This window comes from Phyllobacterium sp. GQ127 (assembly GCF_059758635.1).
On record NZ_JCAXDZ010000009.1, the window covers coordinates 1 to 115,343 of the forward strand.

Annotated in this window: 96 protein-coding genes and 12 pseudogenes (1 of these 108 running past the window's edge); 57 read left to right on the plus strand and 51 right to left on the minus strand. The window is 56.7% G+C overall.

All coding sequences use genetic code 11. The features are described 5' to 3' along the window. The coding region (locus AC6CHM_RS22405) for a HEPN domain-containing protein (RefSeq protein ID WP_498175068.1) at positions 1-247 on the plus strand (247 nt) is incomplete at its 5' end. Between the two features lie 174 nt (positions 248-421). Here the strand turns inward: AC6CHM_RS22405 and AC6CHM_RS22410 are convergent. The 3 genes from AC6CHM_RS22410 to AC6CHM_RS22420 all read right to left on the minus strand — a co-directional run bounded on the left by AC6CHM_RS22410 (position 422) and on the right by AC6CHM_RS22420 (position 2,542). Next, entirely contained in the window at positions 422-1,039 is a 618-nt protein-coding gene (locus AC6CHM_RS22410; RefSeq protein WP_498175070.1) for an RES family NAD+ phosphorylase, read from the minus strand. Positions 1,040-1,042: 3 nt separating this feature from the next. Next, the gene (locus tag AC6CHM_RS22415) at positions 1,043-2,008 is read right to left on the minus strand and encodes a hypothetical protein (RefSeq protein ID WP_498175318.1); all 966 of its coding nucleotides are present in this window, start codon (positions 2,006-2,008) and stop codon (positions 1,043-1,045) included. Positions 2,009-2,335: 327 nt separating this feature from the next. Then, positions 2,336-2,542, minus strand: coding sequence for a poly-gamma-glutamate hydrolase family protein (locus tag AC6CHM_RS22420; protein ID WP_498175320.1), 207 nt, complete (start codon positions 2,540-2,542; stop codon positions 2,336-2,338). A gap of 716 nt (positions 2,543-3,258) precedes the next feature. On the opposite strand from AC6CHM_RS22420, the gene AC6CHM_RS22425 reads away from it, so the two are divergent. Beyond that, positions 3,259-3,597 carry a hypothetical protein gene (locus tag AC6CHM_RS22425; RefSeq protein WP_498175072.1) on the plus strand — a complete coding sequence of 113 codons (339 nt, stop codon included), beginning with the start codon at positions 3,259-3,261 and terminating at the stop codon, positions 3,595-3,597. A gap of 130 nt (positions 3,598-3,727) precedes the next feature. On the opposite strand, the pseudogene AC6CHM_RS22430 reads toward AC6CHM_RS22425, so the two are convergent. The 4 genes and pseudogenes from AC6CHM_RS22430 to AC6CHM_RS22445 all read right to left on the minus strand — a co-directional run. Further along, a pseudogene (locus AC6CHM_RS22430) lies at positions 3,728-3,925 on the minus strand (Fic family protein); the annotation flags it as partial. 18 nt (positions 3,926-3,943) lie between these two features. Further along, positions 3,944-5,155 (minus strand): MFS transporter, encoded by a 1,212-nt coding sequence (locus AC6CHM_RS22435; RefSeq protein ID WP_498175074.1) that lies wholly within the window; start codon positions 5,153-5,155, stop codon positions 3,944-3,946. A 156-nt stretch (positions 5,156-5,311) separates the two neighbouring features. Next, the gene (gene speB, locus AC6CHM_RS22440; protein WP_498175076.1) at positions 5,312-6,283 is read right to left on the minus strand and encodes an agmatinase; all 972 of its coding nucleotides are present in this window, start codon (positions 6,281-6,283) and stop codon (positions 5,312-5,314) included. 280 nt (positions 6,284-6,563) lie between these two features. After that, positions 6,564-7,643 carry an ABC transporter substrate-binding protein gene (locus tag AC6CHM_RS22445; protein WP_498175078.1) on the minus strand — a complete coding sequence of 360 codons (1,080 nt, stop codon included), beginning with the start codon at positions 7,641-7,643 and terminating at the stop codon, positions 6,564-6,566. A gap of 262 nt (positions 7,644-7,905) precedes the next feature. Here AC6CHM_RS22445 and AC6CHM_RS22450 point away from each other — a divergent pair, with 262 nt between their 5' ends. The 6 genes from AC6CHM_RS22450 to AC6CHM_RS22475 all read left to right on the plus strand — a co-directional run bounded on the left by AC6CHM_RS22450 (position 7,906) and on the right by AC6CHM_RS22475 (position 14,510). Next, positions 7,906-8,814 (plus strand): LysR family transcriptional regulator, encoded by a 909-nt coding sequence (locus AC6CHM_RS22450; protein ID WP_498175322.1) that lies wholly within the window; start codon positions 7,906-7,908, stop codon positions 8,812-8,814. Between the two features lie 160 nt (positions 8,815-8,974). After that, positions 8,975-10,135, plus strand: coding sequence for an ABC transporter substrate-binding protein (locus tag AC6CHM_RS22455; protein WP_498175080.1), 1,161 nt, complete (start codon positions 8,975-8,977; stop codon positions 10,133-10,135). 176 nt (positions 10,136-10,311) lie between these two features. Then, on the plus strand, positions 10,312-11,307 hold the full coding sequence (locus AC6CHM_RS22460) for an ABC transporter ATP-binding protein (RefSeq protein ID WP_498175082.1): 996 nt from the start codon (positions 10,312-10,314) through the stop codon (positions 11,305-11,307). Further along, on the plus strand, positions 11,304-12,254 hold the full coding sequence (locus AC6CHM_RS22465; RefSeq protein ID WP_498175084.1) for an ABC transporter permease: 951 nt from the start codon (positions 11,304-11,306) through the stop codon (positions 12,252-12,254). The genes AC6CHM_RS22460 and AC6CHM_RS22465 overlap by 4 nt, the downstream gene beginning before the upstream one ends. Continuing rightward, on the plus strand, positions 12,244-13,059 hold the full coding sequence (locus tag AC6CHM_RS22470; RefSeq protein ID WP_498175086.1) for an ABC transporter permease: 816 nt from the start codon (positions 12,244-12,246) through the stop codon (positions 13,057-13,059). Before AC6CHM_RS22465 ends, AC6CHM_RS22470 begins: the two co-directional genes overlap by 11 nt. A 23-nt stretch (positions 13,060-13,082) precedes the next feature. Continuing rightward, a complete protein-coding gene (locus AC6CHM_RS22475) occupies positions 13,083-14,510 on the plus strand; it encodes a gamma-aminobutyraldehyde dehydrogenase (protein ID WP_498175088.1) in 1,428 nt (475 codons plus the stop codon). A 392-nt stretch (positions 14,511-14,902) separates the two neighbouring features. On the opposite strand, the gene AC6CHM_RS22480 is transcribed toward AC6CHM_RS22475, so the two are convergent. Both AC6CHM_RS22480 and AC6CHM_RS22485 read right to left on the minus strand, forming a co-directional pair. Continuing rightward, the gene (locus AC6CHM_RS22480; protein WP_498175090.1) at positions 14,903-15,304 is read right to left on the minus strand and encodes a YybH family protein; all 402 of its coding nucleotides are present in this window, start codon (positions 15,302-15,304) and stop codon (positions 14,903-14,905) included. A gap of 7 nt (positions 15,305-15,311) precedes the next feature. Then, positions 15,312-15,938: a TetR/AcrR family transcriptional regulator gene (locus tag AC6CHM_RS22485; protein ID WP_498175092.1), complete on the minus strand. Its 627-nt coding sequence runs from the start codon at positions 15,936-15,938 to the stop codon at positions 15,312-15,314. Positions 15,939-16,067: 129 nt separating this feature from the next. On the opposite strand from AC6CHM_RS22485, the gene AC6CHM_RS22490 reads away from it, so the two are divergent. The 7 genes from AC6CHM_RS22490 to speB (AC6CHM_RS22520) all read left to right on the plus strand — a co-directional run bounded on the left by AC6CHM_RS22490 (position 16,068) and on the right by speB (AC6CHM_RS22520) (position 23,265). Next, positions 16,068-17,144 carry a polyamine ABC transporter substrate-binding protein gene (locus AC6CHM_RS22490; RefSeq protein WP_498175324.1) on the plus strand — a complete coding sequence of 359 codons (1,077 nt, stop codon included), beginning with the start codon at positions 16,068-16,070 and terminating at the stop codon, positions 17,142-17,144. Between the two features lie 119 nt (positions 17,145-17,263). After that, positions 17,264-18,127, plus strand: coding sequence for an ABC transporter permease (locus AC6CHM_RS22495; RefSeq protein WP_498175094.1), 864 nt, complete (start codon positions 17,264-17,266; stop codon positions 18,125-18,127). A gap of 3 nt (positions 18,128-18,130) precedes the next feature. Further along, positions 18,131-18,919, plus strand: a complete 789-nt coding sequence (locus AC6CHM_RS22500) for an ABC transporter permease (RefSeq protein WP_498175096.1) — start codon at positions 18,131-18,133, stop codon at positions 18,917-18,919. Beyond that, positions 18,916-20,007, plus strand: coding sequence for an ABC transporter ATP-binding protein (locus AC6CHM_RS22505; protein ID WP_498175098.1), 1,092 nt, complete (start codon positions 18,916-18,918; stop codon positions 20,005-20,007). The genes AC6CHM_RS22500 and AC6CHM_RS22505 overlap by 4 nt, the downstream gene beginning before the upstream one ends. 1 nt (position 20,008) lies before the next feature. Then, positions 20,009-20,743, plus strand: coding sequence for an MBL fold metallo-hydrolase (locus tag AC6CHM_RS22510; protein WP_498175100.1), 735 nt, complete (start codon positions 20,009-20,011; stop codon positions 20,741-20,743). Between the two features lie 12 nt (positions 20,744-20,755). After that, positions 20,756-22,189: an aldehyde dehydrogenase family protein gene (locus AC6CHM_RS22515; RefSeq protein ID WP_498175102.1), complete on the plus strand. Its 1,434-nt coding sequence runs from the start codon at positions 20,756-20,758 to the stop codon at positions 22,187-22,189. Between the two features lie 122 nt (positions 22,190-22,311). Continuing rightward, positions 22,312-23,265 (plus strand): agmatinase, encoded by a 954-nt coding sequence (gene speB / locus AC6CHM_RS22520; protein WP_498175104.1) that lies wholly within the window; start codon positions 22,312-22,314, stop codon positions 23,263-23,265. A 99-nt stretch (positions 23,266-23,364) separates the two neighbouring features. Here the strand turns inward: speB (AC6CHM_RS22520) and AC6CHM_RS22525 are convergent, their stop codons facing one another. From AC6CHM_RS22525 to AC6CHM_RS22545, 5 genes are read right to left on the minus strand one after another with little or no spacing between them, the layout of a single operon-like run. Next, complete coding sequence (locus AC6CHM_RS22525; protein WP_498175106.1) at positions 23,365-24,198, minus strand: ABC transporter permease; 834 nt, start codon at positions 24,196-24,198, stop codon at positions 23,365-23,367. Beyond that, complete coding sequence (locus AC6CHM_RS22530; RefSeq protein WP_498175108.1) at positions 24,188-25,231, minus strand: ABC transporter permease; 1,044 nt, start codon at positions 25,229-25,231, stop codon at positions 24,188-24,190. Before AC6CHM_RS22530 ends, AC6CHM_RS22525 begins: the two co-directional genes overlap by 11 nt. After that, the gene (locus AC6CHM_RS22535) at positions 25,224-26,339 is read right to left on the minus strand and encodes an ABC transporter substrate-binding protein (RefSeq protein WP_498175110.1); all 1,116 of its coding nucleotides are present in this window, start codon (positions 26,337-26,339) and stop codon (positions 25,224-25,226) included. The genes AC6CHM_RS22530 and AC6CHM_RS22535 overlap by 8 nt, the downstream gene beginning before the upstream one ends. A gap of 51 nt (positions 26,340-26,390) precedes the next feature. Beyond that, a complete protein-coding gene (locus AC6CHM_RS22540) occupies positions 26,391-26,819 on the minus strand; it encodes a cupin domain-containing protein (RefSeq protein ID WP_498175113.1) in 429 nt (142 codons plus the stop codon). Positions 26,820-26,841: 22 nt separating this feature from the next. Next, complete coding sequence (locus AC6CHM_RS22545) at positions 26,842-27,903, minus strand: ABC transporter ATP-binding protein (RefSeq protein WP_498175115.1); 1,062 nt, start codon at positions 27,901-27,903, stop codon at positions 26,842-26,844. A gap of 413 nt (positions 27,904-28,316) precedes the next feature. On the opposite strand from AC6CHM_RS22545, the gene AC6CHM_RS22550 reads away from it, so the two are divergent. Both AC6CHM_RS22550 and AC6CHM_RS22555 read left to right on the plus strand, forming a co-directional pair. Next, a complete protein-coding gene (locus AC6CHM_RS22550; protein WP_498175117.1) occupies positions 28,317-28,865 on the plus strand; it encodes a TetR/AcrR family transcriptional regulator in 549 nt (182 codons plus the stop codon). A 158-nt stretch (positions 28,866-29,023) separates the two neighbouring features. Next, on the plus strand, positions 29,024-29,683 hold the full coding sequence (locus tag AC6CHM_RS22555) for an aldehyde dehydrogenase family protein (protein ID WP_498175119.1): 660 nt from the start codon (positions 29,024-29,026) through the stop codon (positions 29,681-29,683). 72 nt (positions 29,684-29,755) lie between these two features. On the opposite strand, the gene AC6CHM_RS22560 is transcribed toward AC6CHM_RS22555, so the two are convergent. The 3 genes from AC6CHM_RS22560 to AC6CHM_RS22570 all read right to left on the minus strand — a co-directional run bounded on the left by AC6CHM_RS22560 (position 29,756) and on the right by AC6CHM_RS22570 (position 31,601). Beyond that, on the minus strand, positions 29,756-30,241 hold the full coding sequence (locus AC6CHM_RS22560) for an L-2-amino-thiazoline-4-carboxylic acid hydrolase (protein WP_498175121.1): 486 nt from the start codon (positions 30,239-30,241) through the stop codon (positions 29,756-29,758). A 738-nt stretch (positions 30,242-30,979) separates the two neighbouring features. Continuing rightward, entirely contained in the window at positions 30,980-31,231 is a 252-nt protein-coding gene (locus tag AC6CHM_RS22565; protein WP_498175326.1) for a GNAT family N-acetyltransferase, read from the minus strand. After that, positions 31,161-31,601, minus strand: coding sequence for a hypothetical protein (locus tag AC6CHM_RS22570; RefSeq protein WP_498175353.1), 441 nt, complete (start codon positions 31,599-31,601; stop codon positions 31,161-31,163). Before AC6CHM_RS22570 ends, AC6CHM_RS22565 begins: the two co-directional genes overlap by 71 nt. Before the next feature lie 407 nt (positions 31,602-32,008). Between AC6CHM_RS22570 and AC6CHM_RS22575 the strand changes: the two genes are divergently transcribed. The 10 genes from AC6CHM_RS22575 to AC6CHM_RS22620 all read left to right on the plus strand — a co-directional run bounded on the left by AC6CHM_RS22575 (position 32,009) and on the right by AC6CHM_RS22620 (position 48,767). After that, a complete protein-coding gene (locus AC6CHM_RS22575; protein WP_498175123.1) occupies positions 32,009-32,242 on the plus strand; it encodes a hypothetical protein in 234 nt (77 codons plus the stop codon). A 208-nt stretch (positions 32,243-32,450) separates the two neighbouring features. After that, entirely contained in the window at positions 32,451-32,714 is a 264-nt protein-coding gene (locus tag AC6CHM_RS22580; protein WP_498175125.1) for a hypothetical protein, read from the plus strand. Between the two features lie 93 nt (positions 32,715-32,807). After that, entirely contained in the window at positions 32,808-35,972 is a 3,165-nt protein-coding gene (gene drmD / locus AC6CHM_RS22585; protein WP_498175127.1) for a DISARM system SNF2-like helicase DrmD, read from the plus strand. An 8-nt stretch (positions 35,973-35,980) separates the two neighbouring features. Further along, the gene (locus AC6CHM_RS22590; protein WP_498175129.1) at positions 35,981-40,027 is read left to right on the plus strand and encodes an Eco57I restriction-modification methylase domain-containing protein; all 4,047 of its coding nucleotides are present in this window, start codon (positions 35,981-35,983) and stop codon (positions 40,025-40,027) included. 12 nt (positions 40,028-40,039) lie between these two features. Then, positions 40,040-40,750, plus strand: coding sequence for a hypothetical protein (locus tag AC6CHM_RS22595; protein WP_498175131.1), 711 nt, complete (start codon positions 40,040-40,042; stop codon positions 40,748-40,750). Further along, positions 40,747-41,853 (plus strand): helix-turn-helix domain-containing protein, encoded by a 1,107-nt coding sequence (locus AC6CHM_RS22600; RefSeq protein ID WP_498175133.1) that lies wholly within the window; start codon positions 40,747-40,749, stop codon positions 41,851-41,853. The genes AC6CHM_RS22595 and AC6CHM_RS22600 overlap by 4 nt, the downstream gene beginning before the upstream one ends. Before the next feature lie 6 nt (positions 41,854-41,859). Then, positions 41,860-42,369, plus strand: coding sequence for a hypothetical protein (locus AC6CHM_RS22605; protein ID WP_498175135.1), 510 nt, complete (start codon positions 41,860-41,862; stop codon positions 42,367-42,369). Continuing rightward, complete coding sequence (drmA, locus tag AC6CHM_RS22610; RefSeq protein WP_498175137.1) at positions 42,369-45,902, plus strand: DISARM system helicase DrmA; 3,534 nt, start codon at positions 42,369-42,371, stop codon at positions 45,900-45,902. Before AC6CHM_RS22605 ends, drmA begins: the two co-directional genes overlap by 1 nt. A gap of 11 nt (positions 45,903-45,913) precedes the next feature. Further along, on the plus strand, positions 45,914-47,785 hold the full coding sequence (gene drmB, locus AC6CHM_RS22615) for a DrmB family protein (protein WP_498175139.1): 1,872 nt from the start codon (positions 45,914-45,916) through the stop codon (positions 47,783-47,785). Between the two features lie 595 nt (positions 47,786-48,380). After that, a complete protein-coding gene (locus AC6CHM_RS22620; RefSeq protein ID WP_498175141.1) occupies positions 48,381-48,767 on the plus strand; it encodes a hypothetical protein in 387 nt (128 codons plus the stop codon). Positions 48,768-49,119: 352 nt separating this feature from the next. On the opposite strand, the gene AC6CHM_RS22625 is transcribed toward AC6CHM_RS22620, so the two are convergent. The 5 genes from AC6CHM_RS22625 to AC6CHM_RS22645 all read right to left on the minus strand — a co-directional run bounded on the left by AC6CHM_RS22625 (position 49,120) and on the right by AC6CHM_RS22645 (position 54,622). After that, positions 49,120-49,854, minus strand: a complete 735-nt coding sequence (locus tag AC6CHM_RS22625; protein ID WP_498175143.1) for a response regulator transcription factor — start codon at positions 49,852-49,854, stop codon at positions 49,120-49,122. A gap of 141 nt (positions 49,855-49,995) precedes the next feature. Continuing rightward, entirely contained in the window at positions 49,996-50,766 is a 771-nt protein-coding gene (gene fabG / locus AC6CHM_RS22630; protein ID WP_498175145.1) for a 3-oxoacyl-ACP reductase FabG, read from the minus strand. Between the two features lie 8 nt (positions 50,767-50,774). Continuing rightward, on the minus strand, positions 50,775-52,478 hold the full coding sequence (locus tag AC6CHM_RS22635; RefSeq protein ID WP_498175328.1) for an acetolactate synthase catalytic subunit: 1,704 nt from the start codon (positions 52,476-52,478) through the stop codon (positions 50,775-50,777). 18 nt (positions 52,479-52,496) lie between these two features. After that, positions 52,497-53,831, minus strand: a complete 1,335-nt coding sequence (locus tag AC6CHM_RS22640) for an aspartate aminotransferase family protein (RefSeq protein ID WP_498175330.1) — start codon at positions 53,829-53,831, stop codon at positions 52,497-52,499. A gap of 104 nt (positions 53,832-53,935) precedes the next feature. Beyond that, on the minus strand, positions 53,936-54,622 hold the full coding sequence (locus AC6CHM_RS22645) for a GntR family transcriptional regulator (protein WP_498175147.1): 687 nt from the start codon (positions 54,620-54,622) through the stop codon (positions 53,936-53,938). Between the two features lie 212 nt (positions 54,623-54,834). Here AC6CHM_RS22645 and AC6CHM_RS22650 point away from each other — a divergent pair, with 212 nt between their 5' ends. The 5 genes from AC6CHM_RS22650 (at position 54,835) to AC6CHM_RS22670 (ending at position 60,398) form a co-directional block, all read left to right on the plus strand. Continuing rightward, positions 54,835-55,941 carry an ABC transporter ATP-binding protein gene (locus AC6CHM_RS22650; protein ID WP_498175149.1) on the plus strand — a complete coding sequence of 369 codons (1,107 nt, stop codon included), beginning with the start codon at positions 54,835-54,837 and terminating at the stop codon, positions 55,939-55,941. Continuing rightward, complete coding sequence (locus AC6CHM_RS22655) at positions 55,938-56,855, plus strand: ABC transporter permease (protein WP_498175151.1); 918 nt, start codon at positions 55,938-55,940, stop codon at positions 56,853-56,855. Before AC6CHM_RS22650 ends, AC6CHM_RS22655 begins: the two co-directional genes overlap by 4 nt. Beyond that, on the plus strand, positions 56,845-57,690 hold the full coding sequence (locus tag AC6CHM_RS22660; protein WP_498175153.1) for an ABC transporter permease: 846 nt from the start codon (positions 56,845-56,847) through the stop codon (positions 57,688-57,690). Before AC6CHM_RS22655 ends, AC6CHM_RS22660 begins: the two co-directional genes overlap by 11 nt. Before the next feature lie 73 nt (positions 57,691-57,763). Further along, a complete protein-coding gene (locus AC6CHM_RS22665; protein ID WP_498175332.1) occupies positions 57,764-58,822 on the plus strand; it encodes an ABC transporter substrate-binding protein in 1,059 nt (352 codons plus the stop codon). 28 nt (positions 58,823-58,850) lie between these two features. Continuing rightward, positions 58,851-60,398, plus strand: a complete 1,548-nt coding sequence (locus tag AC6CHM_RS22670; protein ID WP_498175155.1) for a M81 family metallopeptidase — start codon at positions 58,851-58,853, stop codon at positions 60,396-60,398. On the opposite strand, the gene AC6CHM_RS22675 is transcribed toward AC6CHM_RS22670, so the two are convergent. Both AC6CHM_RS22675 and AC6CHM_RS22680 read right to left on the minus strand, forming a co-directional pair. Then, positions 60,391-60,912 carry a GNAT family N-acetyltransferase gene (locus AC6CHM_RS22675; RefSeq protein ID WP_498175157.1) on the minus strand — a complete coding sequence of 174 codons (522 nt, stop codon included), beginning with the start codon at positions 60,910-60,912 and terminating at the stop codon, positions 60,391-60,393. The two genes, AC6CHM_RS22670 and AC6CHM_RS22675, sit on opposite strands and share 8 nt — an antisense overlap. Before the next feature lie 35 nt (positions 60,913-60,947). Beyond that, positions 60,948-62,198, minus strand: coding sequence for an 8-amino-7-oxononanoate synthase family protein (locus tag AC6CHM_RS22680; RefSeq protein WP_498175159.1), 1,251 nt, complete (start codon positions 62,196-62,198; stop codon positions 60,948-60,950). Positions 62,199-62,644: 446 nt separating this feature from the next. Here AC6CHM_RS22680 and AC6CHM_RS22685 point away from each other — a divergent pair, with 446 nt between their 5' ends. Next, entirely contained in the window at positions 62,645-63,175 is a 531-nt protein-coding gene (locus AC6CHM_RS22685) for a GNAT family N-acetyltransferase (protein ID WP_498175162.1), read from the plus strand. Between the two features lie 236 nt (positions 63,176-63,411). On the opposite strand, the gene AC6CHM_RS22690 is transcribed toward AC6CHM_RS22685, so the two are convergent. Then, on the minus strand, positions 63,412-64,119 hold the full coding sequence (locus AC6CHM_RS22690) for a response regulator transcription factor (RefSeq protein WP_498175164.1): 708 nt from the start codon (positions 64,117-64,119) through the stop codon (positions 63,412-63,414). Between the two features lie 373 nt (positions 64,120-64,492). On the opposite strand from AC6CHM_RS22690, the gene AC6CHM_RS22695 reads away from it, so the two are divergent. Then, on the plus strand, positions 64,493-64,714 hold the full coding sequence (locus AC6CHM_RS22695) for a Y4oE-related protein (protein WP_498175166.1): 222 nt from the start codon (positions 64,493-64,495) through the stop codon (positions 64,712-64,714). A 49-nt stretch (positions 64,715-64,763) separates the two neighbouring features. Here AC6CHM_RS22695 and AC6CHM_RS22700 read toward each other — a convergent pair whose 3' ends face one another. Then, complete coding sequence (locus AC6CHM_RS22700; RefSeq protein WP_498175168.1) at positions 64,764-65,021, minus strand: helix-turn-helix domain-containing protein; 258 nt, start codon at positions 65,019-65,021, stop codon at positions 64,764-64,766. 65 nt (positions 65,022-65,086) lie between these two features. Continuing rightward, positions 65,087-65,644: a hypothetical protein gene (locus AC6CHM_RS22705; protein ID WP_498175334.1), complete on the minus strand. Its 558-nt coding sequence runs from the start codon at positions 65,642-65,644 to the stop codon at positions 65,087-65,089. A gap of 283 nt (positions 65,645-65,927) precedes the next feature. Here AC6CHM_RS22705 and AC6CHM_RS22710 point away from each other — a divergent pair, with 283 nt between their 5' ends. From AC6CHM_RS22710 to AC6CHM_RS22735, 6 genes and pseudogenes are all read left to right on the plus strand, one after another. Further along, positions 65,928-66,254, plus strand: a complete 327-nt coding sequence (locus tag AC6CHM_RS22710; RefSeq protein ID WP_498175171.1) for a hypothetical protein — start codon at positions 65,928-65,930, stop codon at positions 66,252-66,254. Positions 66,255-66,256: 2 nt separating this feature from the next. Further along, on the plus strand, positions 66,257-66,625 hold the full coding sequence (locus AC6CHM_RS22715) for a siderophore-interacting protein (RefSeq protein WP_498175173.1): 369 nt from the start codon (positions 66,257-66,259) through the stop codon (positions 66,623-66,625). Beyond that, positions 66,594-66,671 carry a hypothetical protein gene (locus AC6CHM_RS22720; RefSeq protein ID WP_498175336.1) on the plus strand — a complete coding sequence of 26 codons (78 nt, stop codon included), beginning with the start codon at positions 66,594-66,596 and terminating at the stop codon, positions 66,669-66,671. Before AC6CHM_RS22715 ends, AC6CHM_RS22720 begins: the two co-directional genes overlap by 32 nt. Positions 66,672-67,037: 366 nt before the next feature. Further along, positions 67,038-67,334 (plus strand): hypothetical protein, encoded by a 297-nt coding sequence (locus AC6CHM_RS22725; protein WP_498175175.1) that lies wholly within the window; start codon positions 67,038-67,040, stop codon positions 67,332-67,334. A 433-nt stretch (positions 67,335-67,767) separates the two neighbouring features. Further along, positions 67,768-68,514, plus strand: coding sequence for a glyoxalase superfamily protein (locus tag AC6CHM_RS22730; RefSeq protein WP_498175177.1), 747 nt, complete (start codon positions 67,768-67,770; stop codon positions 68,512-68,514). A gap of 207 nt (positions 68,515-68,721) precedes the next feature. Then, positions 68,722-70,363 (plus strand): annotated as a pseudogene (locus AC6CHM_RS22735) (IS66 family transposase). 327 nt (positions 70,364-70,690) lie between these two features. Here AC6CHM_RS22735 and AC6CHM_RS22740 read toward each other — a convergent pair. From AC6CHM_RS22740 to AC6CHM_RS22785, 10 genes and pseudogenes are all read right to left on the minus strand, one after another. After that, positions 70,691-71,698 carry a hypothetical protein gene (locus tag AC6CHM_RS22740; protein ID WP_498175179.1) on the minus strand — a complete coding sequence of 336 codons (1,008 nt, stop codon included), beginning with the start codon at positions 71,696-71,698 and terminating at the stop codon, positions 70,691-70,693. Between the two features lie 151 nt (positions 71,699-71,849). Continuing rightward, positions 71,850-73,477: pseudogene (locus AC6CHM_RS22745) on the minus strand (IS66 family transposase). A 330-nt stretch (positions 73,478-73,807) separates the two neighbouring features. Continuing rightward, on the minus strand, positions 73,808-75,118 hold the full coding sequence (gene repC, locus AC6CHM_RS22750; RefSeq protein ID WP_498175181.1) for a plasmid replication protein RepC: 1,311 nt from the start codon (positions 75,116-75,118) through the stop codon (positions 73,808-73,810). A 183-nt stretch (positions 75,119-75,301) separates the two neighbouring features. Further along, entirely contained in the window at positions 75,302-76,351 is a 1,050-nt protein-coding gene (gene repB, locus AC6CHM_RS22755; RefSeq protein ID WP_498175183.1) for a plasmid partitioning protein RepB, read from the minus strand. Beyond that, on the minus strand, positions 76,348-77,562 hold the full coding sequence (gene repA / locus AC6CHM_RS22760) for a plasmid partitioning protein RepA (RefSeq protein ID WP_498175185.1): 1,215 nt from the start codon (positions 77,560-77,562) through the stop codon (positions 76,348-76,350). Before repA ends, repB begins: the two co-directional genes overlap by 4 nt. A 1,819-nt stretch (positions 77,563-79,381) precedes the next feature. Next, the gene (locus AC6CHM_RS22765) at positions 79,382-80,146 is read right to left on the minus strand and encodes a transposase (RefSeq protein ID WP_498175187.1); all 765 of its coding nucleotides are present in this window, start codon (positions 80,144-80,146) and stop codon (positions 79,382-79,384) included. A 401-nt stretch (positions 80,147-80,547) separates the two neighbouring features. Further along, positions 80,548-81,999 carry an APC family permease gene (locus AC6CHM_RS22770; protein WP_498175189.1) on the minus strand — a complete coding sequence of 484 codons (1,452 nt, stop codon included), beginning with the start codon at positions 81,997-81,999 and terminating at the stop codon, positions 80,548-80,550. 75 nt (positions 82,000-82,074) lie between these two features. Next, on the minus strand, positions 82,075-83,118 hold the full coding sequence (locus tag AC6CHM_RS22775) for a heme-dependent oxidative N-demethylase family protein (protein ID WP_498175191.1): 1,044 nt from the start codon (positions 83,116-83,118) through the stop codon (positions 82,075-82,077). A 31-nt stretch (positions 83,119-83,149) separates the two neighbouring features. After that, entirely contained in the window at positions 83,150-84,130 is a 981-nt protein-coding gene (locus tag AC6CHM_RS22780; protein ID WP_498175193.1) for a PDR/VanB family oxidoreductase, read from the minus strand. Between the two features lie 10 nt (positions 84,131-84,140). Next, complete coding sequence (locus AC6CHM_RS22785) at positions 84,141-84,740, minus strand: dimethylamine monooxygenase subunit DmmA family protein (protein WP_498175195.1); 600 nt, start codon at positions 84,738-84,740, stop codon at positions 84,141-84,143. A gap of 194 nt (positions 84,741-84,934) precedes the next feature. Between AC6CHM_RS22785 and AC6CHM_RS22790 the strand changes: the two genes are divergently transcribed. From AC6CHM_RS22790 to AC6CHM_RS22810, 5 genes and pseudogenes are all read left to right on the plus strand, one after another. Continuing rightward, a complete protein-coding gene (locus AC6CHM_RS22790; RefSeq protein WP_498175197.1) occupies positions 84,935-86,080 on the plus strand; it encodes a PAS domain-containing protein in 1,146 nt (381 codons plus the stop codon). After that, the gene (locus AC6CHM_RS22795; protein WP_498175199.1) at positions 86,077-87,489 is read left to right on the plus strand and encodes a sigma 54-interacting transcriptional regulator; all 1,413 of its coding nucleotides are present in this window, start codon (positions 86,077-86,079) and stop codon (positions 87,487-87,489) included. The genes AC6CHM_RS22790 and AC6CHM_RS22795 overlap by 4 nt, the downstream gene beginning before the upstream one ends. A gap of 155 nt (positions 87,490-87,644) precedes the next feature. Further along, positions 87,645-88,041 (plus strand): annotated as a pseudogene (locus AC6CHM_RS22800) (transposase); the annotation flags it as partial. 761 nt (positions 88,042-88,802) lie between these two features. After that, positions 88,803-89,072 carry a hypothetical protein gene (locus tag AC6CHM_RS22805; RefSeq protein WP_498175201.1) on the plus strand — a complete coding sequence of 90 codons (270 nt, stop codon included), beginning with the start codon at positions 88,803-88,805 and terminating at the stop codon, positions 89,070-89,072. A gap of 69 nt (positions 89,073-89,141) precedes the next feature. Beyond that, positions 89,142-90,035 (plus strand): arginase family protein, encoded by an 894-nt coding sequence (locus AC6CHM_RS22810; RefSeq protein ID WP_498175203.1) that lies wholly within the window; start codon positions 89,142-89,144, stop codon positions 90,033-90,035. Positions 90,036-90,254: 219 nt separating this feature from the next. Here the strand turns inward: AC6CHM_RS22810 and AC6CHM_RS22815 are convergent. The 9 genes and pseudogenes from AC6CHM_RS22815 to AC6CHM_RS22855 all read right to left on the minus strand — a co-directional run. Beyond that, positions 90,255-90,431: pseudogene (locus AC6CHM_RS22815) on the minus strand (IS6 family transposase); the annotation flags it as partial. 265 nt (positions 90,432-90,696) lie between these two features. After that, a pseudogene (locus tag AC6CHM_RS22820) lies at positions 90,697-91,718 on the minus strand (IS110 family RNA-guided transposase). A gap of 274 nt (positions 91,719-91,992) precedes the next feature. Further along, positions 91,993-92,439 (minus strand): TetR/AcrR family transcriptional regulator, encoded by a 447-nt coding sequence (locus tag AC6CHM_RS22825; protein WP_498175206.1) that lies wholly within the window; start codon positions 92,437-92,439, stop codon positions 91,993-91,995. A 5-nt stretch (positions 92,440-92,444) separates the two neighbouring features. Next, entirely contained in the window at positions 92,445-95,585 is a 3,141-nt protein-coding gene (locus AC6CHM_RS22830) for a multidrug efflux RND transporter permease subunit (protein ID WP_498175208.1), read from the minus strand. 11 nt (positions 95,586-95,596) lie between these two features. Further along, the gene (locus AC6CHM_RS22835; protein WP_498175210.1) at positions 95,597-96,796 is read right to left on the minus strand and encodes an efflux RND transporter periplasmic adaptor subunit; all 1,200 of its coding nucleotides are present in this window, start codon (positions 96,794-96,796) and stop codon (positions 95,597-95,599) included. Between the two features lie 65 nt (positions 96,797-96,861). Next, complete coding sequence (locus AC6CHM_RS22840; protein WP_498175212.1) at positions 96,862-97,449, minus strand: TetR/AcrR family transcriptional regulator; 588 nt, start codon at positions 97,447-97,449, stop codon at positions 96,862-96,864. Positions 97,450-97,536: 87 nt separating this feature from the next. Continuing rightward, a pseudogene (locus AC6CHM_RS22845) lies at positions 97,537-97,769 on the minus strand (IS6 family transposase); the annotation flags it as partial. 88 nt (positions 97,770-97,857) lie between these two features. Then, positions 97,858-98,024, minus strand: a pseudogene (locus AC6CHM_RS22850) (DDE-type integrase/transposase/recombinase); the annotation flags it as partial. A gap of 153 nt (positions 98,025-98,177) precedes the next feature. Next, entirely contained in the window at positions 98,178-98,399 is a 222-nt protein-coding gene (locus AC6CHM_RS22855; protein WP_498175355.1) for a hypothetical protein, read from the minus strand. Here AC6CHM_RS22855 and AC6CHM_RS22860 point away from each other — a divergent pair. From AC6CHM_RS22860 to AC6CHM_RS22885, 6 genes and pseudogenes are all read left to right on the plus strand, one after another. Further along, positions 98,398-98,637 carry a hypothetical protein gene (locus AC6CHM_RS22860; protein ID WP_498175214.1) on the plus strand — a complete coding sequence of 80 codons (240 nt, stop codon included), beginning with the start codon at positions 98,398-98,400 and terminating at the stop codon, positions 98,635-98,637. The two genes, AC6CHM_RS22855 and AC6CHM_RS22860, sit on opposite strands and share 2 nt — an antisense overlap. 89 nt (positions 98,638-98,726) lie before the next feature. Continuing rightward, positions 98,727-99,711: pseudogene (dctP, locus tag AC6CHM_RS22865) on the plus strand (TRAP transporter substrate-binding protein DctP). A 131-nt stretch (positions 99,712-99,842) separates the two neighbouring features. Next, positions 99,843-99,920, plus strand: a pseudogene (locus AC6CHM_RS22870) (TRAP transporter small permease); the annotation flags it as partial. 26 nt (positions 99,921-99,946) lie between these two features. Continuing rightward, complete coding sequence (locus AC6CHM_RS22875; protein WP_498175357.1) at positions 99,947-100,120, plus strand: hypothetical protein; 174 nt, start codon at positions 99,947-99,949, stop codon at positions 100,118-100,120. Between the two features lie 19 nt (positions 100,121-100,139). After that, a pseudogene (locus AC6CHM_RS22880) lies at positions 100,140-101,415 on the plus strand (TRAP transporter large permease). Positions 101,416-101,428: 13 nt separating this feature from the next. Next, complete coding sequence (locus AC6CHM_RS22885) at positions 101,429-101,869, plus strand: type II 3-dehydroquinate dehydratase (protein ID WP_498175216.1); 441 nt, start codon at positions 101,429-101,431, stop codon at positions 101,867-101,869. A 17-nt stretch (positions 101,870-101,886) separates the two neighbouring features. Here AC6CHM_RS22885 and AC6CHM_RS22890 read toward each other — a convergent pair. Beyond that, positions 101,887-102,073 (minus strand): annotated as a pseudogene (locus tag AC6CHM_RS22890) (3-carboxy-cis,cis-muconate cycloisomerase); the annotation flags it as partial. A gap of 292 nt (positions 102,074-102,365) precedes the next feature. Further along, entirely contained in the window at positions 102,366-102,500 is a 135-nt protein-coding gene (locus AC6CHM_RS22895) for a Y4lK-related protein (RefSeq protein ID WP_498175218.1), read from the minus strand. 222 nt (positions 102,501-102,722) lie between these two features. On the opposite strand from AC6CHM_RS22895, the gene AC6CHM_RS22900 reads away from it, so the two are divergent. Further along, complete coding sequence (locus AC6CHM_RS22900; protein ID WP_498175220.1) at positions 102,723-103,622, plus strand: alpha/beta hydrolase; 900 nt, start codon at positions 102,723-102,725, stop codon at positions 103,620-103,622. Further along, complete coding sequence (locus tag AC6CHM_RS22905) at positions 103,612-104,397, plus strand: 4'-phosphopantetheinyl transferase family protein (protein WP_498175222.1); 786 nt, start codon at positions 103,612-103,614, stop codon at positions 104,395-104,397. Before AC6CHM_RS22900 ends, AC6CHM_RS22905 begins: the two co-directional genes overlap by 11 nt. A 3-nt stretch (positions 104,398-104,400) precedes the next feature. On the opposite strand, the gene AC6CHM_RS22910 is transcribed toward AC6CHM_RS22905, so the two are convergent. The 3 genes from AC6CHM_RS22910 to AC6CHM_RS22920 form a co-directional block, all read right to left on the minus strand. Next, positions 104,401-105,747 (minus strand): lysine N(6)-hydroxylase/L-ornithine N(5)-oxygenase family protein, encoded by a 1,347-nt coding sequence (locus AC6CHM_RS22910; RefSeq protein ID WP_498175224.1) that lies wholly within the window; start codon positions 105,745-105,747, stop codon positions 104,401-104,403. A gap of 26 nt (positions 105,748-105,773) precedes the next feature. Then, a complete protein-coding gene (locus tag AC6CHM_RS22915) occupies positions 105,774-109,730 on the minus strand; it encodes a non-ribosomal peptide synthetase (RefSeq protein WP_498175338.1) in 3,957 nt (1,318 codons plus the stop codon). A 77-nt stretch (positions 109,731-109,807) separates the two neighbouring features. Then, entirely contained in the window at positions 109,808-110,014 is a 207-nt protein-coding gene (locus AC6CHM_RS22920) for an MbtH family NRPS accessory protein (RefSeq protein ID WP_498175226.1), read from the minus strand. Positions 110,015-110,185: 171 nt separating this feature from the next. Between AC6CHM_RS22920 and AC6CHM_RS22925 the strand changes: the two genes are divergently transcribed. The 4 genes from AC6CHM_RS22925 to AC6CHM_RS22940 all read left to right on the plus strand — a co-directional run. After that, on the plus strand, positions 110,186-111,208 hold the full coding sequence (locus AC6CHM_RS22925; protein ID WP_498175228.1) for a GNAT family N-acetyltransferase: 1,023 nt from the start codon (positions 110,186-110,188) through the stop codon (positions 111,206-111,208). Then, complete coding sequence (locus tag AC6CHM_RS22930; protein ID WP_498175230.1) at positions 111,205-112,617, plus strand: MATE family efflux transporter; 1,413 nt, start codon at positions 111,205-111,207, stop codon at positions 112,615-112,617. The genes AC6CHM_RS22925 and AC6CHM_RS22930 overlap by 4 nt, the downstream gene beginning before the upstream one ends. Further along, positions 112,614-113,798, plus strand: coding sequence for a PLP-dependent transferase (locus tag AC6CHM_RS22935; protein WP_498175232.1), 1,185 nt, complete (start codon positions 112,614-112,616; stop codon positions 113,796-113,798). Before AC6CHM_RS22930 ends, AC6CHM_RS22935 begins: the two co-directional genes overlap by 4 nt. Before the next feature lie 152 nt (positions 113,799-113,950). Then, a protein-coding gene (locus AC6CHM_RS22940) for a TonB-dependent siderophore receptor (RefSeq protein ID WP_498175234.1) crosses the window boundary here: on the plus strand, positions 113,951-115,343 show its 5' portion. 791 nt of this gene lie beyond the right edge of the window; 1,393 of the gene's 2,184 nt are visible here — the first part of the coding sequence; the start codon lies at positions 113,951-113,953; its stop codon lies off the right edge, out of view.

Consider the following 115,343-nt stretch of genomic DNA (forward strand, 5'->3'; position numbering starts at 1 on the left):
CCTGCGGACCATGGCCGAGGGACGTGACCGGCGCCTGGCCGAGGCGTGGCCACGTGACCAGCAGCGCTGCCGCGCTTGGTTCAACACAATCAACGAAGCCTATGTCAAGGCGCGCTATTCAGAGCACTATGAAATCAGCGACGAGGCCCTGCGCTGGCTCGGTCAGCGGACCAGGATCCTGCACGATCTTGTCGAAACCATCTGCAGCGAACATTTGGCGGTTCTCAAGAGCGCGGCGGGCGCTTGACAGGACCGATGCCGGGAGGCATTCCTTCAGGATCGACATTTGCTTTCCGCTATTGTTACCAACGGTTAATATGTTCTTCGTCGTTGGCACCGCTCGCAATCTGAAACGTAGCAATTCCCTCACAGGGGGCGTTTTCGACTCAGCGTGAGCTACCGCGAGTTCGAACTTTTTGGGTCAGGTGATTGGAAGGCTCGTATCGAAAACCGCACCATGCAGGCGCATCAACTGGTCCGTTCTCGTCGGTTCATCTTCAAAACGCTGTGCGGGCAATGTCACAAGATCGCTCGGAAGGACACGGTCGTAGAGCGCGTAGCAAACCTCGCCGTTATTATGTCGGGAGCGATAGGCCAAACCGCCCAAATCCGGGTAATCTTCGTGCAAAGCCAGCGCGAGCGCACGAGACGGAGTGTAGTCTGCGCCGGCACTGATGGAAGCATCGACCCCGTGAAAGAGCAGCCCTTCGTCCATTAACTTCGCTAGGACCAACTGACGCTGCAAGCGAAGCGGTGTCCATATGCGCTCCTCCACGAACGCTCGCCGAACGATGCGGTTTGCAGGCCTACGAAGAACAGTTTCAACAAATGCCCCTTCCAGACGTTGCGCGGCGTACAGAAGCCGGTACTGGCTCGCAGGTGCATCGAAACGACCTTGGGGCGGAGCACCGGCTAGCGGCCCGAAAAAGATTGCACCATGAATCTTCTGATGGACGCGGACGATGACGTCGCCCGCGTCCAACGCAGTAATTCTTAGTCCCGAGGGAAAACGGGCTGTCGGCGCAGTAAGAATTGGCACTCCTCAACCCTCGTCCATGCCAAGATAGGCTTTGGCCGCCGCTACGACGTCGCCAACACGCCCTTCAGCAAGGATTCGCTCCGGCGTATCAGCCAGGTTGGGATCAATGCCGATTAGAAACTGCAGCATCGACCAACGACCTGCGCCGCTATCATCAAAGAGCTTGGTCACCTTGGCCAACCCCTCTACCAAGCGCGTCTCGCTGTCGATGGTAACGAACTGAAACTTGGGAAGAACGATTGCAGATCCGTGCATAAGACCCAATGCCGAACCCAACTTGACCCGCTTATGGAGGGCCTGGCGGGTCGTGCCGAGCATTTTTGCGCCTTTCGTCAGAGAGACCGCGCCGCCGGAACGATCCAGAAGAGCAGTGCTGATGTTGACGAACCTTTGCTCGTCGCTCAATTCAATCGCACTGGTTCCTCCCTCGACCTCCGCCAAGAGATCAGCCGAAAGCTGAAACTGGTCGGCGGCGAGATCGATGTGCTTGGCAAGCTCTGAGAATGCGCGGGGCCTGTCATATTGGCACAACCGCAACAACTCGGTACGAGCCGGTGTCAACTCGGTCAACAGAACGAAAGCATCGATAGCCAGCTGCTCGGCGCGTGGGGTGGGGGTCCACCTGTGCAACAGAGCCTGTCGAACCTCCCTCGAACGCGCCAGACAGTCGTCCACAATGTGTGCGTACCAGTTTCGCCTCTTCTGGACACGGTGAACCGATGAACGATGATGCCGGGGCAGCTCGAAGTCCGACACTGACGCCTCGTGAAACGCAGCCCCCATAAGAAGTGCCGCCGAGTGGAGCCGCGAATTAAAGACGAACACAAGTTTCAAGGTAGCGCTCGCCGAAACATCAGGGAGACGCGTCTCGTGAACGCCCATGTTCCAGCGGTGAAACTCCCCACTGTCTGCCCAATGGTGGTTCAATCGCCATCGACGATCCGCCCACTTCTCGAGTCCTCGATCCAAGTCTCCTGCAGTTGGTTGGTTGAATACGAGATTGGCAAGGTATTGAGAAAGTGTCTGCCCTGCTTCTCGAGCATGCAGTTCGGCAGCAGCGCGCACGACCGGATCGATGTCCGTCGCAGATATCGTATGTTCACTCATAACTTACTCACGGCTCTCGCCGTCGCGGGAGCAGTACGTGGTTGATAGTCAGGGTTGATATATACGGTTGTAAGTGCCAATTATCAACCCCAGCTATCAATGGCTCCTCTCGCTTCGGTTTTCATCCGAGCATGACAGCGCGAAATGTAATAACTCCTCGCCATCTCCGGCGAGTTAATCACGCAGAGATCAAGCGCTCACCGACTGTACCCTGGTTCGAGTTTCTCCCCGGTTGCAGATGTTGTTCGGCGTGGCTTCGGCGAGTGATCGGCCCAATCGCCTGATCTCGGTGGAGAAACCGGCCTTGATGAGTGCGGCGACAATCCCGTCACATTGCTGAAAATCGGGATCGCCGGCCCACGTGCTTTCACCGTCACCGTTGTCTCCCCGACCGATGCGGCCTCAGTCCTCGAATAGATAAAGGGACAGTGTCTCGTCTGCGATCGTCCTTGCAATGATCGAGGCATGAGGTTTGATTTTAACGGGTCGAGGTGGATCGGCGGCGTGTTGCCGCGTTGACCGCCAAAGATCGTCGCCGCCGCTCTTGTCAATAAACGGCGCGATTGCATGGTCGATCATGTGACTCGGCGAATATGACGAAATCAACGAACTGAGGTCGGCCTAACAAATCGGCGAACAAGGTAAGTGAGCGTAGCAAGTCAACCCCGAAGGATCAGCCGAACCCGCTTAGCGTAGCGAAGGTGAAAGTCCCTCTGATCAAATGGGGGCATGATGCTGGCGGAACCCTTCAAGGCCAGCAGCCGATGCCATGCTGCATCAAAGGCCGGACACACTGCACTCGAGATGCGCTGCACGACCGGACCAAATTCTCTCCACGCGGGAGCCTTCCATCCCATCGATTTTAATCAGCTCTTGTTCTGACCCTGGTACAACTCTCCGAGGTCTTCGCCGGTCTTTCCAGAATACGCCAACTGCCTCATTGCAGAACAAGAGCAGGCATAACAGATCACTCTCTGGCTGCAATTCCGGCCCGGAGACAGTACGCCTCTCGCCTCGACGAAATCTCCATACGATCATGAACAAGCCTGAACAGGGCAGTGCTACACGTGCCTCGTCCTCAACGATGAGGCTCGATTCCATTGGAGGCCAACATGGCTCTTACTGGCAAGTTCACCGCTGCATTGCTCGCTGTGATGTTGACCTTCACCAGCAACTTTGCGCATGCCGACGACTGGTCCTATTACGAAGACAGCGATGGTGACTGGTACTATCATGAGAGCGGCGCGGATTACCGGGACTATCCGGATATCAGCGGTTCTTTGGCCGTTGGCGTGGTTGGTGGACTCGCCCTCGGAGCGATGGCTATGAGGCCCGCCCGCACTCCGACTATCGTTGTTCGGGAAGAACCGGATTGCTATCGGACCTGGCAGCGAGTCTGGAGCCGGTATGAAGGTCGGTATTTGCGCCAGCGAGTTCTAATCTGCGACTGATGCGATCCGGCGTGCCCGATTTCTGGGACGGAGTGGTTCGTAACGGTTTAAGCAGCAACGCAGCAGCTCGAGCGCGCCGGCAGCAGGATCAATGGCTATCGGGAGCGGTCGATATGGCCGTTGCTGCGACCGTCATGAACGCCTGATTGGCGGTATCCGCGACGCCCGTGAGAAAGAAGTCGAGCCAGACTTCCCACGCGCCATGCTCGCGCACTTCCTGAAGCAGGCGGTAATAGTCGGCGCGATGGGTTTTGAGATAGAGGCTCAGATAGAGCAGCGGTTTGCGCAGCACGCCGTTGACGCAGAGGTACAGCGTGACGAGCAAACGACACAATTGCCGGGAGCGCTAAGGCGGACTGGTCATTGGATCGGCTGTCTCGACTTCGTCCTCCGTAGGCCAGCGCAGGGAGACGAGTCCCAACCCCAACCCTGCAAGACCGATGGCGGCAGCAATCACAGCGAGCTCCTGCACGTCGGCGACGTCCAGAACGAGCCCGCCGATCCAGGCTCCGATGCCGATACCGGCATAGATCAGCGAGCTGTTGAGGGCGAGAACGAAAGTGCCGCCTCCCCCGGCATGGCTGAGAAGTCTGTGCTGGACCGGAACCAGGTACATGTAGCTGACCACACCCCAGAAAAAGCCGAGCACGATGGCGGCCGGTCCGCTGGAGCGGAAGACCACCAGAGCCGCGAGCAGAGCGATCTGCAGTAGCACCGACGCAATGAAGACGACGGCAGGTCCGAGGCGGTCCGTCAGGAGGCCGGTGATGACATTGCCTGAAACCGCACCGAGGCCGTACCCGAACAGCATGATAGGAACTACAGGCAAAAGGAGGAACTTGGTATCGGCCAGGAACACACTGACATAGGAGTAGACGGTGAATTCCGATGCTACGACCAGGAAAGTGGTTGCCAGGATGGCGTAGACGACCGGCGGCAAACGCCCCCTTGTGATTTCGTCGGACATCGTCTCTTGTCGCCTGGGTAGCCCGCCCATAAGCGCAAACAGCAAGACCATGGCGGCAAGGCCGCAAAGCACCACGAAGTGGAACGCATAGCGCCAGCCTAATACTTCTGCCAGCCAAGCGGTAAAGGGCACGCCGGCAACCTGAGAGACCGTCATTCCGCCATAGATGAGTGACAGTGCGAAACCCTTTTGCTCTGGTTTTACCAGTTCGATTGCAAAACTGGTAGCAGCAGGCGTGAACATCGCCGCCCCAAACGCCGAGACCACCCGGCCGGCGGCAACCATTTCGAAGTTGACGCCAAGTGCGCACATGGCGTTGCCGATGACAAAAAAGCCCATCGAAACGACGAGAACCGTCCGCCGTCGCAAGTTGCGGAACAGACAGGCATTGAGCGGAGCAAAGATCGCATAGAAGATGGCGTAGAGTGATACGATCCAGCCGGCCTTGCTGGCGGAAATCCCCAGATCCCGGGCCACATGATCCAGAGCGCCAATAATCACGAATGTGTCGAGACCAATAGCGAATTCGGCGATGGTTAGCGTTACGAGCAGGGTCCGAACATTATAGGACCTTATCAAAGCGGTCGTCATGTCACATCCAATTGAATTAGCTTGATAACTGCCGCCCTTTTTCGGCGCAGGCGTACGCGGATCGTGTCGTCAACTCTGGAAAGGGGACGGCAATGATCTGCCCACTGTAGCGTGGACGGCATCCGTAGAACTGAACACAATATAACCGAGCGAACTTCATGATGAATTCCCGCGCAATTTTTGCTGCGCCCGCAAGCAAAGATAATCGACGGCGATGGTCGCCGCCGCCAAGGCCGTAACGTCGCTGTGATCGTAAGGCGGCGAGACTTCGACGATGTCCATTCCCACAAAGTTGATATCAGTCAGCCCACGCAAGATCTCTCTCGCTTGGTAGGTTCCAAGACCCCCGACAACCGGGGTACCCGTTCCCGGCGCAAACGCTGGGTCGAGACAATCAATGTCGAACGTCAGATAAGCAGGGCCAGAACCGACGACACGTTTAATTTCTTCCACCGTCTGATCAATACCGTTTTTGTGAACCCAGTTGGCATCTCTTATCGTGAAGCCGTGCGATTCGGGATTGTCAGTTCGGATCCCCACCTGGATAGACCGAGACGGATCGATGATCTTTTCCTGGGCGGCAGTGAAAAACATGGTCCCGTGATCGATCCGCGGCGGTCGACCATTGACGGGATCATCGCGCCACGTATCTGAATGGGCATCGAATTGAACGAGGGCGAGTGGGCCATGGACTGCATGATGGGCTCGCAACAACGGATAAGTAATGAAATGGTCGCCGCCGAGTGTCAGCGGCGACGCGCCCGAAGCAAGGATCTTTGCTGCATGCGATTCGATTGCCTCTGATACGGTATCGGGGCGCCCGATATCAAACCAGCAGTCGCCGTAGTCAATGATTGCGAGCGTCTCGCAAGGATCGAGATCCCAAGGCCAGCGCCGCCCCCATGCCAGTGAAGTAGACGCTCCTCGGATCGCGCGCGGCCCGAACCGCGTGCCCGGGCGACCCGTGGTAGACGTGTCGAGGGGCACGCCGGTTACAGCAATATCCACGCCCTTTAGCTCTTTCGTGTAACGGCGCCTTAGAAAGCTCAGCGCGCCGGCAAATGTGTATTCGGTGCCGGTATCGTGGGGATCTGTAGCCTGGAAAGCAAAGTCATTTTTTATTTCCATTGTATTGCTCCTGAAGTTGAGTTGCGGGCTAAATCTGCAAAGCAGGCTAACCGGCAATCGGGGGACCGACGAGTATCAAAGGCCAGCTTTGCTCTCTTTCTTCGTTGACGCGTATCGCGCATCAGCTGGGAACCGTGTCGAGTGGCCCTTCTAACGGATCTTGGACTTGCCGGCGTTGAGTACCGGATCGTCATTCGGAAATGTTGGCGAGCTGAGGGATGAGGGGACTTTGTCTCGGTCCAACGCCCGCAAGATGGCTAAACCGCCTGACCAAAATGCATTAGAATCCGGCCTTAATTTTGGCCCACTCTTCATTCACTCGCGCCGCATAACTCGGCGTAAAGGGCTTAGAGAGATGGCCCTTCTCCAGCACGTCCGTCGGTTTGCGCGACATCCCCGCCGCCGCCAAATCCTCGTCGTCCACCAGCCCGAAGGCCTCCGCATTCGAGTGCGCAAATCCGACTTCTGCCAGTATGTATTTGCCCGCATCCCTCGATATCATCCCGTCGATCAAAGCCAGTGCCTTGTCGACGTTCTTGCTGTTCTTGGACAACAAAAGTCCGCAGAACCAGATTAGGGCGCCCTCAGATGGGTTGCCAAATACGGCGTTGATTCCTTGTTGTCGAAGGAGATGCGGTACATCTGCCCAACTCATGGCGGCCGCCACTTCACCTGAAGCCATCGCCTGAGCGAGCGTGGTTGTATCGGCCGAGATCAAACGTACGTTCGGACGCAGCAAGCGGAGCTGTTCGGCAACCTTTTTGAAACCTGGTTCATCCAGCTCTGTGACACCCGAGTATATCATTCCTATCCGCCAAATGTCAGAGATGTTGTCGACCAAGGCTACTTTGTTTGTGAGCTTCGGGTCCCACAAGATCTTCCATGATTCGCCCTCTTCAGGCAGCTCCACCAGATCAGGACGATAAGTCACGGAAGTAGCGCCCCAGTCAAAAGGCACGATGTACGTCTGCCCTTCTACGCGATCGAACTCCATCTTTTTCAGAGGGTCGAGCACACGTTCCCAATTGGTGAGCCTCGACACGTCGATTGGCTGTATGAGCCCCGCCTCCCTCCACCGGGGGACATCGTCACTGCATCGGTAGGCAACATCAACGTACAAACCCGCCCGAATGCGTTGAAGCGTCTCTTCACCGTCATTGCTCGGTATCATGACGGGGTCGACGCCATACCGTTCTTTGTAATGAGTTTGCAGTTCCGTTATGCAGTAGCCGCCATAGCCGATAAAAACGGCTTGGTCTGCCGCGAACGCAGTGCGGGTAAACCGGGGCGAGAGACAGAATCCTCCTGCGGCTGCCGCTCCATTTAGTAATAAACGACGGTTGATCACCGGACCAGGCATTGTATCCTCCCTTTGCTCCCAGCAGGCAATGGTCGGATCATCACGTTGTTTGAGTAACATTGTCAATAGCGACAGCAGCATATAGAGCAGACGCGAAATACGGATGAACTCGCGAAACGAAGAGAGCAAACTGTACGGCGGTGGACGCCTGCAATTAGGATACGGCCACTCCAGGGATGAAGCTGCGAAAGGCCATTGCCTGCGCAGCTTTCAGAAGCGATTACCTCTTGTCTCCTTCCGACCAACCCGATTAACTGCCGCTATGGCATTCACCTTCCGGCAGTTGCAATATTTCGTCGCCGTCGCGGAACTGGGGTCCGTCACGCGCGCGGCACAGAATCTCTCGATTTCGCAGTCTTCGATCACGGAAGCGATCAAGGAACTCGAGTCCGATCTTGGCGTGGCGCTCTTCGATCGCCATCCCCGTGGCCTGACGACGACGCACCACGGCCACCAATTCCTGCGCCATGCAGCGAAAATCCTCGCCGATGTCTCTGATGCACGCCGCTCCTTCTCCGACAACCGCACGGCTGAAAAGGGCCAGCTCAATCTCGGTGTCACCTCGCTCGTCGCCGGTTACGTGCTCTCCGACCTGCTCGCCCGCTACCGCCGTGCCTTCCCCGGCATCGATGTCAGCGCCATCGAGGACAACGGCTCCTATCTCGAGCACCTGCTGGTCGGCGGCGAGCTTGATGTTGCTGTGATGGTCATCTCGAACCTGCGCGACCGCATGGCGCTTCAGGCCGAGATCATCGAAACCTCGCCTTATCGCCTGTGGCTGCCAATCGGCCACCCATTAGTCTCGGCCGATATCATTTCCGTCAGCGATATCGCCAAGGAACCGCTGATCATGCTCACGGTCGATGAAGTCGAAGAGAACACGGGAAAACTCCTCTCGGTCCTCGGCGCCCGCCCCCACGTCGCATTCCGCACCCGTTCCGTGGAAGCTGTACGCAGCTTGGTCGCCACAGGTGCCGGTATTGCACTCCTGCCCGACCTTGTTTACCGCCCCTGGTCGCTCGAAGGCGACCGCATCGAGAGCCGCGACGTCTCCGGCGCACTGCCCGTCGTGCAGGTCGGTATGGTCTGGCGCAAGGGTTCCAGCCTGCCGCAGGCCGCGCGCGATTTTGTGGGGCTGGCGGCGGCGCTGCGCAACGGGCGGGGTAACTAACAAAGCAATGATACGCTGAGATAACTTCCTGCAAAAAATGCTTGGTATCGGAATTTCCGAAAGCAGTTTTCTGATTAATGAATTTGCGAAATGAGCGGAAGCGAGGCACGTTTTGCCGGGAACAATACCGCACCAAGCGGATCAAACCGGGAGACTTGTCATGAAGCGACTTATGCATTCCTGCACCGTGCTTGCCCTTTCGCTCGCCTTCACCACATCAGCCATCGCCCTGGAGCCGCTAAAGGCGCTTGGCAAGGGCGAGGGCGCAGTGAGCATAGTCGCATGGCCCGGCTATATCGAACGCGGCGAGACCGACAAAAATTACGACTGGGTCACCAGCTTCGAAAAGGAGAGCGGCTGCAAAGTCTCCGTCAAGACCGCAGCCACCTCGGATGAAATGGTGTCGCTGATGAACGAGGGCGGTTTCGATCTCGTCACGGCGTCGGGCGATGCCTCACTCCGCCTCATCGCCGGCAAGCGTGTCCAGCCGATCAACACCGATCTCATCCCGGGCTTCAAGACCGTCGACGAGCGCCTGCAGAACGGCCCGTGGTATACGGTCGGCAGCGTGCATTACGGCGTGCCCTATCTCTGGGGACCGAATGTGCTGATGTATAACACCGATGCTTTCAAGGACAAGGCACCGGCCAGCTGGAGTGTTGTCTTTGAGGAACAGACGTTGCCCGACGGCAAGTCGAACAAGGGCCGCGTCCAGGCCTATGACGGGGCGATCTACATCGCCGACGCGGCCATGTACCTGATGGCCCACAAGCCGGATCTCGGTATCAAGGACCCTTATGAACTGACCGAGGACCAGTACAAGGCTGCCCTCGACCTGCTGCGTGGCCAGCGCAAGCTCGTCTCTCGCTACTGGCATGACGCAACGATCCAGATCGACGACTTCAAGAACGAAGGCATCGTCGCCTCCGGCTCCTATCCCTTCATGGTCAATCTGCTGAAGGCTGACAAGGAGAAGATCGCATCCACCTTCCCTGAGGAAGGCGTTACCGGCTGGGCCGATACCACCATGCTTCATGCCGACAGCGAACATCCGAACTGCGCCTATATGTGGATGGAACATTCGCTAAAAGCCAAGGTCCAGGGCGATGCCGCCGCCTGGTTTGGCGCCGTTCCCGCCGTTCCCGCTGCCTGCAAGGGCAATGAGTTGATGGGCGAGACCGGCTGCGCAAACAACGGCTTGGATCACTTTGACAAGATCCAGTTCTGGAAGACGCCGGTCGCCAAGTGCACCACGCAAAGTGAATGCGTGCCCTACCATCGCTGGGTCTCCGATTATATCGGCGTGATTGGCGGGCGCTGATATAAACAGCCCTCACCCTCATCCTCTCCCCGTAACGGGGAGAGGAACGTGCCCCAAGCAGTTTCGCTCAACGGCAATGGGCCTAAGCGGAAACGTGTCCTCATGTCTCCTTCGCCCCGCTAGCGAAGTGCCGGCAGGCGGATGAGGGTCAAACGCAAACTGCCCGGAGCCCCCCAATGACCGCCGTTCTGTTCCAACAAGTCTCCCGCCATTTCGGTGCCGTGCGCGCCGTCGACAGCGTGGATCTCTCCATTGCCGAGGGCGAGTTCTTCGCCATGCTCGGGCCGTCCGGTTCCGGAAAGACGACGTGCCTGCGCCTGATGGCCGGCTTCGAGCAGCCGACGGCGGGTCATATCGAGATCTTCGGCGAGACGGTGGAGGGCGTGCCGCCTTACCGGCGCAACGTCAACACGGTGTTCCAGGACTACGCCCTCTTCCCGCATCTCTCCATTCTTGAAAACGTAGCCTACGGCTTGATGGTCAAGGGTGTTGGCAAGGCCGATCGCCTGAAGGCAGCGGAAGACGCGCTCGCCATGGTGAAGCTGCCCGGTTACGGCACGCGCCGGCCCGGTCAGCTCTCGGGCGGCCAGCGCCAGCGCGTTGCCCTCGCCCGCGCCCTCGTCAATCGCCCCCGCGTGCTTCTGCTTGACGAACCGCTCGGCGCACTCGACCTGAAACTGCGCGAGCAGATGCAGGAAGAGCTGAAGACGCTGCAAAAATCCTTGGGTATCACCTTTGTCTTCGTTACCCACGACCAGGGCGAGGCGCTGTCCATGGCCGACCGCATTGCCGTGTTCAGCGACGGCAAGATCCAGCAGCTCGGCACGCCCGAAGACGTCTACAAGCGGCCACAGACACGCTTTGTTGCCGACTTCGTCGGCTCCTCCAACGTGCTGCCGCCCGATTTCGTGGAAAGCCTCGGCTATGGCCGGCACTATGCGAGCCTGCGGCCCGAAGCCGTCATCCTCGGCGACGGCCTCGGCCGCAGGCCGTTTGCCGGCCGCGTGACGGCGGCAAGCTTCCTCGGCTCGGCCAACCGCGTAACGGTCGAGGCGAACGGATCGCGGGTCGTCGCCATGTTGCCGGCCTCCATCGCCGTGCCCAACGAGGGCGACACGATCACCCTCTCCTTCCTGCCGGAAGACCTGCACACCATGGATGGCGCGCGATGAGCATCGTCACCGGCACCTCCATCCTCGCACACCGGCAAAACGCCACCGGGCGGCTTTCGGATTTCTTCTGGCGCAACCCGAAAATCCTCCTGCTCCTGATGCTGACGCCGCCGCTGCTCTGGCTCGCCATCATCTATCTCGGCTCGCTCTTTGCCCTGCTCCTGCAGAGTTTCTTCTCGATCGACGACTTTTCCGGGCTGATCAACTACGAGTTCACACTCGCCACCTACCGGCAACTGCTCATCCCGTCGAACTTCGACATCATCATCCGCACCGTCATCATGGCCGTATTGGTGACGCTTGCCTCGGCGGTCATCGCTTTCCCGATCGCCTACTATGCGGCACGTTATGCCAAGGGAAAATGGAAGGTGATCTTCTATCTCGGCGTCATGCTGCCGCTCTGGTCGAGCTATCTCGTCAAGATCTATGCGTGGAAGCTGATCCTCTCCAAGGAAGGCATCGTCACCTGGGCGCTCGCCAAGCTGCACCTGCTCTGGCTGCTCGATGCCTGGCTGGCCCTTCCCATCGTCGGCGGCTCGTCGCTGTCAATCAGCTATACCGGCACCTTCATCGTCTTCATCTATGTCTGGATGCCCTTCATGATCCTGCCTATCCAGGCCGCCCTGGAGCGCGTGCAGGGCAACCTGATCGAGGCCTCGGCCGATCTCGGCGGCAACCCGGCGCAGACCTTCCGCTACGTACTGTTCCCCCTGGCGCTGCCCGGCATTATCGCAGGCTCGATCTTTACCTTCTCGCTGACCCTCGGCGACTACATCATTCCGCAGATCATCGGCTCGTCGCGGCTCTTCATCGGGCAAGCGGTCTATGCCCAGCAGGGTACCGCCGGCAACATCCCGCTCGCCGCCGCCTTCTCCGTCGTGCCTATCGTCATCATGGGCTTCTATCTCTGGATGGCCAAGCGACAGGGAGCCTTCGATGCGCTCTGACAAAAACACCTCCGCTCCGCTCGGTCTGAAGATCGCCGCAGGCGCGGGCCTTGCCTTCCTGCACCTGCCGATCCTGCTCATCTTCCTCTATGCCTTCACCACGGAGGAGAAGAGCTACCAGTTCCCGCCGCCGGGCTATACGCTGCAATGGTTCGGCGTGACCTGGAACCGGCCGGACGTCTGGGAAGCGATGGGGCTTTCGGTGCGTGTCGCCGCGATCTCAACGGCGGTCGCGCTCGTGCTCGGCACGCTCTGCGCCGCCGCCGTTTCCCGCACGCGGTTCTTCGGCCGGGAGGCGGTCTCGCTGCTCGTCATCCTGCCGATCGCGCTGCCCGGCATCATCACCGGCATCGCGCTGCGCTCGGCCTTTTCCTTCGCGGAAATCCCCTTCTCCTTCTGGACCATCGTGCTCGGCCACGCGACCTTCTGCGTCGTGGTCGTCTACAACAATGCCGTCGCTCGCTTCCGCCGCATTTCGGGCTCCTTGATCGAAGCATCGATGGATCTCGGCGCCGACAGCTTCCTGACCTTCCGCTACATCATCCTGCCGAACATCGGCACGGCGCTGCTGGCCGGCGGCATGCTCGCCTTCGCGCTGTCCTTCGACGAGGTCATCGTGACGACCTTTACCGCCGGCCAGCAATCGACACTGCCGATCTGGATGCTTGAAGAGCTTGTGCGCCCGCGCCAGCGCCCCGTGACGAATGTCGTGGCCATGGTGGTCGTGCTCGTCACCTTCCTTCCGATCCTCTGCGCCTATTACCTCACCCGCGACGGCGACCAGATTGCCGGCGCCGGCAAATGAACCAAACGACAAGGGAGAACGTCATGGACACCCAGATGCTGATCGGCTCGCGCTTCGAGGCCGGCACCGAGGCCGAGGAACACATCTTGAACCCGAAGACCGGCGGCAAGATCGTCGACCTGCCGGAAGCCTCCCATGCGCAGATCGATTCTGCCGTCGACGCCGCCGAGAAGGCCTTCGTCTCCTGGGCCGTGACCACGCCCGCCGAACGCTCCAGCTACCTGCTCAGGATCGCCGACGCCATCGAAATGGACGCCGATGCCTTCGCGGCACTGGAATCGCTCAATTGCGGCAAACCGATCAATGCCGCCCGCAACGACGAACTGCCTGCCGTCATCGATTGCTGGCGTTTCTTCGCCGGCGCCATCCGCTCGCTGCACGCACCCGTCGCCGCCGAATACCTGCCCGGCCTCACCTCCATGGTGCGCCGCGACCCGGTCGGCATCGTCGGCTCCATCGCGCCGTGGAACTATCCGCTGATGATGATGGCCTGGAAGCTCGCGCCCGCCATTGCCGGCGGCAACACGGTGGTCTTCAAGCCCTCCGAACAGACGCCACTGACGGCACTCAAAATGGCGAAGCTGCTCGCCGACATCCTGCCGGAAGGCGTCGTCAACATCGTGCTTGGCCGCGGCGAGACGGTCGGCAACACGCTCATCAACCACCCGAAGATCAACATGGTCTCGATCACCGGGGACGTGGCGACCGGCAAGAAGGTGCTGGTGGCAGCGGCCAAGACCGTCAAGCGCACGCATCTGGAACTCGGCGGCAAGGCGCCGGTCGTCGTCTTCGACGATGCCGACATCGACGCCGTCGTGTCGGGCATCCGCGCTTTCGGCTACTACAATGCCGGCCAGGACTGCACCGCCGCCTGCCGCATCTATGCGCAGGACGGTATCTACGAAAAGTTGGTCGCCGACCTTTCGGCCGCGGTTTCCACGATCAGGTACAACGATCCGGACGACTCGCAAAACGAGATCGGCCCGCTGATCTCCAAGCGCCAGCGCGACCGCGTTGCGAGCTTCGTCGAGCGCGCAGCCGAGGTGAAGCACATCGAGATCACCACGGGCGGGAGGGCCGGCAGCGACGACGGATACTTCTTCCAGCCGACCGTGGTGGCCGGCGCCACGCAGGATGATGAGATCGTGCGCCGCGAGGTCTTCGGGCCCGTCGTCTCCGTCACACGTTTCTCCGAGGCGGACCAGGCGATCACCTGGGCAAACGACAGTGACTATGGTCTCGCCTCCTCCGTCTGGACGAAGGACATCGGCAAGGCGATGAAGGCGTCCGCCCGCCTGCAATACGGCTGCACCTGGGTCAACACGCATTTCATGCTGACCATCGAGATGCCGCATGGCGGTGTCAAGCAATCGGGATACGGCAAGGACATGTCCATTTACGCGCTGGAGGACTACACCGCCGTGCGCCATGTTATGATCAGCCACAGCTAAGAACGAGCCTTTGTCCAGGTTCAAGACATATGAGACGGTTGATGGGCTCCGCTGCTGAAGGTTTGTAGATAATCGGCCGGCGTTTGTCCGTCGGGAGCGTCGCGTGGTCTGTGATGATTATATCCAGGGGCGAAGGGGCCGCAGCTTGTCGATCCGGTGCGGCAGATCGTGGACGGTATAGAATTCATTGCCCATTGAAGGTCCGGACGAATTCCCGGTTGCAGCGTTTAGAAATGGCCTTGATGTGTGCGCTTCCGAAAACGGCAGCTTCGACCGTAGGCTGTCAGTTCCCAAAGTCCGCGCCGGCAGGCATGGCGGCTTTTCGTGAAAGAAGCGTCCTGTGAACCAGGCGACTCGCCTTGCATCGCTCTGTTGGAAAATATGCTGCTCGATCAGGCAATTGCCGACAGGTGCTCATGCACAGCGAGCCAGCGGCCTTCCAAATCGCGAGAAAAAACGATCGTTTCGCGCTCATTGTTCGTTATGATCCTGCCACCCACCGAAACGTCGGTTTCCACCGCATGAGTGAAAATGGCCACATCGCCGACAAGCTGAATCCGGCGACCCGTAGAGCGGCAACTGAGCACTCGAAAACCATCGCGCTTTTCCCAGAGCGCCCATTCGGCCTCATAGGCGGCGCGGTCGCCGAGAGTGCGGTCGAGATTGTAGAAGAGGAAGGTCGCCTCCGGGGCGAAAGCCGCGAAATACGCGTCGCGATCATGTCGGGCAAAAGCGCTGACCAGCGCATCGGCGGCGTTGAGGACGGCGGATTCCGTTTCGGTCAAATTGTCCACGTGAACCTCAGATGATCTTGATGATGCTGATGAGTGCCGCGATGGGCGCGTGCTGCGCGTTGACCCGCGCCTTCAGCTCTTCGATTGGCATAGCATCCACCTTGCAGAACTCTATGAACATCATGTTGAGGTTGTTGAAAAATACCTCGCCCATCGCCTTCGCGTTCACGTCGGCATGGACGACGCCGCGCGCCTGCAAAGACTCGACAAGACGGATGACCTGGGCGCAAAGCTGGCCGTCGAGTTCAGAATAGCGTCGCGAGAGCGGCATTTCCGGATGTTGGATCGAGATCGCCATGGCGGTGCGCCACATCTCCTTGGAGAGATAGAACAGCGAGTGGTCGTAATACTGCTCGATCAACGTGCGCAGCGCCTGCGCTACATTCAGCGGCGGATTAGCGACGATGCGAGCGCCGCCCTCCAGCACCTCCGTCACTTCCATCGCAACGGTAGCGACGAGGATGTCGCCCTTGTTTTGGTAGTAGTTGTACAGGGTACCGACGGAGACTTCGGCCATCTCCGCGATGTCCTCGATGCGGGCGCTGTCATAGCCCTGATCGCGGAACAGCATCGTGGCGGCTTCGAGAATCCGGCGGGTCTTGTCCGCCTTTTGTTTCGCGCGCAATCCGGTCATGGAACTCTCCGTTGGAATCTCTTCAAAAATAGTATTGACTTAAAAAATGAATTGCTTCAATCTTTTTCTGAAAGCGCCGTGAAGAGTGCCATTTTGCTAGGCCAAAGCCTTCAGCCAGAGGGACAGATGATGAAGAAAACCCTTTCTCGCGGGATTTCCCGCCGTATGCTTCTTGCCATTGCCGCCGCTATTGCGCTTTCTTCCAGCGGCGCTGAGGCGCAAGATGAGCTGAATGCGCTCGTCTGGTGCGACCATACCGACCCGGCGCTCATCGAGCCTTTCGAGAAGGCCAACAACGTCAAAGTCAACCTCAAGGAGTTTGAGGGCACCGGTACGGCACTCTCGATCATCGGCCAATCCCGGCCCGGTGACTGGGATGTGCTGGTAATTGATGCCGTCGACGTTCGCCGTGCGGCTGATCTGGGTGTTCTTGCCGAATTGCCAGCCGACAAGCTTCCCCTGGATGACCTTTTCCCGGAAGTACGGATGGAGGCGAGCAACACCAAGGACGGCAAGACTTATGGCGTGACCGAAAAGTTCGGGTACAACACCATTTCGTACAACAAGTCCAAGGTGGATCTCGCCGACATGGACGACCTTTCGGTCATGTGGTCTGACAAGTACAAGGGCCGTATTGCTATCTATGATTATTATCTTCCGGTTATTGGCTTGACCGCTATCGCGATCGGCAAAGAGACTGCAAAGCTCACCCAAGACGATCTGCCAGCGATCAAAGAAAAGCTGTTTCAAATGAAGAAGGTTTCGCGCCAGGTTGGTGAGATCGTCGCGTCTCAAACCGCCTTGGCCAGCGGCGAGGTGGATATCCTCGTAGGAGGCGGCGAATTTGCGACGGCGCGCCTTGCGGTGGAAAAACCCGAGCTCGACTGGACTGTGCCCAAACAAGGCGCTGTTCGTTGGGCGCAATCGATAGGAGTGGTAGCTGACTCTAAGAAAAAGGACCTTGCACTTAAGTTTGTTCAGTACATCGTCAGTCCAGAGGGGCAGGCGCGGCTCGCGACTTCCTCCTGTTACTGGGCCATGCCGGCGAACTCCAAGGCTGGCGAGCATCTCAGCGACCAGCAGAAGACTGTGCTGCGCTGGGATAAGCAAAAGACCTATCTGAAAAACGCCCAGCTTTATCCGGTCGTAGACGAACAGCTCGACGCGGCAATGCAGGACCTCTGGACGGAGATGCTCCAGCAGTAGCTGTCGATGCGACGGGCGCCCCTCAGCTCCTGGGAAAGGCAATGCCCGCAGAAAGTGTGCTTTGGAAAATGCGGAAATTCGAACCACGCCCCTTGGGCCGTGAACGGAGCATGATGCCATTGACCGCCACCACCCTTGAGCGCGCGGAGCGCCGCAAGGCCTGGGCCTTTGCCCTGCCGGCGCTGCTCTGGACGGGATTCTTCTTCCTCGTGCCCTTCGCCTATATGGTCGCAATCAGTTTCTGGACGCGGCAGGGGCGCGAGATCGTCGCAACCTGGACGCTCGACAATTACGTCGCCTTCTTCGAAAAGGCGCATCTCTTCAAGGGCCTGATCGTCTCGCTGGAGATCACAGCGGTCGTCACCGTCATCTCGATCCTGCTCGCCTATCCGCTCGCCTGGATCATCGCCGAGCGCGTGCCGAAGAAGTGGCAGCGCTTCGCGCTCATCATGGCGATCTTGCCCTTCTGGACCTCCTACGTGGTACGTTCCTATTCCTGGCTGCTGGTGCTGTCCAAAGGCGGCGTCGTCAACCAGGCGCTGCTCTGGGTGGGCGTGATCGCGGAACCGCTGGAACTGTCGGCCAACCGCACCGGCACGATCATCGGCTTCGTGCACTTCTTCGTCATGCTGCTGACGCTGACGATCTACGCCAACCTCATCCAGCTTTCGCCGAACTATCGCCGCGCTGCGGCGGACCTCGGGGCAAACGCCTTCCAGACCTTTTGGCATGTCGTGCTGCCGCTGGCGCTGCCCGGCATCATGGTCGGCGCCTTCCTGACCTTCGTGCTGTGCATCGGCGACTACATCACGCCGCAGATTCTCGGCGGCAATAACGAACTGGTGTTGCCGCAGGTCATCATGCTGCAGCTTGGACGGCGGGCGGATTTCCCGATGGCTGCCGCACTCTCGCTGGTGCTGATGGTCGTCGTCACGCTTGCCTATATCGCCTGCGCGCGCTGGCTGAAGATGGAGAGGACCTGACCCATGCGGCACCTCATCACGGTGTTTGCCGCGCTTTATGCCGGCCTCATCTATCTCTTCATCTTCCTGCCGGTCGTCGTGCTGGTGCTGTTTTCCTTCCAGGACGGCACACTGCCGGTGCCGCCGCTGAACGGCCTGACGCTGCGCTGGTACGAGGCGATCTTTTCCGACGGCAAGTTGATGGCGGCGCTCGGCAATTCGCTGCTCGTCGCGGTAATTTCCTCGGCGATCGCCTGCGTGCTCGGCTTTCTCGCGGCCTATGCCTTTGCCCGCTACACGCTGCCCGCGTCGGGCCTGCTGCGCGGCCTGATCGTCGCGCCGATGACGGTGAGCGCGCTGATCATCGGCCTCGGCCTGCTGTCGATGCTGAACGTCACAGGCATGCGACTTTCGCTCGTCACCGTCGGCATCGGCCATGTGGTGATCAACCTACCGCTCTGCTTCGCCATCATCTACGCCTCGATGGGTGGGCATCAGGTGAACATCGAGCGGGCGGCGCGCGACCTGGGCGCGAAGGACTGGCAAGTCATGCTGCTCGTCACCGCGCCCATGCTGCTGCCGTCGATCCTTGCCGCCTTCTTCCTTTCCATCACCTTCAGCTGGGACGAGTTCATCGTCGCGTTCTTGCTGTCGCGCTTCGACGTGACGCTGCCGGTCGAGATCTGGAGCATGCTGCGCTCCGGCCTCGACCCCAGGACCAATGCCATCGGCAGCGTCGTCTTCCTCATCTCGGTCGCGTTTCTCATCCTCATGGAACTCACCGTCTTCCGCAAAACCGGGAAATCCTCATGACCGCCGACGTCTCCATTCGCAATGCCACGAAGGCCTTCGGCGCGTTCCGCGCGCTCGACGACGTCTCGCTCGACATCGCCGCCGGCGAGTTCATCGTGCTGCTCGGTCCCTCCGGCTGCGGCAAGACGACCCTGCTCCTGATCCTCGGCGGCTTCATCGAGCCGACCTCGGGCACCATCGCCATCAACGGTCGCGACATGACGCATGTCTCCCCGGCAAAACGCCCGACGACGACCATGTTCCAGGACTATGCGCTCTTCCCGCATATGTGCCTGCGCGACAATGTCGGCTTCGGACTGAGGATGCGCGGCATGGGCAAGGCCGAGCGCCACGAGAAGGCGTTGTCCTGTCTCGATCTCGTCGGCCTGAAGGCCTCTTCCGCCAGGAAGCCGCACGAACTCTCCGGTGGCCAGCGCCAGCGCGTGGCGCTCGCCCGCGCGCTTGCCGTCGATCCGGACGTGCTGCTCCTCGACGAGCCGCTCGGCGCGCTCGACCTCAGACTGCGCCGCCAGATGCAGGACGAGTTGAAGGCGATTCAGAAGCGTGTCGGCACGACCTTCGTGCACGTCACCCACGATCAGGAAGAGGCGATGGCGATCGCCGACCGCATTGTCGTGATGAACAAGGGGCGCATCGAGGATGTCGGCACGCCGGCCTCGATCTACATGCGCCCGCGCTCGCTGTTTTCCGCCGGTTTCATGGGCGAGGTGAATTTTCTGCCGGCCAAGGTGTGCGGCAACGCCGGCAACGAGGCGGAGGTGGAAACGGTGCTCGGCCGCGTCGTCCTCCCCGCCTCCGCCTTCGTTCTCGGTGTGCCTGTAGCGGGCCGAGACGTCACGCTCTGCATTCGTCCAGAGCATTTTCGCAATGCAAATACGGCTGTGCCGACCGTCTCGCTCGGCCGCGGGCGCATCACCGGCAGCGCCTTTTTCGGCACGCATCACCGCTGCCATGTCGCGGCGGACGGATTGGCGCTGACGGCGCACCTGCCGCAAACAGATACACCGGAAGTCGGCGCGGAGCTTGACCTTCGCCTGAAGGCGGATAGCATCGTGGTGCTTCAGGACGGAGCGGGAGGGGCAGGGTAAAATGCAGCACATTCGCCCGGAGGACTGGTATAGCGTGCGGCGCCTCGGCGACGATGTGACCGCCATTTCCGAGCCCTATATCCAGGAATTCTACCGCTGCAACATCTGGCATGTGCGCGGGCGCGACCGCGACATGCTGGTGGATAGCGGCATGGGCGTCGTCTCGCTCACGCAATGGGTGCCGCTTGTCGCCGAGCGCGACTTGGTCGCGGTGGCGAGCCATACCCATTTCGACCATATCGGCTGCCATCACGAATTCGCGTGCCGCGCGGTGCATTCGGCCGAGGCCGATCTGCTCGCCAACCCGACGCGGGAGAACACGCTTGCCGATCCTTACGTCACCGACGAGATCTTCGACGGGCTGCCGCCGGAACCCTATTGCTCGAAATGCTTTGCTGTAAAGAAGGCACCGGCGACCCGCATTCTCGAAGATGGCGATACGATCGATCTCGGCAACCGATCCTTCGAAGTGATCCATACACCTGGACACTCCCCGGGTGGCATTGCGCTTTATGAACGCGCCACCGAAATTCTGTTCTCGGGCGATATTCTCTATGACGGGCCGCTGATCGAGGACACCTATCATTCCAATGCCGCTGACTACATGACCTCGATGGAACGGCTGATGACACTTCCGGTGCACCTCGTTCACGGCGGGCATTTCCCAAGCTTCAGCGGCAACCGCTACCGCCAGCTCATTCGCAACTGGCTCGACGACAAACAGAAAACGATGTGACGGGAGAAATAAATGCTCGACAAGCGCAAATTTTACATCAACGGCGAATGGATCGATCCGGTCAAGGCCAATGACCGCGATGTGATCAATCCCGCGACGGAAAGGCCGATCGCGGTCATCTCCATGGGCACCGCCGCCGACATCGACCGCGCCGTCTCTGCCGCCAGGAAGGCCTTCGCGACCTACAACCAGACCAGCGTCGACGAACGCCTCGCACTGCTCGAAAAGCTGCTCGAAATCTACAAGCGCCGCTACGACGAGATGGCCCGCACCATCACGCTCGAACTCGGCGCACCGATCACCATGAGCACCGAACAGCAGGCCGACGTCGGCGTCGGTCACCTCCAGGGCTTTATCGACGGGCTGAAGCGCCTCAAGAGCCGCGAAGTGCTGCCTAACGGCGACGTGGTGCGCCGCGAGCCGATCGGCGTGTGCGGCCTTGTCACACCGTGGAACTGGCCGATCAACCAGATCGCGCTGAAGGTCGTGCCGGCGCTCGCCACCGGCTGCACTTGCGTCTTGAAGCCCTCCGAATTCACACCGCTCAATGCGCTTCTCTATGCGGAAATGGTGCATGAGGCCGGCTTCCCGCCGGGCACATTCAACCTCATCAACGGCGACGGCCTCGAATGCGGTTCGGCGCTTTCCAAACATAAGGACGTCGACATGATGTCCTTCACCGGCTCCACCCGCGCCGGCATTGCCGTCAGCAAGGACGCGGCCGATACGGTCAAGCGCGTAACGCTGGAACTCGGTGGCAAGTCGCCGAACCTCGTCTTTGCCGATGCGGACCTCGAAGATCGCGTCGCCGGCAGCGTACGCGAATGCTTCAACAATTCCGGCCAGTCCTGCGATGCGCCGACCCGCATGCTGGTCGAGCGCTCCGTCTATGACAAGGTGGTGGAAATCGCCGAACGTGTCGGCAAGGAAGCCAAGGTCGGCAATCCGGAACAGGAAGGCGAACATATCGGTCCGCTGGTCTCGGACATCCAGTTCGGACGCGTGCAGGCGCTGATCGATGCTGGTGTTGCGGAGGGCGCGCGGGTTCTCGTCGGCGGCCCCGGCAAGCCGGACGGCTTCGAGACCGGTTATTTCGTTAAGCCGACTATTTTTGCAGACGTCAACAACACCATGCGCATCGCCCGCGAGGAAGTGTTCGGCCCTGTGCTCTCCATCATTCCCTTCGACACGGAAGAAGAAGCAATCGCGATCGCCAACGACACGGCGTTCGGCCTCGCCGCCTATCTCCAGACCGGCAATTCGGAGCGGGCCGAGCGTGTTGCCGCGCGGCTTCGCGCCGGCATGGTGCACATTAACGGCGGCCCGCACCGCTATGGCAGCCCGTTCGGCGGCTATAAGCAATCAGGCAACGGCCGCGAGGGCGGGCTCTTCGGCATTGAGGACTTCCTTGAGGTGAAGACCGTTCACCGGCCGGATGCGGCCTGAAAGTAGTGCGTGGCTTTTCGCTTAAGCCGCTCTCCGCGACAAAAACCAGCACGTTAAGTGACACTCGCTTTCCGAAGCGGAATGTCAGAGCAGCAGAGAATCTGTTAATTTGGGATGTTGAGATGCCGACAAGAATCCTCAATCAGCCGCTCGGCGGCAACGAAATGCCTCGGTTCGGGGGCCCCGCCACGATGATGCGCCTGCCGACGCAGACAACCACCGAAGGGCTCGATGCCTGCTTCGTCGGTATCCCCATGGATATCGGCACCTCGAACCGGCCGGGCACACGCTTTGGGCCGCGCCAGATCCGCACCGAATCCTGTATGATCCGGCCCTACAACATGGCGACCCGCGCAGCCCCCTTCGACAGCCTCCAGGTGGCCGATATCGGCGACGTCGCGATCGACACATTTAACCTCCCCAAATGCGTCGACATCATCACGGACGCCTATCGCGACATCATCGCCAACGGTTGCAAGCCGCTGACGCTGGGCGGTGACCATACGCTGAGCTACCCGATCTTGCGTGCCATCGCAGAAAAGTACGGTCCTGTCGGCCTCATTCATGTTGATGCCCATGCTGACATCAACGAACACATGTTTGGCGAGCCGATCGCCCACGGCACCCCCTTCCGTCGCGCGGTGGAAGCCGGCGTGCTCGACACCAAGCGCTGCATCCAGATCGGCGTGCGCGGTACGGGCTATGCCGCCGACGATTTCGACTGGCCGCGTGAGCAAGGCTTCCGTGTGGTGCAGGTGGAAGAGTGCTGGCACAAGTCGCTGACGCCGCTGATGGAAGAAGTCCGCGGGCAGATGGGCGCAGGTCCGGTCTATCTGACCTTCGACATCGACAGCCTCGACCCGAGCATTGCGCCCGGCACAGGCACGCCGGAAATTGCTGGCCTCAACACGATTCAGGCACTGGAAATCATTCGCGGCTGCTGGGGCCTCAACCTCGTCGGCTGCGATCTCGTAGAGGTTTCCCCGCCCTATGACCTGTCGGGCAATACGGCGATCACGGCGGCGAACCTGTTGTTTGAAATGCTCTGCGTGCTTCCGGGCGTGCAAAGAAGGTGACGATCGCAGTAGCGCCAATAAGGAAGCGTCACAGCCAGCATACTTTCAACGCCTGCAAACGGTCGAGCGAATTCCGGGCAGCATTTTTACCTTGAGCACTTACCGCGCCTTGGTTCGGTTCATCTTGAAGGCGATGATCGCCACTACGAGAGAAAGCGCGAAGATGAACACACCAATCACAGCGATCTGAGGGGGCATCTGCCGCCTCATCAATCCATAGAGCCAGGTGGGAAACATGATCGTATTGCCGGCCGTGAAATTGGTCAGCACGAAATCGTCGAGCGACAGCGCGAACACCATCAAGGCACCGGAAACAATACCCGGCCAAATTGCCGGGAGCCACACAGTCGCGAATACGCGCGCAGGCCGTGCACCGAGATCCTGTGCCGCCTGCTCCAGCGATAGATCAACGCCCATGACGCGGGCCCGGACGTTGATAATGACGAAAGACAGGCCGAGTGTCACGTGAGCGATGATCACTGTCGGCAGGCCGAGGGGGAAGAACAATCCACCGGTGACCGATTTCAAGGAGGCAATCGTTGCCGTTGCCACGAACACGAGAAGTAGCCCAGAGCCGAGGACAACCTCGGGTGTGGCGAGCGGCAATATCGTCATGGCGGAAAGGGCCGATTTTCCAGGAAGTTTTCCGCGACCCAGCAGGTATCCAAGTGGTGTGCCGACCAAGGCCGAGATCAACGCGGCCGACAGTGCGACGATGAAGCTGTTTGTCAGTGCTACATCAAGTTGGCTTACCGCCAAAGGATGCAACCACGCATTGAGCGAGAACTGTTTTAGCTCGTAGTTAAAACGACCTCCCGGATCGTTCAGCGAGAAGGCTAGCATGACGAAAATCGGAACGAAAAGGATCAGCAACACGCTCGTAATGGTCGCGTAGGCAATATATCGACTGGATGATGCACTTCTATACGACATCAAGCGCCTCCGATGCTTTTACAACTCGAAAGAACCCCAGCAGCAGCGCCACCGAAAACGCCAGCAACAGGGAGGCGAGAGCCGCGGCGCCGGCATAGTCGAGCTCGATCAGGAACTTCGCCTGGATAACATTGCCGGCCATTGTGGTCCCGATATTGCCGAGGATACCTGCATTAACGTAATCGCCGAGAGCAGGCACGAAGCTTAACAGCGCGCCCGCAAAGACACCGCTCAGGCTGAGAGGCAAGACCACATAGGCAAATGTCTCGGTGATAACGTAACCGGCAGCTCCCCCGAGAAGAACTATGATGGCCATCATCGATACCTGTGACGCGTTAAGTTCAAGGTTCTTTCCGCTGACCACATAGGTGAAGAGCAGGCCAAACAAGAAGGCGAGTGCCACACCCCATTTCAAGCCGCGCAGCCCGCAGCGCCGCGCAAACAGGTCTTCCGAAGCGGCGCACAGATTTCTGTCGACGCGGTCGAATGCCGTATACATCGGAAGAAGGACGAACGGGAACAGCTGGTAGGCGAGCCCCAAAACGACCGCCAACGGCGTACCGAGCAGGACACCCTGGAGCCCGGTCATTTTCTCGATCGTGCCGAAGATGGGGCCGTTTGCACCTAACAGCGTCTGCAACATAATCACGCGCACGAGGTAGCTCGTGAGGAACGGTGCGATCGCGGCGAACACCAGGACGAGGCGATACCGCCCTCCGTAGAACGAGATGAAATATGCGAGCGGCATGGCGACGGCAAAGCAAATAATGGTTGCCGTCCCGCCGATGATCAGCGAGTTCCAAAAGTTTGCATAATAGGTTCCGATGACGTCAAGATAGTTGCTGACCGACCATCCTTCCGGGTTCAGCGCCCCTGGAGACGCGCTGAACGACATCCGGAGGATTGTGTAGAGCGGAGCTCCGACACAGACTAGCATCCACATCAATGCGGGCGTAACGATCAACCCACGTACGACGCGCGGCGGCACCGCGAGACCCAGCGCGCTTTTCCTTGACATCGTTCGCTCAACCACTTGTTATTTCCGTCCATCGGCGAGAGATTTTGGCCCAGATTTCCGGGCTCCATGCGGCGCCGTAGGGATGGAGTCTCTGCCTTATGTCCTCCGGCATGAAGATGAGCGGATCGGCAGCAAGCCCGGGATCGACTTTTGCCATCTCCTCTTCGACGCCGAGGGAAAAAGGGTTCTGGAGGGTATAACGAAGGAAGTTCACAGCGTTCCTTGGCTCGAACCACCAGTTTATCAGTGCAAATGCAGCGTCAGGATTTGCCGCATTTTTAGGAACACCGAGCCGATCAACATAGACCGGTGCTCCTTCCTGAGGCACAGAGAAGCCGAGCAGGTTGAGATCGAGCTGCGAGATATTCACGGCGGGCGCTATCGAGGCGACCATGTCGCCGCTCATTAGTTTCTGTCCGGCATTCTCACCTTGCGAGACGAGTAAGTGGCCGTTCTTGATATGCGGCGCAAGAAATTCCAGAACCTCCATCGCCTCCTCGTAGGTCATGTCTATCGGAAGATTATCGATGACCTTTTGTGCCTTTAGATATAGCCCCCAAGCGGCGATGTTTGCTTGCGGCATCGTATAGAGCCCAACCTTACCCTTGGCCACGGGATCAAGCAGCTCCGCCCATGACGAAATCCCGGCGGGGAAGGCCTTCTTGTTGTAGCAAAGCCCCATCGCGGCGTGATCGAAGGGAATGGCAACGTCGGCGTTCCTTGCAGACTTCAGGGAAGGCAGAAGATATTTTTCGACATTCGGCAACTGGCCTGGCTTCGGCGTCAAGAGAAAATCGTTGGCGGTGTAGAACGTGACCAAGTCAGTTGAAATGCAGATCAGATCGTAGCCGATCGGCAACCCCGCCATGAGCTGAGGCTTGGCACTGGCGAAAAACTGATTGGCGTCGGAAATTACTTCCCGGTAATCGACTTCGATCCCTGTTTCCTTGGAGAAGCGCTCAAGGTCTACAGGGTCGCATTCACCGGGATTCGTCGCCCAGAGGACAGGGCCGGTCGCTGCGCGCGCGACCGACGGTTTCAAGAGTGATTGTGTGAAAAGGGCACCAAAGGCACCTACACCGATTGCTCGAATGACGTCGCGACGTTGGGTCATGTAGCTCATCTGAATTCCCCTTTGGTGTCCTGTTCGTCGATGCAGCTCTGCCGCCCGGCTTTAGTCCTTGACGTGGATGAAGAACTTCTTGATCGGGCCGGACTGGTGCCATTCGCCCGTATCGGTCTCGCTGTAGATGAGCAGATCACCCGGCCCGGCATGGTGCTTCCTGCCCTGCGCGTCCGTCACGGTCACCTCCCCGTCAACGACAAAGTCGAAGCATTGTCCGGTTCCGAGCAGATCGCCGATATCGGCGTCACGGCTCCACAGCCCGACCGTTATACGTCCATCAGGAGAGGTCCAGCCGTCGGCATGTCGGCCAACAGGATTTCCGGGAGTACGGTCGTTCGGCATGTCCCCGTAGTCTTCCCAGACAAGGTTCTTATCGCCGAACTTCACCACCTTCACTCCGCTCGAGGCGTTCGAAACGATGGGCGCTTTTTTGTCGATAGGCATTGTTGTCACCTTAATATAGACCCGTTTTGTCACCGGTCGGGCCTCCCCGGTATCTTCACTGAACCAGATGCGCGGATGCAGGATCCCAAGACAGGCAATGCTCGTTTTCAAGGCCTGCCAGAGGGGTCTTGGAGTTGAACCGGATCTGCTGTCCAGCCGCGGTCACTGCCTTCACCTCAAAGCGCTCTCCGACATAGGCATGATCGACGACCTTGATTTGCAATAGAGGCTTTCCTCTTCCATCAATGCTGCTCACCACATGGAGGTCTTCCGGCCGAATCATGAGCTGTCCGTGGGCGCCAACGATCCCGCGTTCGGCACGAACCGGCACAATAGCTCCGTCTTCGAGCTGGACCGCGACTTCTCCGGCCGAAACAGAGATCACCTGGCAGGCCAACAGATTGGCATCCCCGATGAAGCTGGCAATAAAACTTGTGCGCGGCGTACGATATATTGCATCGGGCGACCCGACCTGCTCGACCCCACCATCTTTCATAACGGCAATCCGGTCTGACATGCTTAGTGCTTCGGACTGGTCATGCGTCACAAAGACGGTCGTCGTACCGACCTCCTTTTGGATGGTTTTCAGTTCGTCCCGCAATTGTTTTCGCATCAGGTAATCGAGAGCTGACAGGGGCTCGTCCAGCAACAGAACCTTGGGCCGGTTTGCGAGCGCCCGCGCCAGAGCCACGCGCTGCTGCTGACCGCCTGACAAGGCGGCTGGCAGCCGAGACGCGTAAGCGCTCATGCCCACCCTCTCCAGCTCTGCGCTGACGCGCCGACGGCGTTGGTTCGGCGGCAGCCCCTGGCGTTTGAGGCCATATTCGATATTGGCCGCAACGGTAAGATGCGGGAAAAGGGCGTAATTCTGAAAAACATAGTTTGTCGGCCGGTCGGATGCAGACAATGCAGTTACGTCCTGGCCGTCGACGAGGATGGTGCCGGAATACGGCCGGATGAAGCCTCCGACCATCTTCAGCGTCGTGGACTTGCCACAGCCGCTCGGCCCAAGAAGGGTAAAAAATTCGCCCGCCTCGATGGTGAGGTTTACCGATTTAACGGCTTCGAACGCACCGAAACGGCAGGTGAGCTGCTTCACTTCGAGTTTTACTGGCATTGTTCGGTCCACTCCAAGCACCGGGCCGTGCTCGACACGGCGATTACGGTCAATAACGCTGTTGCATGCGGAGGCATGGAGATCGCTCGGGCGACCGTGACACGGTCGATCCTGCAAATGGTGAGCGTGCAGTGCACTCAAGGCGGACCCGGCTATAGATGAGATATTTGACGCATATTGGAGACATTTTGGTTCCCTCATTCTTATTGGACTTGTTTTAGAAATATAAATACGTTCGGATTGAAAAATCAAGTAAGAATGTTAAAAGAGGTCGAAACGCACGTTTTTGTCCGCAAACGGACTTAGGAACGCGCAAGGCTTGCTGACAGCAACGAAGGTTGGCGCGCGTTAACATGATCCGTGGAAACGGAGCGGCCGCGGCGCCGAGAGACCCGATCAATGGGGAGGAAATCGTGGGACGAAAGAAGAATATAGATCCGAACAGCATTCTGGATGCCGCGGAGTACGTCGTTGCGACCCAGGGCTCTGCAGCTCTGACCATCGACGCGGTCGCAAAACAGGCTGGCATCACCAAAGGCGGCGTCCAGTATTCCTTTGCCAACAAGAATGTGTTGATTGCGGCCATGTTCGAGCGGTGGGACGCCAACTACAACGCGATGTTCGAAAAACACATCGCCGGAGCAGACGGGCCTATTTCCCTCGTCCGCGCGCACATCGACGCCTCATTAAATGTAGATGAGACCTCTCGCTCGAAGGCGGCCAGCATGATGGCCGCTCTGATACCGACACCTGAAAACCTGACAAGCGTGCAGTCATGGTACCGTACGCGCATCGAGGCCTTAGACCTCTCCTCTCACGAGGGACGACGAGCCTTCGCAGGCTTTCTAGCCACCGAGGGGCTTCTCCTCCTCCGGTATCTCGGTTTCATGGAGATAAAAGATGAAGAATGGGACGCCGCCTCGCGTGGCATCAACGAGCTGTTCAATCCGAGAGCCGAGTAACTCCGTCCTCTCGACGAACCCAAGGATGCTCCTGACCCATCGCGCGGCCATTCGTGGGTGACGGCATGCAGAGCTTTTGACGCCCGCCGCGCGTCCTGTACAGCCGCGCGCACGCACGGTCAGGCGGGACTCTTAACGTTCGGCTTCGGAAAGAGTTAATGCTTGATAAGCGGCGATTCTACATAAACGGCCAGTGGGTCGACCCAATCCGAAGGGACGTTCTACCCGTCATAAACCCTGCGACGGCAACAACGATCGCGGTCATTTCCCGGGCATCACCACCCGATCTCGACTGGGCGGCCGCAGTCGCCAAACGTGCGTTGGCCTCCTATAGCCGGACGCCTGTCGACGAACGATTGGCGCTGTTGGTACGTTTTGAGGAGATTTACATCTTGCGTTGCCACGAACTGGCCCAGACGATCTCGATGGAGGGTGACATCCTGATCGCGATCGGCATGGAGCAAACGATGGCCGGCCTCGGTCATCTGAGGGCACTCATCAAGCAGCTGACACGGGCTATTGGCACTGAGGAAGCCAGGCCACAAGCCAGGCGCGGAGGCAAGGTTCCTCTCTCCGTTCAGGGTTTGATCACCTCCTGGAAGCAACCGGTTGACCAGATCGTTCTAAAGATTGCACAGATCCTTGCCGATGGTTGCGTGTGCATTCTGAAGCCATCTGAGATCACTCCGCTCAGCGCAATGCTCATTGCGGAAATGATTGACGAGGCCGGCTTTCCTTCAGGGGTGTTCAATTTGGTCAACGGGACTGATATCGACTGCGGCGAAGCTCTCTTTCCAGACACCGCGAAGTCGACTTGAGCATAGAGCGACTGAGATATTACATGACTGTACGCCTCATGATCTGCCCGGAACACGCGACTGCAGAAAATTTCACGGTTGGGCTTTCTCTGTAATCCGGGTCACGCAGCAGCCCTCCTGTCCGGGAGACCAGAGTTCAATCCCAAAGTCGAAGCCCGCTGCTTCCAACGTCACCTCGTCAAGTGCGGAGGCGCAGTAAAGCAAGGTGACGATTTCCTCTTGGCTGCATCCGGCATCAACCCATGCATCCTTGATCGGGCATGCCATCATCTTCACTTCGAGGCATGTGCTGTCGAGCCGCCTAATTTCCGGGCAAAACACCGACCCGTCATCCGGTGATTTTGCAAAGCCTCTTGCCATACATTCGAAGTCCCTCGGGGCGCAGACCGCGAGCGATTTGCCGATATAAAGACCATGGGCGCGGCTTGCACTTCGCATCACATCCTTGGCTTCATCTTCGCCGTAGCGGGCTTTGAGTTCGCGAAAGACCATCAGATAGGCCGTGCCTCGGTCCTTGATGGCGTCATACAGCAATTTGTTGGTTGGCTTGCTGGGCAAATCTTCCCCTCAGAACATCGTGTTTAACTGCTGTTTCGAAATTCCCGCAGACCTCCCCAAAACGCTGAGGTCGATTCCTGCTGGTGATCCCACATGTGAGATTCTCGCCATGGCACATCTTTCTGGAACGATCGGTCGCAACTGCTGCTTCTGCCTGAAACTGTTGACGATTACGTGGGAATGATTTTTGCCGATCCGGACGTATCCGTTTGTACGCTCCGATACGCCATAATTCATTCAAATATAAAGTTAATCGTCACCGTGTCTATCGAGGGGGCAGCGCTCCGATTTGACGGTATAGGGGAACTTGTTCGATCGGGAATTTTGCTATACCGTCACGGCGAAGGATCGGCGGCGAGTAACGTGCCGTATTTGCACCTATGCGCTGGCGGCACCCTTGCTGCCGGTAGCGGCTAGCGGGCCCGTCCACCAGCCATTCCAATGTGCAAGTTCGCACGAGGGGCCGATTAAAATGTTGGGTGCAAGACAATACAACTTACCTAACTGCGGAGGCAACGGAGCATGGCTCCTTCAATTGCGGGCCGCAGAGCCGGCAACAATATATTTGTCGTAACAGGCAGATCATCCGTCATGGTTTGGCAATGTTCCCAATGTTGAGTCTAGAAAAGATATCCTAACATATCAATCTTTCCGTTTGGCCAATCCCTGGACTGTATACCCTTTACGAGGAAGCAATCTGCAAGATCCCGTTCAATGACTGCTATACTTTCAACCTCTTCAACAGCTAGCCATTTCGTCATTGCTGGAGAAATACGCTCGAAACCATTCGACTTGTAGAGAGCGCCATTGTCTCATCAACACAAGGAAATCCACGTTGGATCTTACCGCGAGCACCTCGACGGCATGCAGCAAATTACCGCCAATGCCGGCACGGCGATGATCGGGTTTAACGCAAAGGTCAATTATCCCGAAAATCCGAACAGCGGTGACTGGCGTCATCGATGTGAACACCAGAGGGCGGAGATCCATAAGCGCCGATAAATAGGGTAATATCTCGGGTGATTTGTTGGTCCGGATAAAGTGAAGCAAGCTGCTTTGCATGAATACTGAAAAACTCTTGCAGCATACCGGACCACTGCAGCGGACCGTTAACAATCAGACCGGCATTTTCGCCAAGCTCCGGCTTTCCTCCACCAAAGGCCGTTGAAATCGATCTTTGTATTTTTTGAGGAGCACGATCATAAGTCAGGAATCGCTCTGCGGGAGCATAATCCTCTTTACCACCGACGTATCCGCGATAGTAGTTCAGTTTGGACGATCCCCGATCGCGCTTTGCGCCGTCCAATGCATTCGATATGTGATCAAAGGTGACCGGGAATGCTGTGAGATCACGAGCCAAATAAGGCCCAGTGAGCCAGCGGACTCATTGTACAAATCCCTCCACATTCCCGATCTCCTTAGTTCTTAGGTGCGCGGTCCGGAGTCGAAAACCTGTATAGTCTTCCGTATCATCTGAAATTGCTTTCAGGGCGCTTGCGAAAGCCTTGTTATCTTGCAACGCGGCCTTCTCGTTTTCGATATTGGTGGGACGCTCTTTCAAGGGGCATCGAAATCATCTTTGGAGCGCCCATTAACGCCGCTCTTTCGGAGAGACTACTTTTGCATTCTAGACCTCCTATGTGGAACGAGGATACAGGATTCATTGGAGTTTGGTGTACGTAGCAGTAAGCGCTTCCAAGGCGGTGTGGACAGCAGCTTCCCCAATGCACAAAGGCAGCAAGGCGCGCGGATTCGCTGCGGCGGCGCGTGATCGATATGCTGCTTACCGACCGTGACGGCTACGATCTCGTCTTCGACGACAGTGCTGGAGAAATCGCAGGCGTCGTCACGTTGCGCTTCGCCAAGGGACTGATCGATGTCACGCTCTATCACCGCAAATATTCGAGCGCGGAAGCGCCGTGCGCCCGCGTTAGGGGTCTTTACGAGGTCTGCGGACCGGCGCGGAAGTCGGCTGGTGTCAATCGTCCTAATCGGTGGTAATGCACATGCCGAAGCACGAAAAGCTGCGCTTCGAAACAAGGGCAGCTCGCTGAACGGTCGCTGCTGCGTTTGCGATACTATAGCGCAAAGGATGGATGACCTCGCTCACGCAAGACCTTCCAATCATTTCGACGACGCGAGATTCTAAGTTTCGGGGCAAGATCTGCTACATTGAGAGATCGAGAACGGTGATGACCCATCAAAATCCGTGGAGGGGATCGATGTCGTTCAACCGGAGAAGCCGGTCAATCCGGAACACAGCCGGCTGCGTCAGCTACGGGTCGAGACACTCGCGGGCTACGGCGACGCACGCGACTGGGCGCTCGACCTCAAGTCAGACCTTCAGCTTTGGCGCGGCGGTGGGCTGGCCTGGGGCGAGATCACAAAGTTTGCGCGGGAATCGAAAAAACGGCGATCAAAACACGATCACAATGTCCCTTGGGGTTGCGCCAAGAATCAGCGACACGTTTAAGTTATCGCAAGCCATTTATGGAATGTTCCGCTAAAAGGTGTGAACCGTCTGAGAATTGCATGTCTCATCGGTAGATAAGATCGAGAGTTAGACTTGAACAACATCAAAACCATCACTGACCCTCACAACAATTTATTGCCCGGAACGTTTGTGCGAATCCGTTCGAAGAGCTGGGTCGTTGAACAGAGTGGTAGGCTTGGAACAATACCTTTCCTCGATCTCATATCCGTCGAGGACGATGCGCAGGGTGAAGCTCTCCGGGTTACCCTCGGGTCAGAAGTCGATCAACAGGTTATTGATCCCAATGATTGGTCAGCGCTGTTTCAGACCAAGTTTGAGGGACCGGAGCGCCTCGGTGCGTTTCTGAGGGCTACTGAATGGCGTACCGCGTCAGCGGCCGATCGCAAGTTGTTTCAAGCCCCGTTTCGGGCGGGTATCCGCCTCGATGCTTATCAATTGCTTCCTTTGGCCAAAGCCTTAGACTTGCCCCGAGTGAACCTGCTTATCGCTGACGATGTCGGTCTAGGTAAAACGGTTGAGGCGGGGTTGATCGTTAGAGAACTTCTTCTCAGACGAAGGGTCGAAATCGTTGTCGTTGCAGCCCCCGCGTCGATGTTGCTTCAATGGCAGGACGAGCTGTCGCAGAAATTCGGTTTGGATTTCACGATCGTAGACCGCGAGTATTTGCTGGAGACGCGTCGCACGCGAGGCTTCTCCGCCAATCCTTGGAGTGTAGGTTCACGGTTCCTGGTTTCTCACAGCGTGTTGTCAGATGAGACCTACATGTCGGGGCTTCGTGATCTGCTGGGCGAGTTTCGTGCGAGGTCGCTGCTGATTCTCGATGAAGCCCACCACGCGGCACCTTCCTCTGGTACCGTTTGGGCAACCGAAAGCCAGATGACCCGCGCCGTACGACAGATCGCTGGTCGCTTCGAACATCGCCTTTTTCTGTCGGCGACGCCGCATAATGGCCATTCGAACTCTTTCGCGACGCTTCTGGAAATCCTTGACCCGCAACGCTTCACCAGAGGCATTGACGTCGATGCGAAGGAACTCGAACCGGTCATGGTTCGCCGACTGAAAGAGGACCTTCGACTTTTGGGACAGCCTTTCCCAGAGCGCATCGTCAAGCCGATCAAAATTGAGAACTTGCCTGCCAACGCCCCCGAACTCACGCTAGCGGCGATGCTGGACGAATACCGATCGTCATCCAGCGGCGGTTCGCGGGCGCGTTTCCTGTTTGCGAATCTCCAGCAACGTCTGTTCTCCTCGATTGCTGCATTCGACAGAACATTGAGGACCCATCGCAAGACGCTCAATCGCAAGCGCGAGGAAGCCGTTGTCGCTGGAGACGAGGTCATTGATCTGGCTGAAGACAACGATCTCATCGATATGGCGACAGTCGAAGCATGCTCAGAGCTCGGGGATATTGATGCCGCGATTGCGCACGTCGACCACATGCTGGCAATTTCCAGTGCCGCGAAGGACGGTCCTGACGGCCGCATAGAGGCAATCCTGGATTGGGCCGAAGTTGAGATGCTGGACGACACGCATCAATGGCGGGATCGTCGTCTTATCCTCTTCACGGAATGGGACGATACGCGCCGCTGGCTCGTCGATCGATTGAAGGAAGGCCTTCTCAAGCGAAGCCGCAACAAGATTGACCTCGACGGTCGTATCCTTGTCTTCACCGGCCAGACCAACCTTGAGGAGCGGGATCGCATCAAGATTGCCTTCAATGCGCCTTTTGGTCAGGAGCCCGTGCGCATTCTGGTTTGTACGGACGCGGCACGTGAAGGCCTGAACCTTCAGGCGCGATGCCAGGATCTGATCCATGTCGACCTGCCTTGGAACCCCTCGCGCCTTGAACAGCGAAACGGGCGAATTGACCGAAAGCTTCAGCCCTCGAAGACCGTCAACTGCAGTTATTTCTTCTACACCCAGCGTGAAGAGGACCGGGTTCTCGATGCTCTGGTGCGCAAGACTGAGGTCATCCGAAAGGAACTCGGGGCCTCGGGTGAGGTGCTGCGGCAGACAATTGAGAAGCGCCTGTCACGAGATGGTATCCGTCGTGGTGAGGCGCTGCGCATCTCCGCCGAGATCGAAGCCGAGAACTCCTCCAAGGTCTCGACTACGGAAAAGGAACTCGGCGACGAACAGGAAAAACGTCTGGCGCGGTTGAAGGAAGAGCAGGACCGACTTCAGCGGCTGCTCGAGCAGGCACGTAAGCGGGTTGGTGTAGACGGAGCCGAAATCCGGCAGGTGGTCGAGATCGCCTTGAAGGATGACCAAGCTTCGCTCTCTCCGGGCCACTTCAGCGTGCCGGAGGCTCTGGCGCTTGACCCGCAACATCCTGCATTCGCGAAGGATCGCAGTTGGGCAACACTGTTCGACGAACTGCGCCCGGGTCGCCCCGCACGTCCCTATGAGCGGGAGAGGTGGAGACAGAAGACACCGGTTCGTGGTCTCGTCTTTGAACCTCCCTACGTCAAGGAGGGGCAGCCGGAGCCCCAGGACGTTGTGCAACTCCATCTGGAGCACCGGCTGGTCAAGCGGCTGATATCTCGGTTCTCGTCGCAGGGCTTCCGTTCCAATATTGGCAGGGTCACCGCCATAATTGGTCCTGGCGCGCAACCGCGTGTCGTTTTGATCGGCCGGCTGTCGCTGTTCGGTCCCGGTGCGCGCCGGCTGCATGAGGAAATCATCCCGATCACTGCTGCCTGGCGCGATGTTCGTCGAGATGAGGCCCCTCTGTCGCCTTTCGCAGAAGCGGGCGAAATGACGACCATCGCCCAGTTGGATGATGCCTTGCGCACAGGGCGCACGCCGATCCAGAGCGTCGTTGATCGACTGGAGAAAACGGTGGAACTCGACATCCGTGATCTTCGCCCATACCTCGAGACCAAAGCCGAGGCGTCGGAAAAGACGGCCCTGACAGAGCTTGCTGAAAACGGTCGCCGTGAGGGGGAAGCCATGGCCGATCTGCTCACGCGACAGATTCAGAAGGTGCGAGAAGCGATGCGAGAGAAGAAGCCCATCGACCAATTCGCCTTCGATTTCTCGACGGAAGAGCAACGTCAACAGTCCGAGAAGGAAATGCGGCAGATGGAAGCCGATCGCCGCACTTGGGATCAAAAGCTGCTTCGTCTGCAGGATGACCTCGATAACGAACCCCAGAAAGTCAAAGACGGGTATGAGGTGAAGGCGCGGAAGTTGGAGCCGCTCGGCATCGTCTACCTCTGGCCCGTGACGAATTGAGCAGTCCCATGAATTTTTACGCACCCGCAGACGAAACCACAGAATGGCTGAATTACCTTCAGCCCGAAGGTCTAGTCGTTGGGCCCAATGTCCTTCGGGACAAGGGCCTGACACCGATCCGACAGACGCCGCTGGATACCGAGGCGGTTGCCGAGGCGCTGGAGCTGTCTCCCGAGACCAGGCGAGAAGACGACAAGTTCTTCGTGATGCGCAACACCTGGGGCTTCCTTGAGACGGTGCTCGGCTGGCCCGCCAAACTGGTCGCCGGCAGTCCAGCGGGGCCCGTCGTCGCAGCCGATCTGACACGGGTGGTTCCCGAACATGAAACCCTGCTCGCACCGGACATGGTCGTTCTATGGAACGACGTAATGGAAGAGGGCGTGCCTGCGCTGATGCTGGTCTCAATACATCCGAATCTGGATGCCGATGGTCGTGGCCAGTTCGGCGATAGCGAATGGGAAGCAAGCCCGCACCAGCGACTGGAACGCCTGCTGCGCGAAACCGGCGTCGGCGTCGGTCTGCTCGTCGCGAAAGGTACTCTGCGTCTTGTCTATGCGCCACACGGGGAAACGGCAGGCTGGATATCCTGGCCGCTGGCCGCACTTGGGCGGGTGGAAGGACGGTCCATGCTGGCCGGTCTCAAACTTTGCCTTGGCCGGAACGCGCTGTTCACCGGCGCACTGGACAAGCGGCTTCGTCCGGTTCTCAAACAGTCCCGGGAAGCCCAGAACGAAGTTTCGGAAAAGCTGTCGGGCCAAGTGCTAGGCGCGCTACACGAACTGCTGCGCGGTATTCACCAGGCTGATCCCGAACGCATAGAAGGGCTGGCGGAAACGCAGTCGCATCATCTCTACGAGGGCCTGCTTACCTGCCTGATGAGGCTCGTTTTCCTGCTTTACGCGGAAGATCGCGACCTCTTGCCGTCGTCCCCCGATCCTCAGTTGAGAATGCTCTGGGAGGGTGCCTATTCGATCAAGACGCTGTACGCCAAACTCCTCACCGACGAAGCGCTCAATCCGGATACGATGGATGAGCGTCGTGGTGGCTGGGGCCAGCTTCTCGCCGTCTTCCGCATCATCCATGAAGGCCATGGCGATTGGGTCGCCCGCCGAGGCGGTAAGCTGTTCGATCCGGAAATCTTCCCATTTCTCGAAGGGCGCGATAAGGGCAGCACGAAGGACGACGCCAAGGTTCTACCCATCTCGGACGGCTGTATCCTGCGCATTCTACATGGGCTGATGACGGTAGAAGCCCGAAGCCTGTCGGGCGAAAAAATCCGCGAACGCCTGTCCTACCGCTCCCTCGATGTCGAAAGCATCGGCTCGGTCTACGAAACGGTGATGGGCTTCACCGCTCTGCGGGCTGACGAGCAGATGATAGCGCTTCGCGACGAGAAGAAGCTGCCGACCTTCATCGGCCTCCATACGCTTCTTGCCCAAAAGCCGGGAGACCGGCAGAAATGGCTGAAGGATCGCGCGATCAAGCTGTCACCGAAACAGGCGAAGGGAGTGAAAGAGGCAGCCGATGTCCCGGCGCTGCTCGACGCTTTTGGTGGCCTGATCGATCTTCGCGCCATGCCGGATGGCTCGGCCATCAGTCTCGGCGCGCCCTACCTTCAGCCGACCGAAGAACGTCGCCGGTCAGGCTCGCACTACACGCCGCGTTCGCTGACCGAGCCAATCGTCCGCCATGCTTTGGAGCCGGCCTTTGAGCGGATCGGCGCAAAGGCCTCGCCCGAGGCTGTGCTGTCGCTCAAGATCTGCGATCCTGCCTGCGGTTCTGGCGCATTCCTTGTGGAAGCCTGCCGCCAGCTCGGCGCGCGGCTGGAACAGGCCTGGAACATGTATGGTGCGGAGAAACCAACCATTCCGCCGGATGAAGACGAGGCGTTGCATGCGCGGCGTTTGGTCGCCCAGAAATGCCTCTATGGCGTTGACCGCAACCCAATGGCAGTAGACTTGGCGCGTCTATCCCTGTGGCTGGCGACCCTGGCGCGGGATCACGAATTCACCTTCCTCGACCACGCCATTAAGAGCGGCGACAGCCTAGTAGGCTTGACGCGTCACGAGATCGAAGCCGTCCATTGGGATGCCTCGAAACTCGGCCTGCCGCTGTTCCGCAGCATGATCAAGGAGGCGGTAGATCGCGCCCAGGAGGGGCGCGAGGCCATTCGTAATGCGCCGGATGATGTAACCCGTGCTGTGCAGGAATCCCGGTTCCGCCGAGTCGAGACCGAGGTGGAGCCTGCACGCATTGTCGGCGACGCCGTCATAGCGGCCTTCTTCGCGGCTGATAAGGCGAAGGCACGTGAGATGGAGCGGACCAAGGTCGAAAGCTGGATTGGCGGCCATCTTCAACCGCGCTGGGACCTGTTGGAGGCAAAAGCGAATGCCTTCCGGGCCAAACAGGGGTGGCGACCGTTTCATTGGGGGATTGAGTTTCCAGAGGTTTTCGGGCGCGACAATTCGGGGTTTGATGCAATGGTGGGTAATCCACCGTTTGCAGGTAAAAACACGATATCTGCTGCGTCTGGCCCGCGTTACCTACCATGGCTGCAACAACTGCATGAAGGCGCGCACGGCAATGCGGACCTCGTTGCCCATTTCTTCCGTCGCTCTTTTGATCTTTTGCGAGAAGGGGGTGCCTTTGGCCTCATCGCGACCAACACAATTGGTCAAGGGGACACGCGAACAACGGGTTTGGCAACGCTTCTTCGGCAGGGCGGCAGTATCCTACGAGCAATCAAACGGTATCAGTGGCCGAATGAGGGCGCGGCAGTTGTTGTTTCAATCGTGCATGTATTGAAAGGCCCGCACGCGCGATTACCAATTCTGGATGGCCGCCAAGTTGACCGTATCTCTGCCTATCTGGTAGCCGGCGACTTTGACGGTGCGCCAGCGCAACTGATCTCAAATGCCCGTAAAGCATTTATCGGTTCATTTTTGCTTGGCATGGGCTTTACATTCGATGACACGGCTGCAGCAAAGGGTGAGGGAGAATCGCTTGCTGACATGGAGCGTCTCATTGCAATTGACCCTCGAAACCAAGAACGCATCAAACCGTTCATTGGCGGCGAAGAAGTTAACAACTCACCGACACATGCTCATCATCGCTATGCCATTGACTTCTTCGATTTTCCTCTCGAGCGTATCGGTGAATTTAAGTCGTGGTCCACTTGGAGCGAAGAGCGAATCAGACTTGGTCTGCGAGAAGGGCGAGTTCCGCTGGATTACCCCGGACCGGTAGCAGGAGACTGGCATGCGCTTGTCGACATTGTACGCAAGCGGGTAAAGCCAGGTCGCGACGAACAGACACGTGATGCTCTGCGAATTCGTTGGTGGCAATATGCAGAAAAGCGGCCTGGCCTCTATCGCGCAATTGAAGGTTTGCCGTTTGTCTTGGCAACAAATTGTGGCGCAGCGCCTCACTTGGCGTTTGGACGCATGCCAACTGGATGTGTCTTCGCGCACACCCTTGCTATCTTCGGTTATGCCGATTTCGCTCCCTTTGCGGTCTTACAGTCACGTGTGCACGAAGTTTGGGCGCGGTTCTTCTCATCATCGATGAAGGACGATCTACGCTACACCCCATCTGACTGCTTCGAGACCTTCCCGTTCCCGATCGCGTATGAGAGGGATAACTCCCTAGAGGAGTCCGGAGCCGCGTATCATGACTACCGTGCCGCGCTGATGGTGGCTGCGGAAGAGGGTATGACCAAAACTTACAATCGGTTCCACAAGGTGGACGAGCGGGGTGAAGCGATCGAACGGCTACGCGAACTTCATAATGAGATAGATTGTGCTGTCCTTCGTGCCTATGACTGGCACGACCTTGCCGATGTACTGCGTCCCGAATTCTTGTCTGAGGAAACGGAGGACGATCACACCTATCAGGGCCGATACTTCTGGAATGCCGAAGGTCGCGATCGGGTGCTCGCCCGCCTTCTGGCGCTTAATGCCGAGCGGCGTACGGAAGAGGTTCGGCAGGGTGTAGCACCGAAAGGCTCAGCACGGATCGATGAGGACGAGGACGGTTCTGAAGGGGGGGTGCTTTAGATGGGCGGGATAATGAATAGTCACGTCGAATGGGCCGTCATCAACCGGCTAAAAGCAATGTTGGACGAACCGCCGTCGACAAAGTTCAACGTGACCCAAACCTTTGCGCTTTTCAGTGCGGTGTTGTTATGGACGAAGAACCGAGGCTGGGTCGCGGGGAACAACGTGGGCAACGTGAACTTCGCTGATGCCGCTGATCAGGCCGCCCACAAATTTCGGCAGCTCCTCGGGAACGAAGTCATCACCTCGCAGCCATGGTCTTTGCCGCTCCAAGAGCCTCGATTTATCGTGGTAGTCGAGCATGAAGAAATTGCGGCAAATCCGATCAATGGCGACTTCAAGGACATGCCAGTCGAGAACTTCGTCAAGTGGTTACGCGACGCGTTTGGACATGGAGACGGCCGTACGATCCGACCGCTCCACAAGACAGGCAATCGCGGCGACCCAACTTGGCTGAGCGGTTTTCGCGTTCAATTCAATGAAACGCAGAACTCCAATCGAAAACTCGATCTCCATTTTTACGAAGCGGACATGAGACGCATCGGGTCGTTGCTCGCGGATCGATTTTGCATGGCCCTTGCTGCAGCGCCAACATATTACAATGAAGACGTTGCAACGCGCGTGCTTGAAGCTGAAAAAGTGGCGGAATGCGGAATCGATTTCGCAAGAAAATCTTGCAATCATAATTTTGCAAGACTATATGAGACTAGGAGTATCTCATGACCACGACCATCGGCGCACGCATCAAATCGCTCCGCGAACAGCGTAGACTGTCGCAGGAAGACCTGGCCGAGCAATTCGGTTTCAAGGACCGCCAAACTTTGTCGGCTATCGAAACGGGCGATCGCAAGGTCGCCGCGGATGAACTGTTGCGTGCCGCCCAGGTCTTCGGCGTGTCGATCGATTATTTCACTGATCCCTTTCTACTGGCTGGCGAAGGTCGGTTCTCCTGGCGACAGACGGGCGTCGATGGCAACCGGCTGCGCGGTTATGAAGAGTCGGCGGGTCGTTTGATCGCTGCATTCCGTACCCTTGCCCGCCAGACCGGCCACAAGCCTCCACTCATGCGGCCAGCGCTCAGTCTCTCGAAGCAGTCGAGCTTTGATGATGCGAGTGCTGCTGGCGAACGTTTCGCCGCTGAATGCGACCTTGGAGAAGTGCCTGCGCGCCGGCTGGCTGATGTCATGGCAGAAAAGCTAGGCATTTTGGTCTTGATAGTCGACCCGATCGAGGGTGTTTCGGGCGCGGCCTGTCGCCTGCCCGAACTGGACGTCGTGCTCATCAATCGCAACGAGATCACGGGGCGACGCCATTTCGATCTCGCTCACGAGCTCTTTCATATCCTGACGTGGGAGAAAATGCCGCCCGAACACATCGAGGAGGCCATGCCGAAGAAGCGCAGTCGCGTTGAGCAACTGGCGGACAATTTCGCATCGGCGGTCCTGATGCCTGGAGCTGTGCTGGATCGGTTTGGAGAATGGGGAAGTCTGACCGAAGAAAAATTGGTCGACCACCTCAATGAGGTGGCAGATGAGTTGCTGGTGACATCCCAGGCGCTCCGTTGGAGGCTAGTCGGCATGGGGCGTCTGAGTCGAGCGCAGAGTGATGCAATTTCCGACGAGGTCCTGAGAAACAATGGCCGGGTGAAACCCAATAAGCGGGAAGCGCCCCCACTTTTCTCCAAGCCATTTGTTCAGATCGTTGCTACCGCTTTGGATGAAGGCCAGACCTCGATGCGCCGGATTGCCTCGATCCTCGGCCTCGCCATTGACGATCTTGCCGAGCTGTTCGTATCCCATGGCGTTGAAGCGCCTTACGAGCTGTGAGGCTGCATGGCACGACACCATGGTAGCGTTCTCGTTGACACCAACGTCATCATCGAGTGTTGGCGTGTTTCTGCGTGGAAAGCGCTCTGTGGCGGCTACGCGGTTGAGACGGTCGGCGACTGTTTCATCGAGACGCAGACCGGCTACCAGCAGCGTCGACCCGAGGAGCAGATTGACAGTGAAGTGCTGACCAAAACGCTCGCGGCTGTTCATGCAGTCCATGATGTTGACCGCGCCGAGGCGGTGACCAAAGACCCGTCAATCGCTTACCTCGATGCTGGCGAACGCGCGCTCTGGGCACATGCGATCAGCTGCAAAGACGCTTGGGTGTTGTGTGGCCCGGACAAGGCCAGTCTCCGGATCGGCATTCGCCTTGGCCTCCGGGAACGTCTGGTGTCGCTTGAGCGATTGCTCGGCGATGTCGGCTTCAAGCCCAGGCTGGTCCTCAGGACCCCTTATACACAAAAGTGGCTGGATCAGACGTTGACGCAACTTGCGCAACTGGAGGGGAAGTAATGTCGAACAATACGCCCACGACATCGTCGCAAGATGCGCTGAGCATCCTCCCCAAGCCGGCAACCGCCGTCGAAGTTCGTGAACGCTTGATGGACCTATTGCGCCGCGATCTGGTCGGAGCGCATCCGGACCTCGATCCTGATCTCGACCGGGAGATCATTTCCGGTACCAGCCCCGCCACTTGGTACCTGACCGGCTTTCTCGCCCCCCGCCGCAAGGACAGCCGTGAACGTCGTGCCGAGAAAATTCTCGGAAATGGCGCAGCCGACGACGAAAAGGCAGAAGCCCAGCTTGATGCGCTGCGCTCGGCCGAGGGTATGGAACAGGGCGCACCTGGCTCCGGCAGCGCCGTCGATGACGGCGCGAGCGAGCGGCCGCCGATGCGTTCCTTTATTCCCTCTTCACTGGGACTGACGGTGCTGCTGCCGCGCTCGGCGAAGACGCTTCAAGCCCGCGTCACCTGGGGAGACTACGTCACCGAGCCGCCGCTCGACAAGGCCGTGTTTCTGCCCGACGAAAGAGAAAAAGCCGTCCAGGCCGGTGAGCAGCCGAAGGAGCCACCAAAAAGTTCGCTGGATTGGCGGAGGATTCCGCGCGAAGAACGCCTGACTATCGATCTGGTCTCGCTTCAGGAGGGTATACCCCAGCAGATCGTCGTGCCGGAAAGCGCGGCTCCGCAGGTGCCCGGCGGAGGTCTTGAACTGGTGGTTACCATTCGGCCGGCCCAGACGGCAGGCATCGATGGCATCCGAGACGATGTTCTGGCAGTCTCTGTCTTTCTGGTGAACGCCCGCCCGGAAACTTATCGCCGCTTCGGCGACATCGCTTTTTGCTTCCAGGCTCGCGTCGAGCTGCATACCGTCGATGGCTTTGCTCCCCGCGACGACCGTGCATCCTACGATGCCCAGGATTTCGATGAACGCCTTGCCGACCTCCATTATCGCGATGTCTGCTCCTTTGCAGTGGGTCACAACACCTCCGCTGACTGGTGTGCGCCTGACGAGCGTGGTCAGATCGTCACCGTCTTCACCAATCCCATCCCGACCCAAGAGGTGGAAAAACTCGATGCCGATATTCCCGTTCCCGGGGTGGAGCGGAGCATGGAAGAACTGGAAAAGGCGGCGGGGAATGTTTCCGGCCTAAAGGCCGCACTTTCCGCCTTGCCAGTGGAATATGCCAAATGGGCCGTCGCGCAGGATGGGTCAATTGCCAACGTCTCAGGAGCGCGCCGTCAGGACGTCGCACGCGACTGTCTGGTGAAAATCCGCGGGGCCTGCCGCCGCATCGAAGGCGGCATCGATCGTATGGTGAATGACCCGGCGAGCCGCGAAGCCTTCCGCATCATGAACAAGGTGATGGCGCGGGCGAACCGCCAGCGGGCTGCAGCCGCCAACAAGAAGCCGCTGACTGCGCAACACGCACCGACCTGGCGCTTGTTCCAGCTCGCCTTCATCCTTCTCAACCTCGACGGCTTGGCTGACCCCGGTCACGAAGACCGCCCGATTGTCGATCTGCTGTTCTTTCCAACAGGTGGCGGCAAGACCGAAGCCTATCTGGGCCTCGCTGCCTTCGCCATCGTCCGTCGCCGTCTGGCCAATCCCGGCCTTGAAGGTGCGGGGCTGTCGGTCGTGATGCGCTATACGCTTCGGCTTCTGACACTCGACCAACTGCAACGCGCGGCCGGTCTTGTCTGCGCGCTTGAATTGGAGCGAAAGGCCAATCCCGAGCTCGGCACCTGGCCCATCGAGATCGGGCTCTGGGTTGGCGGTGGCGCGACCCCCAACGCGCTCGGCGACGCAAAGAACAAGAACCCAAGTACAGCCGTTGCCTGGTTGGCGGAGCACCGCAGCCGAAATGGGCCTGCACCGGCCCCGATGAAGAACTGCCCCTGGTGTGGTGAGCGCTTCAACAAGAACAGTTTCCAGATTCACCCAAACCTCACGAAGCCGCAACGCCTGGATATTCGTTGCGACAATCTGGACTGCGAGTTCTCTGGTGCTGACCGGCTGCCGATCGTCGTCGTCGATGATGAGATTTATCGTCGTCTTCCGGCCTTCATGATCGCTACCGTCGACAAGTTTGCCAGCGTTCCCTGGGAGGGGCGTGCCGGCGCATTCTTCGGTCACGTCGCACGCTCGGATTATTCCGGGTTCTACGGTGCCGGTGAGAGCGAGGGGACCCGCATGTCGCGGGAACTGAGGCCTATCGACCTGATCATCCAGGACGAATTGCATTTGATCTCCGGGCCGCTCGGCACGATCGCTGGCCTCTACGAGACGGCATTCGATCTGCTGGCCTCGCGCCAGATCAATGGCGAGCGTCGTGGCCCGAAGATCGTGGCGTCCACGGCCACGGTCCGCCGTGCGGAAACCCAGATCAAGAACCTCTTCGGTCGCTCGAAGACCGCGATCTTCCCGCCTCCGGGCATTAGCCGCCACGACTCCTTCTTTGCCACGGTCGATCGGGAAACCCCGTCGCGCATCTATGCCGGGATCGCGTCACCGGGGCGCGGGCCGAAACTGGTCTATCTTCGCGCGTTACAGACCATCCTCTCCGGTGCCGCTGCGCTTTCGACTGGCAAGGACAATGATCCTGCCGACCCCTATCTGACTGCGCTCTGTTACTTCAACGCTCTCCGAGAACTCGGAGGCGCGCGGCGTATCGTCGAGGATGAAGTGCGGACGCACCTCACCAGCTACGGTACCAGTCGCGTTCGCAAACAGCCAAGCGGCCGGCCCTTTGCTGATCGGGCGTTGCGTGAAGTGCAGGAGCTGACATCGCGTTACAGCACCGACCAAGTGTCGGAGGCACGCACACGGCTGGGCTATCCGGTCTTGGACAAGAACGCGGTCGATGTCGCACTGGCCACCAACATGATCTCTGTGGGTCTGGATATCGGCCGCCTCGGTTTGATGGTCGTGCAGGGACAGCCGAAGACCGCTGCCGAATACATTCAGGCGACATCCCGCGTCGGCCGCGAAGCCTCCAAGCCCGGTCTGGTCATCACGCTCCTCAACATCCACAAGCCGCGAGACCGGACGCATTACGAACAGTTCCGCGCCTTTCATATGTCCTTCTATCGCGCGGTGGAGGCGACAAGCGTCACACCATTCTCTCCGCGAGCTCTGGACCGTGCGCTTGCCGCAACACTGGTGGCCGGCACGCGCCATGTGGAGCCTGACCTGAGCCGGAACGATTTCGTTGACCGGCTGAAGGACAATCCAGCTGCCTACGCCAAGGTCCGCAAAATCGTTGAAGAAAAGATGGCGGTGGCAGAGCTCGAGCAAGAATTGGTCGACAGGTGCCTAGTTCGGCTCGATGAACTGCGCGATGCGTGGATATCGATTGCCGACAGACAGACGGAGAACGGGGATCGCTTCGTCTACGCGAAAGCTGAGCCAGTCCAGCGGCTTCTTCAAGACAGCTTGGGTCTACGCGGAAATAATTTCTTCATCGCGGCGCGATCAATGCGCGATACCGAACCGGTAGCGCTACTGAAGATCAGGAGGCCTGACGGCCGCATGTTCGAGTAGCGGGAAGAATCATGGCAGACATCACACAAAGCTTTAGCCAATTGCTTTTGACCTATGGCCCAGGCGCTATGCTTGACCTCCCGGATCAGGCCGTGATCGTGTCGGGGCTACAGGGATGGCGCTATGGCCCCAACATGAAGACCGTTGCCGAGGATCGGCTCATTGCCCTTCTTCGCGATCAGTTGGGCGACAAGCTGAGCCCGACGTTCTTCGGCCTTCGCCAGCCGCCAGAACAGGACGAGGAGCGACGTGATGACCGCGCACCCGGCGTCGAAGTCCTGCTCTTCCCGAGCTGGTTTACCGTAGACGAGGATGGCAACTCTTCTGATGGCGATGGCGATATGGCAGCGACCAACATCGAGAAGCGCCGACGGATGGTTGAGTTTGACCATCTGACTGTGACCAAGGGTGGGAAGCTTTCCTACAAGGACGATCGCGGAAAGCGCCGCGAGGTGAATCCCATACGCTTCGTCGCCGCCTGCACGAAAGGACATCTCCAGGACATTGGCTGGCGATATCTAGTTCATCGCAACGGCGATCAGGCTTGTCGCAAACCGATGTACTGGGTTGAGCGTGGCGTTAGCTCTGATCCGTCGGATATCTCTGTCCGCTGCACCTGCGGTTCGATGCTGACCATGGCGGACCTCTACAAGCCGAAGTTCCTCGGCACCTGTCGCGCCGAAAGTCCGTGGCTCCAGCCGCAGAGGCTGCACGACGAAGAATGCGGCATTGATCTGCGCCTATTGCCAAGGTCTGCCACCAACACCTATTTCGCTCAGACTGTCACGGTCATTTCGCTGACTAATTCGGATAGCCGCGTTCGACAAACGGTTCAGGAACATCGACCGACCATCGACTCGATTCGAGCGTTGCCAAACTTCATAGATGTCCTTCGCAGTTTGCCGCACACCAAGGAGGCATTTTCAGAGTTTTCAGACGCAGACATTTTGAGGGCGCTCGATGAGGAAGCCGGGGACGCTCCTGCATCTGCAAATCCTCGCATTGCCGAGTTCGACATCCTGGCGTCTGGCGCTCGATTTATTGGACACGACGGTCCTGCGTCGCACCTCTTCGCCGAAACCATGCCCATTGACGAACTAGAGCTGGATCAGCTTTGGCGGGATTTTCTGGCGGGGGTCGTCAAGGTTCATCGGCTTCGAGAAGTAACCTGCCTATATGGATTCACGCGCCTTGAGCCGCCCCCAACGGCCGCGGAGAGCGAGTTGGATGAAATCCAACTCGCTGTTGACGGGGCTGACCTTGCTCGGAACGTCGAATGGCTTCCGGCGACAGAGCAGTTCGGCGAGGGCATCTTTCTCCACGTGAACCCTGACTTTCTGAACCTGTGGCGCAATCAGGCTGCAGTGGGCGAGCGGACGCTGGTCTTGAAGGAGGGGGAAAGGCTCGACGCCGAACGGTTCGGTCGACCTCCTTCCCATCTAGGAATTGCGTACTGGGCTCTCCATTCACTCTCCCACGCGCTGATGTCCGAGCTTTCATTGGAATGCGGCTACCCGCTCTCATCCTTGAAAGAGCGTGTCTATTCCAGCGGTGCCGGGCAAGCCGATCGATATGGACTGCTGATCTACACGTCTACGGCCGGTGGTCAAGGAACTCTTGGCGGGCTCAGCGGTATGGCGCACCGTGTTGGCGAGCTGCTGACCCGTGCAATGAAGCGACTGGAGTTATGCTCGAACGACCCAATCTGCGCTGAGCATTCTCCCGATGGTGACCATGACGACAGACACCTTCATGGTGCTGCATGCCATGCGTGTTTGCTCATACCGGAGACATCGTGTGAAGCCCGCAATACGCGGCTCGACCGCGGATTGCTTGTCCCGACCATTGTTGGCTCGCATTTCGCGTGCGTTGAAATTCCTTGAAACGAGCAAGCGGGGGAAGATTGTGGCAGATACGCTGAATATCCCTGAATGGACGTACTATGCTAAGAAGGGGCGGGCTCGACCCGCTCGGCATGCAAAACAGCAGTGTGACCCTCTTTCAGCTGCTTATCCTGCGCGGTCTGCTGGTCGGGACTGGGTACTTTTAATCGCCAACGCCAAGATGACAGTTCGACGGAAAATTCTGTCGAGAGGGTCGATTGTCCCCGATGGTTGCTGAAACCACAGAAAAAATTTTGCGTTGATTTTCCCTTTGAAATCAAAACGTAGCATTTTGACAGGCCCGGCGTCGGAGTTTTCTCGTCGCTGAAATAAATTTACAAGCATTTTCAGTTAGTTATATACTGTTTAAACAATAGAGTGGGACTGGGCAACCCGGTCCGCTTCATCGAGGCTTTCGTCGATGGCATCGATTTTAACGCCGCTAGCTTCGCGCAAGTAGCGGCGAACGACCCGACCGGCCGGATTTTGATCCGGCCGGTTTGCTCTGGATGCACATATACGACTATGTGAATCGGATGCACTCTGGCCGCCGCCTGAGGCCAAGACGCATCGCAACATTGAGGCCTTTCGGCGGGTGAACTGTTCGGCCTTCAGGAAGCTCGTCCGCGAATTTGCTATCCTGTGCCGCAGTTCGACCTTTTCGGGCGGGCAGGAGTTGCGGGCGGTCGATGGCACGCGCATCAAGGCGATCAATAACAAAAACCGCAACTTCACCTGCGTCACTGTCAAAGTTCATCCGGAGGCCGACGAGAAGCTGGCTGACTACATGGAGCGTCCCGATGACGGCGATGTCGAGGAAGCGTTGATGGCAAGAGGGCGATTCCGGGCTGCGGAGATGGCAAGCTCGCCGAGAAGATCGCAGCGATCCGGGGCAAGCGTGCCCCTGCACAAGGCCCTGCTGGAGGAATTGGACGCCCGCACCATGGCGTGCTTCGTGTCCACGGCAAGTCGGACATTATAAAAAGCGCGTCAGCCGCCGTTTCGTAGTTGCTAGCAATACCCTTGCTCGTCGACGTTATCGTTCCGTCGATAGCTGGCCGTCTTGGAGACATGTTCGGAAAGACACGTATTCTCTCCGGGATACTATTCCTGTTCTGCCGGTGATCAAACCGAACCGGTCCTGTTGTCTGCTACCATTGCTGTGAAAATCCGCAGCTCTGCCTAAAAAGATCTCTCATAATTCGAAGGTGGCCTTTGTCAGGAGGCCCGCAAATTCAAATGCATGTCGGAAGCCCGATCGGAAGGAAAGACAAAGATTCTGTTTTACGCTGCCCCATGAACCGCGACGCAGACATTAATCGGCTTCGTCCGGCTCAAAAGGCGGTTATGTCCTGGGTGGGAATGGCTGATTCCAAAATATAACCACAAGAACGTACAGTTTTGATTGGACAGGGGCAGCGGTCCGTTTCCAGAGATTTTCTCAAACGGCTCACGTGGACATCGACCCTTCGGGGATCCACACGCTCTTTCGCTTGGTCCCACAGCACATCGGTAAGGTCCTCACGACTGTGGACGCAATTTGGATATCGCAGCAAATGACCAAGCAGCCGAAACCCGATCGGCGACACGTCGAGCCTGCGACCATCCAACGTGACGGTACGAGCGTCAAGATTGATAGCAAGAGGGCCTTGGCTCAGAATATTCGGAGTATGCGGCAAAGGCTGCCCTGCTGCTTCCTTGGTTCCCGGCGTAGCTCCGCGCAGAAAATGCAAAAGGTTGTCCGGAACCAGCGGCCGAACGAGCCCATCATTGACTCCGGCTTTTAATAATTTCACAAATTGATCCGCTTTGCCCGGACCTATCAGCGCGGCGATCGGGATAGCTTTGGTTGCATCCTCGGTTTTGATCTGTCGACAAAGCTCGATGGCATCAAAGTTTACGGCCGAACAATCGAGGATGATTGCGTGCGACCGAGCGCCGTTTGACACGCCGGCAATTTCCGACAGCGCACCGACTAGAAGGCATCGATAACCCTCCGCCGCAAGTATGTGTCGCAAGAGCATATAAAGCTCGGGATCCTCTGAACACAATACAACTGCCGGTTTCATCTTGGGATTTGCCTTTCATCGAATAGTCGCAATAGCAATGCGGACCGATTACTTTTTCCCTTTCTTCCGGCCTCGCCTTGTTCTTATCGAAATAGCGTGACCAAGCCCCTGTTCTACGGCATATCCCTTCTTAACGGCGCCTTATGGGGCAACAAATTCGCCGCCGTTGATATCAATCGTTGCGCCATTTATAAATCCCGACGTTTTGCCAGCCAGAAACGCGATAAGACTGGCCACCTCATCAGGCTTGCCAAAACGCCGCAATGGAATCCGGTCCAGGGCCGCCAGATTTGATGCACTAACAGCCGATCCTGTCATGTCAGTCATTATTCGACCGGGCGCCACAATGTTGATGGTAATGCCTTTTATCGAAAAAGGCTCGATCAGGGCTCTCGCCAAGCCGGCCAGCGCTGCTTTTGAGGCAACATAGCTTGCTCCGGCAATCTTTGGACGTCCGCGAGCAGCCACAGAACCCACGAGAACGATGCGGCCAAACCGGTTCTTGGCCATCCCGGGCAGCACAGCCTGGCAGCACAACATCGCGCCTGTCAGGTTCGTGGAGATGACCTTATCCCATTCATCCAGCGCGATGTCGGTAAATGGCACGGCGCCATTCGGCCCTTTTGGTGAGATACCCGCGTTACAAACGAGAACAGAGGGTGCTGTCCATGCGGCAGTCACCTCGGCAAAAAATGCGCGGATCATCTCGGGCTCCACGATGTCGGCGGTGCCGGCAAAGACGTTCTCTGGTCCGAATTCTCTGCCGAGCGCGGTTTCAGCCGCAATGACATGATCTTTGCTCTGACTGAAAACGGCGACCCGGTGCCCCGAGCTGAGCAGAGCGCGGGCTGTTTCAAAACCGATACCGGAGGTTCCGCCAGTAACGACAGCGACGGGAGGACATTTGCTCATGATGGTGCCTAGTCCTTGCCTGCAAATAAGGAAAGTGGCGGATAGGCATCAGGATCGGTCATTATCTCAAGCAGAAGCGGATACTGACCCTGTAATCCCTGCTTCAGTGCCTGAGCAAGATCCGATGGGTCGCTGATACGGGCAGACCTGCAGCCGCAGGCCCGCGCGATAAGGCTATGATCGACGTTACCCAAATGACAGGCACTGGTGTACTGGCCAAATTTGACCGTTTCCGCGTCCCGCTGAAATCCGAGAATTCCATTGTTGAGAACGATGATCGTTATAGGCAGATGTAAGCGTACCATTGTCTCAATCTCTGCCCACGCGTGGGCAAATCCTCCATCGCCCACAATGCACACGACCGGATCGGACGGCCGTGCGGCCTTGGCGCCCAGAGCCAGAGGCAGGCCCCAGCCGAGCCCCGCCAGACCGCGCGGTGTGACAAATCGCATACCAGATGACATGGCACGTAGTTGTCCCGCGACCCACATGGATGAATAGCTCGCATCGGCTACCACGATCGTTTGCGGTGTGAGCAATGCCTGCAATTCGGTCATTACCCGTTCCGGTCTTATCGGAGACGCCTTCGAGAAAGCGTGTTGATGGTTTTCTGCTTCAAACCGTTCCCAGCACGATGCAATACGTTCGGCAACGCTTTGGCGTGAGCCAGAGCGCAGGGTTAAATCCCCGTTGAGCAGTTCCGTTCGCAGCAGCCGTAATGTCTCACACACGTCGCCGACAAGACGCAGCGCTTCGTAAGTCCGTCCGATTTCCACAGGATCAATATCGATATGGATTACCTTTGTACCTTTGGATATTTGACGCCAATTATCAGTGCCATTCTGATTGGTTCGTGTACCAACCAATACAAGCACATCAGCTTCCGCGACAAGCGAAGCAGTGTGCCTACCCAAGGCACCTGGACCGACGAGTGCACCCAGCACACCGGCCGACAAAGGATGGTATTCGTCCACCGCTCCCTTGCCCATGTTGGTGGTCAAAACAGGAATGGCACAGTCTTGTTGCAGTGCTGCAAGCACGCTGGCCGCACCACTGCAATGAATACCGCCTCCAGCGACAATAACAGGTGAGCGAGCAGCCGCGATGAGCGCGGCTGCCTCACTGATCTGCGCGTCTTGTGGGCAGGGACGGTCGAGTGGCCACGTTCCCAGGGTCATAGTCCGGGAATAGGAAGGTTCCACCGTCTTTTCGCGCAAAAGATCGGCGGGCAGAAGCAGCACTGCTGGTCCCGGACGTCCGGACCCGGCAACGGTAAACGCGGCGTCGATATAATCGTCTATTCGCTCGGCAACGATCACTTTGCGCACCCATTTGGCGCAGGTCTGGAACAATCCCAATTGATCCAATTCCTGAAACGCATTGCGATCGGCCTGGTTACGCTCCACATCCTGAACCAATGCGACGATGGGAATACTTGCTTTCAGCGCCTCTGCCAGCGGCGGCACAAGCAAAGTAGCGGCCGGCCCGTTCTGAGCCGCTACAACGCCTACCCTGCCTGAGCAGCGCGCATAACCATCGGCCATGGCTCCGCCCATATTTTCCTGGCGATAGGCAATTTGTCGAATGCCAAGTGCCTCGGCCGCAAGAATCACCGCGGACGGCAGGCTTTGAGCAAATATTTGGCTGACACCGTGACGTTGAAGCGCGAGCGCGATCCGTCCGGCAACTGTGTGCTGTAACATAGAATTCATCATCATTCCCTGGCTCGTTCATGGGGTGACATCGAGAAAGTCGCCGAGCGCGGCGATGATCTTGTCAATGTCGGCTTGGGTCATCGCGGTGGACAAACACGCTGCTGCGCCATTGGGTAGTAAAATTCCCCGCTCGCGGAAAAATGCCGACATGCGCGTCATCATGGCGGCACCATCGGCGTCAAGATATGCCTGCCTGAAATCGGTGGGGATTGTGGGTCGGGGATGTATCCGAAAAAGCGAAGCGTCACCGGTAATACTGAATGAGGCACCCTGACGCCTGATTATCGCCGCCATCTCGTGCCGTATGTACTCGCCCATTGCAGCAAGCTCATCGAACTTTGCCGGGGTCATTGCCTGCATGGCGACATAACCGGCGATCATGGAAATCGGATTGGCTGAAAAGGTCCCTCCCTGTGGCAAGGCGGGTTTTCCTCGCAGTGTGCTGAAGACCTCCATCACCTCCGTGCGTCCACCGATCGCCCCGATCGGAAAGCCGCCCCCTATGATTTTTCCCAACGCCACAAGGTCCGGGACAAGTCCATGACGTGCGCTGGCTCCGTGAAACCCCTGCCGGAGGTTCAGCACCTCGTCAGCGATAATGAGAATATCGTATTTTCTTGCGACGCGGCCAAGCATTTCCACAAAGGAGGGATCAGGATGGAGCAAACCTGCCCTGCTGGGCATGAGGTCAACCAGGATACAGGCAAGTCTGTCGGCGGACTCACTGAGGCGTTTCTCGGTGTTGGCGGCATCGTTAAACGGGTAAACAATCACGTCGTCACGAACTGACGGTGGAGCACCGCGATAGGCTGGCACCGGGTAAGGGTGTCCGGCTGGCCCCCAGTTGGAATTGTTATTGCTTTGCCCTACTTCCGCCCAGTCATACGCCCCGTGAAAGGCTCCTTCCGCACGAGCAATAGCCGTTCTGCCGGTAAAGGCGCGCGCGGCCTTGATAGCAAACATGACCGCTTCGGTGCCGCTGTTGACAAAGCGAATATGTTCCACCGCCGGAATGCGGGTTGCGAGAAGTTCGCCAAGAGCGATTTCGCTTTCCGTTGGATTGGCATAGCAGGTGCCGTCCCAAAGCGCTGCGGTCACCGCTTCGACCACCGGCCTGAAGCCGTGGCCGTGAATGAGGGTGGTAAAATTGTTGTTGAGATCCAGAAAACGCCGGTCGTCGACATTGATCAGATAGGCGCCCTCCCCGCGTCTGACATAAGAGGGATGGGGTCGCCTCTCTACCGTCACCCGGGTCGTCCCGTCCGGAAACACGTGGAGTCCACGCTCATACAGCCGCATGGAGGCTGCACTCTCGTGCAACTCTTGCGGCAATGCATCCAAATTTGCCATCATTGTCCATCCCGATGATCCGCGCATTGGCGGCTTGCTATTTTGTTGCAACAAAAAGCATGGAAATAAAAATGATGCAACAAAAATGTCGCATACAAGCTGTTTTATATGATATCGGCGGCTTTTCCTGCCTTTTTCAGCCTGCGAAAACCATCCCGGATGTCGCTTTCGATAGCGGCACGTAAGCCCGGGCCATCGTTTTCGGCCACGGCTTCGATTGCAGCTCGATGGTTGTGCACCCCGTATTTTGCCTCCGCAAATTCTGGATAGAGACCGTTGAAGGACGGGCCGATCCTAAGCCAGAGTGGCTCGATCATCGCCAGCAGGCGAGGCAGGCCTGACAGGCCATAGATAAGAAAGTGAAATTCCTTGTTGTGCCACAACGCGTCCGTATAGCGCCGCTGCTCGAGTGCAGCATCGATCATCACCTGAATCTTCTCCAATTGCGAAACGGTGTCTGCCGTGGCTCGCATTGCCGCGCGCTCGGCTGCCAATCCCTCCAAAGCCAGCCGTATCAAGGTAATTTCTTCAAGTGCGAGGGCATTCAGATGCGGCACGATGACCGTTTTTGCCCCTGTGTAGACGAGCGCGCCGTCGATGGTCAAACGGTTTATGGCATCGCGCGCGGGTGTGGAGCTAACCCCAAGAGCCTCTGCTGCTGCGCGCACCGTCAGCTTGTGCCCGGGCTGGTAGGCGCCACGGATCAGGCGCTCTTTCAGCTTGTCGTAGGCTATATCCCCTAGACGAATCTGTTGCATGCTGGGAGCCATATTTTCCGACGGTGTGTTCATGATCATTCCCCACGTTGACATTGTAAATATTTTGTTGCATCAAAATACAAAAATGATGCAATAGTTTTCTAATGTGACATCACAATGTCATATCACTTTCCGGAGCATTCGTCCTCTGGGGAAATTGAAAAACGGTCGATCGTTGAGATCGCGGCCGTGCAGCCGCGCTTTGTCACGGCAAGTGCGCATAAGCCTATGTGGAGGAGACAGCAATGATCGGACGGGCGCTTGGGCTCAAGGAATTGCAAAAGTATTACGGTCAGACACAGGCAGTAGCTGATGTGACATGCCACATCGAAAGCGGCGAGTTCCTCTCCATCCTTGGTCCGTCGGGATCAGGCAAATCCACGCTGTTAACGTTGATTGCGGGTTTCGAGACGCCCAGTTTCGGATCCATCACAATCGGTGGCGCAGACGTTACTTGTTTTGCGCCCAACCGACGCAACATAGGAATGGTCTTCCAGAAATATGCTCTGTTTCCACATATGACTGTCGCACAAAATGTCGGATTCGCCCTGCGCATGCGACGTGTATCCAAACGGGAGATATCGGCGCGCGTGGAAAATACCCTGCGCCTGGTCCAACTGGATAATTTGGAACAGCGTTATCCAAACGAGTTGTCCGGAGGCCAGCAGCAGCGCGTTGCCTTGGCCAGAGCCCTCGTTTTCGAACCGCCCGTTCTTCTGATGGACGAGCCGCTGGGCGCCCTCGACAAAAGCCTGCGCGAGGCAATGCAGCTGGAAATCAAGACACTTCAGAAAAAAGTCGGCGCAACCGTTGTCTACGTGACGCACGATCAGGATGAGGCGCTGACAATGTCAGACCGCATAGCGGTCATGGCCGATGGTAAACTGGCGCAGGTCGGTACGCCGCTTGAACTCTACACGCGGCCAAGAACGGCTTTCGTTGCGGATTTTATAGGCAAGATGAATTTCCTTGATGCGGAATTTCTGGGCTGGAGCGACGGTTTTGGCACGATACGTCTTTCAGACACATCGACGCTCAAGGTTCCACTGCACAATTTCACAGCGCACGCGACATTGAGCAAGGGCGCGTGGATCCGCATCGCTATACGCCCAGAATCATTGAGTTTTGTTCAACCGCAGCAAGCACGGAACGCCATCACCGGCCATGTCGAAGCAAGCATTTTTGTCGGCGCGTCTCGCAAGATTCTCGTCCGCTGCGTTTCCAGAGGAAACCCCATCATTCAGGTGCAGTTGGGCGCAGCAGATCCGGTCCCATCCGTCCAAGCGGGGGACGCCGTCGCTCTTTGTGTCGATGTGGGATCGATGCAGATATTCCCGGTAATTGAGGCATGACCACTGTGACAGATCGTTTCAACCTTCGTTCTCTTGGTAAAAGCGGCCCACAAAGCTGGTTTGTTCCACGATCCGCTGGCCACTATTCGCCGCTTGTCACATTGATGCTGTTGTCGCCGCTGCTTGTTCTTCTGCTCATCGGCTTCCTCTATCCGATAGGCTATCTGGTAAAGCTTAGTCTCTTCAGCCCGCTTCTCGACTTTTCACACTACCGGCGCATGGTGGAGGAACCGCTTTATCTCGACGTCTTGCTGCGTACCGCCAAGATTGCCCTTGTCGTGATGGTGGCGAGCCTTTTGTTGGGTTATCCAATTGCCTATATGATGGCCCGTGCAAAGAGACGCTTTGCGACACTCGTGACGATGTGCGTGCTGATCGCGCTGTGGTCTCCCGTCCTCGTAAGATCCTATGCCTGGATCGTGCTTCTGCAGCGTAACGGCGTCCTGAACTCGATTTTCAGACAAACGGACATCACCGAAACCGGGATTAAAATGCTCTATACAGAGGGCGCCGTGATCCTCGCCATGACTCATGTTCTCATGCCATTCATGATCCTGCCGATTTTTGCCGCCTTGCGTTCAATCCCTCGCCAATATGCGCAGGCAGCACGTAATCTTGGCGCTGGCCCCATTGCAGCATTCATGCGTGTCACGCTTCCGCTAAGCTTGCCAGGCGTGTTTGCCGGATGTGTGATGTGCTTCATCCTGGCATTGGGTTTTTACGTCACACCTGCACTCGTCGGAGGGCCCGGTACGTTGATGGCTGCCACGCTGATCGGGCAGCAGGTCACTGTTCTTCTCGACTGGCCCTTTGCAGCGGCTCTGGCAACGATGCTCCTGGGGCTGACGCTTCTTCTCGTTCTTATCTTCAAGCGGGCGCTCGCAACCAACAAAGGATTTCACAGTGTCAACTGAACAAGCGATCCTGTCCACTCAAGCCGCAATTGCTGTCATGGGCCGAAGCCACTCTACCTGCCGACGGACCCTTGCGAGGTTGGCCATTGGGCTAATAATCGGTCTAATCCTGATGTTTCTTATCGTGCCTACTTTGATCGTCATCGGAATTTCGGTCGGATCTTCATCGGTCATTCAGTTCCCCCCTTCCGGATTGAGTCTGCGCTGGTACCAAGCCTATTTCGATGATCCCGCATGGCTGGCTGCAACTTTCTTCAGCCTGAAAATCGCACTGGCGACCACAGCGACTGCGACTCTCGCCGGAACATTGGCGGCGATCGCAATGGTACGGGGCTCCCTGCCCGGCAAGCAGATAATCCAAGCAGTCGTCATCGGCCCTCTCATAATCCCCCATATCGTCTTTGGTGTTGCACTCTTTTTGGTCTTCACCCCGCTTCACCTGACAGGTAATTTTATTGGGTTCCTTGTCGCGCATACAGTATTGGCTGTACCTTACGTCTTTATCAGCGTAACGGCGTCGTTGCAGCGTTTTGACGTCTCGCTGGAACTGGCGGCACTCAGCTGTGGTGCCAACCGGGCACAGAGCTTTTATCACGTGGTACTGCCCAATATTTTGCCTGCCGTTTCGACCGGCGCTGTTTTCGCATTTCTGGCCTCTTTCGACGAGGCGACTGTGGCTTTTTTTCTCTCCGACGTGGGCGGCCAAACCATCAGCAGCAAGATGTTCGAGGATATCGATTTTAATCTGACGCCTGTCATAGCCGCCATCTCCACTGTCCTTACGGCCATCTCGATCTTGCTAATGGCCCTCATTCACAAGACGAAGGGCCGCTGAGAATAAGGCCTTGTTTATCAGTACAACAGCCCGTGGGAAGCAAAAGGATCAAGTTATGCGAATGCGTACAAACATGTGTTGGTTTCGACCGAAAATCCTGTTAGGGGCGGTCGGAATTTCGTGGCTGGCAGCCGGAAGTGGTGCTGACGCGGCCGATCAGGTCGTCATTGCAACGACAGGCGGAGCCTATGAACGGGCACTCAAAGAGGCCTGGTTTGATCCCTTTACGAAACAGACTGGAATCAAGGTGGTGACCGTACCTGGGTCCAACGCGCAAATGCGCGCCAAGGCAGCGGCTATGGTGCAGGCTGACAATGTCACCTGGGATCTTTATCTGCAGGGAGAAATTCAGGCTAGTTCAGAGCAGCATCGTCAATCGGCGCAAGACATAAGCAGCTTTTGCAAACAATTTTCTGACCGCGCCGACCTGCCGGAAGACGCTTGCACGGCCGCCGGTGCCCGGCTTTTGTCAAATGCAACATTGCTGGCGTACCGCACCGACACATTCGCGGGACGGGCTCCGGAAAGCTGGGCAGATATGTGGAACACAGACCAGTTTCCTGGCGGCCGCTCCTTTCCGAATTTCGACGATCCGTGGCGTGTCATGGCCGCGGCCCTGCTTGCAGACGGCGTTCCTCGCAAATCGCTTTTCCCGCTTGATATAGATCGTGCGCTCAACAAGCTGGAGCAAATACGCCCGGCAATATCATTATGGTGGAAAAGCGGCGACCAAAGTGTCCAGGGCTTCCGCAGCGGCGACTATACGATGGGACAAATTTGGCTCACCAGGGCGCAGGCATTGAAAAGTGAAGGGCAACCCATCGCATGGTCGTACAAAGCCTCTTTTCTTGTTGCTGACCGTATTGCCCTTATCAAAAAAGCCCCACATCCCGATAACGCCCTCAAGCTAATCGCTTATTGGCTCAATTCACCGGAGGCACAGGCGAAGGTATGTGAGGCACTTTCATGTACGCCTCCTTCCAGTACCGCGCTCACCATGATGTCACAGAGCGCGCGCAACGCCATGCCCAGTGCCGAAGAGCTCCAAGATTCCGTTGTCGTTCCTGATGCCAAATGGATCAATCAAAACGCGGTCGGGATGCTGGAGCGCTGGAATGCATGGATTCAATGAGATCACCGAAAACGAGGAAAACTAGAGAATGAAACACAATTCAATGCGTGTTCTGGTTGGACGCCTGTGGCATGAATCAAATGGATTCAATCCGAAAGTGACGATTGAGGACGATTTCCAGATTGTGGAGAATGAAACACTGATCAAGGCTGCGGCTTCATCAGGCTCAACGCTTTCAGGAATCATCGGACAGCTGCAGCTGCGCCAAGCGGAGGTGATTCCGAGCGTGTCGGCAATAGCAGCGCCCGGTGGGCGCGTGGACCACGTATTTTATGAAAAAATGAAGGCGAGGCTTCTGGACGACATCGAACGCCACAAGCCGGACGCCATTGCACTGGAACTTCATGGGGCAATGGCGACTACGCAGCTGGACGATGCGGAGGGAGATCTTCTTGCCTGCCTGCGTGCCGGTGTCGGCAACGCCGTTCCGATAGCGATCGGGCTTGATCTGCATGCCCATGTAAGCACGGCCATGCTCAACGCGGTCGATATTTGTATTGCCTGCAAGGAAAATCCACATTCGGATGTGATCGCCTGCGGCCATAAGGTTGCTGACTGTCTTCTTGCGGTGCTGGAGGGGAGCTTGTGTCCCGTGACGACGATGGCCAAGGTCCCCATGATTCTCCCCGGAGCCGCCGAGACCGCGTCAGGTCCCCTTTTCGAAATGCATGAAGAGGCGCGGCGACTGGCTGATGCAGACGATGCGATATGGGACATATCGCTGTTCAATGTCTTTCGCTATTGCGACGACGCTGATATCGGGCAGGCAGCCGTGGTGCTTGCGAACAATAACAACCTGAGTGGCGACGCTGCGGCTTCACTTGCCAATGCGTTCTGGCACAAGCGTGACCGCTTTCAAGATGATTTGCTGTCTATCAACGAGGCGCTGTCCAGGATTTCGGTTATGCCCGGTGACCGTCCCTTTGTTCTTGCCGATATGGGTGATCGCGTTCTCGCGGGAGCACCCGGTGACAGCACGGCCATTTTGCAATCTGCGCTGGAAAGAAGGGACGAACTGCGCGGAGCAATGACGGTCACAGACCCGGGATCCGTCGAGGCCGCGATCGAAGCTGGCATCGGTCAAGAGGTTTTGCTCGATCTTGGCGGAAAGATCACTCCCAACTTCCGGCCCTTGCCTGTCAAAGCCACGGTCCTCCATGTCAGCGACGGGAACTTTATTCTTGCCGGCCCCTTTCAAGGTGGAGAGCCAAGCGCTTTGGGCCCCAGTGCAACGATACTCGTCGACAACCGTCTGAATGTGGTCGTGACAACCAAACCTGCTTTCAGCCATGATCCAGCTGTTTTCACCACCCAAGGGGTTAACATCGAGTTGCTCGATTTTATCGTCGTCAAATCCGGTTATCATTTCAAGTTGAACTTTGCCGGGCGTGCCACACCCTTGCTCGTGCGCACTCCTGGCATTGGCTACTACACCAAAGGGTCGCTCAACTATAAGAACGCCCGTTTTTGGCCAGAGCACAGTATCGCCGATCCGATCGCTGTCAGCCGGGCCTTTCAGCGCAAAAGGCTTTGCGCAGATCAGGCAGGTAAGGAACCGGCGAGCAATTTCACATGATCCTCTCATCTGCCTCAAGCTCATAGCGTTGGTACGTGATGCCACGCTCACGGCACATCGCCGTGTAAGTAAAACCAAGCTTCTGCAGGACCCGCGCGGATTGCGGATTGGTCGGCCGCACCAAACCGACCAATTTGGAAAGCCTGCAATGCGCAAATGCAAATTGGACAATCCTGGCCGCGGCTTCCGTTGCCAGCCCCCTTCCCGAGGCCTGTGTGGTGAAACAATAACCGATCTCCACATCTTTTCCATCGAGATTGCGCAATCCACAACGTCCGGCAAAATTACGGTCGCCACTGGTTTCTTTTTCATAGACAACGAAGAAACCGAACCCAAACCGTTGCCACTCGTGCAAATAAAGTGTCAATCGTTCGTCCGATTGAGCTCGCGACATCGCCACTCCGTTTGAAGTAAGCCGCACGACCAGTGGGTCATTGTGAAGCCGATAAAGTTCTGCCGCGTCGAATTGTTGAACGGGACGCATGTACAGGCGCTCTGTTTCGATAAGCAACATATTTTCTCCTTATGCCTCCTCGACGGCGGCCGTGATCAAGGCGCAGCCGGTCCAATGGTTTGAAGGATGGATTCCGATAGTGAAATAATTTCTGCCTGACTGTGGCCGGCAGTCGGACAGATACGAAGTCCTGCCTGCCCTTTGGCAACGGTTGGAAAGAACACCGCCGACGTATAAAAGCCCTGGTTCAGGATTGCTTTGGCAGCACCGATGGCTACCAGCTCATCACCGATTTTGATCGTTCTGATAGGTAAAACAGTGCCGGCAAACTGCGTGGGAACCAGGTCGTCGAAAAGTCTAATTCGTTCTCTCAAACGGTTTTGCAGCATGCCAAGCTCAGGAGTCCGATGCAAAGCTTCCGAAGCGAGGGCAGCACCGATCGCTGCCAGATTGGGAGAGGCCGAAAAGGCGTGAGGAAGTGAAAAACGTCGAAAAAGCTCTGCTTGACGGGAGGTTCCAAGCATCAATATGCCACCTGATGCACCAAAGCCCTTGCCAAGGGACGCTGCGATGATCGTGCGCGCTCCCAGACTGTCGCTGGCTTGCGAGCGCGCATAGCCCTCTCCCCTCTTGCCAAACAACGAAATCCCATGGGCGTCATCAATATAAAGGAAAAGACCATAACGCGCTTGCAGCTCAAGAAGCAGATCCACAGGTGCCGCGCCGCCCATTGAATACACACCGTCACATATATATGCGACGCAACGATGTTTGCGGCAGATGTCCTCCAACGACTGCAGGTCGTTGTGCTCAATCGTAATCACCTCCGTTTCTTCGGCCAGCGTACCTTTATGGAACGCGAGCGTTGCATGCGCCAGCCGGTCAAAGACCATGACCGGCTTGATGCCATCCGTCAGATGACCTGATGCCAAAAGAGGCAAAGCTCCCATATTGGCAGCAAGGACGGACGAATACGCGATGACATTGGCTGCGAAAAGACTGGACAGCGCCTCTTCCAATTGTCCAAGGAGGTCGAAATTGAGGCGGGTGCGGGCGCAGGACCAATGCAATGCGCCGCTTTGCGTCACAGCTTCCAATGCACCTGCAATAATTTTAGGGTGATTATCGAGCCCTAAATAAGAACAGCGGACAAAATCGACGACTCGGCATCCCTTTTCCGCACCAGTGGCCAGCTCAACTGCACGACCAGCGAGGGGCCGGGCATATACAGCCATGAGCCCCTGTAGATGTGCCGCAGCAAAATTCGAGCCAGCACTATCGATCATTCTGGTTGTATTGCGGTGACGCCGAATTGTCTGCGACGCGATATTCCGTTGTCCAGTCATGTTTTCTTCCTTGAAAGGAGCGATGAATCCGAGAAACTTTCAAGGTGATTTTATTACGCCTGAGGATAAAACCTATAAATTAATGGCGAATACTTATGAAAATACCATCGTAAAAGTGACAACTTCTGCCTTATACGAAGTACGACTGCAATAAAAAGTAGATTTAATGGATTTAATGAAGAAATATTGTAGACATTGACAGCATATCCCGGTCGCTCTGTGAATACCAAATGTAGATGCAGAGTCCTAGAGAAGTTTCCTCTTCGCTAGGCGCTAGCTGCACGTCCAAATGTCGATTTTACAGGTGGATAAGAGTCTCTCGACATCTTCTAACGGCAAGTGCTCATCGACGTCGGTATGAAATTAGGATGGTCCGTAGCCGCCATGAGGCGTCAGAGTCCTTCATCTGCGCTTGACCACATTGCAGACATTTCCAATATTAGGATATGGAACTTACAACACCACGTCTCCGCCTGCGTCATTGGCATCCGAACGATCGCGAACCTTTCTATGCAATTAACTGCGAACCTAATGTGCAACGACACCTGACTCCATTGGACCACGAAGGTTCGGATCGGATGCTTGATAAAATTGATACGCAATTCGCCGAGTACGGTTGGGGGTTCTGGGCGCTTGAAGAACGCGAAAGCGGGAAGCTAATCGGTCTGTGCGGGCTCGCTCACGTTGGATTTAAAGCGTTCTTCGCGCCGGCGGTTGAGATTGGATGGCGGCTCTCTACCCCCTGGCATGGTAAAGGATTAGCTTTCGAGGCCGCAGATCGTGCACTGGATTTCGCTTTCAGCACGGTAGGTTTGTCGCGCGTAGTCAGCTTCACAACGCCTGCCAACACGGCTTCCTGGGGCCTTATGGAACGGCTCGGTATGACGCGCATCGGGGAATTTGATCATCCTAACCTGGCAACCACTCATCCATTGTCCAGGCACTTGGCCTATGAAATCCGTCACATTGCTCGATAACAATTCTCAAGAACCATCTTGGTCGATCATCCGTCCTGATTTCAGGAATTATTGGTAACGGCACCAACCTGGTTAGACCAAGAAGCAAAGACATCATATATTTCGCACGCTGTCATAAAATGGGCGAGGAACCTAAACTTCTCAATCGAGGAAGGCCGGTCGCACCTCCAGAGAACAAGCCCTTCATCGCGCCAAAATATGGTAACCACCTGAGCGACCGGGCTAAGCTATAGAAATTATGCTCTGTTATACATGGCATATCCTTCTGATCTCACTGTGCGAATGAGATTGTGACCGGTTTCTCTGGTCAGCAACCGGCGCAGCCTACCAATGTGAACATCGACAGTTCGCAACTCAACGAAAATGTTATTTGGCCATGCCGCACGAATGAGATCATCCCTGCTGAAGACCTGGCCGGGCAATCGAGACATCTCGCGAAGAAGTTTGTATTCTATCGGGCTAAGGTGGATGTCCTTGCCATCACCGCGTTGCACGCGATGCTGGTCTGCCAAAATCTTTATTTGCCCAAATGAGATGATATTGTCGTCTTTCTCGTCATGATTGTCCTGTCCTTTGCGAGAGGAAACCGCCGAATGCATATAGGGTAGAAACAATTCAGGAGAGATCGGGCGCACAAATGTCTGGTCAATGCCCGCTTTCAGCAGTTCAAGGTAGCCCTGTTTGGATTCGTTTGTCACAAAAGCAAAAATTGGCACATTGTCCATCGACTCGTGGGATTTGAGTTGCGCGCAAATGGCAGAAGCGAAGGTTGAGTGCGGCTGGCAATCCAGTATTACTGCCGATACGTCACCCATTTCCACGCGTTGGACCGCCTCATTGGTTGACTGTGCCATGTCGGTTTTAAAACCATGGATTTTCAGCACGTATCTGAGAAAGAGACAAAATTCAGCGTCGGTCGAACAGATTAATATCAAAGCATGCATTTTCTGTTTCCCGTAATTATGCCATCAGTGTTGCACAATTTGATGCCAAGGATTTTGTTGCAACAAAATATAGCAACAACTTGAATGTGCAAAGGGATAATTTTAAAATGGGCGGTGTTCGGAACAAATACTGCGTGCTTCGCCTGCTTCTCGCCTTCGCCATAACTGAGGCTGGAACATCCTTGCTTCGTTAGCCAAAATTTGAAATGATATCCGGATGGCCACCGCTCGCTCAGCGTTGTACCGCTCGCCTGTTCGACTGCCAGGGACGACACGTAAAGCAGAGAACGTTTCTCTGACGTGACTCACGCCTCGTGATGGAAAACGTCCGGCAACCGACAAAGAATCCTGCCGGCTTTACGCGGAGCGCGACATGGCTGAGGTGAATGATGGAGTATCTGTTTGGGATTACCGAGATTCTGAGAAGGCAATGAAAACCGTCATTTCAGTATACGGTAAAGATGCGAGCATTGCGGCCGCCTGGTGCGCATTGGCCGCCCGTTGCGATGGACGAAGTCGCGATTACCGGTTCTGGGTCGAAATCTTCGAGCGGCTTCAGAACGGGAAGAGTTTGGAGCGTTGTTTAGACGTTTAGGACTGCAGGTCCTTACGCCTCCCCTGCCGGTCATATCAGGCGGGCCAGATCACTGTTTTCTGACATGTCGTGGCTGCATATTGTAACGGCGCTTGAACGCGGTCGCGATATTTGCCGAGCAGGAATATCCGGCGATCAGGCTCGCTTCATAGACGCTGGCTTCTCCGCTTCCCAGGGCCTGGAAGGCCTGTTCCAGACGCAGATTGCGGACATACTCGAAAACGCTGCATCCTTCGCCGATGCCGAACAATCTTTGCAGCCCGCTGGTGCTCGCGCCCGCTGAGCGGTCGATTGTCTCGACGCTCAAGAGTGCCGATAGGCTCGTGGCAATGATCTGCTTGGCGCGCTCCAGTCGGATCCAGTCCTGAAGGGTCAGGTGCCCCTGGCCTGGTCCTGTCGATCACCATTCAGGAGGGCCACCAGGGTCTCGGTGACGATTTCGATGCATCTGCCTTCAAGAAACAGATTGTGCAGCGATGGCATCATTTCCGGCGGCGCCAGTCCCTGCTGTATGATCTGGCGCAGTCGTGGGGTGAGCGGCCACAGATGGTCGGCAAGTTTTTTCTTTTCAGCTGACGCACCAGGCCGCCGACTGCGACCGTCCATGTCGAGCCAGTCCGGCGTGACCGAGACGACCAGATGCCTAACATGCTGCCTGCCATGCGATATCCGCTGAAAGCGCTCTTCACCCGTATTCATAGTTGCTGCGCCTTCGACCGGCTGGCGCTGATCGCCCCTGAACGAGAAATGTCTGTCGCCGACATTCAGTTCCACATGGCCCTCGAGGAAGAAAACGCATGACAGGCCCTCCTTGAGTAGGGAGGTCACCGTAAACGCATGCTCCTCGATCACGTCCCCAGCGTGCACGTCCCCAGCGTGGATATACAGTCCGCGCCGCACTTCCCGGTGAAGGAACCTGCCCCTGATCAGGGTATCGGCGGCGCACGGCCGATCACCCTTGTTTGGAGTTCGCGTCCCGCCATGCCTACGAAATCACCCACGAGCACCCGCTGATTGCCATCTTTCCGCTCAGCCATAGGCAATTGGTCTTCCATTGGTGGTCTTTTCTTCCTTGCCGCCTAGGGACCCGAAACTTTGGCTGCCGCGCAAAGCTTTCTCGCTGTTTCGCAAAGGTCCGAACGTTGTCAGCAGTTCCTCAATATCATACTAACCAGGTTAATCTGAAAATAAAAGTCAAGGCTCGGGGCGCAGAATGACAAGCCCGTCGGATGTACATATCTCGGAAAAGAAAAACAGGAAGTCTCACTCGCGTGCCCGCCGCTATAGAGTCCTTCTCGGATCAACCGTCTTTTATGGCCTGCAGATATTGACAAGTTCCCCTCTCCTCGCCCAGCAGGCCGGCGAAGGCGACAGCATTCCTGCTCAATACTCCGCAATGGCCATCCGTCGGCTCCAGTGGCACGATCCGCTGGGAACAGTCGGACAGGCAGCCGGCACACTAGACATCGACTTCGTCCTGCATGCCGTTGACCGCCCCGGATCTGGTTTTGCAAAAAAACCATCAACGGTCAGAAGGTAGGCGTGCTCGGTCCCGGCGGCGGAGGATTGATTGCCGCGGACTGGTATCTCATGGCTGGAGACGAAACTGCACTACCTGCCATAGCCCGGATGCTCGCCAGCCGGCCCTCCCATGCCCGAGGGATTGCCCTCATCGAAATCGCCGATCCGCAGGAAATGCAGCCTCTTCCCTGCGATGCCGGCATCCAGATCAAATGGCTGTACCCCGATGAGCGCAATGCGGAGGCTGGCCATCTGTTGCTGGACGCGGTTCGAAATATTGCTATCCCAACCGATGGCCCCCTTAATCTATGTCTGGGCGGGCTGCGAATTTGCTGCGTTCCGCAGCATACGCACCTGTCTGCGCAATGTGTGGAATCTGAAAAAGCATGAACATCTGGTCGTCTCATACTGGAGAGAGGACCCAGTGGGGAATTAGAACGTCCTATCAGACTGCTCGACAAGACCGTATTGCCACTGTGCAGCGCTTCTTAAACGCATGCCGGTATGAAAATCCCATGCTTGCATCGCACGAATTAGCGAGTTCCTCCGTGCCAAAAACTGTCGGATCAGTAATCCAGTTGACACCGACGATGCATCAGGCATTCTGAACGTCCATCCTGAATTGTCATCCTCTCATGGGACCAGCGCATTCATAATCGTCATAGCTTTCTGTCGGTCCGAGCCGAAGTTTCAAACCAGAGCGGCATCGTCGCCTGGGCACAATGATCAACGGGCGAGGATAAATATGGGGCGCCGAAGTTTCTTCAGTCGCGTGAAGTACCGGAAAACGGGAATGAAATAAATGATACGCGATGGGATAAATCGCGACCTGATTGAGTTAGCACATGACATTTCGATAAGATCACTGGAAGACAAGTCGAGATTGTTGCTGGAGGCATCCGAGGCAGTCGGATGGGCTTCGAGACTTCTCTTATCCTCTGGTGCAGAACTAGAAGCCTGTGATTTTGCAGTCGAACTTGCTGACTTCGCGCATGGCATAGAGTTTCGATACGATGATGAAACTGCCGCTATATTGCTTGAGGCGGCCCGTACAATCCGGCGTTTGCGACTCATGCTGGGATTAAAGCAAGAGCGATAGCGTAGCGCTGGCGCAAATATTGGTTGGCTTGCACACCGGAGCGATGGTCAGAACTTTATTATTCATCCTTTTGTGCAGGATATCACCAACTTGTTTCATAGCGGGTTGCCTATCTGATCAGCTCTGCCTTGAGTACTGAGTTACCCAAGCGTGGCAGAAGCCAGCGTTGCAAAGAGTAAACGGGGCAGATTTGGTGGTATGATCAAACAGCAGCGACTGCTGCGTGGCTCCTCTGGTTCGCGCAGAGTGGGATGAAAGCGCTTGACGCGAATCAGGTGGCAGTTCAATTTTGAGGGGAAGGTTGATGTTACCGGCCGCTCACACCCGGCAGCGAAGGTGAAAGCATCAGATTGGCCATTAATTTCTCGCGAGAGATCGGTCCGTCAGCAATGTGAGCACTGGCCAGGTGGTCCGATCCATCACGGGAAACACTATGCACATCTATCGAGACGCCAAGAACATGGCGAAGTTACTCGCAGCGATTTTGCGCGAAAGAAGGGTCGATATCTCGCACGGCGAAGCTTTGGACATCGTTGCGAAGCAATTCGGACTGAACGACTGGAACATGCTTTCCGCTCGCATCAAACAGGCTGCGGCCACCGATGTCAGGCGATTGCAGGCGTTGCAAGGATGGGATTTTGTCGGCGAGCATCCCATGGAGTTCGACTACGGTGTGGAAGACAATGCGCTTGGTTCAGGCCACCGTGCTGCCCTTATCCGCTATAAGGGAACTAGGCCCACTCGCTACAGGGACATAAAGTGGGTCTTTGGTACCCTTGCTCAAACAGTGTCAGCCATGCCGTATCGTGGAAAGCGTCTCGAGATTTGCTCCAGGATTACCACTGAACGGGTATCACATGGAGCGACGATCTGGGTCCGAGTCGACAGGCCCCCCGGTAATATACTTGTGTTCGACAATCTAAAAGATTCATCCGATCAAGATTGGCTCTTTGGTGACAATAGCTGGACCCGGCGAAAGATTGTCATCGACGTGCCGGAAGATGGTGTCTCAATGCAATTCGGTTTTTTCCTCAAGGGCACCGGCACAGTTTGGTCCCGGCGATTTGCTCTGTCCGATGCGGCCGAAAACAAACAGCTCACCGGACAGGCGTACCAGGTGTCCGCTCAAAGCGCTGTCTGGCTTTCACCAACCAATCTCGACTTTTCAAAGGTGGTTTGATCTAGTTCTTTAACAGCTGGTGGCGAGCGAGACCTTTCTCGCTCACCTTTCACTCAAGTGAAATCTCACATTTGGTCGAGCGCAAACGTTGGGATCCATAAGGTTCCTACGTAACGAGCCGCCGGGAGTCGTGCATGAGACCTTGTTCGGAGAGTGATTGTTGGCTTGGGGATTCCCGTTTGGCGCAAATTATGATTCCTTGTCGTCATGAAGAAGAAGCTGCCCCTGCTCGAGCATGCGGATACGCTGTCGCTCAATGCGCTGCGCAATCTTGTGTCCGGCTTGCCGCGACTGTTCAGGCGAGCGAGGCCCGGCTTGAGAGGCTGGAGGCAGAAAACAAATCTCTTCGCGAAGAGAACACGCAACTTCATCTGGAAAGCACACACCTGAAGGCCGACAACCAACTTTTGCGTGATGAGATCGCACGGCTGAAGAACATGCCGCCCCGGCCGCCCTTTCGACCTTCGGGCATGGAGAAGGCGACGGATAAGAAGAAGCCGCGTGGCCCGAAGCAGGATGTGAAGCGGGTGAGCGGGAGGAGATTGTGCGCGCCGATGTTCCGGACGGTTCGCGGTTTAAAGGCTACAAGAGCTGCTTCGTACGCGAACTGGTTTTGCAAGCCGAGCTGTTTCATTACCGGCGCGAATGCTGGGTAACGCCGGATGGAAAGACGGTTATTGCGCCACTGCCTGCCGGGGTCATGGGTGGCTATGGTGCGAATCTGCTTCGGCTTTGTCTGATGTTGCATGCGCAGGGGCAGGTAACAACCGAACGACTGACGACATTCTCAATGACATCGGTATCGAGATCTCGAAGGTCAGGTTGTGCGTCGGCTGACAAAGGATCTGGATGGATTTGTTGCAGAGGATGCAGCCGTTCTGCATGCCGGGCTTGTGTCGGCCCCGTTCGTTACGGTCGATGATACCGGCGCACGCCATGCCCATGATAATTTCTACACGACACAGATCGGTGGAGAGCATTCTACCGCCTTCCGCACTGCGAAATCAAAGTCACGCCTGAATTTCCTGTCACTGCTGCGCGGCAACTATCAGGATTATGTCCTCAATGATGCTGCATTCGCGTATCTGGAGCAGCGCAAAGCCGACCCAGCCCTTGTTGCGGATCTATGGTCACGTGCGCCGCAACACTTCGCCTCGCAGGCTGCATTTCTTGAGTGTCTGGTTGGCAAAGGGCATTGATATTTTCGACAGGCCCTTGATACGGCTTGGGGGTGAGGCAGGCATTTGGGGAGCTATCCGCCACCATGGCCTTTTGGGCAATACGGTTATCGTTTCCGACGATGCCGGTCAGTTCCGTGTCCGCCAATCATGCGCTGTGCTGGATTCATGCAGAACGACTTATTCACAAGCTGATGCCGGCAACACCACGTCAGGTGAGCCAGGTGGATGCAATTCGCGATCTGGTCTGGTGTTTCTACAAGACACTCAAAGCCTTCAGGCTCAAGCGCTCCCCCGGTCTGATCGATGCCATCCGGCAACATTTTGACCACATCTTCTCTATCCGCACAGGCTATGAAGATCTCGACAAGCTTCTGGCGCGACTGCAACGGCGCAAAGACGCGTTGCTCAAGGTCCTCACGCATCCGGAGGTTTCCCTTCATACAAACGCATCCGAGAACGATCTGCGCAGCTTTGTCACCAAGCGCAAAATCTCCGGTGGTACCATGAGCCGCGATGGCCGTGTCGCACGCGACACCATGCTGGGCTTGATGAAGACCTGCAAAAAGCTTGGCCTTTCGTTCTACCATTATCTGGGTGACCGGTTGGGGATTGCAAACGGTGGTGCTTCCATCCCGCCTTTGGCTGCCCTTGTTCTAGCCAGAGCCTGAAGTCCCCTTATTTCTTCGCTCGCTTCTCAATGGCAGAGTTGCTCCTGCATAAAGGGGGGCTGTCATCCAACTTTTGCAGAGACCGTGCTTTACTGACAAGCAGCAGGCGCAACATCCTTATTGCTCGTAAAACCGTCACTGCCACCAAATATGCCCCGCTTACTTGCAAAGAGTAACCGGACCGAATTCCCGGGCAAGATGGTTCGAAGGGGCGCCGCGATGACATCCACGTACTTGGGTACAGTTACTAACGTTCTTGCCGAGCTTTGGGTGACCTGTTCCAAGGAGATTATCTCATCGGGATTTAAGGGCGGATACGTTCCCAACCTATTGATCATACCGGATCTTATCATCGGCGCAGTACGGGTACGCTTGATCGTCAGCACTATTAGCCCCGACAATATAGATCAGAAGATCGCACATGCGCTTGGGAGGATGTTCGATCATACCGAACGGTGGCGCCCAACTTTGTACCTTCGTGGTCATCAATTGCCTGAGCGGCGCGAGATGCATCTTGCCGCGTTCGCCGACAAGCGCGAATGCATAGGCTAACTCGTACAGGCGGCGCTTTGTTTTCCAAGGAACGATGCCGTCTTTTGGCAAAGCAGACAAGGTGTCTGCCATCATTCGTTCAATGCGGTCCAGCGCCAATCGGTGACCGGCAGCAGCAGCGATTTGCGCCGCGCTTGTTCCCATAGAGTCATTCGCGGACATTTGTTTATATGCAACGTCGGCATATTCGGCCGATCTGTCACGGAAACCAGCCAGAACGGATCTGGCCAAAGGTCGAATATCTCGATTATCGAAGATTCCGGACTGCTGTGGTGAACCATTGAATGCGGAGCTAGCAATTTCTGTCACGATATAGGGGTCCGGTTTGCTGAATCGGGCCGCCAAATTCAACTCGTACTCAGTCAGTCGTCCCGGATCGAGCATCCTGTATTCGGAAACAAGATGTGCGACCCGATCATATGTACCCTCAGGATCACAGACAGCGACGGTTTCTTCTGTGCTACTTCTAAGAAGGCCAGATCCTAGAAATTGCTTTGCGCCGATGCCCAAGCTGTTTAGTCGCCCTTGAACCACCTCCAGCGTTTGGACGGCAACTGAGAACAACGCCATCTCATCGGCGTTTGGCTCAACACATCGCTCAAAAGGATTCAGCGAGAGCGGAATTGCGTCCCCAAGCTCAATGGCCGGCGCAGGTTTCTGCAAGACGATCGGAGATCCAATGATGAAGCCTGCACCTATCAAGAGTAGCGCGAGAATCAATCGTTGGATGGCGACCTTCATCAAGGTTCTCCTACAAGATTTAGAAACATTAGGTTGCCACACAGCGCTGGTCGCGGTTGCGCTTTGATCGGGTACGTCTAGATATAGCAATAGCCGTTAATGCCCTTTTAAGTCAGGCCGGTCAGTTTTCCTCAAGCCGACGACGCCCCCGGTAACGTCATCGTAACCGGACAGATTTCCAGGCATTGGCGATTCAGACAAATGCGGCGACAAGATCGGCGAGTGGTGGGATCTTTTGATTGGCGGCATTGAAGCTGAGACGATCGCCAATGTATGAATAGAAAGAAACGCCGAGCTTTCTGCAGGTCTTCATCAAGCCAAGCATGACGTCGCGAGCCTGGCGGCCTTTGTCGCTCATGGTGCCGCCGGAGATCTTCCGCTTGATGACACAGGCACGAATGTCGTTCTCGGATGCATTGGTGTGCAGCGGGATGTCCGGCCGGTCCAGAACCTTGAGAAGTTCGGGCTTACGCCGGTGCAAACGCACCAGCAATTGATCCAGATCCGCGAAACCCGTGCGCAAGGTGAATATACGATCAAAGCGTTTGCGGAACGCCTGGGCCGCTCCGGGAGATGGCCTTTCCTTCCACGCCTTCAATGCTTGATAGAAACACCAGATCAGATCACGCACCGTTTCAACGGCTCGAGCTTGTTTTGGCGTTGCCGGCATCAGGTTGTGAACGAGCCGTTCTGCGTGCACCCAACACAATGCATGATTGGGGATGCGGAACTGACCGGCACCGTCGGAGACGACAACGGTCGTTCGCATCAGTCCATGGTGTCGGATCGCGCCCCAGAGTGCACCTTCGCTTAACGCCCGCAGCAGCGCCCTGTCGAAGATATCGATGGTACAGCGTGCCAGATGTTCCAGCCATGCACTCTGCGATGCGAATATCTTCTCCGGGTGGACGGAGAGTTTCTCGATCAACGACGGATCAACCTGACGCCGACGCAAGTAGTCAAGAGCAACCGCATTGATCACGTAGTCTTCATGGCCGGCTCGCAGCAACGATAGGAAGCTCAATCGGGATTTCGACCGGCCTGTTCTGAAGACGGTAAAGCGCTCGCCGCCAATATGGGTTGTTATGCCCTCGCGCCGCGCATGACGGGCACCGGTATCGTCCACCGTGATGAATGGCGCTGTTATCAAGCCTGCTCGCAAGACTGACAGGACTTCTCCTGCAAACATGTCGAGATCCGTGGTCAGGATGCGAACGATCTGGCTCTTCGATATCTCAACGCCAATACCGTTGAGGATGGATGTCAGCCGTTCCGTCGTCACCTGACCCTGCGCATGCATGGTCAGACAAAATTGCCGCAGGCCAGGACCGATGCCGCCGGCAATGCCGTCCGGCAAGGGCGCAACAATTGTCTTGCCATCGGAAGTGATCCAGCGCTCGCGCCTGTAACGCACGACTTCTGCCGCAACAACCAGCTCGCGCACCAAGATTGTTTCGTATCCCTTGAAGCGTGACCCTTCCGGCTTGTCCGCCTTGATCACCACTTCGCGGGTCACCTGGTCTCGATCGCGTTTGGCGCCGCAGGCTTGCTCGCGTTCTCCATCCCCGATGGCCGAAACGGCGGTCGGGGCGGCAAATTCTTCAGCCGGGCGATTTCGTCTCGAAGCAATTGGTTATCGAGGCGCAGACCATCGTTTTCAAGTCTCAGTCGTTCATTGTAGTCACGTAGGCTCTGGTTCTCGACGCGCAGCGCTCCGACGTCCGCTTCGAGCTCGTGCATCTTGCCGACCAAACCCGCAACCAGCCGGCGCATGGCGCCGAGCGACAACGTCTCAACAGAATCAACAGATGGCAGCTTCATGCCACCTTGAATCAGAATTCGCTGCGCTTGAAAATCTATCTGCCCGGGAATCTGGTCCGGTTACTTGCAAAGAATTGAACCGGATGGTCTAACAGACAGTCATAAGCCATTTCCACATATAGTCCTTTTTTCGTATACCGAAGTGATAAGGCTATTTGCTTCCGTTGCATGTCTTACAAATTTTTTGGATACACGCCTTTTGACCGAAGCAGTAGTTGCCAAGCGCAAGCTTCGCGCAGTCTGCCCCGAGCATTTTCCCCCTGTCCACTTCCCCTGTACGCAGGTGCGTATTCCAACGTCTAAGTTTGCCGACGGGGCGGAGGGCGAACGTCATGACCACCATTTCGGCTTCTCCAGACTTTTCAGTAGCGATGCGGATACCTCCACCCTCTCGCAGTATTCCGGTTCTGCCGTAGTCTGTGCTTGCGATCTCATGCCTTCGTCCATCCGAGCGCTCAACAGGGCCGTGATCATCGGCCAGGGAGAAAATTTTCCCTCACGGGCCCGTTCCGTCAGGCTTCGCAAATACCCTCCGGAGTTGTTGATCTGCTCCGCACGCTGATAGATCGCCGCGAGGGTGATTGCCGCCTGAACCTTACCCATAACCTCGCAGGCGTCTTTCCAGGCACTTGGACTGACGCCGAGCATGGATCTGATTATTTCTGCGGCACTCATAAAATCGTGCCAATGTCGAATTTCTCCATTCTGCCCCAGTTCACGCAGGTTTTGGCAAGCGTCCAACACGACACCCAATGGCAAATCGCGTTTTGGCAAACTTTCCAGGTTGTGACAGTTTGGATGGCTGCCACTTGTTTCATTCTTTTTCCGAGCTGTTTTTTTTAACTCACAAATGTTTTCGGGATTTGTACTCTTTATGTGACGCTCAGAATGAGACTCATTGGCGCTCGATTTGCGTGTTTTTGCGAAAGATTCCAACAGCTCCCGGGTTTCAGCATAAAGCTTGTGGAGATCGGCACAAACATCCTCGAGCAGCTGTCTTGGAGCCGTCCTAGGGAGCCTAGAGATAATCGACTGATAGGTCTGCAGTACACTGGCCCAATCGCCTGGCACCTTCTCTTCTGTCCCGACGTCGATCAACTTAACAAGATCGCGACGGAGCAGCGTTAGGCGTTCTCGCGCAACACGGAAGGCTTTTTTTTCGGACTGCACGGTTTCTGCTATTGCCTTGAACTCCGTAGCGCGGGCGATAATCGGCGACAAATCAAAGCCATAGGCCTGCTCTATCTCTCCTCCTCGGCCTCTACGGGCGAAGCGCTTGCCGTTTGGACTGTCCCTACGAATAATCAGACCACAGTCGACCAAGACGGCCAGATGACGTCTAAGTGTTGCGGGAGAGATGCCGTTTGCCCGTGCCATGAGTTGCTCGTTTGACGGCCAGACGACGAGCTCTTCCTGGACAGACAACTCTGTCTCTCGATGGAATGAGAGCAAAGCGTTGAGGATGGCGAGCGAACGGTCAGTCGCGCCCAGCAGTTGTCGGCCCTCCCGGATATTCTGGAATACTTGCCATTTATTGGCAAGCGTCGCCTTCGGTATTGCTCTTGCCTTTGCTTGACTTGCAATCTGGTCAAGCGTCACCGGCCGCCGCCCAAAGGGCGTCGTTGAAATATATGTCTGCATTGTCCTTCACCTATCGCTAGGCAAAAGAAATCTGCGCGCCAAAACGACACTTTCCCTCACGGGACTCTTGACTGTGATTCGCGGAAGTGCGATTCTCTGGGTGCTAACTTGGAGAAGGGCTTCCGGACGTTGTTTCGGGGGCCTTTTTCTTTTGCTGTGTGTTACTCCTATTTCCTGAATCCCTTACCCTGCCTGTCGTTTACTCAGATACTCTTCGAACAGGCGAGGAAGCTCGTTTGTCACAAACTCCGCAAACTCCGGAGATGCACGGCGGTCCACCATGAGGGTGACCTTTTGTTTTGATTGGACAAGCTGGCCGATTTCATCTCCACTAGAGGAGAGAAGCGCTTCTGTACCCTTGGTCAGGGGCATGTCCTTGAGTGACTTAGCAACAGCGTCGAACCGCTCTTTCGATGAAAGCAAGTTGAAATCCGGAGCTATGGTACGATTTCGAGCCTTGTCGATGCTGCGTTCGTCAGCGTACAGGCCATCGGCGAGAGCAATCCAGCTGCGTCGCCCTATGCCGTGCGCCGGGCCGATAGCATCGATCAGATCAGCCGGAATCTTCGCGGCAACAGAGAGCATGTTGGATAGATCGCTTTTGTAAACGGAAAGCGACGACATGATGATGTCCCTTGGAAATTGCTGCTCGAGCCTTTGCGCAAACCGGGCCTTTTCGATGTATGAAAGATCTTGGCGTTCATTATTCTCCTGGCCCTGGGCCACGACCAGTTCCTGATCGCTCAAGGGCCGAACGATTGCCTTAACGGGAATGGCGAGCTGGATAGCTGCTCGCAAACGCCGGTGTCCGAACGCAACTTGATACTTTCCGGGTTTTTCGGGATGCGGACGCACAAGGATCGGGACCTGCTGTCCCTCCCTTTTAATCGCGTCGACGAAGCTTCTAAAAGCATCATCTTCGGTTGGCATGCGATCTGGAATGAACGACGGTTCTACCGTGCCGACATCGAGCTCGATTATGGTCTGTCCGGAGGCGAGCTTTTTCTCTATATCTTCAGCGCGCTTGGTGCGCTCCGTCAGCTCGCCGAGTGACTGCCCTAACGCGCCAACCGGAGTGCGATCACCATCGTTGATCAGATCAGGCGACCCGAGGAGCGGTCGTATCCGGGATGGCCGCCGAGGCGCTTCGAGCCCACTGTCGCTATCGGACTTTTCCGGTGCTACCTCAGAGATTGACGGGACTAGATTGGCGAAAATCTGTTTGCGGCTCATGAGGTCCTCCCCCACGCCCTTCTTATGAGCGTCTCGATTTCATCATTGACACTTTCGATTGATTCGATCGCGCGATCGTAGGTCGAGCGCGTAAACTGGCTGCGTTCGACCTCAAATATGGTTTGGTTTGTAAGACCGGCGTCGGAGATTGCAGTGCTCTTCAGCATTGGATGGTTCAACACATGATCCCCAAATATCGAACGAAGGAATGCGACCATTTGATTTTGGGGTCCGTCGCTGGGCTCGAAGCGAGTCACGAGGTATTTCATCCACAAATAATGCGACGATGCACCCGCCCTGCTTATCTCATCGAGCAGATCGCCGGTCATCGCCAGGAATTGATTCATCGACATGACGTCGAGCATTTGTGGATGAACGGTGATCAAGACAGAGGTTGCGGCCGTCAACGCCGACATGGTGAGAAAGCCCAGCTGCGGCGGACAATCGATGACCACGACGTCATAAAGTTTCTGCACTTGCGAAAGAGCTTGGCCAATGCGGGCAAAGAACAGTGTATCGCCCGACGCGCGATTCATAAGCGCCTTCGGGGTATCATGCTCGAATTCCATGAGCTCAAGGTTGCCAGGGATCAGATGCAAATCCGGAATATAGGTGGCGCGTACGATCTCGGCGACGGGCCGTTTTTCCGCGTCATATCGGATCGCTCCGTAAAGAGTTTCGTTGGGGCCAACGTCAAGCTCGGGTTGATGTCCAAACAGCGCAGACAAGCTTGCCTGCGGATCGAGATCGACTGCAAGGACACGATAACCTCTCAGAGCAAGATACTGTGCCAGATGGGCTGCGGTGGTAGTTTTTCCGGAGCCTCCCTTAAAATTCATAACAGTGATGACCTGAAGCTGCTCGCCCTCTGTCCTCCAGGGGACATAACGGCGATTCCCGCGAGCGCCGGAATCGAGGAATTTTCTTATTTCGTGAATCGCATCGACCGAATATGAGCGTCTGCCTCCACTTGACAGGGTGGAAACATCGGGCATTTCTGCCGCAACCTGCCGGAGGTAGCCTTCAGTGATTCCGATGAGCCTGGCTGCTTCTGAGGGCGAGAAATGTCGAATGCTCTTTTCCGCGTTGGGCGAAAAGGTGGTGAGATGGTGAGCCTGTAATTGTGAGGCCAGAGCAGCTGAATGACGTTGAATGAGCGTCTTGAGCTGGTCTGCTGGGTCGTCGATAACTGCTGTGGCTGGAATTCCCATCGAATTCTTCCATTAGGTAGTTGCGGAAATGTGTCGAGACTGCGCAATTTTCCGCAGATAGGGAGCACTATGCCCGATTCGTTCCGATGTGCAACAGGATTAGGCGCGGACATATCCCAACTGAAGTGGCTGCCTCAGGAATCTTGCAGTTAGCCGCGGCTAACTCTACGGATACTTCTGGGGGCGATCACAAGGCTGCGGAGGGGTGTGTTGACGGCTAGAAGCCTGGCGCAATTGTTCTGCCTCGCCGGCTTCCACTCAATTCCCTGTACAGTCGATTGCGCTCAATGGGTCCGGCAATGCCAGGCGCACAAGATCGCTGGCAATGCACATCGTAGTGGAGGCAAGCCTCCTATGCCATGACCAATTTAGCCGCTAGAGAGTCGGCACGTTGTTCATGGAACGCCATCGGCCCCCTGCGTGTCGAATGCGAACCTTGTTGTATAGGCGAATGCGCAAGATCGGAACAGATGTTGTGTCTCGTCGTTCTTGAGTGTTGTCAGGGCGAAGCAGCGCGCCATGTCGAAGGCTGCACCTCCACTGCAGGCCGATGATCTACGACTTGCTATGAGAGGCGCCTCGACAACGTTTGACGCTTGTTACGGGGGGCTGGCGCAGGATGGTAGCAAAGGGAATCTCCGACGAACTGGGGTTTGTCATAACCTCCAAATGAAATTGACCAGCGAGAACTCTGCCATATGAGCAAAATCATCTGGAAGTTCGTTGGGGCCTTGGTGTCTCAGCATAAGAGATGGAGGAGACCGCCTTGCATCCTGGACAAATGCATTGCCAGAAGAGACACGCCAAGCGTTGGGATTCGTGGTGTTTGCTGGCCTCTAACGGGTCGCTAAAAAGTCTGCGCTACCGCTGGCGCGTTTTTAAAAGGCCGTTTCGTGGTTCTGGGCGAGGGCTGGGACCAAATGCCTCTTAAGACAACGCGCTTAAAGGGAAATGCCAAGAGCCTTTTGTTGGCGGTTTTTGAAACATGCGCTATAAAAGCTCGATTGTGTTTGTGCTAACTGCTTGCTCCTTTGTCAGTCAACCTTGTCAGATGATCACATTTGCCATCCTTAGAAGAATATGTTGGCGGTGTGAAAAAGCGGCAAGACGGATCTTCGCTCGTGCGAAGATTTCACGGTAGTCCACGGGAAGATGCGATTCGAAGACGCGTCATCTTTCTGATCAGAGGCGAAACGCGACATGCGTTATTTTGTACGGGTTAGGCCATCAAATGATCTCCCGCCAAGACCGTCCACCAATTTAGTGATTGACAAGGCTCCAGGTGGATGGCCAAATCGGTTCCGGTCGGTACTTCAATGGCCGACCGTCGTGGCTGTTCAACAGATCTGGATCGACGAGAAGGTCAATAGCATGATAACCATCATCCGTGATTGGATATCGTCGGGCTAGAGGATCAGTCTTAGAATTTGATCTGAAGATTAGGCGGAGACGGGTGGTCCTTGATACGCTGCAAGGTTTGGCGCTGTAGGGTTAGTGCCCCGCCAGAAAGGGTCATGACGGAAGAGAACCGTCTATTAACTTCCGTATTCCAAATTAAAGTCCATAATAACAGGCGGCTACCATGTGACCGCGGAAGACCTTCCGGCACTATAACAAAATATACCTTATCGCTTTTTTCTTTATGCCTGCAATTCGAAAGTTGTCGCGGCAGTTCCCATGAAGTGTTGGTGCTGCCAGGAATTCTTCATCCCGATCAATGGAATAAAGGTGGACTGCAACTGGACCCGTTGGCGATGGTGCAAAGAACTAAGGTTACGCTCAAATGGTCAAGGGCGGGCCGCCGAGCCTTTCGCAACGCTCATGGAATACTGCTGACATCTCGGCGAGAGCGAACGCTAAGGTCAAATAAAAAAGAGGCTGGAAGGGGACGATGAATACAAGGCCACTGCGGTATGGTTCCCGATTGGTAGCGACGGGGTGTCAGACCGATCCAGGCAGCGGCAGTGCGTCCCGAACTAAACACCGACGGATCACCAATTGCACCCACGAAACCGACTGCCGTCAGGTAGCCAACTCCAGGGACTGTCATCAACAATCGGCATCGTGAATCCGCTCGAACGATGGCTCGAATAGCTTGTTCATGGCGAGCGACCTGTACCCGAGTGGGCCGCCAAGCTTCAAGCAAGGCCCACACGATGACATTGAGATCAGCTCGACCCGAAAGATGTGTGACTACTCTCTGTTCAAATGCCTTGGCTCCACCATTACCAGTGCCAGTGGCTAGTGGAAGACCGAATGTGCGTAGTGCCCCATGGATTGCATTGGCCAAACAGAGGGTACAACGTAGCATGGTTGCCCTAGCACGCAACACGGTCCGCTTGCGCATATCCTTCCAGCTCTTGACCCGCACTTCCCGGTAAAGTCCTGTGCGCAATAAATGAGCCAGCCCACGAGCATCATTCGTATCGGTCTTGTTCATGGTCACAGGGAGCGCCGCATGTGCCTGCCGAGCGTCCATGCACGTCATCGGAAATCCGCGCTCCTTCAACTCGTGCCATAACCATGTTGTCCAGCAGCCCGTTTCCAGCCCAACTTTATCGAGATGGACGGAGAACGGTTTCAATGCTTCCGCAATCGCTTCCGGGTTTGTTAGAACCTTCCCTCGTCAAACACACGTCCCCTTGCTATCGGCAATATGGATCGTTGTATCTCTTTTCGAAACGTCCAACGCGGCAAATATGGTCATGGCATCCTCCAATAATGTTGCCATCGCAGTATGCACCAAAACGTGAAGTGAGCGCTGCCGCGGTTACCTTTTGTCTCCACCGAAGGACAAACCCTTGACCAGCAGCGCGCGGCGCTGAAGGCCGCCGGCTGCAAACGCGTGTTCGAGGAAAAGGCATCCGGCGTGTGACGCAGCCCGAGAAGCCATCGGATTTTCTGAGTGGGTTGAATTTCAGTCTGTCACGTGACGGAGTCTCGTTATCGAGCTTTCCGTCACGCCGGCTCAACGGCAAACGAAACCTAGGCAGCGGAGGGCGAAGGCGGCGCAGCCCTGAAGAAGAAAGGGCCGAGAAGCAGACCCAGCAGCACGACAAACGCCGAGGTCAGAAGTACCGCGTAATTCTGGTACCACACGGCGTCTGGCGTGCGCGGCCAGGCGAGATTGATGATTGCGCTGACCCCATAGACCAGTGCGGTCACGTTGATGAGCGCGCCCCATTTGCCGAGATTGAAGGCGCCAGCAGGCTTCCAGCCGCCGAGGCGGGCAAACATCGCGCCTGCCACCACGAGCTGGAAGGCGATGTATATGCCCACCGCCGCGAATGCGATGACCACCGCAACCGCGTTGGCAAGGAGATACCCGCCGACCGCGATGATCGCCGGAGCGATGCCGCAGAGCAGCAACGCCACATACGGGACGTGGACGGAGTTGAGCTTGCTCAGCGCTTTCGAGCCTGGCAACATGCCGTCACGTGCGAAGGAGAACAACAGCCGACTTGCTGCCGCCTGTAGGCTGAGCACGCAGGAGAGGAAGGAGATCAACACGACCAGCAGCACCACACGCGCCCCGCCTTCACCGAAATTGGCCGTCAGGATCGTCCAGACCGGGTCGGTATCTTTGCCGGCAATGACCGCACCGATATCTTTGATCGACAGGATCAGTGCCAGGCAGACGAACATCGCAGCCGCGCCGCCAATATAGATCGTAAGCCGCATGGCACGCGGAATGGCGCGCGTCGGATTGGGCACTTCTTCGGCGACATCGCCGCAGGCCTCAAAGCCATAATACTGGAAAATACCGGCGAGCGAGGCGGCCAGGAACGCAGGCAGGTAGCTGCCTTCTCCAACGACGGCGGCGGTATCGAACAACACAGAGAACGGCTGTTCGCGACCGAAGAGAAGCAGCCAACCACCAACGACGACGGCCCCCCCGAGTTCGCAGATAAATCCGATCATCGCCACTTTGGCCAGGACTTTGGTGCCCGCAAGATTGAACAATGTCGACGCAGCAATGATCAGTAGCGCCGTCAGGGTACTGACTTCAGGAGATGGCGAGTAACCGAGCAGCACTGCCAGATAGGGCCCTGCGCCCATGGCGACGCCCGCTACTGTCGTTGCCAGCGCCCATATATAGACCCAGCCGGTAAGCCAGCCATATCGGTCGCCGACCAGCCTCCGCGCCCAGGGATAGACACCCCCGGAAATCGGATATTGCGAGACGATCTCCGCGAAGATCAGGCAAACGAGAAATTGACCCATGCCGATAAACAGGTAGCTCCAGAACATCGGCGCTCCGCCCGTGGCGATGGCAAATGCGAACAGGGTGTAAACCCCTACGACCGGAGAAAGATAGGTGAAACCGAGCGAGAAATTCTCCCACATGCTCATCGTTCGATCAAACGAGGCATTGTAACCGAGCGCCCTGAGCTGAGCGTCGTCGCTGCTTTCCTTGATTGCTTGCTGGCTTGTCATTTTAAACCCCTCTGTTTTGTTTTTGGTTGGTCTTGATTTTTGAGACGAAAGGCAGCGGGCTGCAGCGCAGCCGGATCAGTCCCGGCCGAAACCGGAGGTGGTCGGTTCGCCGTCATCGAATTTCGAAAGATATTCGACCATCGAGGTGTGGTAACGGGTCATTCCCTTGTAATCGGCGAGGTCCTGATGCAACGATTTCATCACGCGGTGCAGGCGGCGCGCCCATTTGGGGTGGGTCACGAGTTCAGAGAGCGGCGCGAGATAGGTGCGGATCGGAAAGACGATGGCGTTGGAGCGCGGCAGCCTGTGCAATGGCTGAAGTTCCACGCGCAGGTGAACCAACTCGCCGGCGTTCTCAGGCGTGACGATGGTGCGGTTTGGACCCCACTCTGGTAACGTTTCTGCTGAAGTTTCGAGACGGGGATGAACAGTAGACGTCCAGTTGAGGCGGCGAACCGGGTGGCCGGTGCGCAGGCGCAGCATGAATTTCAGCGCCTTCTCAAATACGCCGAGCTCGTGGGCGAGCGGAACAGGGCCGTGGAATTCGTACCAGCTCATGCCGAGATCGAAGCGGATCGAATAGTCGGCGCGTTCGGTAGTCATGCCGGCGCCGATGTAAAGCGTGTCATCGCGTTCCTCGAGCAGCACCCAGTCGCCCTGCGCCTGGCGCGAAGCATATTCGAAAGGTTCCATCGGGAGGGTGGACGCATGGCCGAAGGTGAAGGTGTCGCGGATGCCGAGCGGCCGGTTGGTCCAGGTCCAGCGAGCGCCGTCCTTTTCCAGCTTGAAGTGTTCGGGGAAGTCGTGCGCGTAAGATTCGAAGATCAGCTCAAGGACGTCCCACTGCGCCTGCATCATGTGTGGCAGCGAAACGTAGTGCACACCCGGATGCGCGGCGAGCGCCCGCGCCCGCTCGTTACATTCAGCGACATAGTGTTCGTCGATGTCGAAAGCTGAAGCGAAAACGCCATCGCCCACGCGAACATGCGGCTCCAGATTGACAGAATACATGTAATCGTCTTCGGGAAAGGGAAAAGGAAAGCGGCGTTGACCTTCCGGCGAATTGCCAAAACGATAGGGGTCGAGAAAGGATTCTTCGCGGTTAAAAGGTATGTTCACAGCAAGCTCCTTGAAAAAGGCAAAATCGGACTCAGAGGTCGAGGACGACCGTGCCGCCGTCCATGCGGGAAATGCAGGGCATCATGTGGGAATTGCAGGCCTTCACCTCGTCGGACAGCCAGACGTCGTGGTGTTCCAGCCCACCGTGCACTTCAATCACGCGGGTTTCGCATTGGCCGCAGGCGCCACCCCTGCAGAGATAGGGGATAGGAATTTCGTGGGCCTCCAACACTTCGAGGATGCTTGCTTCCGGCGGAACGTCGAGCGTTATACCGCGCCGGACAAGCACGACCTCGAAGGCGACGCCGGACTTCTGTTCGATGAAGTGTTCAAAATGGATGTGGCTTTGCGACCAGCCCAGTGCTGCGGCGACCGAACGTGCGTCTTCGATCATGCCGGAAGGGCCGCAGACATACATGTGGCTGCCGAGCGGGCGTTTGGAGAGAATATCCGCGAAGTCCGGACGACCCTCGTTTCCGCTTAAGGTCACCTTCACACGTTCGCCGTAGAATGCCTGCATCTGGCGGGCAAGGCCCGCATGGGTTTCGTCATGCACGGTCAGATGCACCTGGAAAGCCGCGCCGGCCTGCGCAAGTTCCTCGACCTGCGGGAAGACCGGGGTGATGCCGATGCCGCCAGCCAAGAAGATATGCAGCCGGCCGAGCTTGTGGAGCGGGAAAAGATTGACAGGCGGGCTAATCGAAAGGATTTCGCCCTTGCGGATCGAGTGCAGCCAGCGCGAGCCACCACGGCCACTGTCCATTCGCCGCACGGCGATCCGGTAACTGCTGGTGTCGTAAGGCGAACTCATCAGCGAATAGGCGTTTCGTAGCGGCGTGCCGCCATCGATCGGAATGACGACGGTAACATGGCTGCCACCGGAGAACCCAGGCAGGTGCTGACCATCTGGGCCAATGAGAGTCAGCACCCGGGTATCGGGGGTGACGTCGTCGATTTTCGAGACAGTCACCGGAATGAGGCCAACGGATTGGACGGATGCGATAGCGTTCATTGACATCTCCTCAGCTGTCGAGTTCGCCGTTCTCTGGCAATTCGCCCGGCATTTCGGCATCCGCCTGGACGCCCATGAAGCCACCGAGATGGCGCGAATAGTGGTCGCGCACGATTAAAGACCGGTGGCAGCCGCTGCACTCGAATATCCGGCGGGTGATATTTTCGCTGAAGGTGTCGCAATGGACGCACCAGACCCGGCGTACCAGGCTGCCGCAATGTTCGCGGAGCACCTCGTCGTGGTTGAGATCGAAGCGGGCCGCGACCTTCATGGCGCTGCCGATAAAGCTTTCCGATCCGGCGAGATAGAGCCGCGTTCCCATGAGCGCGCGCTCCAGCCGACATTCGAGATCTCTAATCAGCGCTTTAGTTGTCTCCGATACCTGGATTTCGCTCAAAGTCGTGGCACGGAGATTCACCAGGTGGTTGTGGCTTGTGAAGGACTCTGTCGAATAGAGGACCTCGACAGTATCCGACGGTTTGAATTCCGACAGCAACCGTATCATGGCGCTGCCACCTGATCCCTGGCCGGCAACAAGATGCATGACGCCATCGTCGAACGGCGTGAGCACGTCATATGTGGGGCGACTTTTGATACCAGTGATGAGCAAGGTTCGTTCCTTATATTTTTGCTTGTTCCCAATGCGAACATTGCAAAACCCATGCCAATCCAAGAGTTACCGCAGGAACAACAGCTTACAGGTTTACCTGCTTTTCCTTGGACCGCAGTGTTGACAATTATCAACACTAGTGTTTCGAATATGCAGCATTTGCCGCCAGGCGCCGCTGTTGGGGGAGGGCTCCGATGACTGAACTCCGCACTGAAGACATTTTCCATTCGCAACTCGCGGGCATCCTCCACGACCGCATCGATCGGCAGCTCAATATTGTTGAGATCAGCGCGTCCGAGGCTGATCTGCTGGGGCGCTCCGGTGCGATGCTCACCGGCGGACCGGCCTCCTCGATTTATGATGCGCGCAGTCTCGATCGGTTCGCGACACTTCTTGCGGCATCCTCAGGGTCACCGGTCTGTTGTCCGGTGGAGCTTCTGCACACCGATGGCAGGTCGTTCCAGTTCGCCGCCTTCGTGGTTCCCGAATGCACCGACGATGGCGTGGCCTGCCTGGACATCTACAAGGCACAGGCGGTCGACCTGAACGATGAGATCCAGGCATTGGTCGAGAGCAACAAGCTGATGGGAGGCATCATCCAGATGGCGCGCGAGGCGATCTGGTGCATCGACTACGAGGAACCGGTTAATGTCTCCGGCTCGCAGGATGAGATCATCGACGGCATTTTCGAACAGCCGTGCGTCTGGAGCCTTTGCAACGTGGCGATGGCGCGAGCCTACGACTTGCCGGACGCGGATCATCTCTCCTCGAGAAGCGTCCGCTTTCACTGGCCCCGCAACCCCGTCAATGAAGCTTTTGTTCGAGAAGTTATCGCCAAGGATTTCCGCGTCGACGGAGCTCTATCCGAGGACTATCGTCTGGATGGTACGCCGATTTTGGTGGAGAACGATGTGCGTGCTCACATCGTCGGCAGCAAGCTATATCGGCTTTGGGGAACTTTGCGCGAAATAGCGCCAACTGCGAAGATTGCCACGCGAGAAGCTATCGAGCAGGCTGCGAGCGGGTTCGAGCTCCTACCCATCGCCGCAGCGATGATTTCAAGCGGCGGCGTCCTGCTCAACGCCAATGGGCTTTGGCAGGCGACCTTCGCCAAGGCGCCTGATCCCGTTGATCGCGTCGTTTACCGTTGCCTGACAGGCAATGGCAAGACGATGTCGTCGGGGGGACTGACCCCTCCCAGGCTGATCATGCTGCGCGACCACGGGGCCCCAGCAGGAACACTTTATTCTATCCGTGGCCGCTGGTTCCATGCTGGAGGAAAGGGAGAGAGCACGCTCGTGGTTACTGCCACGCCTGCCGCGGAAGGGGGAAGGGCGTGAAACCTCACTCCATTCCAGCTTTCCGCCCGCAACACAAGCGTCGTGGCCTGACGGCGGCCGACATGACGAAACTGTTGTCCGATGAGTCTGCCTGCGCGTTGCTCGAAATGCTCAACGATGGCGTGATCGTCTTCGACGAAAAGGGCCGGGTCACATTCCAGAGCCAGACCGCCCTTCGTGCCCTCCCCGAGCGCCTGGCGCCGTCCGGCCTAACTTCAGAACATAAGACAGCGGAGAGTCTGTCGGTGCGCACCGGCTGCGATCTCCGGCCGCTCGTTACCGGTCAATCAACGGGCATACGCTCCCTCACGCTCAAGCGGCCCGACGAGCAAGGTAGCGAGGAGTTGTCCGCCATCTTGCATAGCCTGCCGGACGAAACCGGCGCGCCGTCCATGCGGGTGGCCTTCCTGAAGGTACCTGCGCGGGACAAGGGTCAGACGGCCTCTGCGGAAAAGACACGGCGCGGCGAAACAATTCCGGTATTTCAGCAACGTCTCGAACCTTTGATTGAACTGGGTCTCAGAGCATTCAGAGCCAGGAGGCGCATCCTGCTGCTTGGTGAGACCGGAGTAGGCAAGACAACTCTTGCTATGCAGATGCACCACCAGAGTGGGCCCGCCGGACGGCCCTTCATCCACATTAACTGTTCAAGCATCAGCGAAAACCTGTTCGAAGCAGAAATGTTCGGCTATGAGCGCGGGGCCTTCACGGGCGCGCTTGCAAGCGGCAAGGCCGGCTTCATCGAGGCGGCTTCAGGCGGCACTCTCTTCCTCGATGAGATAGGCGACATGCCGCTCTCCCAGCAAGCGAAGCTTCTCAAGTTTCTTGAGGACGGTACAATTCAACCTGTCGGCAGTCCTCGATCAAGGTCCGTTGACGTCTATGTCGTTTGTGCCACCAACAGAGATCTTGCCAAAGAAGTCGCCGCACGACGGTTCCGGGAAGATCTCTACTATCGCATCGCGATGATCCCGCTGGAGGTCCCTCCGCTGAGAGCCTATCGCGGGGATCTTCCGGCAATCATTGACACATTGGTTGGCAACCTCAACTTGTCTCGGTACAAACCGCTTCGCTTGTCTCAGGAATGTCAGGCGCGAATGATTGCGCACGACTATCCAGGCAATATGCGCGAACTCATCGGAATGATTGCCCGACTTGACGTTCTGGCGGACGACGTTGCCGAGGTTCACCAGTTGCCGACGGCCATGCTGACATCGAATGCTGTCGCGGACGAAGGGCCGACGTCGTTGTCCAGTGGCCAGTCGCTCCGAACGCTGGTCCATGCCTATGAGAGGCGCCTCATTGAGCAAGCGGTTGCAGCATCGAAATCGAAGCGACAGGCGGCGAAATCTCTTGGAATGGACGTGGCCTCTCTTCTCCGCAAGCTCGCGCGCGACCAGCCAGGTTGAAACATTCTGCCCGCGCCGTAATCAAGAGGTAGGGCAGATTGCGAACTCAGATCCAAACTGGCGAGGGAAGCTCGCCCGCGGCTTGAGGCCTGGAGGATGCTGAGTGGGCGGCAGGCTTCCTTCCTGGCAAGCTGGGCTCGGCGTAAAAGCTACATATTCTTGCTATCCATCGCAATGACGACGTCAGCAAGAGACTTGCCACCATTCGCGGTATCGGAACGCTCACTGCATCCTGTCCTTCGGCCAACGTTCCGGATGCGAGCGTGTTTAAGTGTGGACGGAGTTTGCGGCTTGGATGGGTCTCGTCCCCAGACAATTCTCAACGGGCGGTAAACCGCGGCTCGGTTCCATTGCCAAGATGGGTAACCGGCGTTTGCGAGCGTTACTCGTAGTGGGAGCCCATGCTGCGCTCTACAGGATGAATCCGGCAAGACCCAAACTCCGTTGGCTGACTGGGCACGCTCGCTGTTATCAAAGAAGCCCTTCAAACTTGTGGCTGGGGCTCTCGCCAACAAGATGGCGTGCATTGCATGGGAATCCGGCCATTCATGATAGCAGAAAAAAGTAAATCCGCTCAAGAGTCGGGCGAATTCCTTGGTGGCTAGTCGTTAAGGCCGCCAGATTCGAAAATAGTGACAGTGGGCGAGCTACCCTGCATTCTTAACTGTCCGTACACTTTAGATGTTTTTCGATCGTGCGACGCAATCCGTGCTTATGTGCCATATGTTGGATCATCTTCGTTGTCGCAAACGGGAACTCTTCGAGAAGCGTCTGCCATGACGAGTTTGGGAAAAGCTGGCGCAAACGGCTGATCTCCTCGTCTGTCCAATGATGTCTCGAAGTGGAAAGGCCCAGCCGTCGACATTGAACACGAATTGCAGAACGTGAGCGGCCCGGAAGCTTAGCCTCTAAAATTGTATAGTTCGGATAAAATCGACGGCAGATTTGCATCTCTGCCTTCGTCCAATAAATTATCGCCTTCTGGGATTGCACGTCAGTTTGACCTTGCCAATTCATATCTAAAGACATCACACCATGCGTCGAATTGCAATTCGTCCCGTGCATCAAGCTCGACGACGGGGCAGAGCACCGCTTTGCCGATCTTGACGAAGGGCAAGCAGCATGGCGCGCCAATTTCTGAGCGTTCCGTTCGAAATTTCACCAAGATAACGCTCAACTACTTCTTCCGGAGGCAGTCGAAGGTGCCGGATTCATGTGAATTCATCTGCAACCGGTTTTTTCTGAAACGATCTACGCCCATCTTCGTTCTTTCAAAGTGTGAAGCCGAGCCGAACGAGAGTTGAGATGCTGTCATGTCGAACGGACAATCGCTCAATCTGGTAGAAACGGCCGCTATCGAAAACGCTGCCGAACTCGCCTTGAGGCTTTCTTCTGGTGGCGTGCCGATATTCCGCAGGCCATCTGCGAGGCTTACTAGCGCGACGTTCACGGGATCATGTTCGCTCGTGTTCCGGGCCATGTGGCAGTGCCGACAGCTACGTCTAGCTACCAATCGCTCCGATCTCTGGCTCACAGTGCCGGGTGGTTCGTTTGAAGTGGTGGACGCGGCTCGGCTGTTTTAGCAATGCCGCCGGTCGGTGCCGCGAACTGTCAGGCACCAGTCTTGATGGAATGAGAAAAAGGAGAATGCGATGTCCATGCATCGTTACGCCCTCATCGAGGCGCCTTCCACGCTGGGTCTGGCGACCGACGGCGTCGAAGGCCTCTCCGACAGACTTCTCGGATTCGGCCTTGCCGACCGTATCAATGCACGGCGCGCCGGCCGACTTCAGGTCCCGCAGAAGAATCCGGTGCCCGATCCCGGCACGCGAATACTGAACGCCAAAGCCATCGCGGATTGGTCACCCAAGTTGGCGGATACCGTAGAAGCGGTGCTGGATGCGGGCGAATTTCCGGTGGTGCTGGGCGGCGACTGCACGATCTTACTGGGTTCGATGCTCGCCCTCAGGCGGCGCGGTCGCTATGGGCTGCTCTTCATCGACGGTAATGCTGACTTTTTCCAGCCTGAGGCGGAACCCAACGGCGAGGGCGCGTCCATGGACCTGGCCTTCGTTACCGGATATGGGCCAGCGCTGTTGAGTGATATCGAAAATCGTTCTCCACTGGTGCGGCCCGAAGATGCCGTGGCGTTCGCCTTTCGTGATCACGAAGATCAGGCGAGCTTCGGCAGCCAGCCCCTTCCCACAGACCTTCGCGCCTATGATCTCCACGCTGTTCGTAGCATGGGTGCGGAAAGCGCCGCCCGCGCCGCGGTTGACCACTTGATGCGGGCGGATCTGGATGGCTTTTTCATCCATCTCGACGCCGATTGTCTCGACGATGCCATCATGCCGGCGGTCGATTTCCGCGTGCCCGGCGGACTGTCGTGGAATGAACTTGGGACAGCGCTCCGCATTGCCCTGGAGGGCGGAAAGGCGGTCGGCCTCGAGGTTACCATCTACAATCCGCGCCTTGACGAGGATGGCAGCGCTGGCCGCGGCCTGGCCGACGTGCTGGCGGCCGCACTCGGAACTGTTGCGAGTTGACGCTACTTCAGGTGATGCTAGATCACGAAAATAGGCGGCAAGAATGCAATGTCGGGGATCAAAAAAGAGGCGTGATACGAGGCCAATCCTGTAAACGATTTGTGGTGTCACAGGAAACGATAGCCTCCATGTTGGTCTGACTACTGTCGATGACAACGCGGTCGGGTCGGCCATTACGTGCTAGCGCTCTTCTGAAGAACTGCTTTGCCGATGGCAGGTCACGCTCCGCTTGCGTAGGTTGAAACGCTCCTGCAGTTGCAGGGCATAACGGACCGTCCAGCGGTGAATGGTCGTGTGGTCGACGGCAATGCCCCGCTCGGCCATCATCTCTTCCAGATCACACAAGCTCAGACTGTAGGCCAGGTACCAGCGCTGGTAGTGAAAACGTTGCAACATGTATGGACGCCCCGGTGGGTGCAAGAAGAATCTTTTAGAAGAGATATTGCGTGTAGCCGGGTGCTGACATGTATCCGGCCTCCTGATGCAGCGTTCAACATGCCGCGGGCCTATATGGGAGTTCGCAGACCGGGTCCAATTCACAACCGCGTGCTCAAGGCACTTTGTTGCAATCTGGTTTTCCCGATCTCGTCTCGTCGACCGTTACGCCATATCCTCCATCTGACCTTTCTACACCTCCGGCAGCCTCACGATCGTTGCAGGGTTACTCTGCCGCGATCTGAGCTCGATAAATTCCACCTTTGGTCATCAAGCCCAGACGATACGAGCCATCTTGTTGGCAAACGCAAACCTCACCAGCATGGGCGGTTTGCGTTTGAGCATACTCGCCAGCCACGATCCTGCCACGGCTCCTTTCGTGCTGCCACCGTACAACGGCACTCGCTCCGATGATGAGCAAGCGGCGCAAGATTCGTTCCCCCATCTTCGAGGTTCTGCCAAGTCGCTGTTTACCTCCTGTGGAATGTTGCAGTGGTGTGAGCCCGAGCCACGCCGCAAAATCACGTCCGCGTTTGAACGTCTCGGCTGCCGGTGCCAACGCCGTCAGCGCCGTGGCGATGATTGGACCAATCCCGGGAATGGTCATCAGGCGACGCGCAACTTCATCCTCTTTGGCACGGCGGGCAATCTCGGTATCCAGAAGCCTGATGCGCTCATCCAATGTACGCAGCATTTCGACTAAAACCTCAAGCACCGGACGCGCCATATCGGGCAAAAGCCCCTCCGGCTCCTCCACAATCATTACCAGCTTGGCAGCGTGGGCCGGACCCTGGGCAACAATAATTCCGAACTCGGCTAGATGCCCCCGCAGCGCATTGATGATCTGGGTTCGTTGCCGTACGAGAAGATCGCGTGCCCGGAACACAATGGCCGCAGCTTGGCTCTCCTTGCTCTTCACAATGACGAAACGCATCTTGGGCGAAGCGCTGCTTGACAGATTGCTTCAGCATCAGCAACATCGTTCTTTTGCCGTTTTACAAATGGTTTCACATAGACGGGCGGTATCAAACGAACCGTTTGACCGAGTTTGCCGATTTCCCGACCCCAATAGTGACTGCTGGAACAAGCTTCCATCGCAACCGTACAATTCGGCTGTTTGGCAAAGAATGCAAGCAACTGATCGCGCCGAAGTTTCTTGCGCAAATGCACGCAACCGGCCCCGTCAGAGCCATGGACCTGTAACACATTCTTCGCCAAATCCAGTCCGATAATGCTAATCTCTTTCATGGACGCCTCCTTTAAATGGTGATCAACGTCTCCATTCTGGCACATAGATGCCGTCGGGGGCGTCCACCCCATCACAACCTACTCGAATGGTGGTCGAGATTTCCTGGCACAACATAGACTCCGACAAGATGAGCCTCGAAGCGGCGTGCGAATTCTGCAGCAATGCGAAGACGTCAAACACTTGTAGGTGTCGCATCGAAGAAACCCACGATATTCCCGAAAGTCGTGAGGTCCCCGAATGGGTTCGGTTGAGCAAGAATAAGTTGAAGAGTTTCTATTCCTTTGGCTTGAGGTGCAGCATTTTTATCAAGCTTCGCATTCTTTCAACGTTGCTTTGTGCATTGTCGGCTATAGAGGAGGTATTCGCGCTGGGCACCTCGCTATCCAGATAGTCCATAATTCCGGACAACAGGTGAGGGCTCTCTGAGGCCGCGATCAGCGCTGTGGCTGCCAGGGGGTCAATAGACGTGTCCGTGTTCATTTTCGCATTTTGACTATAGTATTTTAGCATTGCTGCAATGAGGTCGCCTTTTGTGGAAAAATGATGAAGCAACCCCCCTTTGCTGATGCCCGCTTTTCTGGCGACAGATGCTAGGGTGACATGGCCAAATCCTTGTTCCAGTGCAACACACAGCGCGGCACAAAACAGCTTCTCCTGACGAATATTGCCCTTGACTGTTCGCCACTTGGGAGCCTTTCGTTTTGCATGAGCAACTGCCATTGTCTTTACTCTGCCGGAACTGGTGCTTCATCAGATGCTGAATATTGTTTTTTCTCTTTGCCTTCGCCGAACAGTTTCATCACGAAGACGAAAAAGACCGGTACGAAGAAAATGGCAAGGACGGTTGCGGAGATCATGCCGCCGAGCACACCCGTACCGATTGCATTCTGACTGGCAGCACTTGCACCCGTTGCAATCGCCAGCGGCACGACACCGAGCGTGAAAGCCAGCGACGTCATGATGATCGGCCGGAATCGCAGGTGGCAGGCTTCGATCGTCGCTTCCAGCAGTGGTTTACCCTCGGCACGCAGATCCTTGGCAAACTCGATGATCAGGATGGCGTTCTTTGCCGACAGGCCGATAATAGCGATGAGACCCACCTTGAAGTAGACGTCATTGGGCATATCGCGCAGCATGACCGCCGCAACCGCGCCGATAACGCCGAGCGGAACGACCATGATAACCGAGATCGGGATAGACCAGCTTTCGTAGAGCGCCGCGAGCAGCAGGAAAACGAAGATGATGCTGAGCGCGATCAGGAATGGCGCTTGCGAGCCGGACTGGATTTCCTGAAGTGACTGGCCGGTCCATTCATAGCCAAAACCTTGAGGAAGGTCGGCAGCAAGCCTTTCCATTTCGGCTATGGCGGCACCGGAGGAGTAACCCGGCGCCGCCTGTCCGCCGATACGCACGGCCGGATAGCCATTGTAACCGACAAGCTGGGCTGCGCCCTTCGACCACTCGACATTGGCAAAAGCCGATAGCGGAACCATTCCGCCGCTGGCATTGCGCACATTGAGCTTGAGAAGATCATCGGTCTTCATGCGGTTACCGCTATCGGCCTGAACCGTCACGCGTTGCATGCGCCCGGCATTGGGAAAGTCGTTGACATAGGACGAGCCGAGATTGGTCGAGATCGTCGAATTGATATCGGCAAAAGTGATGCCGAATGTGTTGGCCTTCTCGCGGTCGATGACGAGGTGGACCTGTGCGGCATCAGGCATGCCCTCGACACGCAGTCCGGTGACAATCTTGCTTTTTGCGCCCTCGGCCAGAAGCTGGGCCTGCGCGGCCAATAGAGCAGCGGTGCCCTGACCGCCACGATCCTGCAACCGGAAGGTGAAGCCGTTGGAATTGCCGAGGCCCTGGATTGGTGGCGGAGACAGGGCGAAGGAGATAGCGTCCTTGATCTGTGAAAGCGCACCATTGGCCCTGCCGGCAATCGCCGCAGCCGCATTTTCCGCATCGCGTTCGCTCCAGTCTTTAAGTGTGACAAAGGCAAGGGCGGCATTGTCGCCTGCACCGGAGAAACTGAAACCGCTGATCATGACCATCCGGTCGACGCCGGGTTCTTTTTCGAAGGTTGCCTCGACATTCTTGACCACATCGCTGGTGCGGTTGGCGCTGGATTCAGCCGGGGTCTGCATGTCAACGAGCACGAAGCCCTGATCCTCATTGGGCAGGAAGGCCGATGGCAGCTGGATGAAGGACCATCCCAGGCCGATCAGCAGCGCCACATAAATGAGCATGAAACGGCCGGACCGGCCGATCAGCCAGCCGACAGTGGACGAGTACTTGTGCGAAGTGCGGTCGAAGCCGCGATTGAACTTTCCGAAAAAGCCCTTCTTCTCGTGATGTCCCTTTGGGATTGGCTTGAGGAAGGTGGCGCACAGCGCCGGTGTCAATGACAACGCCAGAAAGCCGGAGAACAGGATCGATACGACCATGGTCAGGCTGAACTGTTTATAGATGACGCCAACAGCCCCGGGAAAAAACGCCATGGGAACGAAAACCGCTGTCAGCACCAGCGTGATGCCGATAATGGCGCCGCTGATCTGTTTCATGGCCTTCTTGGTCGCCTCCTTCGGCGACAGCCCTTCCTGAGCCATGATGCGTTCGACATTTTCCACGACGACGATTGCGTCATCGACAAGGATGCCGATGGCGAGGACCATGGCGAACATGGTCAGGACGTTGATGGAGAATCCCGTCGCCAGCATCACCGCACAGGTTCCAAGCAGCGCCACCGGCACGACGAGGGTGGGGATAACCGTATAGCGGAAGTTCTGCAGGAAGAGGAACATCACCACGAAGACAAGCGCGATGGCCTCAAGCAGCGTGTGAATGACCTTCTCGATGGAAACCTTGACGAAAGGCGAGGTATCATAAGGTACGGAATATTCGAGCCCAGCGGGGAAATAGCGAGACAGTTCCTCCATCTTGGCGTTGACGGCGGTTGATGTGGCCAGTGCATTGCCTGTCGGTGAAAGCTGCACACCGATGGCGGCGCTCGGCTTGCCGTTGAGACGCGTGGAGAATGTGTAGCTTTCCGCGCCCACCTCGATACGGGCGACGTCACGCAGACGCACCGAAGACCCGTCCGGATTGGCGCGCAGCACGATCGAGCCGAATTCCTCGGCAGAGGTCAATTGCCCGCGCACAAGAACGGTTGCCGATATCTGCTGGTTGACAGGATTGGGCTGTGCGCCGATGCGGCCCGCTGCAACCTGCGCGTTCTGGGCGGTGATCGCACGCGTTATATCGTCAGAGGTGAGATTAAGTCCGATCATCTTGTCCGGATCGATCCACACGCGCATGGCGCGCTGCGTGGCAAAAAGCTGTGCACTGCCGACGCCATCGATGCGCTTGATCTCACTGAGCACGTTGCGGCTGAGATAATCGCCAAGACCGACGGCGCCGACGGAACCATCGGTCGAACTGAGAGCGACCAGCATCAGGAAGCCGCTGCCGGCCTTGTCGACGCGAATACCCTGCTGGGTCACCGATTGTGGCAATCGTGGCTCGACGCGGCGGACGGCATTTTGAACATCCACCGATGCCTGCCCGGTTTCGGTGCCAGGTTCGAAGGTGGCGGTGATGGTTATCCGCCCGGCCGAATCCGATGTGGATTCGAAGTAAAGCAGGTTTTCAACGCCATTGAGCTCTTCCTCAATGGGCTTTGTCACACTTTGGTACATGTCCTCCGGCGAGGCACCCGGATAGCTGGTATTGATCGAGATTTGGGGCGGCGCGACGCTCGGGTATTGCGCGATCGGCAGGAACGGGATGGAGATGACACCCGCAAGCATGATGAATATGGCGACCACCCATGCGAAGATGGGTCGTTCAATGAAAAATTGTGGCATGGGATCGGCCTCTAACCCTGGCGTGATTTCGTTGTGGAGGTTCCGGCTGGATCATTTTTCACCGACGCATCGCCGTCCTTGGCCCATTTTGATGGCTTGACGGGCGCACCCGGCCTTATCTTCTGAAACCCTTCGACAATGACACGGTCACCGGCGGCAAGACCCTCTTCGACGATGATACGCTCGTCGACGACACGGCCGACACGCACCGGCTTGAGCTGTGCAACGTCGTTTGCGCCGACAACATAAATCTGAGCATTGCCGCCCGTATCGCGTTGGACCGCCTGCTGCGGCACGGCGATGGCATTTTGCTGAACGCCTTGTTCAATCTGAACGCGGACATACATGCCGGGCAGGAGATCGCCATCGGGATTTGGAAACTCGCCGCGCAGTGTCACCTGACCGGTGGTCTCATCGACGGCAGCTTCAGAAAACAGGAGCTTGCCCGCGTCCTTATACTGGCTGCCATCGTCAAGCTTGAGGTGTACGCGCGCTGCGCCTTCGCCGGTGCTGGCGATTGCGCCCGCCGCCAATGCCTTGCGGAGCCGGATCAGGTCGTTTGAAGACTGGGTGAAATCCGCATAGACCGGATCGAGCTGCTGGATTGTTGCAAGGTTCTCGGTACCGTTGGCGCTGACGAGTGCGCCTTCGGTGATCATCGCCCGGCCGATACGGCCCCTGATCGGGGCCCTGACATCGGCATATTGCAGGTTGAGCTTTGCTGCAGCCAGATTGGCCTCAGCGCCCGCCACATCGGCATCGGCCTGGGCAAGCGCTGCAACCGCATTGTCAAGCGCCTGGGCGCTGGCAAAATTGCTCGACTTCAGCGAATTCTGCCGGTCGGCCTGCTGGCGGGACTGCAATTGTACGGATTTTGCCCGCAGAAGCGTGGCTTCCGCGCTCTGGACCTGAACCTGAAACTGCGCGGGATCGATCCTGTACAGGACATCTCCCTCATTGACGAGACTGCCCTGTTCGAAGACGCGTTCCACGACAATGCCAGATACCCGCGGGCGCACCTCGGCAATGCGTGTGGGTGCGATACGGCCGGGAAGTTCGTTGGTGATCGAGATGGGTTCCGCCTTCACGGCAATGAAGCTGACCGGCGAGGGTGGCGGGGCAGGGGCCTTTTCGGCTGAGCTCTGCGACTCGCTGCAGGCAGCGGCAAACAGAGGAAGAAGCAAGGCAAAGGCAATTCGTGTCGCGTTCATGGGTTGGTTTCCGTGATATTCATCTTGGGAGGATGACAATGGGAAGGAAGTGGTTGGGGTGACGTCTAGGACGCCTGTATCTCGGGCAATTTCTTATCCGCTTGCGGTTCAACATCGATCAACCAGTTGATTTCACGCAAGATCCGGCTGCGTTCTTTCTCCGGCCAGCTGTGAAGGTCGAGATACTCGAGCAACTTGAGGCCTTCCAGCGCAAGGTAGGCAAGGAGGGCGCCGCGGGGATTGGTGGACGTTTCCATGACTTGAGCGATCATTGTCGCCTGTTCTTTTTGAATTCCGGATCGCAGTTGCGCATCCTGCGCCAGAGCTGAACATAGATTGAGTGCAACAGCGCGTACCTCATCCTGGAGCGGGGTGGACGCCGCGAGAACACGCCCGCGCATAATTGCACTTGGCATGTCGCCAAGCCCGTCCGTTAATTCCTGAATAACGGCCTTGTCATGGGCGACGCGGCGTTCGATGATGGCCTGGATCAACGCCTGTTTGGACTTGTAGTCGTAGATTACGCTGGCTTTGCTGATGCCGGCCTGTTCAGCAACAGCATCAAGCGTGAGACGCGCTGCGCCATCCCGCACGACCACGAATTCTGCCGCATTCAGAATCTCTTCCTGATCGATGACGCGTTTCCGTCCCATGGTACGAAGCCTGTGAATAATTTATTTCCGACCGGATGGTTTTTAATGTTGCGATGCAAAATGTCAAGCGATAAATGGGCTGATCTCCTAAATGTGATATGACGCGGCGACTTTCCACTCGGCCATGGTGCCGAAGCGATGCAAGTGGAATTGAAATGCGGACCGGCTTGTGCGAGTGGGACGAAGAGATTGCGGACTGCAAAGAAGTTCGAAATGAAATCGTGCAGGCTGCCCGGCGAACAGAAGGCCTGCATCACTGCTTCGCTTTTTCTCAACGGCACGTGGGAGCTCTCCTCCCGGTTATTCAGACCGATGTTCGACGTGGGCCGTGACCTGACACCGGGCAGGTCCCCAACAACGCAGTTGCCGGCGATCATCCGATTGGTCGGCATGCCTTGTTGTCTGCGGTCGTTTGAGCAATCGCCTCGCTGCCTTTCCGTTGCGGCGGCTCTGGACAATTTCATCGAGGACATATCTGTTCTGATCAACAGCACGCCATAGGCAATGCTTTTTGCCATTGATGCTGATGACCATACTTCGTCGAGATGCAAGATATCATCACGGCCCGGTTGCTTGCTATGGCTGGGCATTCAGACGGCCGTCTGGCCACCATCACGTGGCTGTCCTCGAAACTTCAGCCACATTGCGCCGGCGATACAGCGAGTACTCACTTGACCATTTCTACGTAAAGAACCTTGCTACGCCGGGAGATTCAGGCATCTCTCCACTTAAACCTTTGGCATGCCCATGGGCCGCATGAAACGCTTCTGCGCGGCGATGCGGAACTGCGCATTTGGCGCGCCGTAGCCCTTGTAGCCGCCACGACGCTCGACGATCTCGAAGAAGAAGCCTTCCCCATAGTTCGGGCTGTAGAGCTGGAAATACTCGCCATGTTCATCAAAGGTGATCGCAGCCGCCGACGGCCTCGTCAACACGACGGCGCTGGGCATGGCGAAATATCCCGGTACTCCTTTTCCCGTCGAGCTTCTGAAGCCACGCTATTGGGTTGCGGATATCGTCTATTTCCCGCCGGAGACAGAGCTTCTGCGCTGTGCCAGCAGGCTCGGCTGCAAAGTTCTTCCTGGTATCGGCATGGCCATCGGGCAAGCCGTTCGCGCCTTCGAGCTTTTCACGGGGCGGGCTGCGGATATGAGCGCCATGGCCAGTCACTTCGAGGCAGCTGCATGAACCTTACGCCCCGCAAATCGCCGCATAGAGGGCACGGAGAGCCCGGCGAAACGCGCTTAGACTTCTAGTATAAAAAAGGGAGAACTATGATGATTATCAGTACCAACCGCCGGCAATTTCTGATCGGCACAGGAATAGCGGCAACTGCGGTGGCTTTTCCCGCCTTTGCCGAGGATAAACCGAAGCTGCGTTTCTCGGCTGTCTTCTCGGAGCAGGACATTCGGGCCGAGATGATGCAGAAATTCACCGACGGCATAAAGGACGATTTTGCCTTCGAGGGTTACTATGGCGAGAACCTTCAAGCAGGGGACCGAGCTGGTCGCCATCCAGCGCGGCAATATCGAGATGGGCAACTTCGCCCCGCAGGACATCTCCAAGCAAATCCCGGCCTGCTCGATCCTGACGTCCGCCTATCTCTTCCGCGATGCCGGGCACCTCAAGACCTTCTTCAACAGCGATCTCGGTGCAGAGATGAAGAAAATGGCGGAGGAGCAGCTTGGGATACGCGTGCTGGGCCCCACCTATTTCGGCGCCAGACAGGTCGGCCTCAAGCCGGACAAGGAGATCAAGACTCCGGCCGACACGGCGGGCATCAAACTGCGCATGCCGAACGGCGACGCGTGGCAATTCCTGGGCCAGGCGCTCGGCGCAAATCCGGTTCCAATGGCCTATGCCGAAGTCTATACCGGACTTCAGACGGGCGCGATCGACGGCCAGGACAATCCGCTCCCCAATGTCGAGAACATGAAGTTCTATGAGGTGATATCGCAAATCGTGCTTACATCGCATCTGGTTGGCTTCGATCTTCTCGTCGTTTCCAAGAAGATCTGGGATGAGATGGGCGCCGGAAAGCAGGCGCGCTTCCAGGCCGCTGCCGATGCGGCGATCGATCTCAGTACCGATCAACACCTTGCGCGCGAAGCCGAGCTCGTCGAATTCTTTAAGGGAAAAGGGCTCAAAATCTATGAGCCCGATGTTAGCGCGTTCCGAACCCACGCGCAGGAAAAGTACCTGGCGTCGGATCTCGCGAAGGATTGGCCACAGGGCATGCTCGAGAAGATCAGCGCGCTTTGATCGTTACGAGGGCTGAGACCGCACGCTCAGTCCTCGTTCATTCCTTTTGAATCTCCGGAGGGGGCATGAATTTGACGAGAGGCAGCGTTGGCCGCTGGCTTTACCGGCGGGCGGAGAATGTGCTTGCGGCGATGCTCGCCGCCTTCCTACTGCAGATCATCCTCCGCTATGTGCTTAACCTGTCGATCGGCTGGACAAATGAAGTAAGTGTGGTCCTCTGGATCTGGATAGTGCTTTGGGGCGCGGCATCGTTCTTCGCGAGGAGGAGATCCGCTTCGACGGGCTCTTCTCGATCTATATCGTCTTCATGGTGGCCGTCATCATCCGCTACATCTGGCTCTGCTGGCGAGCCATGCGCAGCACCGAGCCGCAGGAGTTGGATCCCGCCAATATAGGGTCCGGACTATGAGCTCGCCAGTCCGTTCTCCATCTCGATCGTGGCGATCACAATCCTTGCCTTCCTTGGCCTGCCGATCGGCCATTCAATGATTGCAGGTTCGGTTCTTTACCTCTTGCTTGCCGGCCTCGACATGGGCACGGCAGCTGGGCAGCTGCTCAATGGGATGTATTCCAACTACATCATCCTCGCCGTGCCTCTGTTTGTCCTTGCGGCCGAGCTGATGAACATCGGCTCCATGACGGAACGGCTCCTGAAATTCTGCGATGCGGTAGTAGGCCGCTTCCGGGGCGGGCTGGCGCATCAATATCCTGCAGAGCATCATCTTCGCCGGCATGTCGGGCTCGGCGATCGCCGACGCCGCCGGCACCGGCAAGATGATGCAGAACATGATGACCGCCAACGGCAAATATCGCGCAAGTTTCGCGGCGGCGCTGACGGCTGCCACCGCGGTCGTCGGCCCGATCATTTCGCCCTCGATCCCGATGGTGCTCTACGCGCTCGTCTCCGATGCCTCCATCGGCTATCTCTTTCTGGGCGGGGTAGTGCCTGGTCTTCTCATGGCTCTGGCGCAGATGATCATCGTGGTGATCGCCGCCCGCCGCGAAAATTTACCCGTCGAAAAGCCCACGCCCCTGCGCGATCTTCCAGGCATCACCTGGCGCGCCTTCCCGACGCTGATGATGCCGGTTGTCCTGCTCGGCTGCATCTATACCGGGGTCACCACGCCGACCGAAGCGGCGGCGATCGCGGCGGCCTACGCACTCATCATTTCCGTGGTGCTCTACCGTAGCGTGAGCTTCCGCGACTTCTACGGTTCGGTGCTGGCGAGCGCCCGCACGAGCGCTTCCATCGGCATGCTCATCGCTGACGCACTGGTTTTCAACTACGTCGTGACGGTGGAAAATATCCCCAACGACATCAGAACATTGTTCATGTAATGGGGTCTGTCGCCGACCACCTATCTCATTCTTGTGAACATCCTGCTTCTGCTGCTTGGATGCCTGCTGGAAGGCACGACGATCCTTCTCGTCGTGATACCCGTACTCGTTCCCATAGCACAGGCTCTCGGCATCGATCTCGTCCATTTCGGCGTGATGGTCGTGGTCAACATCATGCTGGGCCTGATTACGCCGCCCTATGGCCTTCTGCTCTTCGTTATGACGCGGATCGCCGATGGTCTCATGAAGGACCTCGTAAGGGACGTTCTCCCGTTCCTCTTCGCCATGATCGGCGCGCTCGCGCTCATCACCTTCGTCCCCGACGCGGGGCTCTGGCTGCCCCGACTTCTGGGCTATCAGGCCTGAAAGGAAATCCCCGATGACCACCAAATCAATTTTCGTCCTCAACGGCCCCAATCTCAACCGTCTTGGAAAACGCGAGCCTGATATCTACGGCAGGACGACACTCGCCGAGATCAAGGCAATGTGTATGGAGGCGGCGGGCAGCCGGCCCCTCCGGTTCCACCAGTCGAACTTTGAAGGCGAGATCGTCAACTGGATTCACGAGGCGATCGATGAAGGTGCTGCAGGGATCATCATCAATCCGGCCGCGCTCACCTTCACGTCCATCGCGATCCTCGATGCATTGAAGATGTTCCCGGGGCCCATCATCGAGCTCCACATCTCCAACATTCATCAGCGCGAATCTTATTATCACAATTCCTTCGTGTCCAAGGCCGCGACCGCGGTGATGGCTGGTTTTGGTGCACACCGTTATGCTGTAGCTGTTCGGGCTATTGAAGATCTCTTGACCGGATGACCGCCCGTTGCCCTGCTTCAGGTTCGATCCCTGTTGATTCGGACGATTTTATCGGCAAGAGCCAGTGCCAGATTAAGAGCGCTGCCTGATGCGGCGACAATGGTGAAGACCCGAAATCTGCACGGCATTAAACCGAGCCAGACTGACCAGAACCTCGGCTGCGACCGGATTCTGCTTGTGCGGCATGGCCGACGAACCGCCGCCAATTACTTTTCCTGCGCGCGGGTTCGGAATGTGCTGACATCGGGCTGATAGATTTTGAGCCCTTTTCCCTTAAAGAACTCGACGAGCTCGGATCCGCGCGCAAGGTGTTTATCGGTACTGAGGGTCGGGATCGGAATTCATCAAGGAAGTCCACCTCGTGAAATGCCAAGATGCCGCCGGGCCGCAGCCGCGTAGCCGCGCGGCGGATCGTGTCGACCGGGTCCGGCAAGTAGCATAGGATGTAGCGGCCGATGACGGCGTCGAATTACTCCAGTGCAGAATGAATTCCGGCCTAGTTGGGCTGCGGATTCTTCGACCAATATTCTATGGAGTTGTCGTCTCGGAATCTTCCGAGCGAACGCAGGTAAGCGACGATCTCGAACCTGAGAAAATTCTGGTCGCCGTACTTTTGCTTGATTCGCCCCACTGGTTCGCAACTTTATCGTAGTCTTCGCCGGGTATGTCGGCATCGCAAATTACGTCCATATCGCCGCCGCCCGCGCATATATCGCACCGGCTTCGATAACCTTAATTATCACGAGCCGCATCAATCCTGCCTTCCTATGATTGGGATATATGAATTTAAATATTGACCATTATTATCATGTTTAATAACTCCCTACTGAAACACATTTGACAAGATGGACTTATGACAGGTTTCTTCAATTCACGTCCCGTGTTGCTCGGCAATACAACGTTTCACGACGTCACCTCCGAACGGAATGGTCAAACCTACCGGATATTCATCTATTGTCCCGGTGGCGAAGCGCCAGCCAATGGTTGGCCGGTCCTCTATATGACCGACGGAAATGCAGTGATTGGGACGGCTGTCGATGTGATGCGGGCGCAACCAAATTATCCCAATGGCACCAATGTCGCAGAGGGTGTCATTGTGACCATCGGCTACCCGCTTGATGCCGCCTATGATCCCTTGCGCCGGTCCTGGGATCTTGGACCGCCACCCGGCAAGACCTATCCTCCTTTCTTTGAGAACAGCCCTGAGGTGAAAACCGGGGGAGCTGAAGATTTTTTGAATTTCATTGTGGATCAGGTCAGACCGGACGTCGAGGCGATGCTTCCTATTGATCGCAACCGTCAGGCATTGTTCGGCCACTCTTTCGGTGGCCTCTTTGTGCTTTACAGTTTTTTTACAAGGCCAGCGGCTTTCACAATCTGGATCGCCGCCAGCCCTTCCATCTATTGGGAAAACAAGTCGATTGAGCGGTTCTATCCGGATTTTGAAGCCTTGCCGGCAACAAGTGCCGGCGCGCAGCTATTCCTGTCCTGCGGAGAATATGAGACTGAAAAACTAGCGCCGTTTCAAATTGGGGCTGCCGATGAGGCAGAGCGGCTGGCGCAAAAGAAGGTTACCCTGAATGATGTCTACGCTGCCGAACTGACGGACCGGCTGAACAGCCTGCCAGGGCGGCCGGTATATGCGCAGTTTGAAATTCATCCAGGCGAAAATCACATGTCGCTTCTGCCGGTTGCCGTCAATCGCGCGATCCAGCATGCCTTTGCTATCAGGAAGCAGGTGAATGCTGGATGAAATGAACCGAAGGCCAAGTGCTATGCTGCTTGGCGATCCAATTACAAGCTTGCCAGATATTTCTGCTTTTGTGCCGGAAAAGGCCGGAGCATGTGTCGATATCTGGTGGTGGCCCTATGAGAACGAGGTGAACTGGAACAGCATACGCTCGGAACTGACAACAAGTGAGCAGGAGCGAGCTTCAGCGTTTCATTTTAAAAAGGATGCCATTGCTTTCATGGCAGGACGGTATCTGCAGCGTTCAATACTATCACAATACACCTCAGTGCCTGCAAAGGATCTGACCATCGCCATTGGGCCGCAGGGCAAGCCATATATAGCCAACACCAGGATCGCTTTCAATTTGACGCGTACTGAAGGCCTGGTGGTCTTTGCGATCAGCCGCGACTGCATGACATTAGGTATCGACGCTGAATCGATTGAGACAGCTATCGAGCCGGACACATCCTTATTATTCTGTTCGACTGCGGAATCGGAGATTCTGGAGGCTCTTCAAGGCAAGGAACGCCAATTGCTCCTTATAAGCTATTGGACCTTGAAGGAAAGCCTGCTCAAAGCAGTGGGCAGCGGCCTTATGGCAGCTCCAAACGAGCTGAACATTTGGCTAGACCGGACAGCAAACGCCATTCGCATTGATCAGAGATCAGCGCGCGATAGCGCCTTCTGGCATCATTGTCTGCTGCAGGCGCCATCCGGTCATTCGATCGCCATTTCGATACAGTCAGATCAGGCAAAGCTGACTTTGCGCCAGCAGAAACTGCCTGATCCAGAGTAATTTTCAGTAATCAACGACCATGGGCTGGTCCATAGCGCTGTGACCGCTGGACAGCCAGTTAATCTGTGAATCGTGCGGTTCCAGATCAAAGTGATCACGTCCCAGCATCGCGTTGATGATATGTGCGCTTCGCCAGGCCATGAGACTGAGCTGCGAATCGGCAATACCATGGCTGTATCGTCCGGCATTTTGTGCAAAAATCCGGTTCTGTTTCGGGCCATTCCAGTTCAGGCAATAATCATCGCTCAGCACCGGCCTGTTATGGCGGTCGATCTGGACACTGTCCTGTAATCCGCCAAACGCATCGGGGAGTTTGAACTGATAGCCTGTCGCTAAAACAATTGCATCGGCATGGGCTACTTCGACACCGCCATCAAAACGGTTGCGTACGATCAGGCGGTAGCCATCCTTATCGGCTTCCATCTGGATGACGTTGCGGTTGGGCGAAAGCTTGGCATCAATGGTCTGGTTTTCCAGATAACGCAGGCTGTAAAGCCGCCGGTAAATGGCGTTGATCGTCGAAATGGACAGCCCGTCACTGGTCAGGATCGAAGCTTTCAGTGCATCCAGCTTCTGGTCGCTGTTGAGATGGAGATAGGCGTAGACATATTCCGGCGAGAAGACCTGATTGGAAAACGCCGTATCGTTGATCGGCTCGAAATTATGCCGGCGGCTGAACCAGTTGAGTTCCTTCAGCGTCGACTTTGAGTTCAGCAGCGCTTCCACGACTTCGCCTCCACTCTGTCCACCGCCAATGACTGCGATGCGCGATGCATTGAGGCCAGGCAGGCGGTGCTTTGCCTCCGAATTGTGGAAACATCGTTCACCGAGGAAGGGTGTGGCCCAGGACGGTACGGACGGCGTTGTACCCGTACCGAGCACGAGATTTCTGGCGGTTACTGCACCGTTATCGAGCCGGACGAGGAATTTGTCCTTATTGAATTTAACCTCCCTCACGGTAGAGTCGAAACTGAGGCTTTTTAGTCGGCTGGCTACCCACTCCAGATATCGCGCAAATTCACGACGCGGCACCGCATCGTACTGGGCGTTGAGAAAGGCATAGAGCCGCTTATGGGCAACGAGGTAGGAAATGAACGACCATGGGCTGGTCGGCATGACCGGAGTGACAAGGTCCTTTAGATAGGAAGACTGCAGTTCGACATCCGGTAGCATCATGCCTGGATGCCAATCGAAACTTGCGCGGCTTTCGTAGAAGTGCGCGCGGACATTCCCGACGCCGTCAAGGAGCGATGCCAGGCTGAGATTCGAAGGTCCGATACCGATACCGGCCAAATCCAGGGTGTCGCTGGCGGGACCGGTTCGATCATTGTTTGCAAACATCGCAGTCATCAGAATTCCTTTCGGTGACGCGTTGATCAAAGAACTTCATTCAGCCGGTGTGCCAGCCGGCTGTGAAACGCCTGGGAGCCGATCACGTGCAGATGGTTGGTACCGGAGATGATTTCCGCAGGGGTGGCTCGAGGGGAATAGCGGCGCCAGTCGATGAGGTTGAGACCCCGGTTCAGACTGTCGTCGGCCGCCCAGGAATGGATGGGTACATTGTGAGGCTGCAGTTGATGACGCCGGAAGATCAGGGCGTTGTCGATCAGGATCCAGAACGTGTGTTCGCGACTGCTGATATCGGGACCATCTGTCGGGAGTTCATCCTTTTCGTCGCCGACAAAGCGCAGGAACTGGTTATAGGTATCCGCGTCCATGACACCCAGCAGCCGGTCCCATTCCCCGCGCATCGCGGTTCGCGCCAGCCATTCCTGTACCATCCCGTGCAGCTGATCGCGTTCTCCGGGCTTGAATCGAGGCGTTGAGCCAATGGCGAATTCAGTTCCAAGGTCACAAACGTCGACCATGGTGATCAGACGCAGATCGATCTCGTCGCCTAGCCTGCGCGCCGCCTCATAGGCAAGCAATCCGCCCCAGGACCAGCCGAGGAAATAGCAGGGCTGGCCTTTGCTGTGGTTCCGGATGTAATCAACATAGCTCTCGATGATCTCATCGACGGAGGCGCCGATCCGCTTTTGTTCGGAGAGCGAGTAACAGATGAAGCCGGTCGCCGGCTGGTCAGCTCCGAGATAGTCAACCAGCTTGACATATTCGCGCGTGCTGACAAGCAATCCGGGGAAGCAATAGAGCATGGGCTTCGTGCCCGAGGCGCGCAGCACGATCACCTCACTTCCCGCCTGTTCGTTGCCAGCCTCGATGATTTTGGCGAAGGAGCGAATTGTCGGATTGTTGAAGAGATCGGCAATTGTCGTGCGGTTCTGCGGCTTGCGCTGACGTAATGCGGAAAGAATCCGGATAGCGCCAAGCGAATTGCCGCCAATGGCAAAGAAATTGTCCTCGACGCTGATTGGACTGACATTCAGGATCTGTTGCCAGATATCGAGAACTTCCGCCTCCACCGCGTCCTGTGGCTCGAGGATCGTTCGCTTGAGGGGTGTCGGCGCAGGGAGTGCGAAGCGATCGAGCTTGCTGTTCGGATTGATCGGCATGCTCACGAGCGCAACGATCGCTGAGGGAACCATATAGGCGGGCAAAGCACGCTCGAGCGCCGAATGAATATCGGCGATCTCCAGTTCCCTTCCCTGTTTTGGCACGACATAGGCGACGAGCATCTTCTGTTTGGTGGCTTCATCGTCACGCAGAACAACGAGTGCTTCGCCAACCCCATCCTGTTGCAGCAGTGCAGCTTCGATCTCGCCGAGCTCGATGCGATAGCCTCGCAGTTTCACCTGATGGTCGACGCGGCCGACAAATTCCACAGTGCCATCCTCGCGCCAGCGAGTGAGATCGCCGGAACGGTAAAGGCGTCCACCTTCTTTTGAAAACGGGTCGGGAATGAAACGGTCGGCGGTAATGTCAGGCTTGCCGATATAACCGCGGGCCATGCCTTCGCCGGCGATATAGAGTTCACCTGTCACTCCGACAGGGCAGGGGTTCAAATCAGGATCAAGCACATAGACGCGGCGATTGCCAACCGCGCGACCGATCGGCGCGTAAGTCCCTTCGAATTTCTGACCAGCTCGCACTTTCCAGACCATCGGCGTCATGATGGTTTCGGTGGGCCCATAGCCATTAATCAGCCACTCAGACTTCAACGCTTTGGACAAAAGATCGAAAGTCTGCTGGGCAAGACCTTCACCGCCGAACGAATAAAGCCGCATCGGCGGCGCACTGTCGGTAAGATCAGCCCATTCAGCCAGTTGCTGCAGATAGGTGGTGGGAATGCTGGCATTGTTCGCCCCATGCCTGCGCATGGCCGTCAGCGATTCTTCCGGCGTCCAGAATGGCTGGTCGGGAAGGATGATACTGCCGCCTTCCATGAGTGGGTTCATCCAGCGTTCGTGCCCGCCATCGGAACTGAAGGGCAAAAACGGCAGTTCGCGCGACACTTCACTCATACCGTAGACGCGAGAGGTGTTCTGCATGTGATGGGTCAAGGGACCGTGTTCGACGGCCACTCCCTTTGGAAGCCCGGTCGAACCGGACGTATACATAATATAGGCGAGCTGGTCCTTGTGAACCTGCACATCAGGGGCTGTGTCGGGTTCGTTGCTCAGGTCCTGTTTGTCCAGCTCCAGAATGATGGCATCGAGCCCTTCCGGAATACGTTCAAGCAGCCAGCTGTTAGTCAGAATTACCTTTACACCGCCATCCCGCAGGATGTGGTGATTGCGCTTTGTTGGATGATCAGGTTCGACGGGAATGTAGGCACCGCCTGCCTTCAGTGTTGCGAGGATGCCGACAATAGCTTCAGGCGATCGCTTTACAGCAATGGCGACACTTACATCCGCGCCGACACCAAGTTTAATCAGCCGGTGTGCAAGCCTGTTGGCGCTTTTATCAAGCCTCGCATGGCTCCAGACCTCGTCAGCAAAGATGATGGCGGTCTTGTCCGGTGTCCGCGCCGCATGGACGGCGATATGTTCATGCACAGGCCGGTCATCATTGACACCATCATCCTCGTAGGGAGCGGAGAGGATGTCGAGCTCGTCCTCGGTGAGGAGTTCGATATCCCGAATGCGGACGCCTCTTCCGATTACAGATTGCCACAAAATACGGCCGAAGTGGGTAGCCGCGCGTTCAATCAGTGCCGGTTCATAGATATCCTCGGCATAGTCGAAAAGCCCATCCAGCCCGCCGGACAGATTGGGAGAAACCACAAGCGCAAGTTCGGCATCGGAACGGGGTGCGAGACCAGAGAATAGCCCTGAAAGGAGAGCCGATTGGGCACGAGGCTCACGAAATTCGAACAGGGATTTGACGATTGCATCCTGTTCGCGTTCCTCATGCGTCTGGATTTCTTGCACAAGCCGTTCGTAAGGAATGAGGTGCTGTGTGCCTGTTGTGATAGCAGAGGTCACTGCGTGGCAAACGTTGTGCATGTGCATGCTGGAGGTAAGTTCAAGCTTCAGCGGCAGAATTTGCTCGGTGCGGCAAAGAGTTTGCCGGCAGTCATCTTCGCCGTAGCAGTCGGTCAGCAGGACGCCGTACTGCAGCCCATGGGTGCCACTATAGCGACCAAGCAAGACCGTGAAGGCTGCCGCCAGGACTACATCTGCCTTCACACCGTGGTGCTTCGCATAAACGCAGATGTTGTTCCACAGTGCTGCATCCAGCTGGAAGGGGAAGCGGCGGCGCCGGGCGCTCGCATAGCCACTGGCGTTGAAACGCGTTGGCAAAGTCGTTGCATTATACTCTTCGCCCATCAGTCCATGCCAATGGGCAAGAGCCGACGTGAAGTCTGCTGTCTCCAGCCATTCTTCTTCGCGAAGGCCATGCTTCAGATCATCATCACTGGCAGGAACGAGCGCTTCGCCCTCAACAAGGGCAATCAAGTCTCTTTGCAGGATCGCCAGTGCACCTTCGTCGCAAACGATAGGGTGCAAGGCGATTGCGGATATGAGTGCGCCTTTCGATACTATCAGCTGACAGCGGGAAGAAACGCCGTCAAGCAGGTCGAAGGGACGAGACAGAAAACCGTTACGCTCTGCTTCTGCCTCTGCTGCGGGGAGGGGATTGCTGTCACTGCCAAGGGTTTCTATCGGAGGCACGTCGCCTACGACAGAGAATTGCTCGATGCGCCCGCCTGCGAAACGGCGAAAGCGCATCCGCAAGGCGCTGTGGCGTTCGGCCAGTTTGGCCAATGCCTGCTGCATCTGGTCGAGAGAGACAGTTATGTTCCAATGCAAAGACAGAATCTGGGGCGGAAAAACCGTGTTATTGCCGATCTGCTCGAGTGACCAGATGCGCCTTTGTGCCAGGGTGAGAGGAAAGCTGTCGGAGTTGGCGTGGCTTGGACTGTTCACCGCCATTAGGTTGTTTTTCGTGTCCGGTGCAAATAGCTTGTTCATGTCTTCACCCGTCTGATATCTGGATAGAGGTTGAGTGCTCAGGCCATCGCCTGCCGCAGGCCAAGTGGCCGGGGATCAACCCAGATTTCCTTGATCTTGTGCAGACATTCATCGCGGGTTCCACGGAACGGTTCCCTGTCCCAGCCGACAGGCAGTGTCTTGCCATCGGGCCAGACGGAATAGCGATCTTCCCGGTCGCGAACGATACTCCAGCTCTCTGGCATTATTTTTGCTGCGGACATCATGCAGGCTCCCTGAACAAGACAAACATGATCAAGAGACGAACATGCCTGCATTAGATTTAAGCGAAAAGGGAGAAAAAATTTTCAAACATTGGCCTAAATCAGAAACCGCTCACCGCGTCTCTTTTACAAAACCATTTGAACGATTGTAGCGCTGGTGCTGCGGAGTATGCCATGACTATCATATCCAATTTTGCAAAGGAGGCGCGTGTTGAACCGTTTCCTGCCCGATCTCGGTTCCTGAAAACAGGTATGTTGCTGGCGCCGGAGCAATTGCAGGTTTCAACCGCAAGTGGCACCTACACTCTCTCGGTGACAACCGCACCGGTCGGTTTGAAATTGGGTTTGCCGGATATCGCACCAGAGGACGCTGTCCCGGTTCTCTCCTCCGCTGTCGAATTTCTGTCAACCCAGTCGCGTGAGGCTCGTATCGTTGAGATTGAAAATGTCCCGGAGCTGGAATTTGCGCCTGGTTCATTCGATGGAGATCGCTTGACGGTTGATCCGCGAGCGTTCTGGCAATGGCCAGCACCATGGGTTGCAAAGCCGGCTTATCCAAATCCGCAGGTGCATGTCTTGAGCAACGGACAATATCATCCGAAGCGGCCGCGAAAGCCGTCGGGCATTGTCTATGATCGGTATATTCCATGGCTCGACCAGAGCCTGTCTTTTCGGATCGCCGACCCTGTGGCCGATCTCGAGCATTTCCATCGCTGGATGAACGACGAACAGGTCAATGTGATCTGGGAGGATGGCGGCGACAGGCAGAAGCACGCGGCTATTCTCGAGGAGCGCCTGATTGATCCGCACATGCTCGCGCTGATCGGCTGTTTCGATGGTGTGCCATTCGGTTATTTCGAGGTCTACTGGGCCAAGGAGAACCGCCTCGGGTCCTATTATGACGCGCAGGATTATGATCGTGGCTGGCATGTCGCCATTGGCGAGCCGGCCTATCGAGGCAAACAGTGGATTACTGCCTGGCTGCCATCGCTGATGCATTTCATCTTTCTCGATGATCCGCGCACGCAGCGCATTGTCGGCGAGCCGCGCGCCAGCCATGAGCAACAGATCCGCAATCTCGACCGCTCGGGATTTGCCAAGGTCAAGCACTTTGACTTCCCGCATAAACGGGCATTGCTGGTGATGTTGACGCGGGAGCGTTTCTTTGACGATCGTTTATGGATTCCCGCAGCATGACGGCCAAGCCAAAGCGGGCATATTTTGCACCGGATGATCTGAACGATCCGGCACTGACGCGTCTGATTTTCCGGCTTGGCATGCCTGCGGTAGCAGGCCTGTCGATCAACGCCGTGCATCACACGATCAATATGGTCTTTGTCGGCATGATCGGAAGTCATGAGATCGCGGCGATCACCGTTGTCCTGCCAATCCTGATGATGGTCGGCGCGATTGGCGAGGGGCTCGGCGTTGGTGTCGCCACGGCCGTCGGCCGGGCCCTCGGTGCTGGTGATCCGCAGCGTGCCAGCATCGCGGCGTCAACGCTCGTCATGCTGGCGATACCGCTTGGGCTCGTGCTGACGGTTGCAATTCTCCTCTTCAAGCGTGAGTTGCTTATCCTCTTTGGCGCCAGCGAAGCCATCTTGCCATTGGCCGAACACTATCTTGCGATCGTCGCCTTTTCGGTCACGCTGACCATGCTGCAGATACTTTCGGATTTTATCGCCATTTCAGAGGGCAACACGCGCTTCAGCATGTGGACGCTAATGAGCTGTTTCGCCCTCAACATCGCACTCGATCCGATCATGATCTTCTGGTTCGATTTCGGGCTGGCGGGTGCAGCAATCACAACCATCATCTCGCAGATTGCAGCTCTCGGTGCCTATTTCATCTACTTCCGCAGGCGGATAGGCACCTTGCATGTAGCAGCGCGGTTCATGGCCTTTCGCACTGATGTTCTCAAACCGGTCCTGCTCATCGGATTGCCGGTAACGCTCACAAGCATGTTGAGCAGTATCAGCTTAGCTGTACTCTTCACTTTCGCCGGATTCTATCGCGGGGACGACGGGATTGCCGGGGTGGGCATTGCAATGCGCGTCCTTAACCTCGGCATGCTGCCGATTGTCGGCCTTTCCCTGGGTGGGCAGGCGGTACTGAGTTTCGCTTGGGGCGCCAACAATTCACGGCGCCTGCTCGGGGCGTCTGGAACGCTGCTCGTTCTCACGTCCGCATTTGCTTTTATATACGGTCTTGCTGCCATATTGCTGCGCTATCCTGTCGCCGCGATTTTCACGAATGACGTCGAGATCGCAGATATTGCCGCGCAAACGCTCGTTCTCACGCACATTCCGTTTGTTTTCTTCGGTGCTAGGCAGATCCTGCTGGTACTGCTGCAAGCGCAGGGCCGGGCGCGTCTGGCGGGATTCATCAGCGTTGCGCAGAACGGCTATTTTCTGCTGCCGCTTCTCTTTATCTTGCCAAACCGGTTTGAATTCGACGGCGTCCTGGCCAGCCTTTTTCTTGCGCCGGCTCTAACTGCGCTCATGTCCGTGGGCATCCTCGTCACGATCCTTTGTCAGCTCCGTGACCAATCGTCATCCAATCCGATCACCAGTTTCAACAGCACCGTGTCTGAGAGGGTCTCATGAACAAAGCCATGCCACCGCAAGATTTCAATCCCGGAATGCCGGACGATCTATTCACGCCGGTCGATACAGCAGCTTTCAACGCGGTGTCACCGCCGATATTCCAGACTTCCCTGTTTACCTATGACACCTATGAAGCCATGGAAGATGTCTTTGCCGGCCGGTCCCGCAACTATATCTATTCGCGCGGCGATAATCCTACGGTACGGGAGTTCGAACTGCTGACCGCCCGGCTGGAAGGTGCCGAGGACGGGCGGGGTTTCTCGAGTGGTACGGCAGCTATTACAGCTACGATCCTAAGCCTTGTCGAAACTGGCGATCGGGTCGTCGCGGTGCAACATCTCTACAACGATATTTACCGGCTGTTCGTCAAACTTCTTGCCCGTTTTGGTGTCACAGTGGACTTCGTCGATCCGTCCAACCATGACGAAGTACGTGCTGCGCTGCCGGGCGCGAAGCTGCTCTATCTGGAAAACCCGACATCAATGGTTTTCGAACTGCAGGACATTGAAGCTCTGACAGCCTTGGCGAAGGAATATGGAGTGACGACCGTCATCGACAACTCCTGGGCGACGCCACTGTTCCAGAAACCCATTCAGCATGGCGTCGATATTGTCATCCATGCAGCATCAAAATATCTTGGCGGACACAGCGATACCGTTGCTGGCGTCGTCGTCGGTTCGCGTGATCTGATTGCCAGGATCAACAGCTCGACCTACCCCTATGTCGGCGCAAAGCTCTCACCCTTCGAAGCCTGGCTGCTCCTGCGCGGTATGCGGACATTGAAGGTGCGGCTGAAGGAACATATGCATAACGGGCTCGTGCTCGCCAAGCATCTTCAACAGCATCCTGACATTGCGCTTGTCCGTCATCCAGCTTTATCTGATCATCCGGGCAAGAAAACGCTGACCGGTTTTTCCGGTCTGTTTGCATTCGACCTCAATCCGGACATCGACGTTGCGCGGTTCGTCAATGCCCTGCGCCATATCAGGCTCGGCGTCAGCTGGGGCGGACCGGAGACGCTTGTGGTTCCAGCCAAGGCTGCCTTACAAATTCCTGACCGCATGACATCCTTTGTGCGCTTTGGTGTCAATCCTCAGACCATCCGTTTTGCAGTGGGACTAGAGGAACCGGAAGGGATTTGGAGCGATATCCAGCAGGCACTGCATAACGCGCGGCTATAGCTTTTAGGCCCCGCTGCAAAGGATTTGCGGAACGCTGGAAAAAACGCTGGCATTTTCCTCATCGCACCTTGACTTTTATAATATGATGAATGTAGTCAACTTTAAATATGACTTTAAAACTCATGTAAAATTATCAGCAGGATCCAAGTATTATGAGGGGTACGGTTGTGCAGGGATACGGGGCGACAGTATGGAATGGGAACGGTTCAATAGGATATAAGCACCGTACATATTGGCTGTTGACAACATCGATTGCCGGATTGATGGCGGTCAATGCTGCGTTTGCCCAGGATGCGTCCAGTATTCAGCTGGACACCATCGTGATTGATGGCGATGTGAGTCCTGTCGGGCCCGACCAGGGTTATATCGCCAGGAACACCTCTACCGGCACGAAAACCAATACACCCTTGCGCGAAATTCCACAGTCCGTGTCTGTAATCACGCGTGAGCAGATGGACGACCGGATGTCGGGCACTGTTGAGGATACGATTGCCTATACAGCCGGTGTGACCGCATCGCCCTGGGGGGTGGATGATCGCTTTGACCAGTTTTTGATCCGGGGATTTGATATCGGGCCCTATGCAGTTTTTCGCGATGGGCTGCCGCAAAAAGCCCTCGATTTTTCCGGGTTCAAGGCCGAACCCTATGGGCTTGAACGGGTTGAAGTCCTCAAGGGACCGGCGTCGGTTCTCTACGGCCAGAATGAGCCGGGCGGTCTCGTCAATCTCGTGACAAAACGGCCAACGGACGATCCGCTTTACAGCGCCTATGCCGGATATGGATCGTTCAACACCTATGAGGTTGGCATCGATGCGGGAGGTCCGCTCGACAAGGAAGGCATATGGACCTATCGGCTGACCGGAATGTTCCGCGACGGAGAAAAAGAGAAGGATTTTTCCAAAAACAACCGTGTTTTCATTGCGCCTGCCATTACCTGGTCCCCGAGTGCGAATACATCCCTGACGATTCTCGCCAATTATCAATGGGATGAACTTACCCCCAATACCTTCGTGCCGATAGCCGATCCGACTCGGCCTGATCTGAAACGATTTTCGCGCAGCTTCACTGCCTCCGACCCGAATTTTGACCGATTCGATGCCAACCATGGTTCGATTGGCTATGACTTCGAACACAGCTTCAACGAAGCATGGACAATCCGGCAGAAGCTTCGTTATTCGCAACAGGATACCGACTACAGGCATCTTTATTATTCTACCATGAGCAACGAACATACTATGAACCGGACGGCGTTCACCGTCGATGAGACAGCCACGATCTTCAGCGTCGATAACAACGTCCAGTATGATTACGAAGGTTCCCGCATAAAGAACACTTTGCTGCTGGGCCTGGACTATACCCGTCAGACCGTCGATGGGCGCAACGGGTTTGCCAGCGGACCTGGTCTTGATATCAACAATCCAGTCTATGGTATCGATGTTCCTGCACCGCCTGTTTATCTTGACCGCAAGCAAGCGATCGATCAGTTTGGATTATACGCTCAAACCCAGACGAAGCTCGACGATCAATGGTTGCTGACACTTGGTG

Bases quoted from the DNA above. Each gene is read 5' to 3' on its own strand.
- AC6CHM_RS22425 (WP_498175072.1), top strand. From the start codon at position 3,259: ATGGCTCTTACTGGCAAGTTCACCGCTGCATTGCTCGCTGTGATGTTG.
- AC6CHM_RS22435 (WP_498175074.1), bottom strand. From the start codon at position 5,155: ATGACGACCGCTTTGATAAGGTCCTATAATGTTCGGACCCTGCTCGTA.
- speB (WP_498175076.1), bottom strand. From the start codon at position 6,283: ATGGAAATAAAAAATGACTTTGCTTTCCAGGCTACAGATCCCCACGAT.
- AC6CHM_RS22445 (WP_498175078.1), bottom strand. From the start codon at position 7,643: ATGCCTGGTCCGGTGATCAACCGTCGTTTATTACTAAATGGAGCGGCA.
- AC6CHM_RS22450 (WP_498175322.1), top strand. From the start codon at position 7,906: ATGGCATTCACCTTCCGGCAGTTGCAATATTTCGTCGCCGTCGCGGAA.
- AC6CHM_RS22455 (WP_498175080.1), top strand. From the start codon at position 8,975: ATGAAGCGACTTATGCATTCCTGCACCGTGCTTGCCCTTTCGCTCGCC.
- AC6CHM_RS22460 (WP_498175082.1), top strand. From the start codon at position 10,312: ATGACCGCCGTTCTGTTCCAACAAGTCTCCCGCCATTTCGGTGCCGTG.
- AC6CHM_RS22465 (WP_498175084.1), top strand. From the start codon at position 11,304: ATGAGCATCGTCACCGGCACCTCCATCCTCGCACACCGGCAAAACGCC.
- AC6CHM_RS22470 (WP_498175086.1), top strand. From the start codon at position 12,244: ATGCGCTCTGACAAAAACACCTCCGCTCCGCTCGGTCTGAAGATCGCC.
- AC6CHM_RS22475 (WP_498175088.1), top strand. From the start codon at position 13,083: ATGGACACCCAGATGCTGATCGGCTCGCGCTTCGAGGCCGGCACCGAG.
- AC6CHM_RS22485 (WP_498175092.1), bottom strand. From the start codon at position 15,938: ATGACCGGATTGCGCGCGAAACAAAAGGCGGACAAGACCCGCCGGATT.
- AC6CHM_RS22490 (WP_498175324.1), top strand. From the start codon at position 16,068: ATGAAGAAAACCCTTTCTCGCGGGATTTCCCGCCGTATGCTTCTTGCC.
- AC6CHM_RS22500 (WP_498175096.1), top strand. From the start codon at position 18,131: ATGCGGCACCTCATCACGGTGTTTGCCGCGCTTTATGCCGGCCTCATC.
- AC6CHM_RS22505 (WP_498175098.1), top strand. From the start codon at position 18,916: ATGACCGCCGACGTCTCCATTCGCAATGCCACGAAGGCCTTCGGCGCG.
- AC6CHM_RS22510 (WP_498175100.1), top strand. From the start codon at position 20,009: ATGCAGCACATTCGCCCGGAGGACTGGTATAGCGTGCGGCGCCTCGGC.
- AC6CHM_RS22515 (WP_498175102.1), top strand. From the start codon at position 20,756: ATGCTCGACAAGCGCAAATTTTACATCAACGGCGAATGGATCGATCCG.
- speB (WP_498175104.1), top strand. From the start codon at position 22,312: ATGCCGACAAGAATCCTCAATCAGCCGCTCGGCGGCAACGAAATGCCT.
- AC6CHM_RS22525 (WP_498175106.1), bottom strand. From the start codon at position 24,198: ATGTCGTATAGAAGTGCATCATCCAGTCGATATATTGCCTACGCGACC.
- AC6CHM_RS22535 (WP_498175110.1), bottom strand. From the start codon at position 26,339: ATGAGCTACATGACCCAACGTCGCGACGTCATTCGAGCAATCGGTGTA.
- AC6CHM_RS22545 (WP_498175115.1), bottom strand. From the start codon at position 27,903: ATGCCAGTAAAACTCGAAGTGAAGCAGCTCACCTGCCGTTTCGGTGCG.
- AC6CHM_RS22555 (WP_498175119.1), top strand. From the start codon at position 29,024: ATGCTTGATAAGCGGCGATTCTACATAAACGGCCAGTGGGTCGACCCA.
- AC6CHM_RS22565 (WP_498175326.1), bottom strand. From the start codon at position 31,231: ATGGATCTCCGCCCTCTGGTGTTCACATCGATGACGCCAGTCACCGCT.
- AC6CHM_RS22590 (WP_498175129.1), top strand. From the start codon at position 35,981: ATGAATTTTTACGCACCCGCAGACGAAACCACAGAATGGCTGAATTAC.
- AC6CHM_RS22595 (WP_498175131.1), top strand. From the start codon at position 40,040: ATGAATAGTCACGTCGAATGGGCCGTCATCAACCGGCTAAAAGCAATG.
- AC6CHM_RS22600 (WP_498175133.1), top strand. From the start codon at position 40,747: ATGACCACGACCATCGGCGCACGCATCAAATCGCTCCGCGAACAGCGT.
- AC6CHM_RS22605 (WP_498175135.1), top strand. From the start codon at position 41,860: ATGGCACGACACCATGGTAGCGTTCTCGTTGACACCAACGTCATCATC.
- drmA (WP_498175137.1), top strand. From the start codon at position 42,369: ATGTCGAACAATACGCCCACGACATCGTCGCAAGATGCGCTGAGCATC.
- drmB (WP_498175139.1), top strand. From the start codon at position 45,914: ATGGCAGACATCACACAAAGCTTTAGCCAATTGCTTTTGACCTATGGC.
- AC6CHM_RS22625 (WP_498175143.1), bottom strand. From the start codon at position 49,854: ATGAAACCGGCAGTTGTATTGTGTTCAGAGGATCCCGAGCTTTATATG.
- fabG (WP_498175145.1), bottom strand. From the start codon at position 50,766: ATGAGCAAATGTCCTCCCGTCGCTGTCGTTACTGGCGGAACCTCCGGT.
- AC6CHM_RS22635 (WP_498175328.1), bottom strand. From the start codon at position 52,478: ATGAATTCTATGTTACAGCACACAGTTGCCGGACGGATCGCGCTCGCG.
- AC6CHM_RS22640 (WP_498175330.1), bottom strand. From the start codon at position 53,831: ATGGCAAATTTGGATGCATTGCCGCAAGAGTTGCACGAGAGTGCAGCC.
- AC6CHM_RS22645 (WP_498175147.1), bottom strand. From the start codon at position 54,622: ATGAACACACCGTCGGAAAATATGGCTCCCAGCATGCAACAGATTCGT.
- AC6CHM_RS22650 (WP_498175149.1), top strand. From the start codon at position 54,835: ATGATCGGACGGGCGCTTGGGCTCAAGGAATTGCAAAAGTATTACGGT.
- AC6CHM_RS22655 (WP_498175151.1), top strand. From the start codon at position 55,938: ATGACCACTGTGACAGATCGTTTCAACCTTCGTTCTCTTGGTAAAAGC.
- AC6CHM_RS22665 (WP_498175332.1), top strand. From the start codon at position 57,764: ATGTGTTGGTTTCGACCGAAAATCCTGTTAGGGGCGGTCGGAATTTCG.
- AC6CHM_RS22670 (WP_498175155.1), top strand. From the start codon at position 58,851: ATGAAACACAATTCAATGCGTGTTCTGGTTGGACGCCTGTGGCATGAA.
- AC6CHM_RS22675 (WP_498175157.1), bottom strand. From the start codon at position 60,912: ATGTTGCTTATCGAAACAGAGCGCCTGTACATGCGTCCCGTTCAACAA.
- AC6CHM_RS22680 (WP_498175159.1), bottom strand. From the start codon at position 62,198: ATGACTGGACAACGGAATATCGCGTCGCAGACAATTCGGCGTCACCGC.
- AC6CHM_RS22685 (WP_498175162.1), top strand. From the start codon at position 62,645: ATGGAACTTACAACACCACGTCTCCGCCTGCGTCATTGGCATCCGAAC.
- AC6CHM_RS22690 (WP_498175164.1), bottom strand. From the start codon at position 64,119: ATGCATGCTTTGATATTAATCTGTTCGACCGACGCTGAATTTTGTCTC.
- AC6CHM_RS22695 (WP_498175166.1), top strand. From the start codon at position 64,493: ATGGCTGAGGTGAATGATGGAGTATCTGTTTGGGATTACCGAGATTCT.
- AC6CHM_RS22710 (WP_498175171.1), top strand. From the start codon at position 65,928: ATGACAAGCCCGTCGGATGTACATATCTCGGAAAAGAAAAACAGGAAG.
- AC6CHM_RS22725 (WP_498175175.1), top strand. From the start codon at position 67,038: ATGATACGCGATGGGATAAATCGCGACCTGATTGAGTTAGCACATGAC.
- AC6CHM_RS22730 (WP_498175177.1), top strand. From the start codon at position 67,768: ATGCACATCTATCGAGACGCCAAGAACATGGCGAAGTTACTCGCAGCG.
- repC (WP_498175181.1), bottom strand. From the start codon at position 75,118: ATGCAGACATATATTTCAACGACGCCCTTTGGGCGGCGGCCGGTGACG.
- repB (WP_498175183.1), bottom strand. From the start codon at position 76,351: ATGAGCCGCAAACAGATTTTCGCCAATCTAGTCCCGTCAATCTCTGAG.
- repA (WP_498175185.1), bottom strand. From the start codon at position 77,562: ATGGGAATTCCAGCCACAGCAGTTATCGACGACCCAGCAGACCAGCTC.
- AC6CHM_RS22770 (WP_498175189.1), bottom strand. From the start codon at position 81,999: ATGACAAGCCAGCAAGCAATCAAGGAAAGCAGCGACGACGCTCAGCTC.
- AC6CHM_RS22780 (WP_498175193.1), bottom strand. From the start codon at position 84,130: ATGAACGCTATCGCATCCGTCCAATCCGTTGGCCTCATTCCGGTGACT.
- AC6CHM_RS22790 (WP_498175197.1), top strand. From the start codon at position 84,935: ATGACTGAACTCCGCACTGAAGACATTTTCCATTCGCAACTCGCGGGC.
- AC6CHM_RS22805 (WP_498175201.1), top strand. From the start codon at position 88,803: ATGTCGAACGGACAATCGCTCAATCTGGTAGAAACGGCCGCTATCGAA.
- AC6CHM_RS22810 (WP_498175203.1), top strand. From the start codon at position 89,142: ATGTCCATGCATCGTTACGCCCTCATCGAGGCGCCTTCCACGCTGGGT.
- AC6CHM_RS22825 (WP_498175206.1), bottom strand. From the start codon at position 92,439: ATGGCAGTTGCTCATGCAAAACGAAAGGCTCCCAAGTGGCGAACAGTC.
- AC6CHM_RS22830 (WP_498175208.1), bottom strand. From the start codon at position 95,585: ATGCCACAATTTTTCATTGAACGACCCATCTTCGCATGGGTGGTCGCC.
- AC6CHM_RS22835 (WP_498175210.1), bottom strand. From the start codon at position 96,796: ATGAACGCGACACGAATTGCCTTTGCCTTGCTTCTTCCTCTGTTTGCC.
- AC6CHM_RS22840 (WP_498175212.1), bottom strand. From the start codon at position 97,449: ATGGGACGGAAACGCGTCATCGATCAGGAAGAGATTCTGAATGCGGCA.
- AC6CHM_RS22860 (WP_498175214.1), top strand. From the start codon at position 98,398: ATGGCGAAATATCCCGGTACTCCTTTTCCCGTCGAGCTTCTGAAGCCA.
- AC6CHM_RS22855 (WP_498175355.1), bottom strand. From the start codon at position 98,399: ATGCCCAGCGCCGTCGTGTTGACGAGGCCGTCGGCGGCTGCGATCACC.
- AC6CHM_RS22885 (WP_498175216.1), top strand. From the start codon at position 101,429: ATGACCACCAAATCAATTTTCGTCCTCAACGGCCCCAATCTCAACCGT.
- AC6CHM_RS22900 (WP_498175220.1), top strand. From the start codon at position 102,723: ATGACAGGTTTCTTCAATTCACGTCCCGTGTTGCTCGGCAATACAACG.
- AC6CHM_RS22905 (WP_498175222.1), top strand. From the start codon at position 103,612: ATGCTGGATGAAATGAACCGAAGGCCAAGTGCTATGCTGCTTGGCGAT.
- AC6CHM_RS22910 (WP_498175224.1), bottom strand. From the start codon at position 105,747: ATGACTGCGATGTTTGCAAACAATGATCGAACCGGTCCCGCCAGCGAC.
- AC6CHM_RS22915 (WP_498175338.1), bottom strand. From the start codon at position 109,730: ATGGCGGTGAACAGTCCAAGCCACGCCAACTCCGACAGCTTTCCTCTC.
- AC6CHM_RS22920 (WP_498175226.1), bottom strand. From the start codon at position 110,014: ATGATGTCCGCAGCAAAAATAATGCCAGAGAGCTGGAGTATCGTTCGC.
- AC6CHM_RS22925 (WP_498175228.1), top strand. From the start codon at position 110,186: ATGACTATCATATCCAATTTTGCAAAGGAGGCGCGTGTTGAACCGTTT.
- AC6CHM_RS22930 (WP_498175230.1), top strand. From the start codon at position 111,205: ATGACGGCCAAGCCAAAGCGGGCATATTTTGCACCGGATGATCTGAAC.
- AC6CHM_RS22935 (WP_498175232.1), top strand. From the start codon at position 112,614: ATGAACAAAGCCATGCCACCGCAAGATTTCAATCCCGGAATGCCGGAC.